The sequence below is a fragment of the Acidithiobacillus ferriphilus genome, assembly GCF_028215975.1.
Lineage (GTDB): Bacteria > Pseudomonadota > Gammaproteobacteria > Acidithiobacillales > Acidithiobacillaceae > Acidithiobacillus > Acidithiobacillus ferriphilus.
This window is the reverse complement of record NZ_CP116458.1, coordinates 2,460,001-2,573,036: the sequence shown is the minus strand read 5'-3', so window position 1 is coordinate 2,573,036 and position 113,036 is coordinate 2,460,001. Positions and strand designations below refer to the sequence as shown.

The 113,036-nt window shown below is 55.0% G+C and carries 117 protein-coding genes and 1 pseudogene (2 of these 118 only partly in view); 43 read left to right on the top strand and 75 right to left on the bottom strand.

Annotated elements, in window-relative coordinates:
- Nucleotides 1–97 carry the 5' end (the start) of a DsrE family protein gene (locus PJU76_RS12980; RefSeq protein ID WP_271779854.1) on the bottom strand. The gene continues 281 nt to the left of window position 1, outside the view, so the window shows 97 of its 378 coding nt (coding positions 1–97); its start codon is at nucleotides 95–97; the stop codon falls past the left edge of the window.
- A 330-nt stretch (nucleotides 98–427) separates the two neighbouring features.
- Here PJU76_RS12980 and gstA point away from each other — a divergent pair, with 330 nt between their 5' ends.
- The 13 genes from gstA to PJU76_RS12910 all read left to right on the top strand — a co-directional run bounded on the left by gstA (nucleotide 428) and on the right by PJU76_RS12910 (nucleotide 13,345).
- A complete protein-coding gene (gstA, locus tag PJU76_RS12975) occupies nucleotides 428–1,045 on the top strand; it encodes a glutathione transferase GstA (RefSeq protein ID WP_271779853.1) in 618 nt (205 codons plus the stop codon).
- 24 nt (nucleotides 1,046–1,069) lie between these two features.
- Nucleotides 1,070–1,303: a hypothetical protein gene (locus PJU76_RS12970; RefSeq protein ID WP_271779852.1), complete on the top strand. Its 234-nt coding sequence runs from the start codon at nucleotides 1,070–1,072 to the stop codon at nucleotides 1,301–1,303.
- A gap of 110 nt (nucleotides 1,304–1,413) precedes the next feature.
- A complete protein-coding gene (locus PJU76_RS12965; protein ID WP_271779851.1) occupies nucleotides 1,414–1,977 on the top strand; it encodes an OsmC family protein in 564 nt (187 codons plus the stop codon).
- 313 nt (nucleotides 1,978–2,290) lie between these two features.
- Nucleotides 2,291–2,830, top strand: coding sequence for a carboxymuconolactone decarboxylase family protein (locus tag PJU76_RS12960; RefSeq protein ID WP_271779850.1), 540 nt, complete (start codon nucleotides 2,291–2,293; stop codon nucleotides 2,828–2,830).
- Between the two features lie 79 nt (nucleotides 2,831–2,909).
- Nucleotides 2,910–4,259, top strand: a complete 1,350-nt coding sequence (gene gorA, locus PJU76_RS12955; protein WP_271779849.1) for a glutathione-disulfide reductase — start codon at nucleotides 2,910–2,912, stop codon at nucleotides 4,257–4,259.
- 34 nt (nucleotides 4,260–4,293) lie between these two features.
- Entirely contained in the window at nucleotides 4,294–5,199 is a 906-nt protein-coding gene (locus tag PJU76_RS12950; protein ID WP_271779848.1) for a DMT family transporter, read from the top strand.
- Between the two features lie 97 nt (nucleotides 5,200–5,296).
- Nucleotides 5,297–5,794, top strand: coding sequence for a hypothetical protein (locus PJU76_RS12945; protein ID WP_271781018.1), 498 nt, complete (start codon nucleotides 5,297–5,299; stop codon nucleotides 5,792–5,794).
- Between the two features lie 315 nt (nucleotides 5,795–6,109).
- Nucleotides 6,110–6,673 carry an acyloxyacyl hydrolase gene (locus PJU76_RS12935; protein WP_271779847.1) on the top strand — a complete coding sequence of 188 codons (564 nt, stop codon included), beginning with the start codon at nucleotides 6,110–6,112 and terminating at the stop codon, nucleotides 6,671–6,673.
- A gap of 369 nt (nucleotides 6,674–7,042) precedes the next feature.
- Nucleotides 7,043–7,396 carry a hypothetical protein gene (locus PJU76_RS12930; protein ID WP_271779846.1) on the top strand — a complete coding sequence of 118 codons (354 nt, stop codon included), beginning with the start codon at nucleotides 7,043–7,045 and terminating at the stop codon, nucleotides 7,394–7,396.
- 1,081 nt (nucleotides 7,397–8,477) lie between these two features.
- Entirely contained in the window at nucleotides 8,478–9,680 is a 1,203-nt protein-coding gene (locus PJU76_RS12925) for a Fic family protein (protein ID WP_271779845.1), read from the top strand.
- 279 nt (nucleotides 9,681–9,959) lie between these two features.
- Nucleotides 9,960–12,179: a TOTE conflict system archaeo-eukaryotic primase domain-containing protein gene (locus PJU76_RS12920; protein ID WP_271779844.1), complete on the top strand. Its 2,220-nt coding sequence runs from the start codon at nucleotides 9,960–9,962 to the stop codon at nucleotides 12,177–12,179.
- A 115-nt stretch (nucleotides 12,180–12,294) separates the two neighbouring features.
- A complete protein-coding gene (locus tag PJU76_RS12915; protein WP_271779843.1) occupies nucleotides 12,295–12,513 on the top strand; it encodes a hypothetical protein in 219 nt (72 codons plus the stop codon).
- Nucleotides 12,497–13,345, top strand: coding sequence for a hypothetical protein (locus tag PJU76_RS12910; protein WP_271779842.1), 849 nt, complete (start codon nucleotides 12,497–12,499; stop codon nucleotides 13,343–13,345). The genes PJU76_RS12915 and PJU76_RS12910 overlap by 17 nt, the downstream gene beginning before the upstream one ends.
- A 146-nt stretch (nucleotides 13,346–13,491) precedes the next feature.
- Here PJU76_RS12910 and PJU76_RS12905 read toward each other — a convergent pair whose 3' ends face one another.
- The 18 genes from PJU76_RS12905 to PJU76_RS12820 all read right to left on the bottom strand — a co-directional run bounded on the left by PJU76_RS12905 (nucleotide 13,492) and on the right by PJU76_RS12820 (nucleotide 29,829).
- Nucleotides 13,492–15,108 (bottom strand): methyl-accepting chemotaxis protein, encoded by a 1,617-nt coding sequence (locus PJU76_RS12905; RefSeq protein ID WP_271779841.1) that lies wholly within the window; start codon nucleotides 15,106–15,108, stop codon nucleotides 13,492–13,494.
- Nucleotides 15,109–15,163: 55 nt separating this feature from the next.
- The gene (locus tag PJU76_RS12900) at nucleotides 15,164–16,120 is read right to left on the bottom strand and encodes a chemotaxis protein (RefSeq protein WP_271779840.1); all 957 of its coding nucleotides are present in this window, start codon (nucleotides 16,118–16,120) and stop codon (nucleotides 15,164–15,166) included.
- 10 nt (nucleotides 16,121–16,130) lie between these two features.
- Nucleotides 16,131–16,274 carry a hypothetical protein gene (locus PJU76_RS12895; RefSeq protein ID WP_271779839.1) on the bottom strand — a complete coding sequence of 48 codons (144 nt, stop codon included), beginning with the start codon at nucleotides 16,272–16,274 and terminating at the stop codon, nucleotides 16,131–16,133.
- Nucleotides 16,275–16,497: 223 nt separating this feature from the next.
- Nucleotides 16,498–17,253: an oxygen-binding di-iron domain-containing protein gene (locus PJU76_RS12890; protein ID WP_271779838.1), complete on the bottom strand. Its 756-nt coding sequence runs from the start codon at nucleotides 17,251–17,253 to the stop codon at nucleotides 16,498–16,500.
- On the bottom strand, nucleotides 17,231–17,851 hold the full coding sequence (locus PJU76_RS12885) for a hypothetical protein (protein ID WP_271779837.1): 621 nt from the start codon (nucleotides 17,849–17,851) through the stop codon (nucleotides 17,231–17,233). Before PJU76_RS12885 ends, PJU76_RS12890 begins: the two co-directional genes overlap by 23 nt.
- Entirely contained in the window at nucleotides 17,848–19,794 is a 1,947-nt protein-coding gene (locus tag PJU76_RS12880) for a chemotaxis protein CheA (RefSeq protein WP_271779836.1), read from the bottom strand. Before PJU76_RS12880 ends, PJU76_RS12885 begins: the two co-directional genes overlap by 4 nt.
- Before the next feature lie 2 nt (nucleotides 19,795–19,796).
- Nucleotides 19,797–20,429, bottom strand: a complete 633-nt coding sequence (locus PJU76_RS12875) for a protein phosphatase CheZ (RefSeq protein WP_271779835.1) — start codon at nucleotides 20,427–20,429, stop codon at nucleotides 19,797–19,799.
- Nucleotides 20,426–20,824 carry a chemotaxis response regulator CheY gene (gene cheY, locus PJU76_RS12870; RefSeq protein WP_271779834.1) on the bottom strand — a complete coding sequence of 133 codons (399 nt, stop codon included), beginning with the start codon at nucleotides 20,822–20,824 and terminating at the stop codon, nucleotides 20,426–20,428. Before cheY ends, PJU76_RS12875 begins: the two co-directional genes overlap by 4 nt.
- Nucleotides 20,825–20,843: 19 nt before the next feature.
- Complete coding sequence (locus PJU76_RS12865) at nucleotides 20,844–21,707, bottom strand: flagellar motor protein MotB (protein WP_271779833.1); 864 nt, start codon at nucleotides 21,705–21,707, stop codon at nucleotides 20,844–20,846.
- Entirely contained in the window at nucleotides 21,704–22,585 is an 882-nt protein-coding gene (locus PJU76_RS12860) for a flagellar motor protein (protein WP_271779832.1), read from the bottom strand. The genes PJU76_RS12865 and PJU76_RS12860 overlap by 4 nt, the downstream gene beginning before the upstream one ends.
- 12 nt (nucleotides 22,586–22,597) lie before the next feature.
- Nucleotides 22,598–23,038, bottom strand: coding sequence for a flagellar basal body-associated FliL family protein (locus tag PJU76_RS12855; protein ID WP_215861046.1), 441 nt, complete (start codon nucleotides 23,036–23,038; stop codon nucleotides 22,598–22,600).
- Nucleotides 23,038–25,134, bottom strand: coding sequence for a flagellar biosynthesis protein FlhA (gene flhA / locus PJU76_RS12850; RefSeq protein WP_271779831.1), 2,097 nt, complete (start codon nucleotides 25,132–25,134; stop codon nucleotides 23,038–23,040). Before flhA ends, PJU76_RS12855 begins: the two co-directional genes overlap by 1 nt.
- Nucleotides 25,127–26,275, bottom strand: a complete 1,149-nt coding sequence (locus tag PJU76_RS12845; protein ID WP_271779830.1) for an EscU/YscU/HrcU family type III secretion system export apparatus switch protein — start codon at nucleotides 26,273–26,275, stop codon at nucleotides 25,127–25,129. Before PJU76_RS12845 ends, flhA begins: the two co-directional genes overlap by 8 nt.
- Before the next feature lie 3 nt (nucleotides 26,276–26,278).
- Nucleotides 26,279–27,043 carry a flagellar biosynthetic protein FliR gene (locus PJU76_RS12840; protein WP_271779829.1) on the bottom strand — a complete coding sequence of 255 codons (765 nt, stop codon included), beginning with the start codon at nucleotides 27,041–27,043 and terminating at the stop codon, nucleotides 26,279–26,281.
- Nucleotides 27,028–27,288: a flagellar biosynthetic protein FliQ gene (locus PJU76_RS12835; RefSeq protein ID WP_271779828.1), complete on the bottom strand. Its 261-nt coding sequence runs from the start codon at nucleotides 27,286–27,288 to the stop codon at nucleotides 27,028–27,030. Before PJU76_RS12835 ends, PJU76_RS12840 begins: the two co-directional genes overlap by 16 nt.
- 14 nt (nucleotides 27,289–27,302) lie before the next feature.
- Nucleotides 27,303–27,740, bottom strand: coding sequence for a hypothetical protein (locus PJU76_RS12830; RefSeq protein WP_271779827.1), 438 nt, complete (start codon nucleotides 27,738–27,740; stop codon nucleotides 27,303–27,305).
- The gene (locus PJU76_RS12825) at nucleotides 27,740–29,065 is read right to left on the bottom strand and encodes a FliI/YscN family ATPase (RefSeq protein WP_271779826.1); all 1,326 of its coding nucleotides are present in this window, start codon (nucleotides 29,063–29,065) and stop codon (nucleotides 27,740–27,742) included. The genes PJU76_RS12830 and PJU76_RS12825 overlap by 1 nt, the downstream gene beginning before the upstream one ends.
- On the bottom strand, nucleotides 29,065–29,829 hold the full coding sequence (locus PJU76_RS12820) for a FliH/SctL family protein (RefSeq protein WP_271779825.1): 765 nt from the start codon (nucleotides 29,827–29,829) through the stop codon (nucleotides 29,065–29,067). The genes PJU76_RS12825 and PJU76_RS12820 overlap by 1 nt, the downstream gene beginning before the upstream one ends.
- Nucleotides 29,830–29,907: 78 nt before the next feature.
- On the opposite strand from PJU76_RS12820, the gene flgA reads away from it, so the two are divergent.
- Genes flgA through PJU76_RS12805 form a run of 3 tightly spaced genes read left to right on the top strand, consistent with a single transcriptional unit; the run spans nucleotide 29,908 to nucleotide 31,121 of the window.
- The gene (gene flgA / locus PJU76_RS12815; protein ID WP_271779824.1) at nucleotides 29,908–30,471 is read left to right on the top strand and encodes a flagellar basal body P-ring formation chaperone FlgA; all 564 of its coding nucleotides are present in this window, start codon (nucleotides 29,908–29,910) and stop codon (nucleotides 30,469–30,471) included.
- 12 nt (nucleotides 30,472–30,483) lie between these two features.
- A complete protein-coding gene (locus PJU76_RS12810; protein WP_271779823.1) occupies nucleotides 30,484–30,828 on the top strand; it encodes a hypothetical protein in 345 nt (114 codons plus the stop codon).
- The gene (locus PJU76_RS12805) at nucleotides 30,825–31,121 is read left to right on the top strand and encodes a hypothetical protein (protein WP_271779822.1); all 297 of its coding nucleotides are present in this window, start codon (nucleotides 30,825–30,827) and stop codon (nucleotides 31,119–31,121) included. The genes PJU76_RS12810 and PJU76_RS12805 overlap by 4 nt, the downstream gene beginning before the upstream one ends.
- 14 nt (nucleotides 31,122–31,135) lie before the next feature.
- On the opposite strand, the gene PJU76_RS12800 is transcribed toward PJU76_RS12805, so the two are convergent.
- The 27 genes from PJU76_RS12800 to PJU76_RS12670 form a co-directional block, all read right to left on the bottom strand.
- Nucleotides 31,136–31,864 (bottom strand): sigma-70 family RNA polymerase sigma factor, encoded by a 729-nt coding sequence (locus tag PJU76_RS12800; protein WP_271779821.1) that lies wholly within the window; start codon nucleotides 31,862–31,864, stop codon nucleotides 31,136–31,138.
- Nucleotides 31,846–32,106, bottom strand: coding sequence for a flagellar biosynthetic protein FliQ (locus PJU76_RS12795; RefSeq protein ID WP_226825057.1), 261 nt, complete (start codon nucleotides 32,104–32,106; stop codon nucleotides 31,846–31,848). Before PJU76_RS12795 ends, PJU76_RS12800 begins: the two co-directional genes overlap by 19 nt.
- A 47-nt stretch (nucleotides 32,107–32,153) precedes the next feature.
- The gene (gene fliP / locus PJU76_RS12790) at nucleotides 32,154–32,840 is read right to left on the bottom strand and encodes a flagellar type III secretion system pore protein FliP (protein ID WP_271779820.1); all 687 of its coding nucleotides are present in this window, start codon (nucleotides 32,838–32,840) and stop codon (nucleotides 32,154–32,156) included.
- 3 nt (nucleotides 32,841–32,843) lie between these two features.
- The gene (gene fliN / locus PJU76_RS12785) at nucleotides 32,844–33,209 is read right to left on the bottom strand and encodes a flagellar motor switch protein FliN (protein ID WP_271779819.1); all 366 of its coding nucleotides are present in this window, start codon (nucleotides 33,207–33,209) and stop codon (nucleotides 32,844–32,846) included.
- A 4-nt stretch (nucleotides 33,210–33,213) separates the two neighbouring features.
- Nucleotides 33,214–34,386: a flagellar motor switch protein FliM gene (fliM, locus tag PJU76_RS12780; protein ID WP_271779818.1), complete on the bottom strand. Its 1,173-nt coding sequence runs from the start codon at nucleotides 34,384–34,386 to the stop codon at nucleotides 33,214–33,216.
- A 3-nt stretch (nucleotides 34,387–34,389) separates the two neighbouring features.
- Entirely contained in the window at nucleotides 34,390–35,814 is a 1,425-nt protein-coding gene (locus PJU76_RS12775; protein WP_271779817.1) for a flagellar hook-length control protein FliK, read from the bottom strand.
- A complete protein-coding gene (fliG, locus tag PJU76_RS12770; protein WP_271779816.1) occupies nucleotides 35,814–36,845 on the bottom strand; it encodes a flagellar motor switch protein FliG in 1,032 nt (343 codons plus the stop codon). Before fliG ends, PJU76_RS12775 begins: the two co-directional genes overlap by 1 nt.
- Nucleotides 36,845–38,608 carry a flagellar basal-body MS-ring/collar protein FliF gene (fliF, locus tag PJU76_RS12765; protein WP_271779815.1) on the bottom strand — a complete coding sequence of 588 codons (1,764 nt, stop codon included), beginning with the start codon at nucleotides 38,606–38,608 and terminating at the stop codon, nucleotides 36,845–36,847. Before fliF ends, fliG begins: the two co-directional genes overlap by 1 nt.
- A gap of 5 nt (nucleotides 38,609–38,613) precedes the next feature.
- A complete protein-coding gene (locus tag PJU76_RS12760; protein ID WP_271779814.1) occupies nucleotides 38,614–38,961 on the bottom strand; it encodes a flagellar hook-basal body complex protein FliE in 348 nt (115 codons plus the stop codon).
- Nucleotides 38,962–39,071: 110 nt separating this feature from the next.
- Nucleotides 39,072–39,443, bottom strand: a complete 372-nt coding sequence (locus PJU76_RS12755; protein ID WP_271779813.1) for a flagellar protein FliS — start codon at nucleotides 39,441–39,443, stop codon at nucleotides 39,072–39,074.
- Nucleotides 39,433–41,037 carry a flagellar filament capping protein FliD gene (gene fliD / locus PJU76_RS12750; RefSeq protein ID WP_271779812.1) on the bottom strand — a complete coding sequence of 535 codons (1,605 nt, stop codon included), beginning with the start codon at nucleotides 41,035–41,037 and terminating at the stop codon, nucleotides 39,433–39,435. Before fliD ends, PJU76_RS12755 begins: the two co-directional genes overlap by 11 nt.
- A gap of 106 nt (nucleotides 41,038–41,143) precedes the next feature.
- Complete coding sequence (locus PJU76_RS12745; protein ID WP_215860038.1) at nucleotides 41,144–42,607, bottom strand: flagellin N-terminal helical domain-containing protein; 1,464 nt, start codon at nucleotides 42,605–42,607, stop codon at nucleotides 41,144–41,146.
- Between the two features lie 62 nt (nucleotides 42,608–42,669).
- Nucleotides 42,670–46,203 carry a glycosyltransferase gene (locus tag PJU76_RS12740; RefSeq protein WP_271779811.1) on the bottom strand — a complete coding sequence of 1,178 codons (3,534 nt, stop codon included), beginning with the start codon at nucleotides 46,201–46,203 and terminating at the stop codon, nucleotides 42,670–42,672.
- A gap of 98 nt (nucleotides 46,204–46,301) precedes the next feature.
- Nucleotides 46,302–47,243, bottom strand: a complete 942-nt coding sequence (locus PJU76_RS12735; protein ID WP_271779810.1) for a DUF4915 domain-containing protein — start codon at nucleotides 47,241–47,243, stop codon at nucleotides 46,302–46,304.
- Nucleotides 47,244–47,259: 16 nt separating this feature from the next.
- Nucleotides 47,260–47,997 carry a flagellar brake protein gene (locus PJU76_RS12730; RefSeq protein ID WP_271779809.1) on the bottom strand — a complete coding sequence of 246 codons (738 nt, stop codon included), beginning with the start codon at nucleotides 47,995–47,997 and terminating at the stop codon, nucleotides 47,260–47,262.
- A 15-nt stretch (nucleotides 47,998–48,012) separates the two neighbouring features.
- Nucleotides 48,013–49,245 carry a flagellar hook-associated protein FlgL gene (flgL, locus tag PJU76_RS12725; RefSeq protein ID WP_271779808.1) on the bottom strand — a complete coding sequence of 411 codons (1,233 nt, stop codon included), beginning with the start codon at nucleotides 49,243–49,245 and terminating at the stop codon, nucleotides 48,013–48,015.
- A gap of 11 nt (nucleotides 49,246–49,256) precedes the next feature.
- The gene (gene flgK, locus PJU76_RS12720) at nucleotides 49,257–51,236 is read right to left on the bottom strand and encodes a flagellar hook-associated protein FlgK (RefSeq protein ID WP_271779807.1); all 1,980 of its coding nucleotides are present in this window, start codon (nucleotides 51,234–51,236) and stop codon (nucleotides 49,257–49,259) included.
- Between the two features lie 189 nt (nucleotides 51,237–51,425).
- Nucleotides 51,426–52,373 carry a glycoside hydrolase family 73 protein gene (locus PJU76_RS12715; RefSeq protein WP_271779806.1) on the bottom strand — a complete coding sequence of 316 codons (948 nt, stop codon included), beginning with the start codon at nucleotides 52,371–52,373 and terminating at the stop codon, nucleotides 51,426–51,428.
- The gene (flgI, locus tag PJU76_RS12710; RefSeq protein WP_271779805.1) at nucleotides 52,351–53,478 is read right to left on the bottom strand and encodes a flagellar basal body P-ring protein FlgI; all 1,128 of its coding nucleotides are present in this window, start codon (nucleotides 53,476–53,478) and stop codon (nucleotides 52,351–52,353) included. Before flgI ends, PJU76_RS12715 begins: the two co-directional genes overlap by 23 nt.
- Entirely contained in the window at nucleotides 53,478–54,218 is a 741-nt protein-coding gene (locus PJU76_RS12705) for a flagellar basal body L-ring protein FlgH (RefSeq protein WP_271779804.1), read from the bottom strand. The genes flgI and PJU76_RS12705 overlap by 1 nt, the downstream gene beginning before the upstream one ends.
- The gene (gene flgG, locus PJU76_RS12700) at nucleotides 54,218–55,000 is read right to left on the bottom strand and encodes a flagellar basal-body rod protein FlgG (RefSeq protein ID WP_215860883.1); all 783 of its coding nucleotides are present in this window, start codon (nucleotides 54,998–55,000) and stop codon (nucleotides 54,218–54,220) included. Before flgG ends, PJU76_RS12705 begins: the two co-directional genes overlap by 1 nt.
- A 17-nt stretch (nucleotides 55,001–55,017) precedes the next feature.
- Entirely contained in the window at nucleotides 55,018–55,761 is a 744-nt protein-coding gene (flgF, locus tag PJU76_RS12695) for a flagellar basal-body rod protein FlgF (protein ID WP_215888593.1), read from the bottom strand.
- Nucleotides 55,762–55,773: 12 nt separating this feature from the next.
- Nucleotides 55,774–57,030 carry a flagellar hook protein FlgE gene (flgE, locus tag PJU76_RS12690; protein ID WP_271779803.1) on the bottom strand — a complete coding sequence of 419 codons (1,257 nt, stop codon included), beginning with the start codon at nucleotides 57,028–57,030 and terminating at the stop codon, nucleotides 55,774–55,776.
- Nucleotides 57,031–57,057: 27 nt separating this feature from the next.
- On the bottom strand, nucleotides 57,058–57,411 hold the full coding sequence (locus tag PJU76_RS12685; RefSeq protein WP_271779802.1) for a flagellar hook capping FlgD N-terminal domain-containing protein: 354 nt from the start codon (nucleotides 57,409–57,411) through the stop codon (nucleotides 57,058–57,060).
- Between the two features lie 16 nt (nucleotides 57,412–57,427).
- Nucleotides 57,428–57,838 carry a flagellar basal body rod protein FlgC gene (flgC, locus tag PJU76_RS12680; RefSeq protein WP_271779801.1) on the bottom strand — a complete coding sequence of 137 codons (411 nt, stop codon included), beginning with the start codon at nucleotides 57,836–57,838 and terminating at the stop codon, nucleotides 57,428–57,430.
- Nucleotides 57,839–57,847: 9 nt separating this feature from the next.
- Nucleotides 57,848–58,204, bottom strand: a complete 357-nt coding sequence (locus tag PJU76_RS12675) for a flagellar basal body rod protein FlgB (RefSeq protein ID WP_271779800.1) — start codon at nucleotides 58,202–58,204, stop codon at nucleotides 57,848–57,850.
- A 162-nt stretch (nucleotides 58,205–58,366) separates the two neighbouring features.
- The gene (locus PJU76_RS12670) at nucleotides 58,367–59,479 is read right to left on the bottom strand and encodes a sigma-54 interaction domain-containing protein (protein WP_271779297.1); all 1,113 of its coding nucleotides are present in this window, start codon (nucleotides 59,477–59,479) and stop codon (nucleotides 58,367–58,369) included.
- Between the two features lie 648 nt (nucleotides 59,480–60,127).
- Between PJU76_RS12670 and PJU76_RS12665 the strand changes: the two genes are divergently transcribed.
- The 4 genes from PJU76_RS12665 to PJU76_RS12650 all read left to right on the top strand — a co-directional run bounded on the left by PJU76_RS12665 (nucleotide 60,128) and on the right by PJU76_RS12650 (nucleotide 63,838).
- Nucleotides 60,128–60,427: a hypothetical protein gene (locus PJU76_RS12665; RefSeq protein WP_271779799.1), complete on the top strand. Its 300-nt coding sequence runs from the start codon at nucleotides 60,128–60,130 to the stop codon at nucleotides 60,425–60,427.
- A 233-nt stretch (nucleotides 60,428–60,660) separates the two neighbouring features.
- Complete coding sequence (locus PJU76_RS12660) at nucleotides 60,661–61,446, top strand: EAL domain-containing protein (RefSeq protein ID WP_271779798.1); 786 nt, start codon at nucleotides 60,661–60,663, stop codon at nucleotides 61,444–61,446.
- A gap of 26 nt (nucleotides 61,447–61,472) precedes the next feature.
- Nucleotides 61,473–62,054 (top strand): hypothetical protein, encoded by a 582-nt coding sequence (locus tag PJU76_RS12655; protein ID WP_271779797.1) that lies wholly within the window; start codon nucleotides 61,473–61,475, stop codon nucleotides 62,052–62,054.
- 521 nt (nucleotides 62,055–62,575) lie between these two features.
- The gene (locus tag PJU76_RS12650; RefSeq protein ID WP_271779796.1) at nucleotides 62,576–63,838 is read left to right on the top strand and encodes an EAL and HDOD domain-containing protein; all 1,263 of its coding nucleotides are present in this window, start codon (nucleotides 62,576–62,578) and stop codon (nucleotides 63,836–63,838) included.
- A gap of 103 nt (nucleotides 63,839–63,941) precedes the next feature.
- Here PJU76_RS12650 and PJU76_RS12645 read toward each other — a convergent pair.
- A pseudogene (locus tag PJU76_RS12645) lies at nucleotides 63,942–64,239 on the bottom strand (IS3 family transposase); the annotation flags it as partial.
- 11 nt (nucleotides 64,240–64,250) lie between these two features.
- Entirely contained in the window at nucleotides 64,251–65,180 is a 930-nt protein-coding gene (locus PJU76_RS12640) for a class I SAM-dependent methyltransferase (protein WP_408629737.1), read from the bottom strand.
- Nucleotides 65,181–65,889: 709 nt separating this feature from the next.
- On the opposite strand from PJU76_RS12640, the gene PJU76_RS12635 reads away from it, so the two are divergent.
- From PJU76_RS12635 to PJU76_RS12625, 3 genes are all read left to right on the top strand, one after another.
- A complete protein-coding gene (locus PJU76_RS12635) occupies nucleotides 65,890–67,071 on the top strand; it encodes an acyltransferase family protein (protein WP_271779795.1) in 1,182 nt (393 codons plus the stop codon).
- Between the two features lie 182 nt (nucleotides 67,072–67,253).
- Nucleotides 67,254–67,514, top strand: a complete 261-nt coding sequence (locus PJU76_RS12630; protein ID WP_334212485.1) for a hypothetical protein — start codon at nucleotides 67,254–67,256, stop codon at nucleotides 67,512–67,514.
- Nucleotides 67,511–67,819: a hypothetical protein gene (locus PJU76_RS12625; protein WP_271779794.1), complete on the top strand. Its 309-nt coding sequence runs from the start codon at nucleotides 67,511–67,513 to the stop codon at nucleotides 67,817–67,819. Before PJU76_RS12630 ends, PJU76_RS12625 begins: the two co-directional genes overlap by 4 nt.
- A gap of 96 nt (nucleotides 67,820–67,915) precedes the next feature.
- Here PJU76_RS12625 and PJU76_RS12620 read toward each other — a convergent pair whose 3' ends face one another.
- A complete protein-coding gene (locus PJU76_RS12620; protein WP_233470695.1) occupies nucleotides 67,916–68,245 on the bottom strand; it encodes a winged helix-turn-helix transcriptional regulator in 330 nt (109 codons plus the stop codon).
- Nucleotides 68,246–68,340: 95 nt separating this feature from the next.
- Between PJU76_RS12620 and wrbA the strand changes: the two genes are divergently transcribed.
- The 10 genes from wrbA (at nucleotide 68,341) to ilvD (ending at nucleotide 78,213) form a co-directional block, all read left to right on the top strand.
- Complete coding sequence (wrbA, locus tag PJU76_RS12615) at nucleotides 68,341–68,943, top strand: NAD(P)H:quinone oxidoreductase (protein ID WP_215893130.1); 603 nt, start codon at nucleotides 68,341–68,343, stop codon at nucleotides 68,941–68,943.
- A 14-nt stretch (nucleotides 68,944–68,957) separates the two neighbouring features.
- A complete protein-coding gene (locus tag PJU76_RS12610) occupies nucleotides 68,958–69,596 on the top strand; it encodes a YceI family protein (protein ID WP_271779793.1) in 639 nt (212 codons plus the stop codon).
- Nucleotides 69,597–69,717: 121 nt separating this feature from the next.
- Nucleotides 69,718–70,482: a DODA-type extradiol aromatic ring-opening family dioxygenase gene (locus tag PJU76_RS12605; protein WP_271779792.1), complete on the top strand. Its 765-nt coding sequence runs from the start codon at nucleotides 69,718–69,720 to the stop codon at nucleotides 70,480–70,482.
- Nucleotides 70,483–71,232: 750 nt separating this feature from the next.
- The gene (locus PJU76_RS12600) at nucleotides 71,233–72,201 is read left to right on the top strand and encodes an IS110 family RNA-guided transposase (protein WP_271779405.1); all 969 of its coding nucleotides are present in this window, start codon (nucleotides 71,233–71,235) and stop codon (nucleotides 72,199–72,201) included.
- 44 nt (nucleotides 72,202–72,245) lie between these two features.
- Nucleotides 72,246–72,998, top strand: coding sequence for a hypothetical protein (locus tag PJU76_RS12595; RefSeq protein ID WP_271779791.1), 753 nt, complete (start codon nucleotides 72,246–72,248; stop codon nucleotides 72,996–72,998).
- A gap of 522 nt (nucleotides 72,999–73,520) precedes the next feature.
- Nucleotides 73,521–73,790, top strand: coding sequence for a hypothetical protein (locus tag PJU76_RS12590; RefSeq protein ID WP_215880276.1), 270 nt, complete (start codon nucleotides 73,521–73,523; stop codon nucleotides 73,788–73,790).
- Nucleotides 73,791–73,856: 66 nt separating this feature from the next.
- On the top strand, nucleotides 73,857–74,735 hold the full coding sequence (locus PJU76_RS12585) for a DUF6671 family protein (RefSeq protein ID WP_271779790.1): 879 nt from the start codon (nucleotides 73,857–73,859) through the stop codon (nucleotides 74,733–74,735).
- A gap of 55 nt (nucleotides 74,736–74,790) precedes the next feature.
- The gene (locus tag PJU76_RS12580; RefSeq protein WP_271779789.1) at nucleotides 74,791–75,348 is read left to right on the top strand and encodes a hypothetical protein; all 558 of its coding nucleotides are present in this window, start codon (nucleotides 74,791–74,793) and stop codon (nucleotides 75,346–75,348) included.
- 67 nt (nucleotides 75,349–75,415) lie between these two features.
- Nucleotides 75,416–76,453: a dihydroorotase gene (gene pyrC, locus PJU76_RS12575; protein WP_271779788.1), complete on the top strand. Its 1,038-nt coding sequence runs from the start codon at nucleotides 75,416–75,418 to the stop codon at nucleotides 76,451–76,453.
- An 83-nt stretch (nucleotides 76,454–76,536) separates the two neighbouring features.
- Complete coding sequence (gene ilvD, locus PJU76_RS12570; protein ID WP_271779787.1) at nucleotides 76,537–78,213, top strand: dihydroxy-acid dehydratase; 1,677 nt, start codon at nucleotides 76,537–76,539, stop codon at nucleotides 78,211–78,213.
- A 79-nt stretch (nucleotides 78,214–78,292) separates the two neighbouring features.
- Here ilvD and PJU76_RS12565 read toward each other — a convergent pair whose 3' ends face one another.
- From PJU76_RS12565 to PJU76_RS12490, 16 genes are all read right to left on the bottom strand, one after another.
- A complete protein-coding gene (locus PJU76_RS12565) occupies nucleotides 78,293–79,477 on the bottom strand; it encodes a class II fructose-bisphosphate aldolase (protein WP_271779786.1) in 1,185 nt (394 codons plus the stop codon).
- Between the two features lie 125 nt (nucleotides 79,478–79,602).
- Complete coding sequence (locus PJU76_RS12560) at nucleotides 79,603–81,954, bottom strand: nitric oxide reductase activation protein NorD (protein WP_271779785.1); 2,352 nt, start codon at nucleotides 81,952–81,954, stop codon at nucleotides 79,603–79,605.
- Between the two features lie 15 nt (nucleotides 81,955–81,969).
- Entirely contained in the window at nucleotides 81,970–82,773 is an 804-nt protein-coding gene (locus PJU76_RS12555; protein ID WP_271779784.1) for a CbbQ/NirQ/NorQ/GpvN family protein, read from the bottom strand.
- Between the two features lie 35 nt (nucleotides 82,774–82,808).
- Complete coding sequence (locus tag PJU76_RS12550; protein WP_271779783.1) at nucleotides 82,809–83,036, bottom strand: hypothetical protein; 228 nt, start codon at nucleotides 83,034–83,036, stop codon at nucleotides 82,809–82,811.
- On the bottom strand, nucleotides 83,027–83,659 hold the full coding sequence (parA, locus tag PJU76_RS12545) for a ParA family partition ATPase (protein WP_271779782.1): 633 nt from the start codon (nucleotides 83,657–83,659) through the stop codon (nucleotides 83,027–83,029). Before parA ends, PJU76_RS12550 begins: the two co-directional genes overlap by 10 nt.
- A 36-nt stretch (nucleotides 83,660–83,695) precedes the next feature.
- A complete protein-coding gene (locus PJU76_RS12540) occupies nucleotides 83,696–83,974 on the bottom strand; it encodes a hypothetical protein (protein WP_271779781.1) in 279 nt (92 codons plus the stop codon).
- Entirely contained in the window at nucleotides 83,971–84,414 is a 444-nt protein-coding gene (locus tag PJU76_RS12535) for a ferritin-like domain-containing protein (protein WP_271779780.1), read from the bottom strand. Before PJU76_RS12535 ends, PJU76_RS12540 begins: the two co-directional genes overlap by 4 nt.
- Nucleotides 84,415–84,427: 13 nt before the next feature.
- Nucleotides 84,428–84,766, bottom strand: a complete 339-nt coding sequence (locus tag PJU76_RS12530; protein ID WP_271779779.1) for a BMC domain-containing protein — start codon at nucleotides 84,764–84,766, stop codon at nucleotides 84,428–84,430.
- A gap of 47 nt (nucleotides 84,767–84,813) precedes the next feature.
- Nucleotides 84,814–85,110 (bottom strand): BMC domain-containing protein, encoded by a 297-nt coding sequence (locus PJU76_RS12525; RefSeq protein ID WP_271779778.1) that lies wholly within the window; start codon nucleotides 85,108–85,110, stop codon nucleotides 84,814–84,816.
- Nucleotides 85,111–85,157: 47 nt separating this feature from the next.
- Nucleotides 85,158–85,454, bottom strand: coding sequence for a BMC domain-containing protein (locus PJU76_RS12520; protein WP_215854667.1), 297 nt, complete (start codon nucleotides 85,452–85,454; stop codon nucleotides 85,158–85,160).
- A 31-nt stretch (nucleotides 85,455–85,485) separates the two neighbouring features.
- Nucleotides 85,486–85,752, bottom strand: a complete 267-nt coding sequence (locus tag PJU76_RS12515; RefSeq protein WP_064220051.1) for a carboxysome peptide B — start codon at nucleotides 85,750–85,752, stop codon at nucleotides 85,486–85,488.
- Nucleotides 85,753–85,762: 10 nt separating this feature from the next.
- Entirely contained in the window at nucleotides 85,763–86,011 is a 249-nt protein-coding gene (locus PJU76_RS12510) for a carboxysome peptide A (RefSeq protein ID WP_064220052.1), read from the bottom strand.
- Nucleotides 86,008–87,468, bottom strand: coding sequence for a carboxysome shell carbonic anhydrase (locus tag PJU76_RS12505; protein WP_271779777.1), 1,461 nt, complete (start codon nucleotides 87,466–87,468; stop codon nucleotides 86,008–86,010). The genes PJU76_RS12510 and PJU76_RS12505 overlap by 4 nt, the downstream gene beginning before the upstream one ends.
- A 202-nt stretch (nucleotides 87,469–87,670) precedes the next feature.
- Nucleotides 87,671–89,977, bottom strand: coding sequence for a CsoS2 family carboxysome shell protein (locus tag PJU76_RS12500; RefSeq protein WP_271779776.1), 2,307 nt, complete (start codon nucleotides 89,975–89,977; stop codon nucleotides 87,671–87,673).
- 70 nt (nucleotides 89,978–90,047) lie between these two features.
- Entirely contained in the window at nucleotides 90,048–90,380 is a 333-nt protein-coding gene (locus tag PJU76_RS12495; protein ID WP_064217737.1) for a ribulose bisphosphate carboxylase small subunit, read from the bottom strand.
- A gap of 91 nt (nucleotides 90,381–90,471) precedes the next feature.
- The gene (locus tag PJU76_RS12490; protein WP_271779775.1) at nucleotides 90,472–91,893 is read right to left on the bottom strand and encodes a form I ribulose bisphosphate carboxylase large subunit; all 1,422 of its coding nucleotides are present in this window, start codon (nucleotides 91,891–91,893) and stop codon (nucleotides 90,472–90,474) included.
- 144 nt (nucleotides 91,894–92,037) lie between these two features.
- Between PJU76_RS12490 and PJU76_RS12485 the strand changes: the two genes are divergently transcribed.
- From PJU76_RS12485 to PJU76_RS12460, 6 genes are all read left to right on the top strand, one after another.
- Nucleotides 92,038–92,970, top strand: a complete 933-nt coding sequence (locus PJU76_RS12485) for a LysR family transcriptional regulator (protein WP_271779774.1) — start codon at nucleotides 92,038–92,040, stop codon at nucleotides 92,968–92,970.
- Between the two features lie 191 nt (nucleotides 92,971–93,161).
- The gene (locus tag PJU76_RS12480) at nucleotides 93,162–93,905 is read left to right on the top strand and encodes an SDR family NAD(P)-dependent oxidoreductase (RefSeq protein WP_271779773.1); all 744 of its coding nucleotides are present in this window, start codon (nucleotides 93,162–93,164) and stop codon (nucleotides 93,903–93,905) included.
- 49 nt (nucleotides 93,906–93,954) lie between these two features.
- A complete protein-coding gene (locus tag PJU76_RS12475; protein WP_271779772.1) occupies nucleotides 93,955–94,449 on the top strand; it encodes an SRPBCC domain-containing protein in 495 nt (164 codons plus the stop codon).
- A 10-nt stretch (nucleotides 94,450–94,459) separates the two neighbouring features.
- Entirely contained in the window at nucleotides 94,460–95,134 is a 675-nt protein-coding gene (locus PJU76_RS12470) for a transglutaminase-like domain-containing protein (RefSeq protein ID WP_271779771.1), read from the top strand.
- Nucleotides 95,121–95,780: an FMN-binding negative transcriptional regulator gene (locus PJU76_RS12465; RefSeq protein WP_271779770.1), complete on the top strand. Its 660-nt coding sequence runs from the start codon at nucleotides 95,121–95,123 to the stop codon at nucleotides 95,778–95,780. The genes PJU76_RS12470 and PJU76_RS12465 overlap by 14 nt, the downstream gene beginning before the upstream one ends.
- A gap of 43 nt (nucleotides 95,781–95,823) precedes the next feature.
- Nucleotides 95,824–96,690: an alpha/beta fold hydrolase gene (locus PJU76_RS12460; RefSeq protein ID WP_271779769.1), complete on the top strand. Its 867-nt coding sequence runs from the start codon at nucleotides 95,824–95,826 to the stop codon at nucleotides 96,688–96,690.
- 62 nt (nucleotides 96,691–96,752) lie between these two features.
- Here PJU76_RS12460 and polX read toward each other — a convergent pair whose 3' ends face one another.
- From polX to PJU76_RS12440, 4 genes are read right to left on the bottom strand one after another with little or no spacing between them, the layout of a single operon-like run.
- Nucleotides 96,753–98,483 (bottom strand): DNA polymerase/3'-5' exonuclease PolX, encoded by a 1,731-nt coding sequence (gene polX / locus PJU76_RS12455; protein ID WP_271779768.1) that lies wholly within the window; start codon nucleotides 98,481–98,483, stop codon nucleotides 96,753–96,755.
- Between the two features lie 9 nt (nucleotides 98,484–98,492).
- Entirely contained in the window at nucleotides 98,493–99,161 is a 669-nt protein-coding gene (locus PJU76_RS12450; protein ID WP_271779767.1) for a phosphoribosyltransferase, read from the bottom strand.
- The gene (locus PJU76_RS12445; protein ID WP_271779766.1) at nucleotides 99,149–99,445 is read right to left on the bottom strand and encodes a chaperone modulator CbpM; all 297 of its coding nucleotides are present in this window, start codon (nucleotides 99,443–99,445) and stop codon (nucleotides 99,149–99,151) included. The genes PJU76_RS12450 and PJU76_RS12445 overlap by 13 nt, the downstream gene beginning before the upstream one ends.
- A gap of 23 nt (nucleotides 99,446–99,468) precedes the next feature.
- Nucleotides 99,469–100,419 carry a DnaJ C-terminal domain-containing protein gene (locus tag PJU76_RS12440; protein ID WP_271779765.1) on the bottom strand — a complete coding sequence of 317 codons (951 nt, stop codon included), beginning with the start codon at nucleotides 100,417–100,419 and terminating at the stop codon, nucleotides 99,469–99,471.
- A gap of 115 nt (nucleotides 100,420–100,534) precedes the next feature.
- On the opposite strand from PJU76_RS12440, the gene PJU76_RS12435 reads away from it, so the two are divergent.
- Both PJU76_RS12435 and PJU76_RS12430 read left to right on the top strand, forming a co-directional pair.
- Entirely contained in the window at nucleotides 100,535–102,664 is a 2,130-nt protein-coding gene (locus tag PJU76_RS12435) for a UvrD-helicase domain-containing protein (RefSeq protein WP_271779764.1), read from the top strand.
- 17 nt (nucleotides 102,665–102,681) lie between these two features.
- Complete coding sequence (locus tag PJU76_RS12430; RefSeq protein ID WP_271779763.1) at nucleotides 102,682–103,089, top strand: ComEA family DNA-binding protein; 408 nt, start codon at nucleotides 102,682–102,684, stop codon at nucleotides 103,087–103,089.
- A 168-nt stretch (nucleotides 103,090–103,257) separates the two neighbouring features.
- On the opposite strand, the gene PJU76_RS12425 is transcribed toward PJU76_RS12430, so the two are convergent.
- Genes PJU76_RS12425 through PJU76_RS12415 form a run of 3 tightly spaced genes read right to left on the bottom strand, consistent with a single transcriptional unit; the run spans nucleotide 103,258 to nucleotide 105,280 of the window.
- Nucleotides 103,258–104,190 carry a homoserine kinase gene (locus PJU76_RS12425; RefSeq protein ID WP_271779762.1) on the bottom strand — a complete coding sequence of 311 codons (933 nt, stop codon included), beginning with the start codon at nucleotides 104,188–104,190 and terminating at the stop codon, nucleotides 103,258–103,260.
- 14 nt (nucleotides 104,191–104,204) lie between these two features.
- The gene (locus tag PJU76_RS12420) at nucleotides 104,205–104,540 is read right to left on the bottom strand and encodes a DUF2782 domain-containing protein (RefSeq protein WP_064218331.1); all 336 of its coding nucleotides are present in this window, start codon (nucleotides 104,538–104,540) and stop codon (nucleotides 104,205–104,207) included.
- A 20-nt stretch (nucleotides 104,541–104,560) separates the two neighbouring features.
- Nucleotides 104,561–105,280, bottom strand: coding sequence for an LOG family protein (locus PJU76_RS12415; RefSeq protein ID WP_064218330.1), 720 nt, complete (start codon nucleotides 105,278–105,280; stop codon nucleotides 104,561–104,563).
- 69 nt (nucleotides 105,281–105,349) lie between these two features.
- Between PJU76_RS12415 and polA the strand changes: the two genes are divergently transcribed.
- A complete protein-coding gene (gene polA, locus PJU76_RS12410; RefSeq protein WP_271779761.1) occupies nucleotides 105,350–108,049 on the top strand; it encodes a DNA polymerase I in 2,700 nt (899 codons plus the stop codon).
- 2 nt (nucleotides 108,050–108,051) lie between these two features.
- On the opposite strand, the gene kch is transcribed toward polA, so the two are convergent.
- The 3 genes from kch to panD all read right to left on the bottom strand — a co-directional run bounded on the left by kch (nucleotide 108,052) and on the right by panD (nucleotide 110,554).
- On the bottom strand, nucleotides 108,052–109,308 hold the full coding sequence (gene kch, locus PJU76_RS12405; RefSeq protein ID WP_271779760.1) for a voltage-gated potassium channel protein: 1,257 nt from the start codon (nucleotides 109,306–109,308) through the stop codon (nucleotides 108,052–108,054).
- Nucleotides 109,309–109,373: 65 nt separating this feature from the next.
- The gene (yihA, locus tag PJU76_RS12400) at nucleotides 109,374–110,141 is read right to left on the bottom strand and encodes a ribosome biogenesis GTP-binding protein YihA/YsxC (protein WP_408629736.1); all 768 of its coding nucleotides are present in this window, start codon (nucleotides 110,139–110,141) and stop codon (nucleotides 109,374–109,376) included.
- Nucleotides 110,142–110,170: 29 nt separating this feature from the next.
- On the bottom strand, nucleotides 110,171–110,554 hold the full coding sequence (gene panD, locus PJU76_RS12395; protein ID WP_334212465.1) for an aspartate 1-decarboxylase: 384 nt from the start codon (nucleotides 110,552–110,554) through the stop codon (nucleotides 110,171–110,173).
- A 240-nt stretch (nucleotides 110,555–110,794) separates the two neighbouring features.
- Here panD and PJU76_RS12390 point away from each other — a divergent pair, with 240 nt between their 5' ends.
- Nucleotides 110,795–113,036: the 5' portion of a plasma-membrane proton-efflux P-type ATPase gene (locus PJU76_RS12390; protein WP_271779759.1), read on the top strand. Its footprint extends 50 nt past the window's final position; the window shows 2,242 of its 2,292 coding nt (coding positions 1–2,242); it begins with the start codon at nucleotides 110,795–110,797; its stop codon lies off the right edge, out of view.

Below are 113,036 nucleotides of genomic sequence, written 5' to 3'. Positions count from 1 at the left end.
CCGTCGCTGCAAGAAAAAAGGCGGACGGCAACCGTTTGGGATTTTCCGGTCCAGTGATGAGGATGATAACGAGATCTGCGGGTTTCATTGTGGACATAAGTGCAACCTCATGATTATAGAGTTCGGTACAAAAAATAGCTGATCTGGTATGGCTTGTCAAATTATTTAAGGCAGTTGATAGGCAAAACTGGTCTGCTACTTTGTTCTAAAATAATCAGCCATCGCCATTAAGTATTAAACCTTACTTACAATAAAGTTACTTACTGAAAAATAAGTGCGTATATAACAAAAAAGTGCATACTATACAGGCCATCTTGTAGAGAGTATTAATATTACATCGCTGCTTCAGTAGCACGGCGGAGGTTGATGGTGCGGCTGAGCTTTTGGGTTGTCCTATGTTACTCGTTTCTTCAGGAGATAGATTACCATGAAATTGTATTATAGCCCCGGCGCTTGTTCCCTTTCTCCACATATCATTCTCCATGAAGGGGGATTCAGTTTCAATACGGAAAAGGTGGATTTCGCCACCAAGAAAACAGCAACCGGCACCGACTATCTAAGCGTTAATCCCAACGGCTATGTCCCCGCATTAGTACTCGATAATGGTTATATTCTGACCGAAGGGCCTGCCATTATCCAGTACCTGGCTGATCAGGTGCCTGAGAAAAAGCTAGCACCGCCCGCTGGAACCATTGAACGTTACCAACTCATGCAATGGCTTAATTTTATTTCTACGGAGCTACATAAGGGTTTTTCACCATTATTCAATCCCCATGCGCCTGCGGAATGGAAAACAATAGTTGCGGCCCAACTCGAACGCCGCCTGAACACAGTCAGCCATCAGTTAGAAGGCAAAAATTGGTTGATGGGTCCCGAGTTCACCGTTGCTGATGCTTATCTTTTTACCGTATTGAACTGGGGTAAGCATGTGGGCATTGAAATAGACCGCTGGCCGGTGCTGAAGGGGTATCAGGGACGAGTATTTGAACGTCCGGCTGTACGGGCTGCTATGGACACAGAAGGCCTTCTCCAGCCTGCCTCATAATTCCGATCAGAGGAGATGTTATACATGAATCAAGAAAGCACTGTTAGTGATCCACTGTGTACTTCTTGCGTTTACTTTCCGCCTAATCTTCCAGAGGGTAAGTATCCTTCTGAAGACTGGCTAGAGTTACAAAAAAAACAATGCTCATTTGACTTTATTCCTGGTACCAATGAATGTCAGGCAACACGAAAAACCAGCTGTAGTCTGGTTGATTTACGTGACAAAATGGGACCGGGCTCCGGTGGAGGCAGGCCGTGAGCAAAAAAGAACTTGCATTTGCAAGTGGATGGAGTTTGCATACATTTGCTAGATAACTTTTAACGCAAAAAAGTTTTACGTTTTTAATCACTGCATAGAGGAGATGAAAAATGGTTAATAACACAGCACTTAATGGCGTAGATATTAATCAACTGGGAAAAACTGTACAGGCAGTAAAAGACAATACAGCGCTAGCTAAGTGTCAATTTAGAACCACTACGCAATGGATATCTGGAGCACATGCGCAGACGCATGTTCAGGGTTTTTATGGATTAGGACAGGAAGACCACTCCAGAAGTACGCCATTTATCATAGAAAGTGATGAGCCGACAGCTCTGATGGGAACGAACATGGGAGCGAATCCCGTAGAACTCCTTTTAACTGGGCTGGCCGCTTGTATAACCGTGGGATTGGTCTATAACGCTGCCGCACGTGGAATATCCTTGGATGAACTGAAGATAGAAATCAGTGGTGAGATCGACTTGCAAGGCTTTATGGGTCTTTCTGAATCGGTTCGACCGGGATTTAACGACATTTCTGTGTACTGTCACCTAAAAAGTGCGTCTCCTGATAGCGACCTCTTGGATCTGATCGAATATGTCAAAAGGGTATCACCGGTACATAATACAATCAGTCAGCCGACGCCCTTAGAGGTAATCTTTCAGCGACTCTGATATGACCTTGTGAAGTGGACGTTTCTGGTTGTTCGCAGAGGACTTATGGTACTACGATTTTTTGGCTAAGGTGCGCCAGGATGAGTAATGTTGCTCCTGGCATGAAGGAGAACATTTTCGAGATGTTTAGTATTAAGGAAATCTTGCACCGCGAAATGCATCACAACCCGACACAAGTTTCACCTTCAAAAACTGCGCCGTGGTTATCATACTGTTGTATTATCAGAGTGTCATCAAATTGTAATCGTTCGAGATGATTTTACCACACTCTGGCTTGTTGTTGGTTTTATTGTAATTAAATAGGAGGCGTTATATGGCTTTGTTAAAAACGGTGCTTCCATCTGAAGCAGAAGGGAAAATTGCCAATTGCTATCAACAGATCGAGGATGCTATAGGATATGTCCCAGAGGCATTTCATCTGTTCAGTGTAAGCCCGGAATTATTCGAGGGCCAGATGGCCACTATGGCCTATATGGCATCCCATCCTACGCTCAACCCAACATTCATATCCATGCTGCGTTATTTGGTATCCGGAAGAAATAGAAATACCTTTTGTATCGGTTTTAATGAAGCAGCGTTGGTCAATGCGGGTATCAATCAGGAAGATCTACGTAAATCTCTGATCCATCCTGAGATGATCCCTCTCCCGGAACATGAAAAAACTTTGATGCTTTTTATTCTCCGGGCGATTGATGATCCAGAGAACATCAGTGAAAAGGATATTGCGGCGCTTCACAAGGCAGGATGGACGGACCGCGATATCTACGATGCCTTGGCTGCAGGTGCGCGTCATGCGGCTACAGATGTGCTGTTTAATGTATTCAAGGTTTCTTCATCCCTTAAAAAGGACTGATCATCTGAACTTTTTCCGGATAGGCTGACCTGCCTGGTCAGCAATGCGCTGTTGAGGACAATTTGAGAGAGGCGACTTGATGGATTACAATTATGACCTGCTCGTCATTGGTGGTGGAAGCGGTGGCATTGCCACGGCAAATCGAGCCGCACTTCACGGTGCAAAGGTTGCGCTTGTGGAAACAGGCAGAATAGGCGGAACCTGCGTCAATGTTGGATGCGTGCCAAAAAAGATTTTGTGGTATGCAGCAGGATTTGCAGAGCATTTACAAAGGGCTCATGATCAAGCCTTTAATATTCATGATTCTACTTTTGATTGGGCTGCCCTTAAGACCGCCCGTGACGCCTTTGTCAGTCATCTCAATGCGCGTTATAGCACGGGTCTTGCTGACAACGGGGTGACGCTTATCCACGGGTATGCCCGCTTTGTGGACGCCCGTCAGATTGATGTGGATGGCCGTATGATCCTCGCGGACAAAATCGTCATTGCCACCGGTGGCCGCCCGATGTGGCCTGCTATCCCAGGAGCAGAGCTAGGTATCAGCTCTGACGATTTTTTTGCGCTGGAGACCCAGCCCCGCCGGATTGCCGTAGTAGGCGGAGGCTACATAGCGGTAGAGTTGGCTGGCCTGCTGCGCCATCTCGGCAGCGAGGTCACCCTTCTGCTACGACGAGACCATTTTCTGGATAGTTTTGACGTCATGCTCCGGGAAATACTCATGAAAGAAATGATCGCCTCTGGTGTTGATATTCTCACCCGCCAAAAGGTAACCAGCCTGCACCGAGACGGACAGTCGCTTACCCTCACCCTGGAGGGTGGGCAGAAGATCAACGGCTTCGATACCGTACTTTGGTCTATCGGACGGATGCCAAACACGGACAACCTAGGGCTAGAGCGTGCTGATGTCGTCAGAGATCAGCACGGCCACATCATCACAGATGCATACCAAACCAGCAACCAATCGCATATTTTTGCTATTGGTGACATCACCGATAGCCCAGCCCTTACCCCCGTAGCCATTGCGGCCGGTCGGCGACTGGCGGATCGCCTCTTTGGAGGCATGGCTGACCGGCATCTCTCGTATGACAATATTCCCACAGTGGTTTTCAGTCATCCACCCATTGGAACGATCGGCCTTACTGAAATGGAGGCTCGGGATATCCATGGGGATAATGCGGTCAAGGTCTATAGCACTCGTTTCCGATCTATGGCATATGCATTTGCCGAAAATCCCGTACAAACGGGCATGAAACTCGTCACCGTCGGTGCTGAGGAGAAGATTGTCGGCCTTCATATCATCGGTGATGGCGCCGAAGAGATGCTTCAAGGCTTTGCCGTTGCCGTAAAGATGGGTGCTTGTAAAAGCCACTTCGATGACACCGTGGCTATTCACCCAACCAGCGCGGAAGAACTGGTCACGATGCGTTAGAGTCAGCATTTAGCCAGATTCTCTGGGGATAAATGTGTTCAAGGAAAATCATGATATGTCACGTGTGCGCATAATCTTACTGACTCTGATAGTGCTCTTTGGTATGGCTGGAAACAGTCTGCTGGCAAGAGCTGCCTTGGGAGGACATCTAATTGGACCACTTCCATTTACTACAATTCGCCTGACGAGCGGAGCGGTGTTCTTGATCGTGCTGATGGCGGTGAACAGGACACGGCCGAAATTGCATCATATGCTGATGCCGTTCATGCTGTTTTTCTATGCATTGGCATTTGCATACGGATATGAGCAGCTTGGGGCAGCTACTGGAACACTTTTTTTATTTTTTGCCATTCAGGCGACCATGCTGGCATGGGAGATTCGAGGTGGGCACCGGTTATCAAAACTGCAATGGACTGGCAGCGGAATAACCCTGGTAGGTTTGTGGGTGCTGGTGGGTGGCATATCACATGTTCCTAAGCTTTTGGGGATAGGACTGATGTTAGGAGCGGGTGCCGCATGGGCGGGATATTCGATACTGGGAAAAAGTTCCGTGGATGAATTGGCCACTACAACTGCTAATTTTACATATTCCGGGCTGGCGGCTATTATCCTCCTCGCGATCTATGCAGTGATAGAACATTGGCATCATGAAGCCATTCATATAAGCATTGAAGGTGCTTATTACTCTATGCTTATTGGTGCCATAACCTCAGCGTTAATTTATGTGCTTTGGTATATCTTAATAAAGGAGCTAACTGGAGTCACAAGTGCCGTCATACAAATGCTGGTCCCCGTGATTGTCGTTATCAGCGCGGTTCCCTTGCTGGGCGAACAAATAACTATACGGTTAATTTTGGCCGGAGCTACGATGCTTTCTGGCATACTTCTGGTAACATTGTCAAAAAGTATTAGGAAATCTGTTAGTGATACATGCTCGTGAAGTTGAATGTATGAGGAAATGTACACTGCTGTACCATTTGTTGTTGTTAGTCACTGTCGACTATTTCATGAAGTAGTTTTCGGAGGATAATGCTGTGATGAAACCATATAAACTAGTTTCTTATATTGGCGCTGCTCTGCTGTTGATTGGTGCAGTACCAGCTTATGCTGCATCAAGGGTACAGACATCCCCCATGAGCGATGTGAAATTAAAGCAAGAGGTGAAATACTTCGGGGAGCACTCGTTCGATTTCTTTTCTATTTTTAAGCGGTATCATCCAGGACCATACTGGATTCTACACCATGCTAAACAGCTACATTTGACTGTTGCACAGATTCAACAGGAGAAGCCTCTGCATATGAGTATGGCAAAAAGCACATTTGCTGATAATAGTGCCTTGCGCAAAGCCTACAAACAGTACGCATTAGACGCGTCTGTTGTGCAGCCTTCGTTGTTAAAGATAAAAAATGACATTGATGCGATTGGAAAGGCACAAACCAGATTAGCGTGGGAAATGGTGCCGTACCACCTTAAAGCTTATTCACTACTCAACTCGACACAGAAAGTACTGTACAGAAAATTAGCAGCTCAATAATTTTCTGCTTAAACAGATCTGCTGGGACAGTAACACCTTGGTGCCGGTTGTCGTTGTGTGGTCTATCTTGGAAGAGGCCTTCAATGCCTCCTTTGAGGGCTTTATGCGCGCGCTTTATGCTCTTGGTGTATCTATTAGTTATTAGTATGGATGGCGTGGCTAGGGACTTGCCAACATGTTTGTGGAGAGGCTCTGGCGCACCGTGAAGTACGAGGACGTCTATATGAAGGACTATGACAAAACGTCTGAACTGACTAAAATATTATCATTTCTTGTATACGCTATGTAAAAGAAGAGATTGATTAAGGACAGCATATGTTACGTAAAAAAACACGGTTAGCCGTTCAAGGTGTTGGCGCGCTAATACTTATGGTTGCTGGACAAGCATGGGCAATGGGTGAAGGTTTGCATGTGATTCAGGGCGGCCCAGCGTATTTTAATGTCGGCGTCGGAGCCTTTAACGCTGCTGGAGTGGTTCCTGGTCCTGGGCATCGCGGTAACGCGACGTTGCCGGAGATTGATCTAGAATACCAGACAGCCGCCAGACTGCTCGGTATCGGTGCACTTTATGGAATTGTTGCCAATACTGATGGTGGATTCATGGGATATACCGGATTTTACTCAGATATCGCATGGAACCATTGGGTGTTGATACCCGTTCTCGCTATGGGCGGATATCATCAGGGTCGAGGTAAATACCTGGATGGTACTTTTCAGTTCCGATTGGAGTTGAGTCTAGACTATCAGTTTGCCAATAAGTCGCGTTTCGGACTGAAAATTGCCCACATCTCTAATGCCTACACGAAACAGGAAGATCCAGGAGAGGATGAGATTATGCTGAATTATTCCATGCCCTTGTCGTTCGGCAAAAATACATGAAAGCCCTTGGACGTTGGTAAGCCAGCTTGTCGCTCAGCATTATCACAACAGTTTCGGAAGTTGACTAGGTGGCAACACTTAATCGCGACACTCTGCTGCGAGCACGACTGGTCGATTATACTGAGCAGTTGCCCAATTGCCAGCTCCGCTGCTAATCGCCCATTAGAACTAACTACCATAAGGCTGCTAGGCTATATGGATTGCCGGCCAGACGAAGAGTATATTATCAAGACACAGGCCTTGCTGTAGAGGCTTTTGATAGCTGCAGCCAATGGCAACATTGTCCAACATATTGGAAAATATGGAATTTAACTGCGCTACATGAAGCTAATGAAAAGCCCGTATATCCGTCCAAATGGGAGACTACTCATGCATAATACTCATGCAATTAAATTGCGAATTACACCACTCGCTAGGCAGGCGCTCGATCATCGAGAAGAACCTCTCTGTGTTTATTTAGAGCTATTATTTAGCTGTCTGATTCGCAAAAAAACATATTTCATATCTTCTCCCCATCAGGATTCTATACTGCTGGACGCTCACATGCCCACTGTTCAGGTGTGGTTCCGCGCAGTCGGTTCTAAAACCTGTTCGATTACCGATCAGCCTGTTCAGGATCTACAAACGTTCCCACTAAAACGGACGGACGCTTTTATACCACGCTGGCTCAGTCTAGATTACCGAAAAGGCGAATGGGCAGGTGATTTCGGTTATATTCTTTAAAACTATCACCATACTTAGAATGTAAGTCCAAGGCACTTAACGTTAATTGTAGGGGCCTGACTCCATACGAACGACCGCTTTCGCTGCTTATGTGTACATACACATAAGCAGCGTTATGTATACCTCGCGATTATGTATAGCGGTACAGCTGCGAGCCTTGCTACGACTGGGTTGTAGGGCCGAATTGTGCTCGCGAGCTCTACATAATAAACGCTGATTTGGAGACCCCGGCAAGATGACTGCCCACCGGCGGTGCCGAATATTGCTGTCAGGCTTTCGGATCGGAAGGAGTGCTAGGATTCACAGGCAACCACCTACCCGAGCAGTAAGTTAATGGTGATCCAAAGATCACTGATCAGCATTGTGGCCATGGATCAGACCGGTAGCTGGGGTGTTGATTTGTGGCGCATGCGGAGCGCTGTCGTGGTGACTACACACCGAATCGACCAATTTTATGTATAGCATCACGATACCGCTCATACCAAATGGCCAGCATTAACAGGGCTTACAGCCAGCACGACATGCGCACTATACATAATCGCGAGGTATACATAACGCTGCTTATGTGTCATTTGGGTGTAGCGCAAGCACAAGGGATGCCCCTAGGCGCCAGGATGAAACTTTATTGTCCACCATCACCGGGTCGGCAAAGGCTGTGGGGCTACTCAGGATGATACTTCGTGAAACGTGGAAATTGTTCAAAACGTAGAATCAATGGGATACGGCTGATCCAGGATGATACTTTTTTGTCCGTTAACAAATTTGTTAACGGACAATAGAGTATCATCCCGAACAATAAAGTATCATCCTGTAATGCGGCAAAAATAGGCGCAAAAGCGCGTCGACAAAGAAGAATCAATTGGTTACAAGAATCTCAGGATGATACATTGCCGCTGCGGGGCTGACATCGTGAGCCGTCAATCAATAGGTTGCAGCAAATACAGGATGATACTTTATTGTCCGTTAACAACTCTCGCCAGATGATTCGCCAATAGGCCCGCCATGCCCCCATTGTCCTGTGTTTTTATTATGAATAACAGTATAATAAACAGACTACACCTTATGACTTAGATTCGCCAAAATGTATACGAACCCCGCACAATTCGAACCACTGCTGCCGTCGGAGGTGGCCGTCGCTCCATTATTGGAACTGGCCCACAGGCTGATCCGTGCGGCGACCAATCTGGATGGCAAAATGTCGGCCGCCAGCAAATCGGCGCTGACGCCCATGCTGCGGGAGATGAATTCCTACTACACCAACCGTATAGAAGGTCAGCATACCTTCCCGCTCGACATTCAGCGGGCTTTGAAAGGGGCATACGCCCGGGATCCTGACCGTGCTCGCCGTCAACGCTTGGCTTTGGCCCATATCCACACGGAGGAGTGGGGAGAAATGGCGTACGTTGAGATGGACTGGCGAAAATTGTATTCGGCGGAGGTGGTGCAAGCATTGCACCGGCAACTCTACGAGCAGTTGCCCGCAGCTGATCGCCTGATTGAGGATGGTAGCGCCGTTATTCCTGGCGCATGGCGGACCTGTGAAGTACAGGTGGGTACGCATGTGGCTCCACCGGCGAGCGCTTTACCCGCGTTTTTTCGTCGTTGGGAAAATGTTTATGCGGGTCTGCCCAGCGGAGAACGCGCCCTGATAGGGATAGCCTGCGCACATCATCGGCTGGCCTGGATTCACCCATTTCTGGACGGCAACGGCCGGATAGCCCGCCTGCACAGTCACCTCCTATTCCATAGCATGGGGTTAACCAGTGGGTTATGGTCGCCGATGCGCGGCCTAGCCCGTACCCAAGACCGGTATTATGCCCTGCTGGCCGGCGCGGACGCACCTCGCGCCGGCGATCTGGATGGGCGCGGGAATCTCAGCGAAGCGGGGTTGCTGGCCTTTGCCCGGTATTTTCTCGAAATGTGTTTGGACCAGGTTCGATTCATGAGCGGCATCCTGGAGTTCGCCGGTCTGCGTGAGCGCCTACAGGAATTCCTGACCTTGGAATCGCTGAAGCCGGAAAGCAGTCTGCGCCCAGAGGCCACCAATGCGTTGCATTACGTTTTCCTGGCCGGAAGCCTGACCCGGGGCGAATTCAAGGCAATGACCGGACTTGCCCCGCGTACCGCCGACCGCTTGCTCGCCGAACTATTACGTCGCGAACTTCTGCTCTCCGATACCGCCAAGGGACCAGTGCGCTTCGGCATTCCACTCTGGGCGCTACGCTTCTATTTTCCGAACCTGTGGACTGAAGCGGAGGTCGACCACTCTTCTCCGCTTGGATAGCATAAAGATGCCCACGATGCCCCGGAATACGCACATGGCGAACAGGATGTCAAAGCACTTCATCACAACCCCCGGCAACTCCACCCCAAAAGATGACCAGAGCCGCCTCATATCGGCCACTACCGGCGCCGTTCCCAAGCAATGGCTGAACGCGATTATCTGACTGTACTGCAGGCCGAAAACGCCCGCCTGATCGCGCTGCTCGAATCTCACGGCATCGAATGGCGGTTGCCACCACAGCCACTCGCTGTTGCGCTACCGGAGCCGGGGCTATCCAGGTTGTCTACTGCCGAGAAGGTGGCACTGTTCCGCCGTTTGTTTCGCGGGCGCACGGATGTGTACCCCATCCGCTGGGAAGGGAAGACCTCTGGCAAATCAGGCTATGCCCCAGCCTGCGTCAACGAGTGGCGCGCCGGTGTCTGTGAAAAGCCGCGCATCAAGTGCGGCGATTGCAGCAACCGCCTGTTGATCCCGCTGTCGGATGCGGTGATCTACGACCATCTGGCTGGCGAACACACCGTCGGCGTCTATCCGCTGCTGGAGGACGACACCTGCTATTTCTTGGCTGTCGATTTTGACGAGGCCGAATGGCGCGATGATGCCCGCGCCATCATGCAATCCTGCCATGAACTGGGTGTTCCGGCTGCATTGGAAATTTCCCGGTCCGGGAATGGCGCGCACGCCTGGGTGTTTTTCGCCAACCGCGTTTCTGCACGTGACGCCCGGCGCCTTGGCACTGCCATCATCAGCCATACCTGCTCGCGTACGCGACAATTGAAACTGGAATCCTACGACCGACTGTTCCCGAATCAGGACACAATGCCCAAAGGAGGCTTCGGTAATCTGATCGCCTTGCCGTTGCAGAAATGGCCTCGTGAAAGTGGTTACAGCGTCTTCGTTGATGCCGATCTGTGCCCGTATCCCGATCAGTGGGGTTTTCTCGCCTCCATTCAGCCCATGGCCTCACACGACATTGAGCCGACTATCCTGCGAGCCACCGGTGGTGTTCACCCGCTGGACGTCACTTTCATCGACGAAGAAGATCTTGCCACGCCGTGGAAGCGAGATGTCGCATCTGCGAAAAAGTTGTTCGGGCCAATGCCGAGGTCGTTGACCGTGACTCTGGGCAACATGATCTACTTCGAGAAGGTTCAGCTGCCGCAGGCACTGGCCAACCGATTGATTCGTTTGTCTGCGTTTCAAAATCCAGAATTCTACAAGGCCCAGGCCATGCGCATGTCGGTATGGGACAAGCCACGCGTCATCGGCAATGCTGAAAATTTCCCGCAGCACGTCGCCTTGCCTCGCGGTTGCCTTGAGGCTACGCTGGATCTACTGCGAGACAACGGCATCGCCTGTGACCTGCACGATGAGCGTTTTGGCGGTGAACCCATTGATGTCTCTTTTGTCGGCAATTTGCGTCTGGACCAGGAGGCCGCGATTGCCGGAATGTTGAGTCATGATATCGGCGTGCTGTGCGCTCCGACCGCCTTTGGCAAGACTGTGACCGCGGCAGCGATGATCGCGCACCGTGGTGTGAACACCTTGGTGTTGGTGCATCGAACCCAATTGCTTAAGCAATGGCAGGAACGTCTGCAGGCTTTTCTAGGCGTTGGCAATGGCGTGGTGGGCACCATCGGCGGTGGCAAAGCCAAACCCACCGGCATGATAGATATTGCTGTAATGCAATCCATCTCCCGCCAAGGCGAGGTCAATTTACTTGTCGAAAATTACGGGCAGGTGATTGTGGACGAATGCCATCACGTCGGCGCAGTTTCATTTGACGCGATCCTGAAACGGTCCAAGGCTAAATACGTGCTGGGCCTGACGGCGACACCCATCCGCCGTGATGGCCTGCAACCCACCATCTTCATGCAGTGCGGGCCTATCCGCTACACGGCGGCCAAGCCAGCAAGCGCGCCGCACGATTTAGTCGTGGAGCCGCGTTTACTCGGCAAGTGGATTGATTTGCCCACCGAGACTGGCATTCAGGATGTGTTCCGGCATCTTGCAACCGATCAGGCACGTACCGCTGCCGTTGCTGCCGAGGCTGGGGATGCTTACCGACAGGGCCGTAATGTGCTTGTTTTGACTGAACGTACAGAGCATCTCGATGCGATCCTCGCCGCACTGGATGGGCAGATGCTAACGCCTTTCGTGCTCCACGGCAGGATGTCGAAGAAACAACGGGCAGCAATGATCAACGACCTTGACAGTCTACCGCCTGAGGCACCACGCATTCTGCTTGCGACCGGCAAGCTGGTCGGGGAGGGTTTTGACCATCCTGCTCTCGATACGTTGGTACTGGCGATGCCAATCTCGTGGAAGGGAACCCTGCAACAATATGCAGGCCGTCTTCACCGTGAGCACTCTACCAAGACTGATGTCCGCATCATCGATTTCGTGGATGCAGGACACCCGGCGCTATTGCGCATGTGGGATAAACGACAGCGTGGCTATCGGGTAATGGGCTACCGGGTTGTGGAACACCCGCAGTAGGCCGCAGACTTGCTCATTGATGCCAAGGCGTGTAGTCGACGCAACCAATAGCCGAGTCCAATGTAATCAGGGATGCACCCAGGCTCTGGGATGATACTCTATTGTCGGTGAACACATGGAACTCATCCGTAGCCTGTTCCTGCATAATAAAACGCTTGCCAATCATATTATGCAGCCTGGAGGCGTCATGACGCTCTTCAGGCCGGTCGAACCTGGGTTTCATCCTCGTCTGCAGCTCGATTATACCCAGCAAATGCCGGTGAGATCACTCAAGAGGTCATTTATCTTGGAGTTTTCTTGGCTGGCGGTGGATCCTGATGGGCAACGCGCCTGACCTAGTCCGCAGTAAATGCGTCTTCCCGATCGGTTTGGCTACATTGTTCGAGTTGCAATCGATGGATGATCACGTCTCTCTTTCCACGCTCACTGATCTCGTTAACAGATTTTCGATGGGCATCGGCTGTCAACCGCCGAACGAGGTGATTGACCAGGAATTGGCGCTATTTAAGGCAGATCGGGATATTTGCGTAGGACCTGAAAGATTCTGCCACCCCGTCGAAATTTTTGGCAGACTGCAAGCAAATGTTCCGAATCTGTTGCCAGAACCGGAGACGCTTGCGTTCAAGAAGGTGATGCTCGACTTATTACACGCACTACCGATAGCAACCATTCTTGAAATGGCTGCTGCGAACAAACATTCCCGATGGGACAATAACGAAGGTATTGCTGAAATGAATGAGGGCATGCTTGCACATCAGCACGAGATCAAGACCTATCCCGATGCGCTTCTCATAGAGTTGACGGGCATAATGCGGAGCCATGTGGCAGACGGACCGGCAATTCAGAACCTTCCGCCGGCTAAGGCTTATGCACTGATGGCGCTAATCCATTGGCACGACAACCCACAGAGCACGCATCTCATGACTGCGAGGGCTTTGGCACTCCTCCACGCGAGTGTTCGATACCTTCAAAATCGAAAGTTTCACCAAGGGGATATCGCCGATTTCGCAACGGCGCAGGTCTCATTGTCAAGTGCACACGCATTTTTCACCGACAAGGCGCTCGCCAATCTACTCAACGAGCCGAAAATGGCTTTAAGGCAATTTTGTTCCTGCGAGGTGGTATCAGGATTTGATAACTTTGCAGCGTACCTCAAGGATGTGTAGGCAATGGTAGGTCTTTAAGCCAACGCTGTTTAACACAGTGAGCGGCCTCCGCGGCTTTTTGCGTAGGTCCGCTCGACTGAAAAGTTATGCATCAGCGCTAGAATTCTTGGTGAGCAGTTTGTAGCTTTCAATGCATAACAATGGAACTAAGTGATCCGAAATCGTCCAGTGAGTCCAGTCAATCGCTGTGATTCATCCCGTAACGCAACAATCTGAATTTGCGTGGTTTCAATCTCCTTGTTTATACCAATAGTTTTCCGAGAAATCATCATGATATTATCATTGATAGCGCTTGCAGTATTTCTCAAGTCTTCTGCGGAGGTCGCCACATCGGCGACCCGTTCCGAAATATTGGCAATAGACTCGTTTATCGACCCAAGACGATGCAGGGACTCTCCAGCCATTTCCGTTCCATGCGACACCTGCCCATTGGTTTGCACCATTTGTCTTGCAAAGGACTGCATTTGGGACTGAATATGTATTATCTTTGCAGAAACATCCTCTGCGGCAACAGCGGTTCCTTTTGCCAAATTGCGGACTTCGTCTGCCACGACTGCAAAGCCTCTTCCGTATTCGCCGGCACGCGCCGACTCTATAGCCGCGTTGAGAGCAAGCAGGTTGGTCTTGGCCGTGATCTCTTTTATGGTGCTAACAACACTTCCAATCTGGTGAGAAGATTCTTCCAATCTCTGGACTTGTTGTGCCATACCAATAATGGCAGTTCCTGCTGAACTCAATTCTTCTAATGACAGACCAATGGCTGTATTTCCTTGTTGGGTTGAATCAGCGGTGGCGCTGGCAATTTTAGATATATCCTCTGCATCCTGTGCTACACGAACGCTAGTTGTGGCCATGTTGGTCATCGCGTCGCTCGCCTTCTCAGTTTGAGTGCTGGTGTCGCCGACCTCTTCAGTCAGCGTGTTTGCCACGCTGGAGAGTTGCACGCAGGTATCTGAAATCTGTTGGGCGCTGACACTGATGCCCTTAATAAGCGTAGATAGATCAGTGGCCATCTGGTTGGTTGCAGTAGCAATTTCTCCCAATGGTCCGCCGGTATCTACAGGGACCTTCACATTTAAATCTCCTGAGGCGATTTTTTGGATTGCTTTACTGATACGTTGAAGCTGCCGGACAACACTACGTACAATAATAGAACCAAATGAAAAAACTAGAAATATGGCGGCCAGACCAATTATAATTAGCAATATAATAGCCCGTTTATCTGCGGATTCTCTTTCTTTTATGGCAGTTTGTGAAGCCTTGTTCTGACGGGCTACAATAGCGTCTACACCACTATTGAACTTCTTTACATCGGGCAAAAAATTATTTTGATAGGCCGTCAACGCACCTGACTGATTCATTGTTGTTGACAAAAGTAAGACCTTGTTGCTCGCATTTTGCAAAATATTATCTGGCCCTGTAAAACTATTTGCTATTGCTGGAGATACGCGCTGTAATCGGGCAAAAGATTGAGAAACCTTTTCCTCTCCACGCTTGAGGGCTATGTAAACCACCGGTTCATATTGTTGTTCTGTCGCAAGAATGCCTGTTAGAGCAATATTGGCATCTACGCTCTGACGAAAATCAATTAGGGCGGCGGTACGCTCGGCATCATGTAGCGTATCTGTCCCCGATTGTTCTGCCATAAAAAGCGTCCAGGTGGCTGTTGCAGAGATAATAATTAAGGCCACTATGGCGCTCCACATCAACGAATGAACTAGCTTTGTGAATGAGATGGCAGACATATTCAATGATACCTTCATGTTATATTCCTCTTTAATGGTGTCTCTTCTACCGCGACAATTTGATCATTCCAGCTTACAGTGCCCCTACCGCCTTAGTCACCGCTCGAGCAAGTTCATCGGGCACGAATTTAGCGACATAACCATCGGCCCCGACGCTGTTCGCGTGGGATTCATTCGCGGACCCCGACAGGGAGGAGTGGATAACCACAGGAATGGCCTTTAGCGTCTCATTTTCCTTAATTTTACGGGTCAAGGTAAACCCATCCATTTCCGGCATTTCCAGATCAGTCAGGACTATAGCCACCTTCTGGCGAATAGGTATATTTGCAGCCTTGGCTTCTTGCGCCAAAACTTGTAACCGCTCCCATGCCTCTTTGCCTGTCTTGGTGCCGATGAAGGGTAATCCAAGGGCACTCAAAGCTTTTTCAATCTGGCTACGGGCAACACCTGAGTCATCGGCATAGAGCACTACGGATCCCTGGGGAATGTCCACCGTATGGGTTTGCACCATTTCATCGCCGATCATGAAACGCGAAGGAAGCACCTTTCGCAGAATAGCCTCCACATCTAAAACCAAGGCGACACGTCCCGCCTCCGCATCTTCATCTAGACGAGCAAAGCTCGTTACCATGCCTCCTACGGCTGCCCCCTCGGCGGACATCACTCGGCTCCATTCCAGTCGCAGGATTTCTTCCACCTCTTCCACGGCGAAGCCTTGAATAGAACGCTCATATTCGGTAACCAGAAGTATGCTGCGGCTCGCGGGTACGCAGCCCACCACGCCAGGCAGATCGAGCACCGGGATAATTTGGCCGCGGATATTCGCCACGCCAAGTACATGTTCAGGCGCTCCGGGCATAGGCGTGATAGGTGGCATGACCAGCGCCTCGCGGACCTTAAATACGTTGATCCCGAAAATTTCTCTGGTATGGGTGTTTTGATCTTCTCCGAGGCGGAAGATCAAGAGCTCAAATTTGTTGGTGCCGGCGAGTTTTGAACGCTCGTCTACTTCCTGCAAGACATCATTCATGGGGGCTCCTTTACATGTTCTGGTGACGGATGGCGGTACTCAGGGTATTTAACTTGTCCAGAATATCCTGCTCCAGGCGAGAGAGTTCCGTGCTCTGCCGGATGGTTTCCTCCCGGTTGCCCGATTGCTGGGCAACCCAGATGGCTTGAGCCATTTGATGAAGTTGAAGCGCCCATGGTGGAAATTTATGGTATCCAAGGCAGTGCGATTCATGATTCCCAGGCTGGGAATGGAGTCCAGCAAGGCCTGCGCATAATTCAGTAATAGTCCGCGATTCATATTTCTGCTCACTTTTTAGATGAATCAGAGAGTTCCATTTGATTCCCAATCTCCACCGACCTGGCGGCGACTTCCCATTTTTGCTTGTCCAGCCTCTTTCAGCGGGATATGGCGGTGCCAATATCGAGCGCATCAAACCAGCTCAAAAAACGTTGTACGTTTTCTCCGACATAGATAGCGCCGTGTTGAGGGCAGAGAAAGTCTATATCCAGCTGGTTAACACGACTGATCCAATCTTTCTTGGCCTCTTTGGAGGGCATCCAACGTTGATGGAAGAATTTGGCGTGCTGGATATGATCATCGAAGGCCTTACTGGAATCTGAATCACGCAGTTCTACCCAAGCACTGTGCCCCGACGGCAGCAATGCCGCTCCCACATCGCCAGAGAAGAAAACCTTAGCTTCAGGGTCATAGACGTGGAAGTTGGCCGAGGAGTGCAGGTAGTGAGCGGGGATGAATTCCAGCTTGCGCCCGCCGATGACGAGTTCCCCCCCCTCATCGGGAATACCCACAAAATTCGCGTCCAGTGCTCCATAGTGACGGATGAAACCTTCCCAGAGCTTTGGCATGTGCCACTGGATATTGCTGTTACAGGCGTTCCATAAGGGTAGGCTGGAGGCAATGTCCGGATCTTGATGGGAAACGAAGGCGGCCTGGAGGGTGGAAGGCTGCACCACCTCCACCATGGCGGCAAAGACTTGGGGAAAAATTTCGAAGCCGCCGGGATCCAGCAGAATGCTCTGCTCATTGGATTCCATAACATAGACATTAGAGTCGATAACTCGGTCTTCATTTTGGTCGTAAATGATCCACCAGCGGTGGTTGCCCGCTTCAAATACCGATGTTGCTTTCATGCAGAATTTCCTCCAGTTTGTTATGATATTTCCAGATGGCATCCCGCACCGTGGCCACTGCCATTCCCATGTCCCGGGATACCCGCATCAATGGTGCGCCAGTGCCTTCGGAGAGCGCGGCCTCGATGCGGCCAATAATGACCACATATTCTTGCTCCGCAATGCCTTCCTGTAGCTTCTCCACGTTTTTAATCAGTTGGCGTAGAACGGTAAGCGCTGCTGCCTCTTCCGCGAGGATGACCCGCTCCCAGGTTTTTTCGGTGCGAACGAATGTGGGGCAGATTATGTCGTAGTGATACATTTCCTGCATTTTCCGATGGAAAAGATCGGCATAACTACGGTGCTGCAGAATACGCATGTGGGCCTGGATGAGAGGAGCGATGGATTCCTGCAGATGGGATGCCGCTTCCTTGAGGTTGGCCGCACGCTCGCGAAATGCCTGGGCCACCACGCCATACCCCGCTAGCGCGTTGCCATGACGCTTGACTAGCACCATGGCATTCAAAGCACGTCGATCGATCTCGCGTAGTGAATGTTCGATGGTGCGGCGAGTATGGTAGGAAGCGTCCACGATCATCATGATGCGTTGAATATTCATTGGACAGATCCTTCAGCGGCGAGCGATGCGGCTGCGCCCAGCGCCCCGGCATCCAGAATGAGGACGACTCCGCCCTTGCCGGAGATGGTGGCGCCCTGGTACCAGTTCTGGTCGGCAAGGAAGTCGATGGGTTTTACCACTGAATCTTCGTTGCCGAGTACCTCGGAGACAATAAAGAGACCGCGCTCGGTCAGTACCCCCTCAACGCTCTCGGAATCCATGCGCATGGGTTTATTCTGTAGAATGGCCCCCAGGTCTACCAGCGGTACGATCTGAGTGTCATCAACCCGGTAAGTAACCCGACCAGCCAGCCGATGGATGCGATGCGCCTCCATGTCGGTCAAACTGTCGATGGCTGATATTGGCAGGGCGTAGATATCCCGCCGCAAGCGCAGGTAGAGGACCGGCAACACGGCCAAGGTAAGGGGAAATTCCATGGCGATGCTGGTACCCTGGCCGAGGTGGGTCTGGAGATCCAGGCGACCGCGTAACTTACGAGCCGTCTCCTTGACCACGTCCATACCGACGCCCCGACCCGATAGATCTGTGGCCTGGTCCTTGGTGGAAAAGCCGGGTCTGAAGATGAGTTCCAAGGCCTCTTGTTCCGAGAGACGGACGGCCTGCTCGGCGGTGATGACCCCTTTGTCGATGGCCTTTTGGGTGACAAACTGTCGATCAATGCCTTTGCCGTCGTCGGAGACTTCAATGCGCACCTTGTCGCCGAGATGGATGGCGGCGACACGCAAATTGGCGGTGCGCGCCTTGCCGGCGGTGGCACGCTCCTCGGGACCTTCGATGCCGTGGTCCAAGCTGTTGCGCACTAGATGCGTCATGGGGCCGGCGAGAGCATCAACGACGGCCTTGTCGATCTCCACATCCTCGCCCACAATCTCCAACTTGACTTCCTTGCCCAATTGTCGCGAGACATCGCGCACTACCCGGGGCAACTGCTGGAAAAGGCGTTTGCACGGTTGCATGCGCAAGCGCATGACGGTGTTTTGGATATCGTTGACAGTGAGGTCCATTTCTCGGGCAATACGGGCCATATCCTCATTCTCTTCGCTGAGGCCACCCACAGCTGAGGCGAGGCGATTGCGCAGAAGTACGAGCTCTCCCACTTGGTTCATGACTGCATCCAAGCGCATGGCATCAACGCGCAGAGTGGTTTCAGCCACTTCAGGTGGACTGTCCTGCTGGGCTGCTGCTTTGCTCATTGTTGGTACTGGCTTTATCTGGTCTTGGACTGTTAGGGGAGCAACTGTGATTTCTTCAGTAACAGGGAGATTTAGAGAGGTTGCTGGCCAATCTCCAGGTTTTTGGCCGGGACCGTATAGCTGATCGAGATACTGTTCGAACTCATCCTCCGTAATGATATCTTCTCCATTACCAACAGGACACGTGGAATCCACGCTCTGCTGTTGGAGATAAATACCCTCCGAACCGTCCTCACGGGAGCGATGTTCTATGTATAGGGTATTGGATACGTTGAGTGAAGGATGTTCCGCGGGTGTAGATGTTGCCGCCACATCTGGAATTTTCGACTGCTTCGAAGCTCCCACTAAAGATTGCCCACTGGCCATCTCCTGAATTATCTTTCCCAAACTCTCCGGACCGATGGTTGGATAATCGCCTGCCTGCAACGCACCTAACATGCCCTGTATTACATCAATCCCCTTTAGGATGACATCCACCATCTCGGGCGTAATGCGCAGGCTTTTGTTGCGCACTTTGTCTAGTAAATCTTCCAAATGATGGCACCAATCAACCATCGCCGTAGCTTCCAGGAAACCCGCCCCGCCCTTCAGGGTATGAAAGGCGCGGAACAAGGATGCGATGGCATTGGCGTCATCGGGGTTTTTCTCCAACGTCAGCGCCTCGCTCTGTGCCTTCTGAAGCAATTCCGTCGCTTCTGGTAGAAAGTCCTGTAGAATTTCCATATCCATGGTCATATTCCCAGCTCGGCCAAAAGAGCATCTACATCATCCTGTTCAACATGTTTCCCATGAATCGCCGCATCCAAAGCCGGTGCGTCAGTGTGCACAAAGGGTGGTTTTTCCGGTGTGGAAGCAATATCAACTGTTTCCATGCGGGGCACTCCCATAGCGTCTTGCAAGCTTGTCAACGCCTGGCTGATACGGTCATCCACCGCATGCAAAAGACGCAGTGCCTTTTTGAGGCGCTGTCCAGCCAAATCCTGTCCTTGCTGAGAGTTTAGAATGGTGGCCATGGCCGCCTTGATTTCCAGGACGTCCTTGTCGATAAAGCCTTGCCGAACACTCTCAATCCGTCGAATAGCGGCTTGGGCCGATTCAAGTGCCTCTAAAGTATTCATCGTCTGGGTTTCGGACAACGCCAAGGCTTCTTCAATCGGGTTGCAGGCATCTGGCAGATCATCACCTGCACCAGCGATACGTCTCAGCCCCTCATTCAGGAGTAGGTCAGCCTCTGCCAGCAGGCGCAATCCATTTGACTGCGTCGGCATGCCCACGAATGAGTTGGCCGTTAACAGCGGTTGCATCCTATCGGTATCCGACTTGCAATCAGTGGCGATAGCCGGTCTTCTTTTACGTCGCGTCATCGCACGGCCTCCAGACGTTTGAAAATGGCTTCTAGTTTTTCCTTGAGCACGTCGGCGGTGAAAGGCTTGACAATATATCCGTTGACCCCCGCCTGGGCAGCTTCAATGATGTTTTCCTTCTTGTTCTCTGCCGTTACCATCAACACTGGCAGGTGGTGCAAGAGGGGATCGGAACGAATGGCGCGTAACAGATCGATACCCTGCATGTTGGGCATATTCCAGTCGGTTATGACGAAGCCGAATTCACCTTTGCGTAACGCGACCAACGCGTCTACCCCATCCTCCGCTTCGTCCATGTTTTCAATGCCCAGTTCTCGAAGCTGTCCTTTCACAACTCGGCGCATGGTCGCAAAGTCATCGACAACTAAGTATTTGAGGGTGGTGTTGATGCTCACTGATTTCCTCCGATAGCATTTAATTGATTATGGCGTTCGGTGTGTCTGTCGGCTCCTGTTCCGCCGTGCGCGTCATTTCTCTCATGATAATGCGCGTATTCCCTTGCACGACGATGGTAACTCGTCGATTTCCTGCAAGCGCTTGCTGCATGGTTTTCTGGGTATAGGGAACGGCAGGATGATATTTGCCGCGACCTACAGCACTCAGGAGAGATGGATTCACACCATCATGCAAAAATCTGTTCAATACCGAGAGCGCCCGGTCTGATGAGAGGTACCAGTTCGACGGATACTTTGCGGAACGTATCGGTTGATTATTCGTATAACCGATCACGAAAATACGATAGTGGAGGGGCTTTAGTACTAACCCCACGGCATCGACGATTTGGAGCGCCTCGGGCTGAAGTTGGGCGCTGCCGTTAGCAAAGAGGACGCTGGCATTGATTCTTATTCTGGTCCCCGTTGGGGTGTGAGCAATGCTGACCTCATGGGTATTGATCAGTGGTTGTAGCACTTTTTCCAGTTTGTCTCGCATCCGCATCATGGCGAGCTCCTGTTTACGAATGGCCTGGGCGACTGCGGGTGGGACGGCAATCAGCGGCACTGGAGAAGGTAGATGATGAAAGGGCGCGTTAGCTTTGGGTGGGGCCGTTTCCGTCACGGGTCGTTTTCCACCAAAAGCAACTTGCATGGATTGCTCGAAACCTTCAACCTTGGCCTTGTTTACTTGAGAGATGGCAAACATCACGATGAAGAAGGCCAGCAACAAGGTCATGAAGTCAGCATAGGAAATCAACCATCGATCCGCTCCAGCCGCATTCTCGGACCGCTTACGCCGCTGTTCATCCAATGCTTCCAAGTCGTCTGCTTTTTTGGTGCTCATGCCGCGTTGCCCATGTCGGCGAGGGGGGCGGACTTCTCGGTATCGTGGGGTGGTGGAGTTGGGGTTTTTGGCAAATAGTAGCTTTCCAGCACCTCTCGTAATTCCATGGTATTGGTACCCCGCAGAATACCCGCGAGTCCGTCTAAAAAGACATTGCGAGCCACCAGTTGTTCCGAGATCACTCCGCGCAGACGATTGGCTGTTGGAATGCAAATTACGTTGGCCAGGACCAGTCCGTAAATGGTAGACACAAAAGCGGCGGCAATCCCCGTGCCCAGCGTAGAGGGATCATTAAGGTGGTGCATCACTTCGATGAGCCCTGTTACCGCGCCCATGATGCCAAAAGTAGGCGCATATCCCCCAGCCGCTTCATAAAGGCTGGCCGCCATCATATCTACCTCGGTTTGCGTATGTAGGCGCAGACGCAGGGTTTTGAGAATAACAACAGATTCGATACCATCCACGGCCATCTGCAGGCCTTTTCGCATGAAAGGATCCTCAACCCCCTCGATCAACGCATCCATAGAAAGCAGGCCGCCGCTCTTCGCCTTTTTGGCCCAATCGATGATCTCATCAATAAACTCAGCGGGATCATAATGAGGGGGATAAAATCCCCATTTGATTATCAGTAGCGCCCGTTTCGCGATGGGCCATGGATGCTGCACCATGGATGCGCTGACAGCCCCGCCTACGACAATGATAAGCGCGGCCAGATTGAGAAAGGCAATTGGACTGGTGCCATCCACCATGGCAGCACCTAACAGTGCCGCGAAGCCGCCGGCGAGTCCAAACGGGAACAGTAAATCCAGGCGATTCTTCGCCGTGGGTTTTTTGTAGCCCCGCCCATCTAGTGTGCTTTTGATTTCTTCGTTGGCCATGGAGGCGACTTCCTATTGCATAAGCAGCTTGGTGATATAAAGATCGGTCACGGTAGCCTGGGAATCTGTCTGACGCAGTACCTGGAGCACTGCCTGACGCACAGATTTTTTTAGTGCGGCGCGGACCGGTGGCTTTGTAATTGCCTCATTCATATCGGGAAGCCGCAGCAAGGCGGAGAGCACGCTGGCACGTAACATCGCTTTGTGCGTAACCGCCCAGGTAGCGGGGAGCGCCACAGGAGAGGAGATCACTGCGGACATGTTGATTGCCAGATAATGCGGCGTGCCATGCGGGCCCTGCACCGACAGCACAAAGGATTTGAAATTTAGTTGCCGAATATATGGTTTTGGTGTGGCGGTGACCGTTGGCCGATGCAATATCCACCATGCTCCACCACCTCCGAGTGCCAACAACAAGAGGATGGAACCACCGATCAAGATTTTTTTGTTCATTAGGAGATCTCCAAGACACTTTTCAACGGCCTTGCACCAGGCACTTCGGAAAAAGCGACCACAGCCATCGTCAATCCCGCCGAATGTAGCCAGGTGGACAGTGCCTGGCGCAATGGGTCACGTACCACGAGCAGCGGTTTTAACGATTGTGCCTGCATTGTTTCGATGCCTTGCCGTAGTGCTTGCATGAGGTGCATCAGGATAGAAGGCTCTAGAGCAGGCATTCCATTTGGGCCGGCTGATTCCACCGCATTCAGTAAAAGTTGTTCCATGGACTGCCCAAGTATGGCGGTCTGAATGGGGTCGTCGGGTGCCAGCACGCTCAGTATCTGACGACCGAGGCGTGAGCGAATAATCTCCACGGTTTGCACCATGCTGGCACCTTCTTGTCCGTTTTCTGCCAGGGTTTCAAGGATGGTCGGCATATCACGGATAGAAACCCCCTCAACGATCAGTTCCCGCAAGACCTTGCTCAAGGCGGGTACGGAGATGACGCGCGGGACAACCGACTCCAGTAACTTTCCGTTGCGTGCTGCGACGATATCAAGCAGCTCCTGGGTTTGTCGCAAACCAAAAAGTTCGCCGATATAACGGGTTAGGCATTCGTTGGTATGTGTGGTGATTACCGTGGCCGGATCAATGACCGTGTAGCCGAGCAGTTCTGCATCATCACTGCGCTCCGCAGCAATCCAATATGCGGAAGCTCCAAATACCGGATCGGTCGTATGGATACCTTCCAAGGGGGGCAGTGGAGTTTTCCCTGATATGGCTAGTAGAGAGCCTACGCGTACATCGCCGGTGGCGACCCGAACGCCATGCACTTGAATGCGATAGCCGCCGGGATGCAAAGTCAGATCATCATGAACATGAATACTGGGAAGTAAAAAGCCTAGATTTTCGCTGGTCCGCCGCCGCAGTAGATTAAGTCGTTTCTGCAGGTCTCCACCCTCGGCAATGAGCGGAATGATCTGATAACCAATGGCTATGGAGAGCGGTTCCACCGGACGCAAGATATTGGAATCCACAACATCTGTCGGAGGCTCTTGGGGCGGAGCGGCCATCGCCCGTGTCGCCATTGTGGCTGTGGCCCGGTGCTGCAGCACCTGCCACAAAATACCCGTCAATACAGCGTAAAACAAAAAAGCAACGTGGGGCATGCCGGGGATGATGCCTGTTATACCTAAAGTAACGGCGGTGATAAGCAACCCCTTGCGGTTGCCTCCGAGCACTTGCCCACTAACCAAGTGACCCACCTCACCTTCAGTGCCACTACGACTGACGAGGATGCCAGCCGCCATGGAAATGACCAAAGAAGGAATTTGTGCGACCAATCCATCTCCAATCGAAAGCAGGGTGTATGTTTTCGCAGCGTCAGCGAGTGACAAATTGTGCTGGAATACGCCAATGATCAGGCCACCAACAAGATTGATGATAATAATGAGTATGGCGGCGATGGCATCGCCGCGCACGAACTTGGAAGCACCGTCCATAGAACCGTAAAAATCCGATTCGGCGCTGACCTCATCACGACGGCGGCGTGCTTCGATTTGCGTGATCATGCCCGCGTTTAGGTCTGCATCTATAGCCATTTGCTTGCCAGGCATGGCATCTAGGGAAAACCGAGCGCCGACCTCAGCGATGCGGGAAGATCCTTTGGTAACGACGACAAAGTTGATAATGATCAGGATGGCGAAGACGACAATGCCCACGACATAATCTCCACCCACGACGAAGCGACCAAAACTTTCAATCACGATCCCGGCGGACTGAGTACCGTGAAACCCATGCAGCAAAATAACCCGTGCCGCGGCGACGTTAAGCGCCAAGCGAAGAAGTGTGGCAAGCAACAACACGGTCGGAAACGCTGAAAAATCGAGTGGTTTTTTGACGTGCAACGCAGCAAACAGGATAAGCAGAGAAAACGTGATATTAAAGGTGAACAACACGTCGAGCAGAATGGGTGGTAGGGGAACCACAATCATTGTGAGGATCATGATAAGTACCAGTGGCCCGAGCAGCGACTGATAATTCGCCCACAGTTCAGCAGGAGCTGGGATGGCGCCGGACGAGGCTTTGATGGTTTGTGGATCAGCCATGTTGGGTTGCCTCCTCAAATTCTTTGCCGATCTCGGCGGAAAGTTCAAGCGATCCCCAGTCGCGCGGTGCTGCCCCACAACCTGCTTTGGCGCGATTCAATTGTTCCACGTAGGCGAGGACAACGGCTACGGCTTCATACAGACCTTCTGGTATGGATGCACCAATCTCACCGAATCGATACAGACCACGGGCCAGCGGTGGGGCTGTAAGGATGGGGACTTGATGAGCGCGTGCCCGTTCCTTGATGCGTTCGGCTATCATGTCCGCACCTTTAGCCACCACCTGAGGCACGGCCATGGATTCCTGAAATTGCAGCGCAACGGCGTAATGGTCGGGATTCACGATCACCACCGTAGCCGTTTCGACGGCCTTCATCATACGCATTCTTGCCATTTTGCGGCGCAGTGCCCGTATACGCGATTTAACAATGGGGTTGCCCTCGGATTCCTTATACTCGTCCTTGATCTCTTCCTTGGACATTTTCATCTTGGCGGCAAACATTCGGCGCTGAAGGATGCCGTCCACCCCTCCTGGGATGAGCAGCAGCAAGGCAAAAATCATAAAATCTCCCCCCAGTGCCTTCAAACCATGAGGGATTGCGGCATGGGGTGGCTCTGTCAGCAGCGCGAACCATTCTTCCCTCTGGTCCCAGAGCATCAGACTCATAGCCGTACCTAACACCATGGTTTTCATGATATCGCCCAGCAGGAGCGTGGCGCCCTGTTTAGAGAATGGTTTCATGATCCCCTGCATCCAGGACAATCGACCAATGTCGAAGAATTTTTGCGGAGAAAAGGTCCATCCGCCGATGACAATTGTTCCGCCGACCGCCATCAGCAAGGCTACCGTGCCAGCGATCAGAAAAACGCTGATGACTGTTCGCAAGTCGTTAAAGATATTCCGAAAGAGGTCCTGAGGATTCAGCAGTGCGTGTGTCCCAACCGGTGGTGACAGGGAGATCACCAGATTATTGTAGAGATCGGCACCCGTCACTGGGGCAATTTTCAATAAAAGCCCGGCAACCCCGATAACCACGGAGGCCGAAGTAAAATCCTGGGAACGGGCAACATCCCCTTTTTCGCGGGCATCATCCAATCGTTTTTGCGACGCCTGCTCAGTGCGGTCTTCTTTTTCTGCCATCGTTCAGACCATCCGCACAGTAAGAGAGAAGATGTGTTCCACGAGTCGCGGTAGCCAAGGAATGAGTCCATAAAGTCCAGCCATACCCACAAGAATCAAGATCGGGAAACCGATGGCGAAAAGATTGATCTGTGGCGCGACGCGGGCAATCACCGCCATCCCAAGATTGGCGACAAGTACCATCATGATGACCGGTAGGGCGATGAGAATGCCGTCGGTAAATATCACCTGCCCATAGTTGGCTAGATGCAACCAGCTCCAGTTTGGCCAAAAAAAACCTATTGGAAACACCTGAAAGCTCATGGCCACGACATGAAGCATTCCGAGGACGGCGCCATCGGCAATAAGGAGGAGCAAGACGCCAAAAGAGAATAGCTCGCTAAGGGTGTTGCTTTGTTCTCCATATTGCTGGGATACCGTAGTAGCAAACCCAAGTCCCATGCTCAAAGCGATCCATCCAGCGGCTAGCTCGATGACTCCCAGCATGGCTCGGAAAAGGAGACCAAGACTAACGCCAATGACCATTTGCACCGTCAGGACGATCACGGCAACAGCCATGCCCGGCCATGTAATGGCGGTTGGCAGCGTGGGGATAATGGCCCAGGTGACTGCAACGCCAAAACCAAGTCTCCAGAAGGTCGGCAACCAGCTAGAAGAAAAGAACGGAGCCACCGATATAAAAGCCAAAATACGGGTGAGCGGCCATACGGTGGTTTCAACCCATCCGTCGACTTGTGCCTGTGTAAACGTAATCAGTGTTGCAGCCATAACGGCACCGCTTGAGCAAGTTGTTCATACCATTGCGTAAATGCGGATACAAAGATCCACCAGCCAAAAATAAAAATAATCCCCGTGACGATTATTTTTGGAACAAAAGAGAGCGACACATCATTCCAATGCAGCCAGGCTTGTAGAATGGTGACCAACAACCCGACAACGACCGTGGCTAAACCAACCGGGAGAAAGGCGATCATTGCATACCAAAGATCCTGGCGGAGTAGTTTGGTGATCATGTCAGTAGTCACTGTTAGGTAACTCTCGGTCGCGTACAGAGATTGTCGTTGAGACGCTGTTCCTGCTGCCGTTGAGTGGTTGCTTCCCCTTGCTGCTGTTGTGTGGAGAGATGCATGATCTGTCGCTGCAAACGTTGGGCAGCGACGGCCGTGGTGGCGGTGACCGCCTGCGTTTCCTGAAGGTGCAGGATGGTGGAATGCTGAAGATCCAGTGCCGTGCGCATGGCTTTATGGAAGTGCTGGGCACCGAGAAGCAGGTGAGTTGGGCATCCTGAATCCTGATCAAGCCATTCTCGGGTGCGCACTTCCAGCTTGGCTGCATGTTGTAAGAACAAGACTTCATGTGCCGTGGCTTGTTGCAGTCGGCGCTGTTGCTCAGCGGCCTGTTGTGCCGTAATTTGCACTTTTCTCGTGGCCACGGCCTGCAAGAGTTTTAGTGTTTTTGGTTGCATCAGTTTGTGCTTCCGATAGCCATTTGCAGGTCGCGGAGGCTGTCTGTGAACCCGCTAGATTCCGTCGGCGATTGCTGCAAGAACTGACGCAATGCTGGAAATTGCAATACAGCCTGATCTAGCAATGGGTCGGACCCTGCGGCATAGGCGCCGATGGCAATCAGATCCGAGCGCTCTCTATAACGGCCCCATAAATCTAAAAATTGCTGAATCGCTTGTCGGTGTTCCGGTGTTGTTACCAACGCCATTACTCGACTCGCGGACAACGCCGGTTCAATGGCCGGGAAAACCCCGTTGGCAGCGAGATCCCGAGTGAGAACGATATGTCCATCAAGGATGGCTCGAGCGGTATCCGCTACCGGGTCCTGCAGATCATCTCCTTCCATCAGCACCGAATAGAAAGCAGTGATCGCCCCGACTTCTCCCGTTCCGGCACGTTCGGTCAATAAGGATAAGGAAGAGAATACCGAAGGCGGGTAGCCTTTGGTGGCGGGTAACTCCCCCGCCGCCAACCCTACTTCGCGGGCGGCCATGGCATAGCGTGTGAGGGAGTCCATGATCAGTACGACCTTCTGGCCCTGATCGCGAAAATGTTCGGCAATGGCGGTGGCATACTCGGCACCACGCATGCGCAGCACCGGTGGTGCATCTGCTGTAGCCACAACGACCACCGCATGCCGTAGACCATCCCCGAGAATATCTTCCACAAATTCCCGGACCTCGCGACCGCGTTCACCGATCAGCGCGATGACAGCGACATCGGCTGCGGCATGTCGTGCCATCATTCCGAGGAGGACGCTTTTACCCACACCACTGCCGGCGAACAGGCCGACCCGTTGCCCTTCTCCTATCGTCAGCAGGCCATTGATAGCACGAACTCCGACATCTAGAGGCTCCCGGATGCGTTGGCGACGCATGGGGTGTGGCGCCGGGCTTTTCAGCGGGCGACGCTCTGGCGCAAGCAGGGGACGTCCGTCCAGCGGTCGACCCATGGCGTCGACGACACGCCCAAGCAGGGCCGAGCCGACCGGTACCGAAGTGTTCTGCTCCATCAGGGTAACCAGCGCACCGGGGAAAATACCGCGTAGGCCGCCAAAGGGCATGATGGTGGCGCGGTCTCCGGAAAATCCGATGACCTCACCCAAACGCCATCCCTCCGGCGTTTCCAGCCGGGTATATTGGCCAATCATGGCGGATACGCCTACGGCTTCGAGGGCCGTGCCATTGACGCGTAGCACATGACCAGAAATGGGCGGTGGCCCCCAGTCGCCAAGGGTGGAGGTGAGATCTCGCAAATGTATTTCGGCTTGGGCTAGCATCCGCATCAGTCGGCCCCCGTGAGCTTGGAAAGGGCTTCCCCCCAACGAGTTTCGATCCGGGCATCCCATTCCGGCATGGTGAATTTTTCGGCACCAGTCGTCTGTCCGGATGTTTCCGGCGGTCGGGCCTGCACGCGCACCCCACCCCGTTCCATGAGTGGATCAGGAGTAATTGTCCAAGCCCCAGGGGCTGAGTCCTGCAGGCTTTCAATATCGTCTGGATGCAAGACCAAGTGGGGCGTCAGAGTGGGCAATGGTAGTGTCTTGAGCAAATTCTGCAATTGTTGCTGGAGTGCGCCCGCCGTGGTTTCTCGCGCTTCCTTGCGAATTACAAAACGAGCCACATCCAATGCGATAGAAAGTGTCATCCTCTCTACGAATTCTCTCGTTTCTTCTTCCCAGTTGGCCAACTCTGCGGCGAGGGTTCGGAGAAAAACTACCTCTGTCGCCGCAGCAGCTAAACCTTCAGTATTTCCGGCGATCCGGCCCTCCTGTTTTCCAGCGATCCAGCCTTCATCTTTCCCAGCGGTGAAACCTTCGCCATACCCTACTGTCCAGCCATCCCTTTGTGCGGCGGCGAACACTTGTGCTTGGATCTCTTCCGCCGTTGGCACAGATAATGCCTTCTCCTCTAGTCGGGGCTCCTGACCTGAAGCGTCCAGACTGGAAAAAAGAAAGGGGGTAATGTGTGTTGCGTTCATAAAGGGTATATATGCAATAAATATACCGCCATACTTATTTTCTTTGGCATATATATTATTCAAGCACATGCGGGGAATCTGGCCGAATGGGAACGCGCGACTTCGGTAGTGCAGGCGGCGCGCTTGGTCTTGATTCGGGAAAATCCTATGCCCGATGCTCAGGTAACTGCGCTGGCACCAACGACGCATGGTTGGCTGACCGCCTGCCGAAGTCCGCTGCAGGCACGAATGACGGACCGTAGCGCCTGGACGGCAACTGTGGCGGTGTCTTGTGCTACGCCGCGTTGGACCATTTATGTGCCATTCACTTTCACACTATGGCGACCTGTTGTCCTGGCCGCGGACTTTTTGCGCGCAGGTGTCGTAATAAAACATCAGGACTTGACCGTTCGGCGCGAGTTGATCTCGGCGGAGACGGGCCCGGTCTGTTTTTCTGAGGAGGCCGTAGTTGGGAAAGTTTTAAATGCTAATGTAAATATTGGAGCGAAGATTGACCCACAAAACCTAGTGGCGCCAGAAATCATTCATCAGGGGCAGCAGGTAACTCTGGAAGCCCGCTTTGGGAATGTGCGCATACGCGCCGAGGGCGTTGCCCTGAATGATGGGCGTGTCGGTTCCGCGCTTTTGGTACGCAACACAGAAAGTGGCAAAGTGGTCACTGGAATCGTTCAACCGGATGGAAAGATATTGCTTACATCCGGTAAATCATAAGGGGATGGCTTGATGAAGAAAAAATATGTTGCCCACCTGGCTGGGGTAATGGAAAATCTGAGAGCCATGAACGTGCTACTTGATGCCGAGAGGTTGGCCGTCTCGAATGGCGATTATGACCGACTGGTGCAGGTTGCGGATGAAAAAACGCGACTTATGGAGTCTTTTCAGATTGATGGCGCAATAGCGTCGGAGGTTAGAGAGTTGTTGCAGGAAGTCTTACAGAAATCGACAGATAATGGTATGATGGTCGAAAGCGCGTTGCGTTTTTGGCGAAAGGCACACCAACAGTTGATGCACCAGTATATAGGCGGTGAGGTTGATTCTTCGCCGTTCGCGGCGGGAGGACAGCAATGAACAATCCATTGGGTGGTGTAAGCAGTGCCAGCGGTGGTTCTTTGGGTTCCCTAGAGACCAAAAACGTGGTATCACGTACGCCGATATCGTTGCCGGCGACATCAAAAAAAGCCGTCCAACCAGTGATGGGTGAGGCTGTTCCACAACCGGTTTCTTCTGATCTTGCGCATCTTGCGCGTCTTGAAGGTCTGCGTGGACAGGTCCAATCTGGAAACTACGCGGTAGATGCAAAGGCCACTGCAACGCGTTGGTTGGCAATCTCATCGGCAATGGTAGCTCATAAAGTGAAGTGATGTCTGCGGGGCGGCTAGACTGATTCGGCATCAAGACCCTGCGCCAATAAAAAAGCGCGACATTTGGTGATTCCTTGAGTAACCCACTTTAGAGCAGTATTCTTGCTCTTGAATCCCATCACATGCGCAACATCTTCCAAGGTGAGTTCTTCCAAGACGTATAGGGAAAGAGCGGTACGCTCTTCCTCCGATAAGGCAGCGATAGCCTCCGTTAAAAATGTTTTAGCCTCGTCGCGCTCTGCGCGGTGATGTGGCTGCGCAGTGTCGTCCATGAGTTCCGAATGCGCAGGAAGCACATCCTCCAAATATAGGGGGGCGGCGCGTCCGATTTCACTCCAATGCTGATGGAGTTCATGGACTGACCATCCCATAGCTTCGGCCAACTCCTGGTCATTAGGATAGCGCTGTAGGCGTTGAATGCAGTGGGCCGCTCCGATCTCCAGCGATTTATTTTTTTTTCGCAGTCGACGTGGTGCCCAATCTTCTTCCCGCAGCAGGTCTAACATGGCGCCGCGAATGCGCACAGCAAGCAGTTTGACAAATTCTTGCGGCGCAGCGAATCGTTGATGGTGACCTGCGCATGCCCATGCGGCCAGCATGCCTGCCTGCACGAGGTCATCGTATGCGTTACGCGAGGGCAGACCGTCCTGAATCCGTTGAGCCAGACGTAGGATCAGCGGATAATATTCACGCAGATAGGCATTGGTGTCCTGCTCGCAGAGTGTTATCGGTGCTGAACCCAATGCGGAATCTCCATATAGAGCCGTGCCATGTAATGGGTATAGAGGGATACGAGCCAAGGACCGCCTATGAACAGGACCAGCACAATAAGGAATGCCTTGGGCACGAATCCGACGCTCATATCCGAGAGTTGCGTGGCCACCTGAACAAAGCCAATGACTATTCCTGCCACCAGTGCGGCACCAAGCAGTGGTAACGCCATCAAAACTCCGGTGTGGGCTGCTTGCGTAACAGCGCTCAACATCCATCCATCATGGATCATTTTGAATCGCCTTTATGGATACTCGGGTGTCATGAAAAACTTCTGACGAGGGTGCCCGTTACTAATAGCCAGCCACCGGACAATACAAAAAGCATCAATTTTAAGGGGATGGAAATGGTCTGCGGAGAGACCATCATCATACCCATGGCCATGAGTACTGCCGCGACCAGCAAATCAATAACCAGAAACGGCAGATATACTAAAAAACCGATCTCGAATCCCGATTCCAATTGTGAAACGGCAAATGCGGGTATCAATACGCGCATGGGAATGGCCGCTGCTGTAGGCAGTGCCTTTTTGATGCCATCCATGCGCAGGAACTCTGCAGTGGCATCCTTGGTGGTGTTTTTCAGCATAAACGTACGTAATGGTGTAGCACCTATACTTATCGCCTGAGTAACGGTAATGGTTCCTGCTTCTAGGGGTTCCAAGGCGCGCTGGTTGATTTGTGACCAAGTTGGTTGCATGACGAAGAACGTCAGGAAAAGCGCCAAGCCAACCAATACAATATTAGGCGGCATCGTGGACAATCCCAAACCCTGCCGAAGCAGGGAGAGGACGATGATAATACGGGTAAACCCAGTCATCATCAGTACAATGGCCGGCACAAACATCAGCATCGTCATCAGAATAACAGTCTGCACTGGCAACGAGTATGTTACCAAAGCACTCGCCTTGCCGGTGGCGGCTGCAAGCAGTGGAACTCCTCCAGCCATGGTTTATGGCTCCCGGGGATTTTTGATTTGTTCGCTTCGGTTGACGATCGATGTCAGGCGCACTCCAAACCGTTCCTGATTGACCAATACGGCCTCGCCGTAGGCAAAAAGTTCGCCATTAATATAAATCGTCAAGGGTTCCCCAGATGCACGATCAAGTTCCACTACAGACCCTTGAGACAATTGCAAAATGCTTTTCACCGGGATCCGCGCACGCCCCAATTCAACGGAAATGCGCATGGGAACATTGAGAAGCATGTCTAAGGAGGGCTTGCCGCCAGGAGGAGCCGGTATTTCCCTATTCTCGGTCTCATCGGTGGTTGCAGAAAAATCTTCCATGGGGAGTGCGTTCACAGAGTTTTCAGCCATATTGTTATTCCTTCTTTATCTGAACCGCTTTCAAGATGTCTTCCTCATCAGGAGACCGATATTGGGTGATGCACAAAGCATATTTTCTATTAGACACTCCATATCGCCCATCCCCAATGGGAATATCCTCGACAAAAAGTGTCGCGATGTCAGGTTTGTCAAAAGGGATAATATCCCCCGCCTGAAGCTTGGAGGCTTCACCAAAAGTAATATTTCTTGCCGCGAGCAGAACGGTGGCCTCAACACAGGTGTCCTGAATATCTTTGTGCAAAGCCGTTTTCCAGGTAACATCCATTTCCGTCTGATCTGCGGCAACGCCCGAGATCAATTGTTCACGAAAAGGCTCGACGGAATGGTATGGAAAGCACACAAAGAACTTGCCACGCCAGCGTTCCATCTCGATTTCAAAGCTACTGGCTACTATGATTTCTGGGCTTGCGGCGATGCCCACAAACTGCGCCTTGACATCGGATCGCGTGACTTTCATCTGCAGCTTGACGATCGGATCCCAAGCGGAGGTGAAATCGGCAATGGCATGGTCTACGATTTGGTTGAAAACGCGTTGTTCAATAACGCTGAAATCACGTCCTTCTAATTTGGGTTCAAGTTTACCATTGCCGCCAAAGAACGCCTCGATGACGGCATAGCATAGGTAGGGATCCAGGATAAACAGCATCGAACCACGCAGTGGGGTCATGTTGACCATTACAAAGTAGGAGGGCAACGCAATTTTCCCGATGAAATCCCCGTACTTAGTCATCTGCGCTGAAGTGGGTATGATGTCGGCGTTGACGCGCATATAATTAAATAGACTGCCGCGAAAGGCGCGCGCAAAGCGATCATTCAGCACTTCCATGGTCGGCATGCGACTACGCGCGACACGATCTTGGTTGAGGATGTCGATAGATACCGCATCGTTTCTACCCGCTTTCTGATCTCCCCGCTTAGATTCGAAACCGGGGACGGATTCCGGTGTTGACCGTGGTGTAGGGACGGAGAGGGTGTTTATGGGTGGAGTGACTCCCAGACCCATCAAGGCATCAACATCATCCTGAGAAACCGCCGTATCATCGGCTGTTTCCGTAGTATCTGCATCATCTTGGTTGACGGTGGCAGATATTGTTTCAGGTGGTGAAGGGTCGGCGCCCTGCAAAGGGTTCTTTTCATCTGTAGACATGCGTTATATCCAGGACTCAAAGCCCTTAACTGTGGATGTTACGGAATCGATGACCAATGATTCCGGGTTTTTTGGCACCCTTGGTAATGGGCGAGAAGGTGATTCCCCAGTGCGCCCATGATTGGGAGCGTGACCCTGTGCGCCAGACCCGAAAGTTCCAAAAGCGTTAGTGCCCATTTCCACGGATGCATTGGACCCAAGTTTAGACAGACTCTGGCTGATATCCGGTAAGGCTTGCTGGAGCAGCGCTTGCGTTTGGGGATTGGACGCCTGTAGCCACACAGAAATCACGCCATTTGCACCATTCGATGCTTGCATAGAAATGGGGCCGAGGTGATGTGGATGCACTTGTATTTGTAGCATGCTGCCCTGTTGCGTTTGCCGAATACGCCCGGCGATGACGTGTTGCCAGCCCGGCTGAGTCAGGTCGATTGGTGCTAGCTGGTTCCACGATTCCTGAATGGCAGATGAGTTGGCGGTGGCTACGGACGGGTTGGCAACTCCTACGAGGGGGGCGCTTCCAGTAGCCAATAGGTTCACCCCACCTGCTGTCGAGGTTGCTGGACTGTTGAACCCGTTTGCTGCCGTGGTTTGAGAGGGTTGAATAGCAGCATTAGGTACTACCACCTGTGGCATAAGTGCGGCAATCTTGTTCGTGATTCCGACAGGTGTTTTGTTCTTATTTTCGGCATCAAGACTTATCTGCATGTTTATTTTGCCATTATTCTTTTTAGTATATGATGATATTACGACACCTTTGGGTGCCTTCTGATGTAATGGAATGCTTTCTCTCAGGCCCGCATCCGCCATGTGGATTGCTGCTTGATGTGAATTGATAACATGGTCATACCGGATATTTTGCGGAAGCAAAGGCCCCATGGATCGCGCCACCGGGGTGACCATCAACGACTGCTGCGCAGATTGCTGAAGCGGCGTCCTGTACCCTTGCGGGTGTAGTTTGTCCACGGCTCCGTGGAGCACGGCAGAATGTCGGCCTGATTCTGAAAGGGCAGTAATGTTGGTTGAAAGTGTGCTTCCTGATGTTGTTTTTGCTATATCATTTTGTGCGTGCGAAAACGTTTGCAATCGTCCCTGAGTGGACCTCGCTGGTGTCATACCTCTCGGGTCTACCATCTGGTTATTCACCGGCATGATGTTCGGTGCCTGTGTCGGAGCGAGCGGTGCATTTGTATTGGATGGTGGTATTGATTGCGCCGCAGTCCCGCTAGTAGTTGTACCAGCGGCGCTTTCTGGGTCTTTTCGGGATGCTGCTGGATGTTGCTGCAAGGCTTTGTGAGCCTGCGTTTTTGCTATTTGCAATTGTGCTGAGAAACTCGTTGGGGCGGCTTGATTTGACACTTTAGTGTTGGCCAAGTGCGATCCTTCTGTCGATGACGCTGGTAAGTCTGTATGAATGATATTACGCATCAGCCGATCACCGTATCTTCGCCGCCACGATTGAGGACGATCTGGCCGGATTGATCGAGCTTCTGAGCGACCGACAATACGGCGCGTTGAGCGCTTTCCACCTCGGATAGGCGGATAGGGCCTTGCGAAGCCATCTCTTCACGAAGCATCTCGACGGCACGCTCAGACATGTTGGCAAATATTTGAGTCTTAAGGATGTCCGAGGCGTTTTTCATTGCTGTGACAAGTACATTTCGATCCACGTCGCGAAGGATCAACTGTAAAGAGCGGCCATCCAGTTCCTTCAAATCCTCGAAAGTAAACATGTTATCTTCAATTTTCTGGGCGAGCACGGCATCTAGTCCACGCACATAGTCCAGAGAGGACTTCATGCGGCTGGGCTCAAGGCGATTCAGCACCTCTGCCGCCGCCTTCGGACCACCACTATCTCCTTGAACAATGGTATTGGTAATTTGTCCAGACAATTGCTGATCCAGAACTTCATTGAGTTCTCGAATCGCGTTGGGGGCCACCGGGACCATCGTCGCGAGCCGAAAAACGATATCCGGGATAATTCGGTCGGGCAGGTTGTGAAGAACGTCACCCGCCTTATCCGCTTCAAGATGGGCCAAAATCGAGGCCACGATCTGAGGGTGTTCAAAGCGAATCATTTCAGCTATCGTTTTGGCATCGGCCCACTTGATGATTTCCAGGCCAGCATACTCACCACCCGTAACAATTCGATCCAAAACTTCTGTGGCCTTGTCTTTTCCGAGGGCCTTGGCCAGCACCTCGCGGAGATAGGAATCACCTTGGCCGCCAACGGAGGTTTGGTGCCGCAACCGATCCACAAAATCCTGCATAACGGTTTCCAGCACCTCCCGACTAATTTTGCGGGGTCTGGACATGGCTGCGGCAAGCCGTTGTACCTCTCGTGGCGCAAGTTTTTGCATGAGCACCGCGGCCTCATCCGGGCCAATGCTCAGCAAAAATGTCGCCGCATAGTCGATCCCTTTGCTTAAATGGCTACGTCCTGGCGGTATGTCGGCCATCAACCTTCTCCTTCGCCCAAGTCACCAATCCACTCGCGCACCACTTGCAGCGCCCTGGTACTATCGTTGCGGATTAAGGCTTTTATGGTCTCCATGTTTTCTGCCAGTCGTCCTTCTCCAACGCCCGAAAAGTCCAGGACCGCACCATCATCATTCAGCACCTGTGGCGTAGTGCCAGCCCCATGTCGCTGGTCCTCAGATACAGGGCCTTGCGCTACTGCGGCATGAGATACAGTTTCCGGCCCCCGGCGTTTGGATAGCCCTTGCATCAGTTCCCGGATGGGTTTTCTCAGCAAGAGAAGGGCCACCAACGCAAAGAGGAACCATTCTATGGCATGCCAGATTCTCCATGGAGAGAGTTGTTGCCACCAGGCACGGTGGGTTGTCGGCGCCGCACGGAACGGCATGGCCTCCACATCGACCGTGCCATTTTGCGCCGATGCATGGATGGAATTGTCCACCATTTTCTGCATGGATTGCAGGTCCCGGGCAGTGAATATTTGCATACTGGAGATGCTGCTTACCGTTTTTTTCGTAGCGATCGCGCCTTTTATAGAGAGCGTGGATGCCGTTGGCGCAACCACCGATGTGGCCGTCGCGGTGGACGGTAGAACGGTTCCATTGACCAGTACGGAGACCGACAGGTCTCGTAATCGCCATGGTGCATCCTTCTTAAAAGCAACCGTTTTATCGAGGACATAACGAAAATGCTGGTCGTTTTTTTGCGAGGCGGGGATCATCGCCTTGATTTCGCTCAAGGTTAGCGCTGTAGGAGCGCTGCTGATCGGGGCAGTCAGCGGTGCCAGCGGTGCCCCTGGTGGTTGATTGGACAGGGCACCGGGAATACCAAACGAACCGCCATCCAGATCCCCTTTCCTGTGTGTCGACAACAGGGCTGCCGTCACCACATGCCCCACTCCGTAAGTTACCGCGCTGCGCTGTCCCTTAGCAAGGTCCAGGCGAGCATCGACGACGACCCGGACATTCCGAGCACCGCCAACGAGGGGAGCCAGAAGGGCCAATATCTGCTTCCGGTAGTGCGCCTCGACGCTGTTCTGCAAATGCAGTATCCGGGAAGCGTTGGCTCCATGCGTCTTCGCGGTCAGCGCGTGACCGTTTTGATCAACCACCGTTACATCCGCGCTGGATAGTCCGGGGATGCTGGACGCTACCAGATGCGCAATACCAAAGACTTGTTGGTTGCTCAGCGTTACGCCTGGCATCAGTCGTAGCGTGACACCAGCCTTAGCCTTAGGCATCGTTTCAAGGAACGGGGTGTGCTCGGGAAGCGCAAGGTTTACCGATGCCTTTTCAACGCCGTGGATGGACTCGATATCGCGCCCCAAGCTGGCTTCCAGGGCGCGCAGATAGGTTGTGTGTTCTACAAAGCTGGACGTGCCCAGTTTCTCATTTTGTAGATGTTTCCATAAGGCGCTGGATGCCTGTGTCGGCAGCCCTTGCTCAGCCAGAGTCAGGCGTACCTGGGCAGCATCCGCCGCAGGCACTTCAACGGTGGAGCCCCCCTGCTTTAGCCTGAACGGGGTACCTTCTTTTTGGAGAAGCGCGATCACGGCGCCGCCTGTTTGCGGGTTGAGGCCAGAATACACCACGGCATAATCGGTATGATTGACCCAGGCCCAGATACCAAGAAGGGCGGCAAGACCCATGGCTCCGGTGCCTGCTATCACCAGGCGTTTTGATTGGCTGGCTTCTGCCCAGGTGTGCTGTAGGCGATCGCTGATCTCTTGTAGCCTGGATGCCATACGACTTATACCGGCATGCTGATCAAGGTTATGTATCCGCGCGTCAATTCATTTCGAATACCAATAAGCTCCTGAAAAGCAATGCTGCTCTTTTGCATGGAGAGCATGGTTTGTGACAGGGACGGGCCCCCGGGAACCTGGGCCGCAAATGCCTTTTCGTTGGCGCCGGCGGCGGCTTGTGCCTGCGAGACGATGGATAACCCGTGTGTAATCAGTGCTGCGAACCCGCTATGATCCGAGCCGACACCGCCACCAGCCGCTGAAATGGTAGGCAAAGACGGAAGCGTCTCCGTTTTGAGTTGGAGCAGGCTCTGCGCCAAGGAGGCGCCAACCGCCTGGATGGATGGGGTCACGTATATATTCTCCAAAGGATACAAACCGTTCCTTTGGAATGCAATAATTGTTCCAAAAATAACTTATTATTTTTCAGATCGTTGCGTGCCGTGGTTAAGCGCGCCGCCCGTTAATGTTTCGCATGGAAAATGCTGTGCAGGTGCGCAAGCATGTGGATTGCCTCATCCAGGTCTTCCGTTTTCCCAAAGGCGTTACCATGCGCAATTTTGTTGAGAATGAATTCATACGCAATGCGAAGGCGGGGCGCCAAACCCGGGGTTGACGCGTCATGAGCCTCTTCCTGAATCGGCAAGGCCGCCGTCCAGAACTCAACGATGGCGAATGCATCAAAAAGCATACGTCCCTGCTGCGCATGCTCGCGCTGCTCAATGGCACGTTTCGCGCCGGATAGCAAAGCAACACAGCGTTTGTAACCACGGTCCCACAGATCAATCGGGGTAGCGGTCTCATCGCGCACCACCTGATAAGGATTAGCCGCCACTGCTGCCCCCGAATAGATTGCTGAAGATTGCATTGAGCTCGTTGCTGGTTTGACCGGCAGAAGATGACGCATTCTCATAAGCCGAGAACTGTGCGATCATGGCTTGGATTTGTGCCTGAGTGGTTTTCTCATAGCTGGTGATCTGCTTATTCATCGCCGTAATCTGGTTTTGATCGCTGTTTTCGGCTTGCTGTAGTGTACCATTGGTGCCCAACGCGGAATTCAGAAGGCTCCCAAGACGTTGCGCGACCCCCTGGTTGAAGAAAAGGGTCGCAGTTGGGGTTACACCGGGGGCAATATTCAAAGACAATCCTTGCGCCGGGCCATTCTCCACGGTCATGCTACCGTTGGTTCCAGAAGCGCTATATCCATTCACCGTGCCTGAGGTTAGTGCGCTGCTGTTGGTGGTGACGTTTACTGTGTAGACGCCAGCGACGGTGCCGGCGGCAGAGCCTGCATATTGTACGTTGGGGTTGCTGGACCCCCCCATGGCACCAAAAAGACCCAGCACTTGGTTATAATTGGTGCTTAAGGCGGATGTCAGTGCGGCACTGTCAATGGTGATGGTGCCGCTGGAAGTCAGAGTGATTCCGGCATTCCCAAAGCCGATGGCATCGGCACCACCCGAGACACCACCTGCCGTGGTAGTGGAAATTAAGGATAACATCTGATTTTCGATGCTGCTGATGATGGGATTCCCCATCAATGGCCCACCGCTGCCAGATTGCCCGCTGGCGGCCCCCGGAGTATAAGCAGTGGCCTTTTGGATGGCTGTGGATGCCGCGTTAAAGGCATTAACGAAGTTGGCTATGGTGGTCTTTGCCGCTGTACTGGATGGAGACACGTCTATCGTCGTGCTGCCGGTAGCGCTCACCGCAAAGGAAACTCCCGGGATCGTCCCTGAAAAGCTGTTTGTGGCCGAAGTGACAGCAATGCCATTGACCGTGGCGGACGCATTTTGCGCTGACTGACTCTCCGTCATCGTTGTGGTTCCGGAGGTGTAGGCAAACCCGGACAGTGCCGAACCGGTCGTGCTGATGGTAAAGCTGTTTGCGGCCCCCGTCTGGTTGCCAGCCACTACCAACCGATAACCCGTTCCGTCATACACGAGACTCGCGGATACGCCAGCGCCGGCGCCGTTGATCGCATTTTCAATACCGGCCAATGTGTTATTGGTGCCGGAAATCTGCACATTAACAGTGGTCCCACTTCCGACCGTTATGCCGATGGTGCCTGTGCCCACCGTGGTGTTTTGACTGGAAAAATCTTGACTATAGAGCGATTGGGCCGCCGCAAGACCAGAGATCGTCACCTGATAAGTGCCAGATTGCGCTGTGTTATTTGCAGAGGCCGAAAGAATGCTGCTGTTTCCGACGGTGGCTTGGGTCTGCGCTAATGTAGAAAGATGATTCAATCCCTGTGTTGCACTTTGCAGCGAAGCCAGGATCGAGGAAATATTGCCCAGCGCGCTGATCTGTGTTTTTAGGGGAGTTTCCTGGCCCTGTAAAATTTTCACGGGAGCGTTATATTGATTTTCTGCCGCAGTGATCAAAGAGGTGACCTGACTGGAACTGAGTATACCGGATAGGGACATGCAAGCACCTGTTTAGCATCGGTGGTTTACCCACTGCCAAGTGCGCTCTGATTCAGGCGCACTTGGCAGTGGACACGGGGAGCGCCGAAGCGCTCCACATGGTGGTTTACGGAATCAACTTCAGATACGCCTGTTGCGTCTGGGTGGAAACTGAGAGTGCTCCGACACCCGCCTGCTGGAGGATTTGTGCCTGGGTCAGGTTTGTGCTGACCTGCGGGATGTTGGCGTCCTGGATAACCGATCGCGCTGCCTGATCATTGGTAGCCGTGGTCTGCAGGTTGCTCAACGCGCTCTGTACCCGCTGCTGCACCGCACCCAGCTGTGTTCCCTGCTGATTCAACTGCTGCAGGGCGTAGCTGATAATAGTGATGGCATTGCTGGCACCCTGCTGGGTACCCACGTTCACCTGGGTCAGATTGATCAGCGCGCTGCCGCTGGTGACGCCGACATTAGAGCCACCGGAAACCGTGAAAGCGTTGGCGGACTGGAAGGACACCAAACCCTGAACCGTGGCGCCAGAGGTGCTGGTCGAAATAGTGGTGCTGCTCGTACCGAGCGAGACCGCGCCACTGAAATTGGCGATGCTCACGTTATTGCCATTCACATCAGTTAAGACCAGTTGGTTACTGGTATTCACGGAGGCGGCGATGCCTGTGGTGGAAGTGTTGTTATTCACCGATTGCACGAGGCTGGAAAGTCCTGCCGCTGTATCGCTGGTTACGCTCGCCGAAATGTTCACCGCGTTAGTCTGGCTGCCGCTGGTGCCATTACCGAGAGAAAAGCTGATATCGCCGGTAGACGTAACATTGAACGCAACACTGGTATAGGCCTGTGCGTTGACCCCGGTCAGATTGGAGACATTATTAACACTGGCGGCAACAGAAGCTGCCGATTCGCCAGAAGAACTGACGCTCACCGATCCGCTACCGACACTGCCCAAGATGCTCATGCTGCCAGACGTGAAAGCGCCAGATGAGGAAATCACGTAAGAATTTCCGCCGGCAGTCCCATTTGCGGTATAAGTGCCGGAAGCCGCCGCCGTCTGATACACACCCAGGTTGGTCGCCGCGGTACTGCCGACGCTGGCATCAATCACTTGACCCTGATTGGCGCCAACCTGAAACTGGACGCCGGCAAAGCTGCCATTCAGCAGGCTGATGCCATTGAATTGCGTCTGCTGCGCGATGGTGGACACCTGTGCCACCAACTGACCGACAGTGGATTGCAGGGATGCCAGATCCGCGCTGGTGTTGGAACCGTTGGCGGCCTGGACCGCGATAGTACGGACGTTCTGCAGGATGTTCGTCTGTTGGCCAAGGGCTCCGGTGGCGGTCTGCAGCAGCGAGACGGCCTGGTTGGCATTGGAAATGCCCTGGTTGGAACCGTTAATCTGGGTGGTGAAACCCTGGGCAATGGTGTAGCCCGCCGGGTTGTTAGCCGGGCTGTTGATGGAAAGCCCGGTGGACAACTGATTTTCCAGGCCGGTGATGGTCTGATTGGTGGTGCCCAACGAATTCAGCGCGGATAGCGCGGAAACGTTGGTATTGATAGAACCGAAAGCAGTAGACATGATTTTTCCCTCATTGTGGTGAAAGGATCTCGGCGCACCCCGTGGTGCCGCCTTATCTCCCTTTACGTCACGCTTGTGGAATTTGTCCTTGCGCGCGAGACGGTCCATGCATCGACCCATACATCCAGATGGTCTTCCAGCATCCAGTGTGCCTCCACATGCGCCTTAAGGGCCTGTCCCGACTGTGCGAGCGCGGGGCGGTCAGCCACCGCGTCCTGGATAGCGTTGAGCCAACTCTGGTAACGGTTTTTTACCCGCAGTACCGGGAACCCGCCTTGATACGGGAAAATATCGGTGCAGATCACTGGAATACCCAATATCCCCATCTCTAGCAAGCGCAAATGACTTTTGCCTTCATTGAAAGGATGCATTTCGAGTGGAGCCACCGCCAGATCCAACCCCAGAGAGGCGACTTTTTGCGGGTATTGATCCAGTGGGACAGGCGGCACAAAAGTCACATAAGGACGCATTGCGTCAGGGCACATGCCCATAAATACCCAGTCAATGGATTGGTGCGTAGCCTTTACTACATCGGCAATCAATTCCAGATCACCCTGATGACTGACGCCACCGACCCATCCGACACGTGGTTTGCATCCTGCAAAGGGCTTCTCGCCGCCACCAGCAGGGCTGCTGACTAGGTTACCCCATCGTGCACGCTCCAGGTAGTTCGGTACCACATGGATATCATCGATCCAACCGCGATAGGCTTGCGCCAAAGGCTCGGTCGTTACCACCAATCTATCCATGGTCTTGAGCGCCGCGCGAAGTCGTGCGGAGAGATCCTTGTGCATTTGAGGACGATGCGCATTCTTCATGGGCAAATGAATAACCAAGTCATCCACTTCGAAGACCCGGAGCGTGTCCGGACTGTAACGTCGCCAGTTTTCGATGGTCGCCGACTGATGATTTTCCATTTGCAACTGGAAGATAACACTATCCGGCGCCAGTTGTGCCATTTCCGGTGGGGTCAGCAACTGCATGGATTCGATGGACTGGAGATGGCCAGAACGTGCCAGGGCCCGAGCCGGGGCAATAATCCGATACTCGCCGGTGCCTTCCCTATTGACTGGGTGAGCCAATACACGCGGACGCGGGCGCCAATCGTCCTGCCAGAACAAGGCTGGTACCATCTCATGTTGGAACCCGCGACCATGCCGGGTGAAGTTGGCATTATAGGCGGTATCCCGCCGCATTTTATTCCACCACTTGCGGAACATGCGATCGTTGCCTTCGGACAGGACATTCTGAGCCTTCTTCACGGCCTCCGGACTACCTTCGGTCTCGGCGCGCTGGCTAGCGGAGCCGTGGTGCATCAGAATGGCATCCGGAGTCCAGACCGTACGGTAACCATTGGCACCCAATTTGAGACAAAAATCTACGTCATTAAACTGAATAGGAAACTGCGAATCGAACCCGCCGACCTCCAAAAAGAGCGATTTGCGTACCGCCATGCAGGCCGCCGTAACTGCTTCATAATTCTGGGTGAGGATCAGGCGGCCATAATATCCACGCTCTGTGGCGTCAGCCCCTAAAAAAGGATGATCGGCGGCCCCGCCAGACAAACCAATGATCACGCCTGCATGTTGTATTTTTTCATTGGGAAAGAGCAGCTTTGCGCCAACTGCGCCGATGGCTGGACGTAGAGCGTGCCGCATCATATTGCGCAGCCATTCCGGATGTAGACAGGCGGTATCGTTGTTCAGAAAAAGGAGGACCTCACCGCGTGCCATTTTCTCTACAGCAGCGTTGTGCATGGCTGTATAGTCGAAAGGGCCTGGGTACCGGAATACGCGCAGGCGGCCCTCCATTTGCTCTTCGTTGGATTCCAGGGCGTCCAGATAGTTACAGGCATCCGGTGCGGTAGACCCGTTATCGATGATAACAATCTCGTAATTCGGCCATTCTGTTTGTGCGAGGACAGACTCCACGCATTGACTCAGGTAACCAAATTGATCCTTGGTGGGAATCAGTATCGTGACCAATGGCTCGCGTTCTAGTTCGTACACCACCCGATAGGTAGCCGGCACAGGACCATATTCCACCGTGGCCCGCTCGCCGGTACGCTGTAAATGGGCAAGAAGAGCCGCCCGCCCGGAGTCCACGATGGTATTTACGGAGAACTCCCCGCTCCCGGAGCGATGACCACGATGATAGAGTATCCGCGCCACATGGCCGATCAGTGGTTCAGCGTTTTCAGACAAAACCTCCGCGGCCCGCAGGATGGCGTCATACTCCTCGGCGCCGGGGAAAGAAGACGTCAATCCGCCGATGGCTTTGAGAAAGTCCTTGCGAATGGCGAACAATCCACCGATATAAGGGAGACTACGCAGCGTGTCGAGATGGAAATCTGGCTTGCAATGCGGATGACTATGCCGACCGTGGTCGTCTACCAGATCTTCATCGCTATATACTGCACGCCATTGCGGATGCGCGGCTATGGATACCCCCAGACGGGCCAAGGCATCTTCTGCCAGAAAGTCACCAGAGTCTACAAAAACAACCCATGCATCTTCCGGATTGGGAAGCGCAACAATGGCATCGTTTATGGGGAAGCCCTGAACTACTGACCAAGCAGTTGGCAATTCAGGCCAAAGAATGGGAATTTCCGTGGATGCTTGCAGGACGATTACCGCGTTCGGAGTGACAATTTGTTTGATCAGGCTTTGCACCGCGCGCTCGGCAGACTGCACATTACGTACCGACTGACGGAGGACGACCTGGAAAATTGGCGCGGTTGGAGATTGCCGAGCTTCTAGCAGCCATTCCCGCTCCTGTGCTTGTAATGCTTGGTTTTGCCGCCAGATTTCCTCTGGCGTTGGAGTCGATTGCAACTGCATTTGAACGCAGTTGCGGTCCTCGTCAGCGGACGGCAGCGTATCTGATGCCATTTCGTCCGCCGTGGCGCTTAAACGAGCTGTGAAGAGATGTTGCAAAGCGGTCCATTCATCAAAGGCTTGCGGCGTGACGCCATGCAAGGCGCCGCCTTGAATATTGATCAGTACGGTATGATCTGGACGACCTTGATGACTGAGTCGCACATCGGGCACCAGCCCCGTATAAAGCACCTCGTACCCGCAAGCCTGGAGCATATCTGCTGCGGTTTTCTTGGTGAAGAACCGCAGGTGGGTTATGTCGAGCAAACCGCTATCGGCATACGGCCAGTCGCCCGCGCACACCTGCCGCATCACTCCCAGGTTGCGTACGTTGGGCAAGGAAACGATAACCTGAGCATCATGGGTCAACATGGGGCGAATCCAGCGCAAAAATTTCCAAGGATTCTCCAGGTGCTCCAGTATGTCAGCAAGTATAAGCGTGTCTATCGAGGCAGTTTTGATGCCGGCCGAAGACAAATCACTAAGGGTGGGGTCTTTGGCGCTGGTTACCACTGCATCCAGTAGCTGTCGGGCTCTGTTGAGGGAGTCTGGATCAATATCCATCCCGATTACTCGCGCATCCGGCCACTTTTCCTTGATGAGCTTGCCCGTAGCACCGCCTCCGCAGCCGACATCCAAGACGAGTCCTGGGCTACGAAAAAATGCATGAACTAGTTCGGGGCGTGGATGGTTGTGATATTCCTCGAAATGATCGGACATGTGTTAAAAAATCCCCAGAGCAATAAATCCATTAACGCCGTAATGCAATGTTTATGCCAATTTTTGTTCGGCGTGCTTCCCGCTCCTGCGTTGACTCCCTAATATCCTAGAAAAACATGCAATCTCGCGCATTCGTTGGTTTTACCGGCTAGTTTTTCTTCTAATGATCGGATCCTATCTAATGCACGGGTACGCTCATATATCAAAATACGTTCTACCCAGAACAGGAATTCTTCACGGTCATCGAATATCAGCAGATCATAGATTTCTTGGCAGGGAACGACGATTCTATCAATCTCTGTCCATGTTTTGGTATCAAAAGCGACGATTTTTGCCTGCTGATGCTCACTCTCTACAGTGTTACGCGAAGCACTTAACCCAACAAAGAGTATCCCGTCCCGCCAGGCAAGCCCACGTGAATAGCCGCCAATGTTCAAGGTGCGTTGTAGAGTGAATTCCATCGTGTACTGCCTGATATTTCCAGTCTCTGAGTCGCAAAGATACAGATAGCCGTCCTGTGCCGTGAGGATGGAATGTGGTTGGCTCAGACCTTCAAGCCAAGGATTTTTGGTGTCATGAATGGATCGAAGAAAACCACGGGTGGCGGAATTGTTTTTATAGCCACGTGCCTCTGAAAAATCCCCAAAAGCCGTAAAACAAAGTTCTTCGTGGACGATTCCCAGACAATTAATATGCCACGAATCGCGATGCTCAGAGAACTGCCACCGTCCCGCTACAGTTTTTTTTGCAACGTCCCACTGTAAAACCTCTGAAGTTTCGGTGGAGACGAGATAAAATCCCTGTTCAGTGAGCAGAACATCATGAATATCTGCCCACGGCCCACGATATTCTTGTCCACCTTCAGCGTTGGTTAGTACCACCGCATCCTCAGCCTGAACAGCACGAGCCAACTTCCCAGGCGCCAGCGATAGTCCGCATGTAGGTCGATCATCCAAACAAATAATGGCATCGTTGCGGCATGAAAAAACGCCCCCTCCTTGATTGGGAGCGCTAAAAATAATGTCGTCGAACACATGCATGATACATCTACCAGGGCTAGCGTCGTAGCAGTAATCGCTGCTGAAGAGAGACATAGGCTTCCAGCGCATTTTGAAACGGCTGTGATGGATCAATAAACTGAACACCCAACAGCACACGTTCGCGCCCGGCTGAATGGTCATCGGGCGTGCCTACCTTTTCCATGCGCACAACCTGGGCGATACTTCCGTAATGCTCGCCCTGCAAGTTCACAGTGATTTCCAATCGTTGCCCAATTTCTATCGCAACTGGACATTCGAGATAGGTCGAGAAAGATAGTTGCGCACCGGTAATGCTTAGATCATGGGTAAAGGCCGATGTTGACTTGTAATCGACATGATCACCCCATTGAACCGTCAGGCTTTGTGCGGTATCCAGATCCACGGGGACCCGGTAGGCGTTACGACGCTGGGTACGCAGCAAGGCCTTTGGGAATGCCAATGTCACCGCCTCATGACCATCGCTGTGCCGGATAACTCCATCCGATGTGGTCTGAAATCCATAATGATAGCCATCCTCGGCGCGACGCCAGCGCACAGTTACTATCGTACCCTTTTGGGGGATTCTGGAATGCCCCACGCCAATATCCAGCAATATGTTTGGTGTTGCGTCTTTCAGAAAATGCATACTGGACGAAATATTTTCAAAGGACAGGTCCACCAACGCTTGCTGTGCACGTGCGGAAGCAATAATGCGAGCTATCGCTCCTCGAGGGATTGCTTCCCAACCGACAAGATTTTCGTGATGCGGATGCACAGATTATTGCTCCTCTTACAGTTTGAGAGTCGTAAAGAGGTTCATTCCTTGAATGGCGGAAAAGGCACCAAGCGCCGCTTGCAGTGCCGTGCTGCCCTGCTCAAAGGCCGTTGCCACTGCCGGGAGGTTGGCGGAGATGAGGCCGCTTTGGGTGATGGCATCATTGGTCTGCTGGGTGGAGTTTGTCTGACTGACTGCGTTGATTTGGGCCAGTGAACTGCCGACGGCGGCCTGTCCGGTCAGCAGTCGAGTGAGGCCTTGATTGAAATTAGACAAGATGTTATTCATCCCCTGATCAAATTGCGCGCCTGGCGCACCGCCGGATCCTCCCTGGGAGAGCAGGGTAGACATCTGCTGCACAGTTTGGAAGAGGCTCTGGTTTTTAGCGGGCGCAATGGTAAAAACATCGCCGGCCGCAGGTGTGCCTTGCAAGGTGAACTGACTGCCCGCCACATCAATGACCGTATTTGGTGTATATGAGCCACTGGCGACCGTGGTTCCCGATGCGTTAACGACCGCGTACCCGGAAGCTCCCGCGGATCCTGTGCTGAATTGCAGCGAGTAGGACTGATTCTGCACGTCCATGGCGGTGGCTGCGGCCAAGTTCGTAACGCCACCCACGGCCACCGTTGCTGCACCAACATTACCGCTTGCCGCGTTCACTGCGGCGTATCCATTACCTGTAGGAATATCCATCAATAAAAATTGCCCAGAAAGTGATGTCGGGATCGTCAAGCCTGGCGCGATTTGCAGACGATTTGTGCCGGCATTTCCTTCATAGGAGACGGCGCCGCCATTGAGCGCGAAAGGACTGGTACTGCTCTGGCTCCCAGACAAGAGATAATTACCGTCCGGGGTTTGAGAGTTGCCTAGCTGTAGTAGCTGTTGTAATCCTTCGTTCACAGAGATGGCCAGCGCCTGTCGGTCCTGTCCGTTCACGGTTCCATTGGCGGCAGTAAGCGCCGTTTGCCGCAAAGACTGCACCAGGCTGCTGATGCTACCTATGGTGGAAGACAGGGTCTGCAGACTGGATTGTGCCAACCCGGCGGTTTCTCCGTCAAGCGTGAGTGCGGCAATTTGTTGCGTGATTTGCACATTCTGGGATGCAGCCGTCGGATTGCCTCCTGGATTGCTGATCGCCTGACCAGTGGCGAGCTCCTGGTTCAGCATCGTGAGTTGCGACTGGTCCGCCAGAATGGCATTGGTAGGCAAGGCGTAGCTATTGGGGGTGCTGATGGCCGAAATCACGATTTCGCTCCTTATATCGATTGCAGCAAATTCTGGAAAAGGGTGTTGGATGTCTGAATCACCGCAGATGCTGCCTGATAGGCTTGCGTGTAGCTTACCACCAGAGCGGCTTCTGCATTCAGGTTGACGCCCGAGATATTGGAGAGTGCGGTTTTTGCCTGGGTCAACGTAGTCTGTGCCACAGCACCGCCCTGATTAACACCCTGCAGCAGATTACCATAGGAGTTCGACATGTCTGCGGTGAACTGATTGAGTGAGCCCGCAGAGAGTGCCGGCAGGCTGGCCGCTTGTGACATGGATACGGCATTAGCATTGCTTCCTGGAGCGCCGCTGCTCAAAGTAAAAGTGTCTCCAGAAGCTGGTGTACCACCAGCCCAGGAAAAAACAAAAACGGATCCGGACGCCAAGGAGTTGGAAGGATACTGCACTTCTAGCGCGGTAGTGCCACTCGCGGACCATGTGCCAGACGCAACAAAGGCCCCGCCACTGGTCGTAACGTTGAATTGCGTGCCGCCTGAAAAGGTGACGGTCAAGGGTTGCCCGAAGAAGCCGGAAGCAATCACTGCCGCGCCCGATGCAGCCGAACCTGATGGCGCCAGTACCATCCCCGAAGACAGAGTTTCCGTGCCTGCATTGGTATTGACCAATCCACCATTTTTCAGGGATCCAGCGCTCGCCACATAAGGGGCTGCGGCCGCCACCTGATTGGGATTAGTCATGACTACTCGAAACGAGCCAGCGGTACTGCCTACCGGATTCACCAAATAGCTATCCCCTGTCGCAGGGGTGCCACTGATACCCACGGTCATACCGCCAAAAGCTAACTGACCTCCAGAAGCAGTCATCGCTGTGGTGCTTCCGGTACCGTCATTTGTAACGTTCCACTGAGAGCCGTTGTATTCCAGCGTGAAGGTGGTGGGGGGGGTGGCGGACAGATCGGTAATCGCCGCCGAAACAATGGCACTACCCGAATTGCTCCCGGCAGGGAAAACCTGCGGGCCACTGACGGCAAACACTGGCCGACCGATGTTACCATTGAGATCCACACCCTGGGCCTGCTGTGTATTGGTAACCGCAGCTATGCCTTGTGCCAGTAATCCAAATTGTAACTGAATAGTGCTGACCTGCTGCTGCGCGGTAATGGCCCCGCCGAGCTGACCACCCGTGATCTTGCTGGTAAGTACCTGCCCGGTGGGCTGGTAAATAATACCCGCCTGACCGGCTTGCTGATAGGTGCCGCCCGTTTGCACCCGAAGTTGCAGACTTTGGCTTCCATCTACCAGTGTCGCACCGCTTTTCGTGGCAACGATCAAGGTCCCGTTGGGTTGCTGGATGGTGCTGATACCCACTTGGCCAGCCAGAGAAGTCAGAGCGGCACTTTGCTGGTCCAGCAGGCTATTGGGAACTTGGGCTCCCTTTGGGTTTTTTAGAATTTCTTGGTTGATCGACGCCAGTTGAGTGCTCAATCCGTTAATCGTCGATACCGATTGCTGCATCTGCTGCACCAATGAGGTTTGGGTGTTACTGATGCTTGTGGTCGCGTTCTGATATTGCGCGGCCAAGCTCCCCGCTTGCGAGAGCACGCTTTGCCGGTTGGGAATGCTGGAAGGATTTGTCGATAAAGTCTGCACGGATGCAAAAAACGCTTGGATGGCTGCCGGAAGCCCAGATTGAGTGAATCCCACCGGGAACAGGCTGGAAAGGGTGCTCAGTGTGTTGGCTTGCCCGCTGAAGGTCGTTGCCAGGGAGGTTGCATTGAGCACCTGGTTCTCGGCATAACTGCTGAAGTTGCGCTGAATCGACTGCGTGCCAACGCCTGCGCCCAGAGAACCGTAGGCCTTGGGCTGGCTAGCATTTTCGGAAAGGATGGCGGTCTCTCTGACATAACTCGGTGTATTCTCATTGGTGATATTGTTGGATACTGTCTGCAGAGCGTTTTCGCTCGCTAGTACGCCGGACAAGCCCACTTGGAGAATGCTGGTTAATGACATCGTTGGTGCTCCTTCTATAAATCACGCCACGCAATTTTCTTTCGCATCCTACCTAGGGAGATTACGACACAAATGCCGTTCCTGTGCAGACGCTAACTTGCACAGGACAGTTCTGCCTGTGGGGTAAAGCGAGGAGAAGTCATATCAGGCAGACGCCAATCCCCAGAACTAAGAACCACCGGTATTGCTTCATGGTGCACTCAAAATATGGGACCAGACCGGCAGTTGTGCCACTTGCATGATTTTCGCGGCATATGCCGGGTCGGTAGCGTAGCCACCGCGGACAAGACCTTGAACGAATGCTTGCGCATTGTCTCCAGTCTCCATCGCTTGTGGGTAATGTTCTTTGATGAGTCGCGCGTAGTGCTCCATACAGCCCCCGACACTGGAAAAGGCACGGAAAGCCGCAATGGTCGGCGTCAGGATGCCATCGACCACTTCGTTTGTTGGTGCCAGTACGCTGGGCTCACCAGGAAGAGCTTTGATACCGAACAAGTTATTCCCAATCATATGGGCGCCCCAACCTGTTTCCAACGCCGCCTGGGCCAGAAGCAGTTTCGGAGCAATCCCCAGAAGCCTGCCAACGCGCTTGGCGAGAGGGATTAGTTGCGCGACAAATGCCCGTGCCGAAGCGGAAAGCGTGGCCGAAGAACCCATATTCCCCCCTGTCCACCCTGCGTTCGGCAGCGATGGCTCAAGAATGATTGGTGGTGTTTCCCCGATAGGGGTCACTGTCGACGCGGGAATACCCAATGCTTTATCCAGTATCGGAACGAGGCCCATCCCATTGCCGGTCTGTGACAATTGCGTGGACAGAGACTGCAAAAGCATCGCCTGATAAGTGCCAGCGCCGGCAGCGGAACCAAAGAGCTTGGGCATCATGCGCTCGAGCAATTGATCAATAAATACCCCAGCAAATTGTTCAGCTGTTTGTGCGGCCTGAGCATAGTTGGCAGCAGGGTTTCCTCTCTGTGCGCTGGTTGCACCCTTTCCATTCAGGGCAGATCTTCCGACCATGGATACTTGTGTCACGTCCTTGGCGGGGGGGGGCGTCACGTCCGACAGAGGCCACGCCGGTCGGTATAGAGAGGAGAAGACAGGGTGCGCCATTCTATTAAATGACCTTGATTCGCGCATGCAGAGCGCCGGCGGATTTCATGGCTTGCAGGATAGATGCAAGTTCTGCCGGCGTGGCTCCCACGGTATTCAAGGCACGTACGACATCTTCCAGACTAGCGCTTTTCCTGAGCAGAAAGAGGTGTGCCTTATGCGTTTTAATACCGACTTTAGTATTGCTGGTAGCGACTGTGACCCCCCGACCAAACATATTCGGCTGACTCACCATCGGTGTGGTCTGGATGCTTACCGATAATGATCCAGTAGCCACCGCACAGGACGTAATGCGGATATTCGACCCCATGACCACGGTGCCATCCTGGGCATTGATGACAATAGTCGGCCGAGGTGCTGGGGCGCTGACCGGGATTTGTTGCAGGGCGGAAATAAATCCGACCCGTGCGTTCATATCAATTGGTGCATGGACCTCCACTACCCCTGGTCCCTGTGCCTGTGCGGACCCTGGGAAGATCTGGTTCACCGCTTCTACCATCCGCGCCGCCATGACATAACCCGGCCTGCGTAACAGTAGGGTAATAATGCCTGCTTGCGGCGAGGATGGTGGCAAGGGCACCTCCACGATTCCCCCGTTAACAATCCGTCCCACGTCCGGATTATTGACAACCAAGGATGTACCCCCTCCCGTAGCGGCTGCGCCTGTTACCAGTACTGGCCCTTGTCCCTGAGCATAGACTTGGCCATTGGCACCATGCAGTTGTGTCATCAAGAGAATACCGCCACGCAGACTGCTCGCATTTCCCACGGCGGAAACCGTGAGCGTGAACTTTTGCCCTGGTCGCGCATCGGCTGGAATGCTTCCCGTAACCATTACCGCCGAATCGTTGTTCGGCTGCATGAACGTGTTGGCTGGAAGATTAATGCCCATGTGCCGTAACATATTGGTAATCGTTTGGGTGGTGTACGGCACCTCGGTCGCTTGATCGCCTGTCCCCGGCAAGCCCACAACCAATCCATATCCGATGACCCGGTTCGTGCGGTCTCCCCCGATGCGGGAGAGTTGACCTACCGTGCTAGCCATGGCAGTCGATATGCTAGATATCCAGCCACCGGCACCCAGGTAGAAGATCAGACACAGTACCGCCGCGCGCTTAGTGGTCGCAGGCATCAGAATGGCCACAATGTCAAAAAGAAGCGCGCCAACCAGGGCATTTTAGCTGCCTGATACCCTTGGCCAGTTCCACTGTATTCCACTCGCGCGTTGGCCACGTCCGTGGAAGGGATGGTGTTATTGTTGCCAATATCGGCCTCACGGATGATTCCCGATATGCGAATCCACTCCGCGCCGGTGCCCGCGCCGGAGTTCAGTTTGGTTTGTCCAAGAATTGCCAGATTCCCTCCGGGGAGTATCTGCGTAACGGTTGCAGAGATGGTGCTGATCAGCGTGTTGCTCTGGGTAGATGCGCCAGCACCGCTACTACTGATGCTGGAGCCGGCGGTAACATTCGGGGAAATTTTGTTGCCACCGATATTGCCCAAAGAGAGCGGCAGCCCAAAAAAACTACTGATGGCATCGCCAATGGAACTTTTGCGACTGGTCGCGTTTTGGATGGCATTGCTGGCTGTGGCATTCTCCAGAATGTCTACTGTGATCAGGTCGCCAACTTGCCATGGCTGATGATCTGAATACCAGTTCTCTGCCGTGGTTGGTTGATAAATCTGACCATTCGCTAATGATGTTTGTGGTGCCGTCATCGGGGGTAATGGCAGAGGTGCAAATGATTTGTTGCGATGAAACGGCATACCGGCGGCACATCCAGAGAGTAATCCAACGGACCCAGCCAATATGACTGCCGCCTGAATGGCAATAAGCAGCTTTTGTGTAAAGGTCGTCAATGTCGCCGACATCAGATATTCGCCAGATAGCCCAGCATTTGATTGGCCGTGTTGGCCATATCTGTTCCCAACTGATACGCTCGCTGAGCGGTAATCATGCTTACCATGGCATTCACTACGTTGACATTGGAGGATTCGAGGTAGCCCTGCATAACTGCGCCTGTACCGTTGATGGTCGGCTGCTGAATATTGGGTGCACCCGATGCGCCGGTCTGTAGCATGAGATTATCGCCGATCCGTTGGAGCCCCGCCGGATTCTGGAAAGTGGCCAACTGTATTTGGCCAATTTGCGTGGGTGCGGCCTGCCCCGGCAATTGCGCGGTGACGGTGCCGTCTTGAGCGACTGTAATGGAGGTGGCGTTGGCCGGGACCGTAATAGGTGGCTGCGTCAGATATCCATTGGCGGTAACCATCTGCCCATTCTGGTTGAGCTGAAAAGATCCGTCGCGGGTATAGGCCAATGTGCCATTGGGCATGAGCACCTGAAAGTAGCCGTTCCCATTGACGGCAAGGTCAAGGCTATCGCTGGTCTGCGTGAGGTTACCTTGGGTTTCGATGGGTTGTGTTCCCACAACACGCACACCCGTACCCAATTGCAGACCAATGGGGAGGTTCGTCTGCGTGGAAGATAGTGCGCCAGGCTGACGTACGTTCTGATAGAGTAAATCCTGAAACAAAGCCCTCTGGCGTTTAAATCCCGTCGTGCCCACATTCGCCAGATTGTTGGCGATGACGTCGATTTGCGTTTGCGAGGCCTCCAGGCCGGTACGAATGGTTGACAGTGCGCGAAGCATAAATCGTTCTCCTTTCCTTACAGATTGCTAGGGATGGAATTGGCATCTTTTTGGTCGGTGGAAATGGTCTGCACGGCTTGGGTTTCCCACTGAAATAGACGTGAGGCGCTGATCATGTGAATCATGCTGTTGACCGGATTCACATTGCTGCCTTCCAGCGCACCGGGGACAATTTGTGCCGCAATCCCTTTTATGCTGACTTTCTGTCCCGGGTTGGGCGCAAACAAATCGTTGCCTTGTGGTTGAATGGATGCGGATAGTGGGTTCACGACTAGGATTTGCCCTACGCTCGCGGCTCGCGCGTTTGGGGTGTTCGGGATTGCGGATACTGTTCCATTCGAAGTGACACGCACACTAGCCCCCGACGGCACATAGATGGGCGATCCACCGACTCCCAGTACAGCTTGACCGTTCGCGTTAATGAGCATTCCCTGCGCCGACAGGTTAAGGTTGCCCGCACGTGTATAGGATTTCACGCCACCCTGCGATTGCACCACGAAAAACCCTGGGCCATTCAAGGCGATATCTAGTGGGCGCCCCGTTTGCTGTATGGCTCCCTGCTGGAGGTCCATACCATTCTTTTGCGCGACCACGTCGACCCTATTCGGTTGTCCTTGGTAAAAGAACGGAACGGCGCGAAAAGCCGCGCGTTCGGCCTTATAACCCGTGGTACTGGCGTTGGCGAGATTGTTGGCCGTCACGTCTAGCCGCTTGGATGCGGCCAGTAACCCGGTCATGGCAATATACGCAGATCCCTCCATAATGTGTCGTCCTTACAGTTGCAGCAGCACGGCAGTATCCTGCTGTTGCGTTTTGATGGTCTGTGTATTGGCTTGATATGCCTGCTGTGCGACGAGCATTGCCACTAACTGTGAAGAAAGTCCGACGTTGGAGGACTCCACCGCACCAGACTGAATGGCACCGAGACCCGCCGTACCTGGGGCATTGACCAATGGGTTTCCCGCAGCGGCTGTGGCCTGCCACAGATTGCCACTCGTCGGGGACAACCCTTGCAAGTTCGCAAAATTTGCCAGAGCGACTTGCCCCACCGCACGGCTTTGCCCATTGGTGAAATTAGCATCCACTGCCCCGTTTTTCTGAATGGAGATGGAAGAGTAAGTGCCGGGCGCATAGCCATTGATCGTCTCCGAAGTCACGGCGAAAGGGGCGTTCGTGAGTGTGGAACCAGAGAGGCTGACATTGATGCTGCTGCCTGACGAGCCATTGCCCCACGAGGCCACGTTGATGGTGCCGGAAGCCCCGGAAACCAGCGTTCCACTGTTGTTGAAGGTTAGCGTTGTCAACGATCCTGATGAAACCGGATTGCCATTGCTATTGTTGGCGGCGTAGTAAACATCCCAGTTGTTCGGCTGGTTCGCTCCACCCGTACCGCTGGCATTGACGAAGTATAGGGTGACATTCTGTGCCGTTCCTAGGCTGTCATATACCTGCGTGGTGGTAGAGCTATTGTAACTGTTTGGATTTGACGTGCTAAAGGGGGTTGTCGTCGTATTGATGGCAGGGTCGGTGGCGTTGAGGTTGGCTATCAACCCCGCCTGCGTGGTCGCTTGAGGGAGCATCGCGGAATTATTGATCTTGAGATTGCCTAACACGGTGGCGAATTTGCCAGGGGTTCCCGGTACCGGCTGATATCCCTGTAAAGGCAGTCCGGCATTGTTTGTTAAATAACCACCGGAACTGATCTGAAACTGCCCATTGCGGCTGTAATCATTGGTGCCGTTGTTGTTCAGGATGAAGAAACCGCCACCGTTGATGGCCATGTCCAACGGGTTGCCGGTAGTGGTCACATTGCCCTGGGTAAAACTTTGGGAAAGCGAGACCGTTGAAACCCCGATGCCCGGGGTCGTGTTATTGCCTGCCGCGCCAGCAATAGATGCGGCATATAGGTCGCCAAATTGCGCGTTGGAGCTTTTGAAGCCCACGGTATTCACGTTCGCAATGTTGTTGCCAATGGTGTTGAGATCGGTTTGTGCGGCATTTAGGCCGCTAACTGCCGTGTTGTAACCCATGTCTTGTGCTCCTTAGCAATAGGTTGATCAGGCGACAGCCGTTGCAGCCTGACCGGAAGTGGTTGTTGCAGCTGTGGTGCCGAGTTGCGAAATTTGGTTGCTGATCTGTTGCAGAATGCCATCGGCCTGCGTCATGCCGTTAGCAGTCGTGAACCCAGCGATCTCCTGCGCCAACTGGTTATTGCTGACCGGCTGCGAAGGGTTCTGATTCTGCAATTGGGTTACCAATAATGTGAGGAAGTCCGATTCAGTCATGGTTTGTCCAGAAATATTGCCAGAGGCCGTCCCGCTACTGGATGCGGTTGTGCTACCGGCCACTAGGCTGGAGGCTACAGATTGAGAAACTGGTTGTGAGGAAGCGAGAACGGAACTGATGGACATGATTTTCTCCTGATACTTAGAGCGAAAGGGTTTTAATGGCGACGGTTTTCAGAACATTGGCGGCCGTGACGTTGTCTTGATAGGCGCGCGAGGCGGAGAGCATGTTCACCATGCTTTCGATGGGATTGACATTCGATGACTGGACATATCCCGCAGAATTAGCGAGTGGATTTCCGGGTTCATAGAGTAAACGAAGAGGTGTACTGCTCTGCACAACACCTGCGGTGCGCACGGTATCAAGTTGCATACCATTGGAGGATGTCCTCAACGGCTGTGCTGCAAAGATGATTTCACGGGCACGGTAGGGAGTTCCTGTACTAGACGTCACACTGTTTGCATTGGCGAGGTTGCTGACCGTCGTGGCCAACCGCATGGATTGGGCAGACATGCCATCGCCGGCGATGGTGAGGGCGCTGATTAAAGACATGTGAGCTCCTTAGTAAACAGAAGAGGTGTTGATAGCATTGGTCATCGATTGGATGGCTCCCGATGCAAACTGTTCGTCGGCCTCACTTGCTAAAGCTGTCTGTGTGATCTGCATCATCACTTGCTCTGCTGAGACGGAGTTGCCATTCAAGCCGACCGGCGAGCCTCGTTCATATTGCGTATAACGTAGAGTGTTGCCAACACTGTTTCCGGGCTTCTGAAGAGCGGCCGCGAAGGCGGCACGGAAGTTCAGATTCTTCGCCTTGTAACCTGGTGTTGATGCATTGGCAAGATTACTGGTCAGCACTTCCAGTTGTGCGTTGCGCAAGGACATGGCCTTACCAAAAAACGTGATATCTGCAAGCATGGCGCCTCCTGAGAGTTTGCCAAAATATGCAATAATCATGCCATTCATTAATTTATTGATTACAATAAAATTTACATTTATTTGGATGCTTGTTGCGAGCTTGGCTAGCACCTCAGTGCCGCAAGCGTGAGGGCACCATTTTTCGTGCGGCAGTATGATCGATCAAATGTTCTTCAATGACCTAACTGGTCGCCGACGCTCTATGTATGGAATATTCAGCGACTGCACGCGAGTGAACAAGGTGGTCCGCGGAACGCCCAGTAGTCTGGCGGCTTCCGACATATTTCCGTTGGCGCGTTGCATGGCCTGCTCTATATATGTGCGCTCAATCTGGCGCAACGTGTCCGGTAAACTGAAATTGTCACCGGAAATTTTGGGTTGAAGCACCGAGAATCCCAATTTCTCTACGGGTGTCAATCTATCAGAGCACGGGTTATCGGCATAATCAGTGCGTAACGAATCCACCAAAGGATGACATAAATAACTAGGAAGGTCTTCCGGTGCAATCTGTCCGGAGTGCCCATTTAACCGCTGCACGGCTAACCGTTCCACCAGGTTTTGCAATTCCCGTACATTCCCAGGCCAAAAGTAGCGCATCAGAATATCGAGCGCTGCGTCAGTAATTGTTAATGATGGATACCCCTTGCTGCATAATCGATCGGAAAAATAATTAACCAACAAGGGAATATCGGAAGCCCTTTCGCGTAATGGCGGAAGCTCTATTGGATAGATATTCAAGCGATAATACAAATCTTCGCGGAAGCGCCGGCTGATTACTTCCTGCCGCAGGTTTCGATGCGTGGCGGTAAGAATGCGAACATCGATATCTACCGGTTCTCGTCCGCCGACCCGATCAATTTGTTTTTCCTGAAGAACCCTCAATAGCTTGGCTTGTAATGGTAATGGCATATCTCCTATTTCATCTAGAAGAATTGTACCTCCATCAGCCTGTTCAAACTTTCCCGTTGTTCTTGACAATGCTCCAGTAAAGGCGCCTTTTTCATAGCCAAAAAGCACTGACTCAAGCAAGTCAGATGGTATTGCAGCACAGTTGATTGCGATAAAGGGCTTCCCGGCCCGATCAGATTGCTCATGAAGCGCACGCGCCACTACTTCCTTCCCGGTGCCGGTTTCGCCGGTTAGTAAGACCGATATAGAAGAAGGTGCCCTAGAAAGAGCGTTCAATGCATTGAGAATAACTTTCCAGGCTGACGATTCACCGATGACGGATGCTAAGCGACTTTTTTCGGAGCGTAATAGTCGAACACTGACCATAAGTTGTTTTTTCCTGATTATGATACAATTAAGTTATCTTGTGATCTTTTCTCAGCCGTCAAGTAGGCGAATTGTATAATATATGCACGCACTGAGCAAATATATAGACAGCACCAGTTCCCAGAAACAGCGATTTAAGGGGTCGGATAATTTCGTGAGGATTCTTGTAGGCGTTTCGCCAGTGGCTCCGTGGAAAATGCCCGGCAGGCCACCTTTGGGATGGCCAATGGCTTCACGGCAACCGTATCGTCCACGAATTCCAGGTCTGCCCTATACATCCTTCATGCTTTAGGGTGGTTCGAAAAATTCTGAGGCCAGATTGCTGATCAGTACTTCCGATTGTGCATCGAGCAAGGACGCGGCCCTACCAAAGAAACGTGATATCTGCAAGCATGCCCTCTCCTGAAGTCATGCAAAATTATGCAATGAATATGCCACATATTATATTATTGATTTAAAATATATTTATCGCCATTTAGATGCTTATCGCGAGCTTGGCCAAAACCTCAGTGCTCCAAGTATGCCGGCTCTGTTTTGCGTGAGGCGGCATGTCTCCATCCTCATGAATGGCATTCATATTTCACTTGTATCCATTATGTGCGCCATCTTATGGATCGCCCAGGTTTCCAGTCAAGGGTATTTGCTGGCATGAGCACGGCAACGGACGAATGGCGCCTGTGTGCCGTAGTACCAGACAGTAGGGTGTTTCGCGTCGTGGTGCGAGGTTGCGTTCCGCGCCCCGTTTTGCAAGGTGGTATGGTGCGTAACATGGAGTCGTCAACCGCGGGTGGCTTGACGCTGTTGTTGCTACCCACATTCGACGATGATCACTTATTTGCGGTGAGTGAGTGGGTCACGAGCGGGAAAAAGGCAGTACCGATCCGGGATCGACGAGGTATCTTGTTGGGCACGATTCTGATTTTTCGGGATGTCACCGGGAAATGGTGACTGACCATCGAACTGACCCAGCGGGCTGGTCACCCACGATGCGCTTCCTGGATTACCACAGCAGAGTATGGACGGCGTTGCGTCTAGTTGCTGGGATGATGCGCCTTCGAGGATTAGCTGCGGGGCATGCGGATTTGGCCGGTTATGTGGTCAAAGCAGTGAGGAAGGAGCGGTTCCAGTGGGTTGAGTAGCCTATGGATCAACCTCAAAAAAGACCAAATGGGAGTATCAGGATGACAGGAGTTGCACTGAATCAGGGGCAATTGCTGCTCCACTACCAGCCCGTGGTGGAGATTGCCAAAGGGCCCGTGGCGGTGGAGGCATTGCTCCGTCTAAACCACCCGGAGCTTGGACTATTGCCTCCTGCGGCCTTTGCCAGCGTCCTAGATGCGCCGCGTCTGGCGCGACGCATCGGCTGTTTTGTGCTGGAGTCGGCACTAGCGCAAGCAGAGGTCTGGCATCGGCAGGGTCTGCCTCTGCGCGTTTCGGTGAATATGAGCACTTACCATTTATTGGATCAGGAATTTCTATCTGATTTGCAGACCGCTTTGGGTGCGCATACCGATCTGCCTGCGTCCTCGGTTGAAATTGAGGTCACCGAAACCGCACCGCTACTCGACTTTGCCAAGGCACAGAAAACCCTGTTGGCATGCAACCGACTGGGAGTGCGGATCGCGCTGGACGATTTTGGCACCGGGAATGCCTCACTGACCTATTTGCAGAAGCTGCCTGCGCAAACTATAAAAATCGATCAAAGTTTTGTCCGAAACATCCTTCACGATCCCAAGGATCATGCGATTGTGGCTGGGGTAGTAACTAGTGCGAAGCTGATGGGACTGCTGGTGGTGGCAGAAGGGGTGGAAACAACGGGGCATACCGCTCTGCTTACCCAGCTGCAATGCCACTGTTTGCAGGGTTACGCCATAGCGAGACCCATGGCGCCGAAGTTGATTCCAGACTGGGTGGTGCAGTATAATGCTCGGTCGTACCACGATAGGCATAGCTTCTCCCCTCTCTGAGCCTTATTTCCGCGATTGAGTTGCGGATGATTTGGCGGGAACGTCCAACCCACAAGGATTTCCGGTATAATGGTCTCGTCGAAAAGATTCACCTATCGGGTGGACTTACAGGCGGTGCCGATGAGGAAAATGGCACGAACGGTGCTTTCATTCAAGATGACTCATCGTGGTCCGCTACCCGCAGCAGGCCGATCTCCTGGAAATCGACCGTCCACGCTACCACGTTATCGCCAGTAACCGAGTGGGTAGCACCGCTGCCGTCTTGGTTGGGTACCGGCAGCGAGAAGAATGCTCAGAAAACGGCATCAAAGAGATCAAGATCGGTTTTGGGATGGAGCGTGCCTTGTGGTCAGGAAAGCACCCATACAGCGTTCTTCCGGCTTGGGGTGATCGCCCACAATTTGTTCGCGCTCTTTCGCCACCTCCACTTTGAGGGAGGGATGGCAACAGCATCGCATCGCGACTGTTCGTTGGCGACTCTTTCAGGTCCCGGAGCGCTGGTGCGCCATGCCGATGCCTGGGTGCTGAAGATTCCCGCTGCCACAGTCGATTGGTTTGCCGATATTCGCCAACGCTCTTACGCTGCCGTCCACGAGCCGACCGGCTAATCTTCGCGACAACCCCCAAAACCCCTTTGATCGTTACCCCTGCGAGAGGTCTGGCTGCCCGATTTACGCCAAGAAGGGGCCCCAACCGCAGCCAGAGTATCGACAACACGCAGATGAAAACCCAACGACCCGAGACAATCGCGGAAATTGGGCTGAGGGTGCGACTTGCATTTATAAGTTGTGTCAATATGATATGTGGGTGCCGTCGTGTCTTTTTCAACATTGGGGCGGTGGGATAGTTGATGCAGAGTTTGGGGCTTGCACATTTGACGTGACTGATGATCATCCGGCCCGGTACACCGCCAAACCAGTTAAAGGCATAGCGGTGACATCCCAGCTTGGTCGTCGTTCGATTCCAGATGAACTCGGCACATCGGTGCCAGGATCGGCAGTTTGACCGCCGCCATTCTTTGCGGCCTAGACCCGAGTCAATATCTCATCGGGCGCACTTATACTGCGCGCTTATTGCAAATGACCGACGTTTCCAAAACTCTACTAAATCGCTCCATGACGGTGTCATTATGCCTGTTGAATTTCCCAAAACAACCGTTTCCAAAGACACGCAGGAACTCATCGTCCGGCAGGCCATCTTCGGACGCCAGAATGAAATTATTGGCTATGAACTTTTTGTCCGGGACGACGACTCATACAATGGACCATTGACCGACCCCTTCCTCTCCTCGGCCAGAGTAATGTTCAAAACCTTTAATATATTTAATGTAGAACAATTATTGGGCAGGAAACCGGCCTTCATAAATTTCAGTAACAACTGTTTTGATGAAGAAAGTCTTGCGTTATTTCCACCCAAACAGATCATTCCTGCATTTACTATTGCCGAAGCGCCCGGCCATGATTTCATTGAGAAGATGATGAATTTGCGGAGGCGCGGCTTTCGCTTGGCTTTGGATCTTTTTGAGGGCGTACCGTGGCAAATGGCACTACTGAAACTCGTGGATTTTGTCAGAATCGACACCAATACCAACGAGCCTGCGGCATGGGAGGCGTGGATAAGCATGGTCCGCAAGGCCAACCTGGCCAACACACCGGCACTCATTGCTACGTGCGTAGAAACTCAAGCTATAGCGCGGCGCTGCTTTGAAATAGGCGTCGATTATAGTCAGGGTTATTATTTTATGCACCCCGAGATTGTCGCGGGGAGAATGCTTACCGAAAATCAGCGCACAATTTTTAACTTGTTGAATCTTCTTGCAGAGGAAAATCCGGTAAGTGATATCGAAGAAATCTTTCGTAAGGATCCAAGTTTATCTTATCAACTCCTCCGCTACCTGAATTCAGCAGGTCTGACCCGCGGCCAAGAAATCGATAGCATCCGCCGCGCACTTATTCTGCTCGGTCGGCAACCTTTGCAGCGTTGGCTGACCCTTTTGCTCTTTGCCAGCCAAGGTGGGCGCAAAAGTCCGTTACTGGTGATTGCGGCGACCCGCGCCCGCCTCGCTGAAATGTTGCGCGAACGTTCAACACTACTAGAATCCCATCCACTCGCGCTGCACCGATCTTTCCTGGTTGGTATGCTGTCATTGCTGGATGTTTACCTGGAACAACCGATGGCTGGGCTATTAGATGAGTTGCGGCTGTGCCCAGAAATGCGTGCGGCCATAATGGAGCATCAAGGCGAAGACGGCATCCTGCTCCAAATCATTGAGGCCGCAGAGCGTGGTGAAATTGATGTGGTGCGCGACCGTGCTGCATCCCTGGGCTTCACCATCGCCGATATCACGCGTATATCTCTGGAATCTATGGCTTGGGCCGCCAGTCTGGAATAACTGCTTTTAAAGTTGTTTCATTCATATTGAGTTCCAGGGCACCCATGACGTAGTTCAGCGGTGCCCGCGCGCGTCTGTCAAGGTAGATACCATCTCCCATTTTTTAAGCGGCCTTTTTATCCCGCCACTGGGGGTTCAGATTTACCGCCCCGACGGGAGTCCAATTGCGTGTGCTGCCTGACCAGCGTTCCGGATTTTTTGCCTTGGCCACCTCATAAAGGGCATGACGTTTCGCTAGTCGCGCCATGATCCTCGCCCCGGTGACGCTGGGCTGGAATGACGAAGCGAATGCGACGATGCTCGTAGTTGTACCAGACGATGAAGTTACGCACCCAGATTCGCGCGGTGTCGAGGTCCGCAAAGCCGCTCCCCAGATCATAGAGCTTGGTCAGTAGCGTGGATATCGAATTCATCAAGGATACTTTGTCGCCGTTAAATAAACGATTCGCTCATTATCGAGGATCGTCTTGGATTCTACTGCCGGGCGTATCACAGACTCAAACAATTTCTGGTCGTCCACGCTGAATGATTGTTCCATGACTTGTTGCAGTGACGGAGCAAGCGGGTGCGGTGAGCGGCCAATGAATTCATCCCAAGAGTTTATTAACGATCTATGCACATCGATGTGCAATTCTAGGTGGGCTTCATGAAATCCAGCTTCTTGTATCATGCGCAGCAAATCGCGTTCGGAGAAGTTGCAAAATGACGCATCTTCCATCTGATCTTGGTTGCTGGGAAATTGCGCTGATTTCAACCGGTAAATCAAACTTATAAGGTCGTTTTTTGCTGTTTCATGGTTGGATTCAATGATTGCACGCAGGACACCAACAGAGAGGGCTTCATCTTGAAATATTGGCTCCGCGAAAGATATCTTAGCACCAGGTTTTAGTATCCGCCAAAACTCGCTCAGTGCAGCGGGTTTGTTGTGAACATATGCGAGCGCTGAACGGGTGGCAACAACATCAACACTTTGGTCTGCGATAGCTGAAAGATCTTCAGCAGAAGCAATAAAAAATGTACACTGTTCACGTACATTTTTGCGGATACATTCTTCCTCCACAATTTTTAGTAGGCGTGCAGAAATATCCGTGAAGATGACGTGCAGTGTGGGACCTATGCGTTTTATTCCACGTAAGCCTAGGAATCCGTCTCCGCAACCGACATCCACAAGCGTCATTCCTGGCTGTAATTGTGCAGCATCGAGCACGCGGTCCGCATAACGTTCAACTTCAGCCATGATGCGCTGCTTGAATCCAGGGCTGCCAGCATTTCGTCGATGCAAAATCCAGTCGGCCCAAAGATCATGTTCCTCATTATCGGCACTTATTTCAGATATAAGCATGATCTTCACCAGTTAGCCAGTCTAAATTGATTGATGCCGGCGCCATGTGCGCCCCTGTAGCAGGGCTGACCTCGTTGCACCAAGATATAGTTTGTAATTTCTATGCCAAAGTATAATATTAATTATCTTGCTGTGCAACGTATTATGGTGAGATCGTTATTTATGACAGGGCGTTGGATGGAATATCATTCAGGTGCCAAGGTCGATACTGTTTAGTTAGATAAGATGATCGGAATGGGATCACAGGGCTGATGCAGCGAAGCACCTTGATCTCGAACCGGAACGAATTCATCTTTTTTCTGATGCCGCGCGGATTACGCTTCCCGCGATTGGTCACCACCCGTCGTGAGGCCATCTCAGTCAGGATGCTGCTGACTTCCTTGCTCACCTCTTCGGGTACGTCGTCTTGCCCACTCTCTCAAACGGGATACCCATTCAGCGGCTGTACACCACCCAGCGGGTTCACCAATGTCGATGACGTCACTCAGGACCACGCTCATGTACGGGCATAACGCACCATTGACTTATCGGTCTTCTGCAGTGCCACGCTCCTACTTTGTCATAACCGGAGCCACAGCGTGTTTCTTCGGCGCGATTTGCGGCACCCAGGGCCGATTACTACGCTTATGTGTCGTTGGATAAGGCTTGGGATTGCTGAAATCGGATTAAGCATGATACTGTCTACTGGTCATTTTATGGAAGGAGCGATATGTCCGCAGAAAAAAGACGCCACATCTATCAATTCGATGCGATTCGAGGAATCGCCGCGTTGGCTGTGATGTTATCGCATTATGTTCTTATATTTGCCAATTCATCGTTGCCATATTACAAAGATGTATCTTCACTTATAGATAATTTATCATATAGCCCATTGGGCATATTCTGGGCGGGAAGATCCGCTGTATTATTGTTCTTCGTGTTGAGTGGCTACGTGCTGTTTGTTATGATCAACAGCGCAAGTGTGAACTACATACAGTTTCTCCTGAAGCGTGGCCTGCGTTTGTATATACCATATTTATTTGCGGTATTTTTGGGAATCGTTGGAGAGTGCCTCCTGTATCACGGGAAGTTATCCGGATTAAATCCATGGATAAACCAGTTTTGGTCTGACTCGATAACGACAAAATCAATATTTGCTCTTCTACTATTTATAGATGCGTTCGACACTAATCGCTATGATTTTACCATATGGACACTAGTGCAGGAGATGAGAATATCTATATTATTTCCAGTCATTTTATTGTTTGTGCGTGGCAAAGAATGGTGGATTTCGATCGTTATATTCTTTACGGTTAGCGTGTTGTCCATGGTAATCCGCATTTTTGCTTTGTCCGGTTGGCCATTACTGTCTTGGCTAACTCTATCTGGATCATTCACTGCATATATTTTTACGCCGTACTACATGTTCGCTTTCGTCCTTGGCGCTACGCTGGCGAGCCAGCGTAAGCCATTACAAAAATGGTATGGCAGACTCAGCACACAAGGTCGGATAGCCGTGTTTATCATCGGATTTTCTCTTTATTACTATGGACCCCACTTCGTTGGCACCATAGGGATTCACCATTTGGTAGTCCGCGATTGGCCAGCCGTAATGGGTGCGGCCATTCTACTGGTTGTTTCGGCTTACGATATTGTCGCAATTAAAATTCTTACGAGACCTGTTTTTTTATATTTTGGAAAAATTTCTTATAGTTTATATTTATTGCACGCGGTGGTTTTGCTGGCCATGTTACATGCTTTCTACGGCGTAATCATTTTACCAGTCCTGCTGCCATTATCTATCGGTGTTACATTTCTAGTTTCTGACCTTACATACCGGTTTGTGGAAAAGCCGGCTATAAATATTTCCAGAACTCTGCCCCGCGACGGTTTCATCACAAAAAGATTATAAGAAACAGCTTGTGCACTGTATTATCATTTAGTAAATCAGTCTTTGGCGGAGGCCATCCCAGTCAGGATGCTGCGAATCAATGCTGACTTCCTTTAGTTTTCCCAGCTTTAGGCCGACACTAGGCGCATAGCACCTAGCTATGCTGTACTGTGCGTTTCACCAACCCGTGATACCCAAAGGCAATCCTGGCGACGATCAACACCGCCATCAGTCAGATCAATCCGGCGCTCACCGTTCAGGGCTATCCGGCCTTCCTGACCCGCAAGACGGACTCGGTGGTCAACGTCCACTCCGGCCAAACCATCGTCCTGTCGGGCCTGATCCACGCCACGGGTGCTAACAGCATCAACAAGCTGCCCTGGCTCGGGGACATCCCCATCCTCGGTACCCTTTTCAGGGATACCCAGTTCCAGCACAACCAGAGCGAAAGAGCGAACTGGTGATCTTCGTCACCCCCGAGGTGATCAATCCGAATTCCCCGGTGAACCGCGCCATGATCCGGCAGGGGCGGCAGGACATTACCCGCTTCAACCGCGATTTCCAGCACGGGTATTTCGTGCCGGGGGTGGGTCATGATCCCAACCGGGTGGGGTACCCCAACTTCACCACCCATGTCGCCCCCACGGCGGCTACGAAGTCGGCACCGCCATGTAGAATCTCGACCTGGGATTGTTGGCTGTCAACTATAACGCTAATTGCTGGCCAAACAATGACGCTGATTCACACTCATGTATGCAACGGGGTATAGAAGTTCCGTTTAATTCCATTAATGAAGGCCGCACGATATACGATCAGTCTTGCCCAGAAATCAGCGGAATAAAACAAAGCGTTATTAGTGATTCGATCATTTTTTTTCCAGAAACCACCTCTGAGCCAGAAGGTTCAGGCTGGCCAGCACCGTTCCCAATTCCTGACCCCGCTCGGTCAATCCGTAGCGGACTTCCGGCGGTATGGTGGGACGGTAATCCCGAAAAACGATCTGGGCTGTCTCCAAACCCCGCAGCCGCTCTGTCAGCATGCGAGATGAAATGCCTGGGATAGTCCTCTTGAGTTCACCAAAGCGCAAGGTGCCCTGGTTTTCCAGTACCCAGAGGATATAGGTGGTCCACGGCCCCATGAGGAGCCGCAGGAGCTGGTCCATAGGACAAGCCTGTTTCTGTCGGGATTGACGCATATTGGTTACCTTAAAGTACCTACTTTACAAAAAGAATCCTGCATGGTCTATTGAAACCCAGACTCCATATGGGAGTCCATAGAGAGGAATCGTTTATGAGCAAGATTTTGGTTTTGTATCACAGCCTTTGGGGGCATGTGGAAGCTATGGCCGAGGCCGAAGCGGAAGGTGCCCGCTCGGTAGTGGGCACTCAGGTAGACATCAAACGCGTACCCGAGACTGTGTCCGCAGACGTGCTGGCCAGTATGCATGCCAAGACGGAGCAGCGTGCGGTGGAGGCCAGCCCCGATGATTTGGCCAACTACGATGCGATCATTTTCGGTACCCCCACCCGCTTCGGGAATATGAGCGGGCAGATGCGCAACTTCCTGGATCGCACCGGCAACTTATGGCAACAGGGAGCACTGGTGGGCAAGGTGGGCAGCGTATTCGTCAGCACCGCCTCTCAGCACGGCGGTCAGGAAACCACCATCACCTCTTTTCACACCTTCTTGCTCCACCAAGGCATGATTGTCGTGGGCGTGCCCTATAGCTGCCCGGAATTGTTGAACATGGACGAAATCAGCGGTGGTACGCCCTATGGTGCCAGCACCTTGGCCAAGGGCGACGGTAGCCGCATGCCTTCGGCCAACGAGCTGACCATTGCCCGCTTCCAGGGACGGCACGTGGCAGAAATCGCAAAGAAGATTTTTCCCTGAAGGAGGAGCCAACAATGTTAAAACGATACCCTTCATCCACATTAGCAGTTACTGCGTTGTCTTTGGTAATGGCTGGAAGTGCCATGGCCACACCAATAAAGCACTACACTCTGCTTTCTGGGAATCCTGACGGAACTTATCGTATTGACCCACAGCACACCAACGTACTGTTTACCATTGGTCACGTGGGCATCACCCAGTTCACCGGACGCTTCGACAAAATCGCAGGAAGCTATACCTTCAACGCCCAGAATCCGGGTAAAGACCGGGTCCAGATCACCATCCCCGCCGCCCGTATCAATACGGGCTATGCCTTAAGGGATGTGCATCTGCGCAGCAAGGAATTTTTTGATGTCAAGAAATATCCCGACATCACTTTTGTCAGCAGCAAATATGTCCCAAACGGTAAAAATATGGGGGATCTTTACGGCAATCTCACCTTGCATGGGATAACCAAGCCCGTGGTTTTCCAGGTCCGGGAGCTGGGTGCAGGGAATGTTTCCTACCTTCCCAAACCTTGGGGTGGCTATCTCTCGGGATTTGTGGCCACAACTACTATCCATCGATCGGATTTCGGTATAGATGCTTACTTGCCAGAAGGTTTATCAAACGCTGTTAGCATCAAGGTCGAAGTGGAAGGTGTCAAAAAGTAATCATCAACATAGAGAGCAGGATATTAAGCGATTTTAATAGCCTGCTTGTAACCATGGAACACAAAGATACTTTCTATATTATGCGCCAACCGACTCTATTTATACCGCATGGGGCAGGTCCTTGCTTCTTTATGAACTGGGATCCAGCCAATACCTGGAACAGGCACAGGAAATTCCTGGAGAATCTCCCTGCACTACTACCAAATCGTCCAGGTGCTATCCTCATCGTATCCGCTCACTGGGAAGAGCAGATATTCACTATAAAAAAAACAGTAACCCTGGATTGTTATTCGACTACTCTGGATTCCCAGAAGAAACCTACCAATTGCAGTGGCCGGCCGGAGGTGATCCCCACCTAGCATTGCAAGTCAGAAATTTGCTCGAGAAAGCAGGAAATTATACCCATACAGATGAGAATAGGGGATATGATCACGGCGTCTTCGTGCCGTTGAAAATAGCTTTTCCAGCGGCGGATATTCCTTGCGTACAGCTATCTCTGCAAGCCGGTTTAGATCCAGAAACACACTATCTAGCCGGAGAATCCCTCACGTCCTTGCGGGATGAGAATGTCTTAATACTTGGCTCTGGTAACACTTTTCACAATATTCCTGTATTGATGCGTGGGATCAAAAACAAGACGGATAATATAGCCGGATACGACTTTGATGACTGGTTAACAAAATCCCTAACAAATCAAAATCCGGAAGAACGTAGACGATTATTGTTTCAGTGGTCTGAAGCTCCTGGAGCTCGGCACTCTCATCCTAGAGAAGAACATCTTGCACCCTTGTTTCTGGTTGCCGGTTCGGCAGCAGGGGAACTGTGCAAAAAGGTTTTCGAGGATGCGGTTCTGGGAGCGGTTGAGAGCGCTTTCATGTTTGGCTAACGCCGGTTTCCGAACCCCTATCAGTCAACGAATGATGGCTCGGATGCTGGATGTTTGCTGCGGGAAACTGCGCCCGAGATGCAACTCCATGCTTATTCTGTTGATGATTTGAACGACAGCTTCCGCTGCATACTTGCCACTGGAGGTAAAGAGCACGCCGAGGGGGCGGGAAATCCGCGAGACGTCAGGATGATGCTATTTTGTCAGCGAACACTTCTTGTGTTAACGGACAAAATAGCATCATCCCGCATTTTCAGTTTTGGAGTGAAGGTGTATGGCTGATCCACAAAGCATCAGGTTGGGATACTATATGGCTCGCCGGCGTTACGCGTTTAAGGAGCGAGGTCGGTTCGGCGCACATGGGTGACATACCGGGCATATTTTATTATGATCCCTGCACCGTACTATCACAGGATACGGCTTCATGCGGCGGTTTGATATATGAAGCCCGAATCCTGCCTGGTTGGTCTGCATAATCATAAACGAGCGCTTCGTTTAATCTGAGTTTTGTCACCCTTATGTCTTGGAACCAGTCCCTGTGGATTGGTACCCTTCGGCTGATCCCCGGAGCGAGGCGGGCAAAACTGGTTGTCACCCAAGGAATCAATCCTGTAATGCAGATTAATCGCTCGCCTCACCTTTGCCACCCGTTCGGACGGTATCCAAGGCCTGCCCTGGGCAAGAGCCTGCACAGATAAGGTTGAACCGGCATGGTCCGTAGATCGCCGTTATCTTTTCAAGGAGATTGGCATGACTCATCCTACTCTATTCGTTGGCATCGACGTGGCCAAGACCAAATTCGATGTGGCTCTCTTGAACGCTGAGGGCAAGTATCGCAGTAAGGTCTTCCCCAACACACCCGTTGGACATCAGCAGTTCCTGGAGTGGCTGACCAGGCACGACGCCCAGGAAGCCCATCTTTGCATGGAGACCACGGGCGTCTACGGGCGGGACTTGGCACGCTTTCTGGCGCAACAGCAGATCCTCATCAGCGTGGTCAACCCGGCCCAGATCCATGCCTTCGGCAAGACAGAACTGACCCGGGCCAAGACGGACAAGGCCGATGCCCGGCTCATTGCCCGGTATTGCCGGATGCACCGTCCTGCGCCCTGGGTGCCGCCGGCTGAGGAGATCGTCACCCTCCAGGCCCTGGTCCAACGTCTGGAGGACCTCCTGGCACTGCAAACGATGGAGAACAGCCGACTGGAAGCGGCCGAGGGGCCAGCGCGGAAGTCTGTGGAGGCCGTCCTGGAATTTGTTCATCAGCAGATCGAGATGGTACGCCTGCAGATCGAGATCCATATCGATAAACACCCCGATCTCAAAAACCAACAGGAGTTGCTGTCCAGTATCCCTGGTATTGGGGACAACACGGCCGCCACCTTGCTGGCCTTTCTCAGCCCCTTGGAGCGGTTCCACTCTGCCAAACAGGTGGTTGCCTATGCCGGCCTCAATCCCCGCATTCGCCAGTCGGGTCAATGGGCAGGAAAGACCCCCATCGCCAAGGCGGGGAATGCTTTGTTGCGCAAATCCCTCTACCTGCCGGCAGTGGTCGCCAAGCGACACAACCCCATCATCGCATCCTTTTGCGACCGGCTATTGGCCCGAGGCAAACGCCCCATGCAAGTGGTGGTCGCGGCCATGCGCAAGCTCCTGCATCTGGCTTTTGGCGTCCTCAAGTCGGGGAAACCGTTTAACCCCAAATTGGGAGTTGCATAACGCCGTCCAAGACGGTATCTGCAATCACCTGGAGAGCAAAAATAATGAAACATATTATCCTTGTTGCCGCATTGTGTGTTCCGCTTGGGGCAAATGCCAACGTTCTGCGCAACGGACTGGATAGTCTGGGCATCTACGGGCAGGTCGTCGGCACACCATCCCGTGTTACAGCCGGTAATGCCTATGGTTCGATCACCGCGTCCGGTGGCAACACCACCACTGGTGTTGGTGTTGCCTTCAACGGCGCCAATTCCGAATGGTGGTTTGCCCATCTGGGATTCGACTATGGCGTAGGGCCGGCTCTCAATGGGGGTACGTATACTATCTACAGTCCCACCGGGGTTAAGGTCGGGAGTGGTCCCAGCCCTAGTAATATAAGCGGACACTCCCTACAGTTCAATGCGCGGTTCGGTAAAGGGTTTCAGGTTGCCCAGAACGTGATCGTTGGTCCCTACATTGGCTACCAGTGTGCACAATTCACCTTATGGGTGAGGGGTCAGTCGGCAGCCTATGTAAACAATGCCCTCGGCGGGGGGGTGTATGGTGCCATCGCTCCGACCAGCCGGATTACCATCAGTGGGCATATTGGATACCTTGGGGGCATTTCCACGAACGCGCCGGGCGCAAATGTGCTGCAGGTTGGCACAAAGGCGGATTACCGTTTTGACTCGTCATGGAGCGGCTTTGTCGGCGCGTACTACGACAGGTATTCGGCTTCCGGTCGAATGGGGACGGCCTCCAGGGACATACGCGTCAATGATGTGCGCGGGATCTTCGGTTTGGCCTACCACTACTAACGAGATTTAGGCAGAGAAAAATGGATCCACCCCCGCAAGGATTAAGGGGCTCGGATATGACCCCTGTATTGTTGGCGCGCATTTAAAACTGACCACCTGGGGAGCGATCACATTCCGCCAGTTGCGCACGGACTCGATGGCTCGTGCATAGCAGCCGGTAAAGCCTTCCTTCTTGATGACTTCAAACAGCATCAGTGCGGTACGTCGGTCGCGCTTGGGCGGCCAGTTTGATCTCTAAGGCTACCCTAGGTATCTGCCCCCGTGATGTTGAAGCGTTCGTCGGCGGGCAGACCCAATTACGTTCAGTTATTGTTAAATATTATGGTAAGTATATTTAACTTTTATTTAAATTTAGCCTCATCCACACTCCTCCTCAGTCATCGCCCCTCTGAGCGCGCCGACGGACCCGATGGAGAGCATTTTCCTCAGTGTGATATCGGGTGCGAGCCATGAGGTCTCGTGATAAACGCAATAGTAGTGTTCCAGACGATGTCTGTCTTGAATGGAGCAACGGGAGGTTTTATGTCTATTTTCAGACAGTTGGCAAAACCCGCGGCAGATTTGAGGCTTTCGGCTTTCGAGCTTGCTCAGGACATTGATGCCCTTTCGTCAAAGGGGGCGCCGTCCCATGAAGAATTCAACGGCGCCCACGCCCGGGCAGCAGGGCACTATGTCTGCGTACGTTATCACCACGATCAAGAGCCGTCCCTTCTTAGTATCTATGAGGCTCGCCGCTACTTGGCATGGCTCCGTGCCGGTCACGTTGGAACCCACTGGAATGTGACGGATTAACCAAATGAAGTCGGGGTTGCCCTGGCAACCCCGTGGCCTGTGCTTTTTTGGGAGTCATGCCATCAAATGCGTGAGATAGAGCATGCAAAAGATTCGCGTTTGAAAAACGCCATCTACAAAGATTCAAGCGTGGCCTTACTTACCCAGCACGGCAAGGAGAAAGTTGTTGCTCCTATACTGGCCGCCGCCATTGGTTGTGAGGTTGCACTGGTGACAGGCTTTGACACGGACCAACTGGGTACCTTTACCCGCGACATCCCCCGTGTCGGTACCCAGATCGAGGCGGCGCGGAAAAAGGCACGCATCGGCATGAAGTTGGCGAATTTGCCCCTGGGACTCGCTAGCGAAGGCAGCTTCGGACCGGATCCGTTTACCGGGCTGTTTTCCCTGAACATAGAAATGATGGTCTGGATCGACGATACGCTCGGGATCGAAGTGGTGGGGGCTGCCTCGGGTAGGACCAACTTCTCTCATCTGCTCGCTGCCAACTGGGAGCAGGCCGAGGCATTCGCCCGCGCGGCAGGTTTTCCCGAACACGGGATCGTAGTGCGCCCGCGCCATGAGGACGATTCCCGCGTCCGCAAAGGGATTGCCGACTGGGAATCGCTGCGTGAGGCCTTTTTCTGGGCCTGTGGCGAGGCGGACAACGGCTGCGCCTTCCTGGAAACCGACATGCGTGCGCATATGAATCCCATGCGCATGGAGATGGTTGCCCAAGCCTCACGGGACCTCGCCCACAAACTTCGCACCCCATGCCCGATCTGCAATACGCCCGGTTTTCAGATCGTGGAGCGCATCCCCGGCTTGCCTTGTGAGGATTGTGACTCCCCGACACGGGACACCCGGGCGGACATCCACAGTTGTGCCAGGTGTGGCCATCAAGTCGCGCTGGAACGCCCGGAGAAGACCGCTCCAGCGGGCCACTGCGACTGGTGCAACCCGTGAATCAGAAACGGCAGACAGCCATGTGTCGGCAGCCCGAATTGAGGAGTATCCCATCATGACAACGATTACCGAGGCAGTGCGGGATGTTCCAGTAGCATGTCTGTTTCTTTTCGTTCGGAGAACAGACGATCTTGCCAACGCCTGCCAGCAGGTCGAGGCGTTTCTTGCGTTTTGTCGCAGCCGCCAAGGCGATTCCTTTGCCAATGAACGTTTCTTGGGCGTATGGGTGGATGAGCACACAGTCACCAGCCTTCCTCAAGAGTGGGTATGGCCATTGTCAGCCACTCAGACTCTTCTTCTGACGACACGGGAAAGTTTTGCCTTGTGGGGTATCTGGTCAGTCGCCTCGATCGAGGTGGTATGCCGGGAGACCAATGAGGGGATGGGGCTTTCCCATAATCTATTGCTTGATGCGCTGATTGCGCTTACGCAGGGAAACACCGGAACCGTTGGCGCTTATTCACCGGTTTTCGCGCGTGGCACACCCGTGGAGCAAGTGTATGCAGAGATCAACCAACTGAATCTCCGGTATCCGCTGCGGATTGCCGACCCGATTTATTGCGACCCGGATACGGGTGCTTTGTCCTTACAGGACGAATTGTCATGCCATTGAAAAAATGAACCCGGTAAAACCTACTCCGGATGGTTATACTCCGACTTTGTGTACCAGGAGGGTAGCAATGGTGAAGCGACTCACTCTCATACGCCCCGACGATTGGCATCTCCATCTTCGGGATGGCGCGATGATGGCCGCGGTACTCCCCGACACGGCGAGGCGTTTTGCGCGCGCCATTGTCATGCCGAATCTTCAACCTCCCATCACGACAGTTGATTTGGCGCATGCCTACCGCGATCGCATCCTCGCGGCACTCCCAGCGGATATGCGCTTCGATCCGCTCATGACCCTTTATCTCACGGACAATATGCCGGTGTCCGAGATCGCGAAGGCAAAAAATAGTGGCTTTGTGCAGGCGGTCAAGTACTACCCGGCCGGCGCTACCACCCATTCCGAGCATGGCGTGACCGATCTGAAGCGTGCCTATTCGGTGCTCGCGGCGATGGAACAGCAGGATCTGCCGTTGTTGATGCACGGCGAAGTGATCGATCCGACCGTGGACGTGTTTGACCGTGAGGCGGTGTTCATCGACCGGCACCTCATGCCGTTGACGCGCGATTTTCCCGGCCTGCGCATGGTGCTGGAGCATATCACCACACGCGCGGCGGTCGAGTTCGTTCGGCAGGCCTCCGACACCGTCGCCGCGACGATCACCGCGCATCATCTGCTGCTCAACCGCAACGCGCTATTCGAGGGCGGGTTACAAGCACATCATTACTGTCTGCCGCTCCTGAAGCGGGAGACGCAGCGCGCAGCGCTTGTCGCCGCAGCCACGAGCGGCAGCCCGAAATTTTTTCTCGGCACCGACAGCGCGCCGCATCCGCGTCAAGCCAAGGAGTCCGCCTGCGGCTGCGCTGGCATTTATACCGCACATGCGGCGATCGAGCTCTACGCAGAGATTTTTGGGCGAGCCGGTGCGCTTGACCGACTGGAGGCTTTTGCGAGCTTCCATGGACCTGATTTCTACCGGTTGCCGCGCAACCGGGACACCCTCACCCTGGAGCAGCAGAGTTGGACGGTGCCTGAAGAACTGCATTTCGGGAAGGACACGGTCGTGCCGTTGCGCGCTGGAGAAATGATAACCTGGCGAGTGGTAACATAAGCAGACACCTTGCAGTGGCCTGTATTTTAAGCAAAACTTCCGCTGTTTCGTTGTGGTGGACTACATGATTAGGAGAATAACGAATGTCTGACAACCGCAGAAGTAAGACTGTCACTCAGGGCGTGCAGCGCTCGCCCAACCGGGCCCTGCTGCGCGCGGTGGGGTTTGGTGATCAGGACTTCGACAAGCCTATCGTCGGCGTGGCAAATGCGCACAGCAGCATCACGCCTTGCAATGTCGGCATCGGCGCGCTCGCCGCGCGTGCGGAAGCGGCGCTCAAGGCGGCTGGCGCGATGCCGCAAACGTTTGGCACCATCACTATTTCCGACGGCATTTCGATGGGCACCCCGGGCATGAAATATTCGCTGGTGTCGCGCGAAGTCATCGCGGATTCGATTGAAACCGTCTGTCAAGGCCAGAGCATGGACGGCGTGCTCGCCCTCGGCGGCTGCGACAAGAATATGCCGGGTGCTATGATCGCCATTGCCCGCATGAATATTCCGGCGATTTTCGTTTATGGCGGCACCATCAAACCGGGTCACTACCAAGATCGTGATCTGACCATCATGAGCGCCTTTGAGGCGGTGGGGCAACACACCGTCCATAAAATCGACGACGAAGAACTGCTGGAAATCGAGCGTCGCGCCTGCCCTGGCGCGGGCTCCTGCGGCGGCATGTATACCGCCAATACCATGTCTTCCATCTTCGAAGCCATGGGCATGAGCTTGCCGTACTCCTCCACCATGGCGGCGGAGGATGCAGAAAAGGCCGAAAGTGCGGCGCAGTCCGCAGAGGTGTTGGTCAATGCGATCAAAAACCAAATTCTGCCCCGTCAGTTATTGACGCGGCAGGGATTTGAAAACGCCATTGCCGTGGCCATGGCAGTGGGGGGCTCCACCAATGCGGTATTGCATCTGCTGGCCATTGCGCATGCGGCACAGGTGCCTCTGACCATTGATGATTTCGAGGCGATGCGCAGGCGTGTGCCGGTACTGTGTGATTTAAAGCCATCAGGCCGCTATGTTGCTACCGATCTACATCAGGCGGGCGGCATTCCCCAGGTGATGAAAATATTGCTCGCCCATGGCGTGTTGCACGGTGATGCGCTGACCATCACCGGTCAGACTGTTGCGGAAGTTTTACAGACGGTACCGACAGAACCGCGCACTGATCAGGAGGTGATACGTCCGTGGAACAACCCCATTTATGCCCAAGGGCACCTCGCCATCCTAAAGGGCAATCTCGCGCCGGAAGGCGCTGTGGCGAAAATAACCGGCTTTATAACGCACAAGATCACTGGTCCAGCACGCGTTTTTGAGTCCGAGGAGTCTTGCATGGAAGCGATCCTGGCGCAGAAAATCAAGCCCGGCGATGTCGTGGTCATCCGCTACGAAGGACCCAAGGGCGGTCCCGGTATGCGCGAGATGTTGTCTCCCACCTCGGCGATCATCGGCGAAGGACTGGGCGATTCGGTTGGTCTCATTACCGATGGTCGCTTTTCCGGGGCGACGTACGGTATGGTGGTCGGTCATGTCGCGCCGGAAGCTGCAGTTGGGGGCACGATTGCCCTCGTCATCGAGGGTGACTCGGTGACTATAGATCCCGAACAGTGTTTGCTGCAACTCAATGTCTCTGAGGAAGAGATCGGACGCCGCCGCGCCGTCTGGCAAGCACCCGCACCGCGCCACACGCGCGGCGTGCTGGCGAAATATGCCAAATTGGTTTCCTCGGCAAGTAAGGGAGCTGTCACAGATTTATGAGCAAAACTGAATGGTATGTCTATGCGCTGAAGAGCGGCGCGTCCCAATCGGTCTTTTACCGCCTGCCAGCCCGCTCCGGTCATAGGCTTTCCATGGCGTAGTCGATACTGATTTCTCGGTCGGCCACAGGTCGGAAACGCCGGTTGGTGAAGGCCACATAGTCAGGGTGTTCGTGGTAGGAATTGATTACTTCCGGTGCTGCAAAACGCACCTGCCAACAGTAGCGGTATTGAGCGCGTTCTCTCATCGCCTTACCCGTAATCACCGACCGCACTCCAGGAATGGTGCTCAGCGCCTGCTGTCCCTCGATCATCATCGCGGTCACTTCTTTTTCAGAAATGCCGATAACGTTGTGGATGATCAGGTGTTCCACGGAGGTCCACGGACGACAGCATGCCAACACCTCGGCGGCCCGCCCGGCGGCGCCCCACACGCGCATACAGCGCTCAGCCTCGGCGCTGATCGCCGCACCAACGCCCTGAACCAAATCCAGGTAGCCAGCACCCGGCGCCGATTTCGCCCGGGCGCTGATCGCCGCGTTCGCGGCTTCAGCCAAAGCGGTAAAATAGTTGATCTTGGCCACGCCATGGACAATGAGTCGCCGAAATTGATCATCGTCGAGCCGGGTTCTGCAGTGGATTGCCAGAGGAATACCCAGAGCCTGATTGATGCTGCGCAGGCGCTGGATATCCAGCTTGGCTTTACTATTTGGACAGCTCTGTTCCGCCCGAATGGACACCACGAGGAAGTCCACTCCCGTGCGTTCGACAAAGCCCTTCGCCTCGGCCACAGTGGTGTAGGGTGCCGTGGCAGGATACCCCCCTTGGGGGTTTATATCCGCTGCGTCGGGGATGTAACCCAAGTCCCCTTCGACCGGCACACCGCAGGCATGGGCCATATCGACCACGGTCTTCGTATGCGTCAGGTTATCGGAGAAAGTCGACTGCGAGGCGTCCACCATCACACCGTTGCAACCCAGGCGGATAGCCCGCACCGCTGCTTCCAGGTTCGCGCTCCGGTCAAAATGGAGGGCCACCGGCACCGCGCTACGGCGTGCCGCCGCCTCTACCCCTGACATCAGCAGTTCGAAATCGTAGTGTTCCAGATGCGATTCGGCCAGAGAGAGGATTACGGGGGCGCGAGACCGCTCGGCAGCGGCCATGACACCCTCGACGAACTCCAGGCTCACGACGTCGAAAGCACCTACCGCGTATCCATGTGCATAGGCATGGCTCAGCAGATCTTTCATATGCACCAAAGGCATAACGCTATCCCCCGAATGAATCCTGGACGGAAAGATTTCCGTTCTGGTCGTCGCATCACAGGATCCAACCTCCGTAATGCCTGGCCCTGAACAAAGCGCTCACCCATTATCGTACGGCTGGTTTTTCATCGAGTGAGACCCATGTAGAGGATCGGCAATTTTTCGGGCAATCTCTGCACCTGATCCAGAACCACATAGTTGTTCGCGCCAAAAATGCGGGATACGTACTGGTCAGCCCTGGGATCGAGGCTCAGGCAGTAGGGAGAGATGCCGATTTGGGTCAGTTCTTCGACGGCTTTCTTGGCGTCATATCGCAGGTATTGGGGATCGCGCACATCGTTATCCGCCGGCTCACCGTCGGTGATCACCAGCAAGAGTTTTTTGTTGCTGGGCTGACGTTTCAAAATCGAGCCGGCATGGCGGATCGCCGCACCCATGCGCGTTGATAACTGTCCGCTCATGCCAGCCAGGCGGGATTTGGCATGGTCGTTGTAGGCTGCGTCGAAATCTTTGTAGCGAAAATATTCCACATCGTGACGGCCGTTTGAATCGAATCCGTGAATGGCGAAGGGGTCGCCTATTTTGTTGAGGGCATCGGCGAGCAGTACCGTCGCTTCACGTGCCAGTTGTAATACAGTGCTTTCCGAACCCTGCACCGGGTCATTGGTGGATTCGGACAGATCGATCAGCAGCAGTACTGAGAGATCACGCACCTTACGCACGTTGCGCATCATGATGCGCAGATCGGGCTGCTCGCCCATACGCATCTCAATCATGGCACGCACAGCGGCGTTCAGGTCGATTTCATCGCCGTCTTCTTGCTTGCGCAGGCGCTGCACCCCTTGCGGTTGCAACGCTTCGATCAGATATTTGAGTCGACCGATGACAGGCTTGTGCTTGGCCACAATTTCATCAATGATCTCCAAGGCGCCACTTTTGGCCCGCTTTTCCAGTACGGTGCACCAGCCTGGTCGCTCCAGTTGCATCTGGTAATCCCACTCTGGGTAATGATAGGGCTCCGGCGGTGGCTCGCGACCCTCTTGTTGATTGAGACTGGTGGATTCCTCATCGCGGAAGAATTCGCTGGATAGTACCCATATTTCGTTGGCATCATCGCCTGCGCCGGGCACGTCGATGGCATTGACCATTTCCATCACACTGACGTATTTGCGAATTTGCTGCGTGGTGACGCCAGCGATCACCTGCCCGACTTCGCGGATATCCTCGAACTCCCAAATATAACGGTTGTCGTCGCGATAGGGGATATCCGGCAGATCCGCGGTGCTTGAATAGACCACGCCAAGTTGCTGCATTTCCGCAGCAAGGTGCAAACCGACCTCACGCACCCATTCGGTGGAGCGCAAGCAATCCTGATGCCCGCTGAACATCTGGCGACCCATCGCTACCCAAGGATGATCATCGGAATATTCCGGGTCCAGCAGAGCATGTGCCAAGCGCGCCATCAAAGGCGCGGCATCGTTGCCGGATGCGGGCGTTGCCGTGTGTAGCGGCAACCAGATTTGCCCGAGCCCAGGAAATTGCTTGAGGGCGATGGCTTCCACGCGGGCATCCTCAACCAATCCGACCAGCGTCACCTGCATCGCATTGAGCCCGGCACTATCAAATTGGCGCGTGGTGTATACCTGATGACAGGCCGCGTGGGCGGCACTGGCGCGGTATAGTTCAATGCCGGAGGTGCGCGTTTCCTCACCTGAGGGTGTCAGCCATACCAGATCATCGTACGCATCGGGGAGATGGATAATGTATCCCTCGATGGAGGGGCGGTAGCCTTCGCGCCGCTCGAAGTCGCCACTGGTGGGGCGCATAAAGAAATCGCGCCCCCACAAGGCGCGCAAATACATGCCGATACGGCGCTGCACGTCAATGAACAGCGTGCCTTTGCGCTCCTTTTGCAGAACGCCCATGGATTCCGGGCTTTCCAACGCGAAATATTTTGCCTGGCCATCAAAATCGGTTTTGTGCGCCTGCGCGCCCCACAGCGCCCAGCGCCGCAGCCCGCCCAGAGTAAGCTGGCCCAGGAGTATGCTGAGGTGGTCCAGCATCGGACGCACCCCGCGCGGCGCCTGGGCGAGCAGGATGTCGAGCAAGTGCAAATAGGCACGGAACAGCTCCGGATCCCCCAATCGCGTGGCCGCCACGGGGCTGCTGGAAAACATCGCGGCGATGACGGTGGCGCTGGTCTTGGAATACATTTTGATCCCGGCAGCGAGCATGTCATGGACGGCATCTTCGCCCAGTTCGCGCGCCACCGCCGGTGCGCTTTGGATAAAGGACACCACCAGATCGGTGCCGCGTCCCAGGGACTTCAGGCTGGTCGCGCCATTCAAATAGTCGTTTTCCAGTCCACGCGGGGTGAACACCCGCGCCGCCTCATCCCAGGAGGCGCGCAGCACTTCGCTAGCGTGTTCCCCGAGTTCGGCCAATATGTCCTGGTATTTTTCGAGTTCGACCGCCATCTTTGGCTCCGGATATCAGAAGAATGTACTCACCGCCGCGTCGAGTGCGTCACGCATATCTGGGTCATCGGTGATCGGCCGAACCAGCGTCATACGGCATGCCGCCAATGGCGCCACCCCCCGGGTAATCAGGCTGCCCGCGTAGATCAGCATACGTGTGGAGATTCCCTCGTCGAGGCCATGCCCCTTGAGGTTGCGCGCGCGTTCGGCGATGGACACCAGTTTGCCGGCGATTTCAACACCGACATGGGTTTCGTGGGCAACGATCTCGGTTTCAATATCGTGGGCAGGATAGCTGAAATCCAGTGCACCGAAACGCTGTTTGGTCGACTGCTTCAAGTCTTTCATTAAGCTCTGGTAGCCCGGGTTGTAGGAAATCACCATCTGGAAATCGGGATGGGCCTGTACCAGTTCGCCCTTCTTTTCCAGCGGCAGCACACGCCGCGCGTCGGTGAGCGGGTGGATCACCACCGTCGTGTCCTGGCGGGCTTCCACCACTTCGTCGAGATAGCAGATGGCCCCAAAACGCGCGGCGATGGCCAGTGGGCCGTCCTGCCAGCGGGTGCCGGAAGCGTCGAGCAGGAAACGGCCGACCAGATCGGATGCCGTCATGTCCTCGTTACACGCCACGGTAATCAGTGGCTTGCCCAGTTTCCACGCCATGTATTCAACAAAGCGTGTTTTTCCGCAACCGGTAGGCCCTTTCAGCATCATGGGCATGCGCACCGAATAGGCCGCTTCGTATAGTTCCACTTCGTCGGCCACGGCGCGGTAATAAGGCATATCTTGAACGAGATATGGATCAATTTCGGGTGACATTATTTATTTCACTCCTGAAGCCAAAAATAAGGCATTTAATCGGGCCACACCCGCCGCGGATGCAGGCTCTTGTGACTCTCTGAGCGAGGTGCAGAGGGTCGTTTTTCCTCAGTTGGGTTCGATGATGATGGCAAAAGCTCCTTGCCCGGACGGCCTGTGTTCAAGGCATTCGCCTGGGTGTCTGGCGTCGGCGCTTCGACTTGCTGCGCTTGAACCTGGCGTACCCCTTGCGCCAGTTTGGATCCCAATTTCTTCACAGGCATAAGACCTCCTCAATGATCGCTTCCATATCCGCCACGGCTGCTTGGGCGCGTTTGCCCAGTCCGTAGACGCTCACCCCTTCGACCGCGGCGCCGCGATAAGCCGCTCGCCGCTGCATGCTGGCTTGCAATATCGGTATATCGAACTCCCCCATAGCCTCGCGCATGGCGCGGGACAGGGCATTACGGGATTCCATTTGGTTCAGTACCAAGCGTGCGCGCAGGCTCGGATTCCGTCGCCCGGCTTCGCTCACCGCGGCCGCCATCCCCACGCTGGCCCACAGATCAATCGGGGAGGGCAACACCGGAATTAATATCACTTGAACCGAGCGCATCACCGCAGCAACTACATCACCCTGAATAGTCGGTGGGCAGTCCACCATGACATAGCGGTGGGCGCATGCCAGTTGCGCGATCGTTGCGGAGGGATCATGGCCGGCCGGTGTTACCGGCGGCAGGCCGGTGTTAGCGGTCATGGCGACCCACTGACTGAGCGAACCCTGAGGATCGGCATCTACCAGGTGAGTGGACCCCCGCCGAGCCAAGCCCGCCGCGAGATTCAGCGCCAGGGTGGTTTTGCCCGTACCCCCTTTTTGGTTGATTACCGCGATGATGCTGTCCGCCATACTTGCTCCCGTTACCGATTCGCTCGGTTCGTCGCTTTAGGTTCCTTCCATGGCGGCCAGCGTTTCCATCTCGCCGATGAAACGGGTCTTGCACTCGGCCAGTAGAGCCTGAGCTTCGGCATCAATACTGATGTTGACGTAGGTTTTGCCAAAGCTCACATTCGGATAGAAGTCCTCGCGTTTGGACAGATCAGCCATTTGATCCAAAAAATGGCGTGTCTGGACGTAACTTCCAAACTCAAATCGCCAGTTCAGCGTGGGCAGGCGTTCCATTGGTCCTGATGAAGCCGCATTCGGATTTTTTACAGCGTTCATGCTATTGCTCCTTGATGCATCTCGGTCAACGGGTGATTCAGGTCGCGCAAGTGACCCAATTCCTCTTGCAGCAGACTGGCGAACAAGGCTTGCAACCCTTCCGCGCGCACGCGGGCGCAGTAGTGGGCGGCTTCCTCGTACAGGCGGATCACGTCGATCTCCAAGTCGCGATCGATCAGCAGCATCTCCTCCAGGGATCGACCCGGACGAATGGGCGGCAGTTGCGTGCCATTGGAAGGAATACCCAACATCAGCATGTGCTCAATCAACCGCTGCGCATGTCCGAGCTCCTCCTCCGCATCACGGCGGAAACGGCCACTGTATTCCCTCAACTGCCACATCGCGCTCAGACTGGACTGGGTGAGATACTGTTGCACAGCGGCCATCTCGGCACTGAGCGCGCGCATCAGGTAGCCCGTCATTCGCGGATCATTCGCCATGGCCACGCCGATACTAGCTGAGTGACTGGCTGACCACGCCGTCCAACCCGCTGTCACCGGCATCGGGCGCCTTCGGAAGTATGTTTTCCACTTCTGAATGTACGCGGGCGATGATGTGGGCGGCCACCAGGCCATCGCCGACGCGCTCACACGCATCCGCTCCGGCGCGCACCGCCGCATTGACCGCACCGGTTTCACCGCGCACCAGCACGGTGACATAGCCGCCGCCCACGAACTGGCGACCCACCAGACGCACTTCCGCCGCCTTGGTCATCGCGTCCGCCGCCTCGATCGCCGGCACCAGGCCGCGCGTTTCAATCATACCCAATGCTATTCCGCTGACGTTTGCCATTTTTATCACTCCATGTGCTACCGCTTCGGTTGATTCGTTTAAAGCACTTATTCCGCCGGATTGCTGGGCAGAATGTTTTCCACTTCTGAATGCACGCGGGCGATGATGTGGGCGGCCACCAGGCCATCGCCGACGCGCTCACACGCATCCGCTCCGGCGCGCACCGCCGCATTGACCGCACCGGTTTCACCGCGCACCAGCACGGTGACATAGCCGCCGCCCACGAACTGGCGACCCACCAGGCGCACTTCCGCCGCCTTGGTCATCGCGTCCGCCGCCTCGATCGCCGGCACCAGGCCGCGCGTTTCAATCATACCCAATGCTATTCCGCTGACGTTTGCCATTTTTATCACTCCATGTACTACCGCTTCGGTTGATTCGTTTAAAGCACTTATTCCGTCGGACTGCTGGGCAGAATATTTTCCACCTCACTATGCACGCGGGCGATGATGTGGGCGGCCACCAGGCCATCGCCGACGCGCTCACACGCATCCGCTCCGGCGCGCACCGCCGCATTGACCGCACCGGTTTCACCGCGCACCAGCACGGTGACATAGCCGCCGCCCACGAACTGGCGACCCACCAGACGCACTTCCGCCGCCTTGGTCATCGCGTCCGCCGCCTCGATCGCCGGCACCAGGCCGCGCGTTTCAATCATACCCAGTGCCACTCCGCTTACGTTTGCCATGTCAACTACTCCTTTTGGGGTTAAAAAACGGTTAATTCCCTGTCTGCCCAGCGCTGGGATCCCAATGATCGATGATCCCGGCGATGGTCAGGTCAGTCAGTATTCGGTAATCCCCTGCAGCGTAACGTGCCGCCGATCCACCCACGGCGATCACCCATTTGCCGGGCGGTACTCCCACCGGGTCGGCGGCCACGCTGAGCCTGCCTTTCGCATCGGCGAGCACCCGGAGCGATGCATTCTGCAGCCCGGCTATTCGCCGGGTGGCCACGAGATCAGAGACGACGCGCAAAATGTCCATATGAGATATTCTAATCTTCCGGCCAATGATCGATGATCCCGACGATGGTCAGGTCGCTCGGAAAGTCTTTACTGCCCGCCGCTTCCCGGGCAGCGGACGAACCTACGCAAATCACCCAGTCGCCAGCGACACAGCCCACCGCATCCACGGCGATGCTTCTCGCACCGCCCTTTTCCTTGACCACCAGCAGTGGACGGTGTCCCATTTCCTTGATCCGGTTGGTCGAAACCAGGGTTTTTTCCACCTGACAAATCTTCATCGTGCGCTCCGCAATGCTGAGGCGCCGTTCGCTTCGACCGTTTCGATCGGGCTGCCCGAGGGCTTGTCCTGCACGGTCATGCCGCATACCAGCAAACCCTGCCGATGCAATTCCGCATAGCGCGCCTCAATCGCGGCTTTGACCCGCTGACAGCGTTCTACGGTGCGTTCGCGACTGCCGGGCACGCGCTGGTCATAGCGGAAATGAATCGCCACCGGCACGGGCAGTCCATGCTGGACGTTGAGTTTATTAAAAATATGCAAACCCACGTCCAGATCAGGCACCCCTTCTTCCACCGTGTGCAAGTAAACGAAATACGCCAGGTTGCGTACCTGGAATTCCTCGAACCCGTCCCCCACGCTGATGAAGCGCTCGTTATGGCCAATGTCCGGGTAGCGGCCACCCCAGTTACCGCATACATACTCCACTTGTGACAGGTTGTTGATCAGTAGCGTGGCGATGAGTCGGCGCATGCCTTCGTGTGGCTCGCCGTTGCCCTTGCCCCAGCCGTCCGTAGCGCTGGCGGCTTGAATCGCCTGATACACTTTGAGTCGTGCGCTGTTGGCATCGTCGTTGACGGTTTCCTGATATAACGTCAGGTTGTCGACCCAGCGGTACAAGCTCATTTCCCCATCCGCATCGGGCACATGTATTTTGATGCTGTCGGTATCCGTATCGACCCCGATCAGCAAGGTATCCACCGAGGCGCCGCAGCAAAAACTGTTCTCTATGGCCTGACGAAATTCACGCAACCGTTCCAGGCCTGCTTCCGCCGCATCCCTTTCGTTGCTGTGATGGGCGGCGCAACCTTCGTGGGCGGGGTCGGAACTGCTCCAGTGGTACACCACTATTTTTAAGTACCGTGTGCCGGCATCTGCGGTCACCGGACGGCCTTCGCGATAGCGCATCAGTTCCGTCTCGATCCAGCGCTGGACGTTGGCCTCCACGTCGAACATGGCGCCGGCGTAAGCCTTGCGACTGCGTATCGCATCATCAGGCAGGCGCAGTATGTAGCGCACCAGCCCCTTCAGACGTCCGTCCGAGCACGGCGTGATATCCACCGCGTGGTAGCCACAGTCGAGTAAAAATGCACTCATCTCGTCCGAGTTCTGCGGCGGCAGCGCGACCTGCGTTTGCTCCGCCATGAGGCGAATGGTGTGCATGACGCATGCGCCATACAGCGCGCGCATATCCAGCTTGGCTATCCAGGCATCCTCCAGAATGCCGACGGGCAACGTGAAGCCGAGATCCGTGTCGGCAAGGCGCTGTGCGCGCTCAGGAAAATCGGCCTCATGCTGCAGGGCGGCAAGTTGCTTCAGCGCCGGAATGATGGCGGCGAAGTGCCCCTTTATCGCTTGCTCGTGGGCCAGCAGGCGGCGGTTCTCCGACTCATTGCTGAGCGGGTGCCGACAAGGTCGTCCCTGGTCCGTAGCGCAAGCCGGGTTGGGCGCAGGCATTGGACTATGCGGATGTTCCCGTGATGCGAATGCCCGCGAGGGCGAGCGCGCTTGCAGCGTGCTGGCCGGCGTACCCAGGCCGTAAGGTGGGCGCGTTGCTCCTGGCTGAGGGCTCACATGCCGCCCTGGACGGTTTCTCGTATTCATCGCGATCTCTGGTCCGTGCTTCGTGGATGGGCGTGTAACCGCCGCTGGTATCACATTAACCTCGTGCACCACCGGAATAGGTGATAAAAGAGCCTCTGGCATCATTGCCGCTGCTGCCGGTCACTCGGCTGATGGGCAATTCCGGCCGCTCGCGGTCTTTCATTTGAGAAGCCCCAGGCACCGCAGCGCGCTGTTCTCCGCGCAAGGTCGGGTTGCGGCGCGTGGAGCTGCCCTCGGTGCCGGTAATGCTTTCATTGCGCCTCCAGGCCGCTCCCGTGATGGCAAAACCCCCTTCACGCCCGTCCCCGGTAAGGCGATTGCGCGGCGCTTCCCGCGTTGCGACCACCGGCGCGGCGCTATGGGCCTCATCCCGATAACGGAACTCGGGGGTGCCGGAAACCAGACCCGCCGCGAGATTCACCGGACCGGTGATGCGTCCGACCGCGCCATAGGCCGTGCCGGTTACGCGGCTGAGCGGGCTGTCCTGCGCACTGCGCGCGGGGGTCGTGACGCTAAAATTTCCGCGGATCGCCGCCACCTCCGGGGCAGCGACTGTCGCTTGTGGCGCATCGGCCGGAGCACGGGTGAGGGGATGCATCCGCGTTCCCGCACCCCCCTGCGGTACCCGTTGATCCGCACCACCATAGGGCGTTCCACTTAAAACCAGTCCTTCACCACGGGCGGAACCCGTCACCTTGCTGTCCGGCCCTAAGCGGATGCCCGTCATCATCGCACCGGCGACACCGCTTCTGCTGGCCATCAAGGCCCGTGCGCTGGCCTGGGAATCGGATGCGCAAAATGCCGCGTACTGATCGGGACCGGCGTATTCCGTGCCCGTGACCGGCTGGCAACCGCCGTATTCATCGCCGGTGACCTTGGGGCTGCGTTCCACCGAAGTGCCGGATACCGGCTGCTCGTGCCAGGTGCGCATCACACCGACTTTTTCCGCTCCGGGAACGGGCTTGCGGTTACAGGCTTGATATTGCGCCAGTCCGGCAGATTCTGTGCCCGTCACACTGGCGCAGGCCCCACGTTCCGTACCCGTCACGCGCTCTCCGGGGGCCGTTTCCGTACCGGTCAAAACCTGCTCGCGTAGCGTACTCATCACGCTCACCTTGTGCGGAGCGTTGCCGCCGTCGCGACACAGGCCGCCGAACGACTCCGGCTGGTAATATTGGCTGCCGGTGAGCTTGCGGCAGGATCCGGATTCATCCCCGGTCACCCTGACGCTGCGTCCGACTTCGGTTCCACTCACGCGCTGACCAGCCTCGGTGGCGCTTACGCCGACCTTGGCCGGCGTAAGCGCCGGCCGGGTTGCGCAAAAGGATTCAAATGTGTCGGCGCTGAGATATTCGGTGCCGGTCACGACCTTGCAGGCGCCGTGTTCGTCGCCGGTGACCTTCACGCTACGGCCCATCTCCGCACCACTTACGCTCTGGCCTCGGGCGGTACGGCCTACGCTCACCTTGGCCGGAGCCGGCTCGGGGGTGGCGGCGCATAAGGTGTCGTATTGCTCGGCGCCGATATATTCCGTGCCCGTGATGGCACGGCAACTGCCCGGCTCGGCACCGGTGACCTTGGTGCTCCGCTCCACCTGGGTGCCGGTCACAGATGTGCCACTCAGGGTCGTCCCTTGCTCCACTTTGGCAGGTACTGCAGGCTTCTGCCGGGTCCGACCGCTGGGTCGGCACGCCGGCTGGTCGCCGCGTCCTTGCTGGCAGAGCACGTCACGGCGCCTCTGGGCTGCGCCGCGCCCGCGCAATCCCGTCGCCGCACCGGACGTGGATGCGTTGTTGTTCTGCGATGTACGCGAAACACGGGCCCGAGATGGCTCTGATGGCTCTTCTGCCATTTTCCCCTGACGGGAAAGCGCGCGACGCCGCTCCTGGCAGAGTTTGCGCACCGCAGAGGCGCTCGGCCCGGCCACCGATGCCGGATCTTCGTCTACCAGCGCGCATACCGCTGCGAGCAACGATTCCCGCTCGGCGCTTTCAGTGGCCGCCTTCCCCTGGCAGCCGCAGCGCTCAGAAGAGGCGGCGCCTGGCGCCGCGGCAAGCGTTTCCACCGGCGCGGTGGTCACCGGCAGGTCTGAGGCAAGCACACGAATCCCCGCGCGTGCCGCAGGGTTGGTCTGCGTCGCTTCTATGGCGCCACCTTGCGACAAGGCTGCACGGCGGGCACGGGAAAGCGACCTGCCGGTAGCCCCCGGCGTCGCCATGGCCGCCGTATTGCCCGTTGTCCGCGCGGCGGACTTCGCCCCCAGTGCGGCGGCACCGTTGTGCGACAACGCCCGCCGCCGCTCCAGCGCGGCGGCACGTGTCGAGCGCGGGGACGCCGTATTGTTTGCCATAGAGTCGCTCATGCCTTGATCCTTTCGTATCCATCAAACCCCTGCGCGGGCCATCCGCCGGATAATCCCGCACCCATCTCGCTTAGCGCCCGCGAAACACCACAAAAGCGCTGCCCTGGCTCTGCGAGTAATTGTCATACCCGACTAGGCGCACGTGATGGCCGGGGTGAGCGCGATGGCATGCTTCCAACTCCGTGATCACGGTGTCCACCGACTGTTCGCCGAACATGGGTAACTTCCACATGTACCAGTAGTATGTCGATGCGCGTTCAGGTTCCACATGCTCGATGCCGGGGTTCCAGCCCTGATTGATGAGATAGGCGATCTGACGGCGCATTTTTTCCGGCCCCATCGCCGGCAAATAAGAGAAGGTTTCGTACTTGGGTGTTGAGTTGTAGTCCTGAATGTCAGCCATTTTCTATTCCTTTCTGTGGCGCGCGGAGCGAGCCGTCAAGCTACACGCCGCGCGGGTTTTCGTTTGCGCCTTTGCGATCTCTGTTACCGAATCAGCGATTCACCACGTCCAATTTGTCCACGGTATCGAATTCAAACTTGATCTCTTTCCAGGTTTCCAGGGCAATTTTCAGCTCTGGACTGTCTTTCGCGGCGTTGGTGAGGATCTCCTTGCCCTCGCGCTCCAGATCGCGCCCTTCATTGCGCGCTTCCACACAGGCTTCCAGTGCCACGCGGTTGGCAGCGGCTCCGGCAGCGTTGCCCCACGGATGCCCCAGCGTACCGCCACCGAACTGGAATATCGCATCGTCGCCGAAGATGGCTAAGAGCGCTGGCATGTGCCAGACGTGGATGCCGCCGGAAGCCACAGCGAAGACTCCCGGCATGGAGCCCCAGTCCTGGTCGAAGAAGATGCCGCGACCGCGGTCCTCGGGGACGAATGACTCGCGCAGCAGGTCGACCCAGCCCTGAGTGGCGGCACGGTCACCTTCCAGCTTGCCAACCACCGTGCCGGTGTGCAGGTGATCACCGCCTGACAGACGGAGCGCCTTGGCCAGCACGCGGAAGTGAATGCCGTGATGGGGATTGCGGTCCACCACCGCGTGCATGGCACGATGAATGTGCAACAGGACGCCGTTCTTCCGGCACCAACGCGCCAGACCGGTATTGGCACAGAAGCCCCCGGTGAGGAAGTCGTGCATGATGATGGGCATATTGAGTTCCTTGGCGAACTCTGCCCGTTCATACATTTCCTCGGGCGATGGCGCGGTAACGTTTAAATAGTGTCCTTTGCGCTCGCCCGTTTCGGCTTCGGCCGTGTGGATCGCATCGGCCACGAACAGAAACCGATCGCGCCAGCGCATGAAAGGCTGCGAGTTGACGTTCTCATCGTCCTTGGTGAAATCCAGGCCACCGCGCAGACACTCGTAGACTGCACGACCATAGTTCTTGGCGGATAGACCGAGTTTGGGCTTGATGGTGCAGCCGAGCATCGGCCGGCCATATTTGTTCATTTTGTCGCGCTCGACCTGGATACCGTGGGGCGGTCCATTGCAAGTCTTGACATAGGCGAGCGGGAATCGCACATCCTCCAGGCGCAGCGCACGCACGGCCTTGAAGCCGAACACGTTACCGACCAGGGAGGTGAAGACGTTAACCACGGACCCCTCTTCAAACAAATCTATGGGATAGGCAACGAACGCATAAAAGCAGGTGTCGTCGCCCGGCACATCTTCAATGCGATAGGCGCGGCCTTTGTAGTAATCCATGTCGGTCAACAAATCGGTCCACACCGTGGTCCATGTGCCGGTGGAAGACTCGGCGGCTACCGCGGCGGCGGCTTCTTCACGATCCACCCCCGGTTGCGGCGTAATCTTGAAACAGGCTAGGATATCGGAATCCAGAGGCACGTACTCGGGGGCCCAATAGGTCTGCCGGTAGTCCTTTACACCGGCCTCATACGTTTTTACGGCCATGTTTGCTCTCCTTGTGTCATGGTAGACAACGACGATTGAAGCCACTGATTGGGTTCCAATGCTTGATTGGCATTGTGGATGATCTTCTAATTTATAAAAGTAAAATATATTTACTATTATAATTTACCATGGTTTACTATTGACATGTCTATCCGCCACGCTACATTGCACCAACTCAAAATCTTCGCTGCCGTAGCTCGACACATGAGCTTTGCCCGCGCCGCTGAAGAACTGCATTTGACACCTCCCGCCCTGTCCATCCAGGTCCGACAACTTGCTGAGGCCGTTGGCCAGCCGCTTTTTGATCAAATAGGTAAAAAAATCTATCTGACAGCGGCGGGGGAAGCGCTGACGTCGGCTTGCCACGATATCCTGGATCGACTGGAATATTTCACTCAAGAGATAGCCGCCCTCCAGGGACTGGAGAAGGGCAGCTTGAAGGTCGCCACACTCTCTACCACCAAATACTTTATCCCACGTATGTTGGGAGGATTCTGTACAGAGCATCCTGGTGTCGCTACCGTTTTGTTTATTGGTAATCGGGAGGTCCTGCTGGAGCGGCTCGCGCGTAACCAGGACGATCTTTACATCCTGGGTCAGCCGCCGGAACACATGAATGTTGTCGCGGAAGCTTTCGCTGACAATCCCTTGGTGGTGGTGGCCCGGTTGGACCATCCCCTGACGCAGGAAAAGGATATCGAGCCATCCCGTCTGCGGGACGTGCCATTTATTTTGCGCGAGCCCGGTTCGGGAACGCGCCTGGCCGCAGAAAAGTTTTTCGAGCAACACGGCGTTATTCTCAAAACGCGTATGGAGTTTGGTAGTAATGAGGCTGTAAAGCAGTCTGTGGCTGGCGGTTTGGGCATTACTGTGCTGTCCGCCAGTACGATACGCGCGGAACTCGCCAGCGGAAAACTGGCGATACTTGACGTGCGTGGTTTTCCGCTGGAGCGCAAGTGGTATGCGGTTTATCCGGCGGGAAAGCGGATTTCCCCAATCGTCAAGGCCTTTATGGAGTATCTGTTTGCGGCATCATCGGCAGATGGTGAAAATGGACCAAGCCTTCCAAAACCGTAGGGTGATTTATCTCAGAAAATCGACGACCTCCTCCAGCAGGTTCATCTGGCCAGCTTCCGGCGGAACCCCCTCGACATTGACCAGGCCGCTCACGGTTACTCCCAGCAACCGGACGGATGCGTGCACCGGGCCCACGCCATGGAGCTTGCCGACCTGGAGGTGGCCACATATGACCAGCCGATACAACTGTCATGACCGGTAATTCGCGCATCGCGCTGGTCACCGGCGCCAGCTCCGGCATTGGTCTGGCTATCGCGCAGCGTTTGACGCAGGCGGGATATTGGGTGGCCCTGCATTCCCGCGCTTCCTCCGCTGCGGGTCTGCAAGCGGCGGCAACGCTGACGGGTGCCTGCTATTTTCAGGCAGATCTGCTCGATGAAGATGCGCGTAGGGATCTGATCGATCGGGTGTATGCGCACTACGGTCGACTCGACGTGTTGGTCAATAACGCGGGTGAGTCCAGCGTGATTCCGCATGATGATCTACTGGCCGCGACACCGGACATCTGGCACCGCCTCTACGAACTCCATGTGGTGGCGCCCTGGCAACTCGTCGCGCTGAGCGAACCCTATCTGCGGGCGGCATCGACGCCCGAACACCCGGCATCGGTATTAAATATCAGCTCCCATGCCGGCGTGCGACCCAAGGGGGCTTCCATCCCTTACGCCGCCAGCAAGGCCGCATTAATTCACGTCACTCGTCTGCTCGCCAAAACCCTGGGACCCGATATCCGGGTGAACGCTATCGCACCGGGGCTGGTGGATACGCCGCTGACCGAAGATTGGGCGACCATTCGCGAACAATGGATGCGCGAGGCCCCCATGGGTCGGAGTGCGCGGCCTGGCGATATCGCGGAAGTTGCCGTGATGCTGACCGAATCGACCTATCTGACGGGAGAGGTGATTCTTGTGGACGGTGGGATGAACCTACTTTAAGCCATCGCGGCGAATAAATGGGATTTTTTCACAACGACGAAGGATAGCCGTGCACCAGATCGTGACACAGATTGATATTGCGGCATCACCGGAGCGTGTGTGGTCGATCCTCATGGATTTCTCCGCCTATCCGCAATGGAATCCCTTCATTCGATCGCTTTCCGGAGTGGCGAAGCCGGGAGAGAAGTTGCGTGCAACCATTCAACCAGAGGAACGCAGGGCCATGACCTTCCGTCCCAGAGTTCTGACGGCAATAGCTCAACAGGAGCTGCGCTGGCTGGGCCGCTTGGGATTCCCCCGTCTCTTTGACGGCGAGCACTACTTTCAGCTCATCGCGCTCAGCAATGGGGACACGCGGTTCACCCAGGGAGAGCAATTCTCAGGCATTTTGGTGGGCGTGTTCATATCCAGCATAGAAGCAGCGACAAAAGCGGGTTTTAATGCGATGAACCAAGCATTGAAGAATCGCGCGGAGGCGAATGGGGAATGGAATCTGGTGGATATGGCAGATATCCGTGTGTTGCACGAATCCACACAGAAATAACAGGAAATCTATGAAACCCGCAAAATTCGATACCCAGCCGTCGCAGCACTTCCTGATGGAAAGCGCCACCGTAGATTATGCTTATGCCGATATCCGCAAGTTGGCGTCCGCGCTGTCTTCTGACGATCCAACGGTAACCGCCAGGCATTGCTTCGAATGGGTACGCGATCACATTGCGCACAGCATGGATTTCCACCGGGAAGAAGTGACCTGCGCAGCGTCGGATGTGTTGCAGCAAGGCACTGGCCTATGCACAGCGAAAAGTCATCTACTGGTAGCCTTATGGCGCGCCAACCAAATCCCTGCGGGATTCTGTTATCAACGACTGACACTGGATGGCCCTAATCCGCCCTACTGCACACACGGCTTCACCGCGGTCTGGCTGGATGACCGGGGTTGGTATCGTTGTGATGCGCGCGGCAACAGCAAGCCCGGGATCCACTGTGCATTCACGCCCGGACAGGAAAACCTGGCCTATCCGACCATTTATAACGGCGAGCGGATCTATCCGGATGTTTGGGCCGAGCCCTGGCCGGACTTGCTCGCCGCCATGGAGAAGCTGCAAAGTATCTCGCAGTATCGGAGCCATCCCATTGACGCCTGCCCACCCGCCGCTGATTTGTGCGTAAGCGAGCCTGGGCGCCGAACATTGAATAGCGCGGAGACCGACCATGTACTGCCCTGACCCATTTGCGGAAACCCGCCCAGAAATCCTGCGGGCATTGATTCAGCATTATCCCCTCGCGACACTGGTCAGTATGGGCGGTAATGGTCTGGAGGCGAATCATATTCCCTTGTACCTCGCACCCGGAGAAGGACCGCAACTGGTGCTGCAGGGACATGTGGCGCGCGCTAATCCGCTGTGGCGGGAGGCGTCCCCGGACGATGAGGTGCTGGTCATCTTTCAGGGGCCGCAACACTACATCAGCCCCGCCTGGTATGCCACCAAGGCGGAAACCGGCAAGGTGGTGCCCACCTGGAACTATGCCGTCGTCCATGCCCACGGTCCGTTGCAGGTCAGAGATGATCCCGATTGGGTACGGCAACAGATGGTTGCCCTGACCGCGCAGCAGGAGAATGGCTTTACCCTGCCCTGGCAGATGGACGATGCGCCCCAGGATTTCACGGAGCGGCTCATCGGGCAGGTGGTGGGCATAGAAATTCCCGTCTCCCGCTGGATGGGCAAGTGGAAGGTCAGCCAGAACCAGCCGCTTCGCAACCGTGATAGTGTCGTCGCGCACCTGGAGCAGCAAAAACAGCCTGACTCCGGGGTCATGGCTGAATGCGTTCTGGCCAGCCTGAAAGACGACAAAAAGGACCATGCCGGATGACGATTACTGTGGGTTTTCGGTGTTCCGATGCCTTGACAGCGATATGAAGCATTTGCTCACCCTGGATTCCGGCCAGGTTGTATCCTATGAAGATGTTGGTGATCCGAACGGGAAGTCGCCGGTATTGTTCTTTCACGGTACCCCCGGCTCCCGCCTGCAACTGGAGTTGCTGCCTGCGGCCCTGCGTGAGGGCCTGCGCTGGATCGCCTTTGACCGACCGGGTTACGGAGAATCGGATCGGCAGTCAGAATCGACCCTGACCGAAGTGGCGACCATAGGCAGGGCCTTGGTAAATCGTCTGGGGCTTGACGCCTTTCATGTGCTGGGTTTCTCCGGCGGTGGCCCTTACGCGCTGGCCTGTGCCTACGCTATGCCGGGGCGGGTGCGCAGTGTGCACCTGGCGAGCAGCGCGGGACCGACTGCGCTTCCCGAGATCTGGTCTGCTTTGCGTCGTCAAGACCATATCCTCTTTTTTCTGGTGCGCGGGGCGCCGTGGCTCTTCAGGGTTTTGTTGCGCCTCGGCATGGGTGGCGTGCGCCAGGAGCCGGAGCGTTTCGTGGCGCGGTGGGCGGCAAAGATGAGTGCGGGTGACCAGTCGTTGTTGGCAGCACCTCACGTTCTGGCAAAGCTCTGCGACGATTTGCGGGAGGCGTTGCGGCAAGGGACAGAAGGAATGGCCGATGATTTCGCGATACTCAATCGCCCTTGGCTTTTCCGTCTGGAGGATATTCAGGTGCCGGTGTATATCTGGCAGGGCGCCCAGGATCAGGTGATCAGTCCACAGATCGGCGTGGCGCTGGCTACACACCTGCCTACGGCGCGGTATCATCTGCTGGAGTCGGGTACGCATATGATTTTACTGACCCACGCTGCGGAAATTAGGGCGGAGATCCAGGATGTATTGCCTTGACCCGGTTGCAGAAACCCGCCCCGAAATCCGGCGGGTGCTAAATGTTCAATGTTGTTCCCGGTCTAGCTGTTCATGGTTGCCGCCAGCATGGGCCGCAACTCCTTGAGCGTCCTCGCATTGAGCACGTCTTTCTTCTCCAGCCAGGCGCGCTGCGCTTGTTGTAGGCCAAAATGCAGATTGGCGAAGTCGTAAATGCTGTGGGCATCGCTATTGACGGCCAGCAGCACGCCTTCTTCCTTGGCCGTCCGGGCATGGATGTCGACGAGATCCAAACGTTCCGGCTGGGCGTTGATCTCCAGAAAGCAGCCCCGCTCGCGCGCATGGCGGATGACGCGGGACATGTCCACGTCCATGGGTTCCCGGCTGCCGATGAGCCGTCCACTGGGATGGGCGAGGATGGTGAAATGGGGGCTGTCCATGGCCTTGAGGATGCGCGCGGTCTGCTTGCCTCTGGGCAGATCGAACTGGGAGTGCACCGCAGCCACCACCAGATCCAGGTTAGCCAGGATACTTTCGGGCAAATCCAGGCGACCGTCTTCCAGGATGTCCACCTCTACGCCCTTGAGGAGCGTGATGCCATCGAGTTCCCCATTAAGGGCGTCAATCTCATCCATCTGTTGGCGCAAACGCACCGGGTCCAGGCCATGGGCGACGGCCAGATGGCGGCTATGCTCGGTGATGGCCAGATATTCCAGGCCTGCGGCCCTGGCCGCCGCGGCCATGTCCCGCAAACTATAGTGACCATCGCTGGCCTTGCTGTGGGCGTGCAGGTCGCCGCGCAAATCGCCCATCGCCACCAGCTTCGGCAGGTGTCCGGCGCGGGCGGCCTGGATTTCGCCGCGGTTCTCCCGCAGTTCCGGCTCGATATAGGGCAGGCCGACGGCGGCGTAGACCGATTCCTCCGTATCGCCGGCAATCCGTTCCTTCCCGCGAAAAAGCCCGTATTCGTTGACCTTCAGACCCATATCCTGACCCATGCGGCGGATGGCGATGTTGTGGGTCTTGGAACCGGTGAAATAATGCAGGGCGGCACCGTAGGCGGATTCGTCCACGGCCCGGAGGTCGACCTGAAGCTTGTTCCGCAGGATCACGGTGGCCCGGGTGGTGCCCTGGGAGAGGACCTCCGCCACATCTTCATAGGCGGTGAAGCGTTCCATCACCGGACTGTCGGCGGTGGCCGTCGCCAATATATCCAGGTCGCCCACCGTGTCCTTGCCACGCCGGAAGCTGCCGGCCACTATCACCCGTCGCACGCCGGGTATGTTCTGCAGGTAGTGGAGCAGGGCGGCTGCATACGGGGCGGCGATGGCGATAGGAAAACGGGGAACGGCGGCGAGATGGGCCTGGAGGGTTTCCAGAATGCGGGCCTCGGTTTTCTCGCCAAAACCGGGGATGCTGCGGATGCGTTTCTCCTGCGCGGCGCGGGCAAGCTGTTCCACCGTCTCCACGTCCAGTTCATGCCAGAGCGCCTTGACCCGCTTAGGCCCGAGGCTCGGCACCTTGAGTAACTCCGCCAAAGCTGGTGGGGTCTGTTTTTCCAGTTTTTCGAGGAAGGAGCAATGGCCCGTGGTAACGATCTCGACCATTTTTTTAGCCAGGTCCTCGCCGATGCCGGGTAGCTCCGTAAGGTCTCCGCCGGTCTCTACCATGGTTTTGACGTCGCTGCTCAGACCTTGTACGAGACGGGCGGCATTGCGGTAGGCCCGCACCCGGAAGGGATTGGCGTCCTCGATCTCCAAAAGGTCGGCGATTTCGTCGAATATGCGCGCAATGTCAGGATTGAGAACCGGCATGGTTTATGGTTACACCGGCGGCGATGTTTCGCGCAAAATCTGCAGTACCTCATCGTCCTTGACTTCCCGAAAGTCCGTAAAGAACTCTCCTACCGCACGAAACGGCTCCGGGGCCGACAGGTAAACCAGCTCATCGGCCAGAGGACGCAAGCGCGCGATGGTATCGGGAGGGGCCACGGCAAAGGCGGCGATCAGACGGGCAGGCCGCTGCTGGCGCAGGAGACGCAATGCAGCCCCCAGAGTAGCACCGGTGGCGACGCCATCGTCAACCACAATAACGATCCGGCCTTGTGGATCAATGGCCGGGTGAATCGGCGTGTATTGCACGCGCCGCGCTTTGATCACCTTCAGTTGCCGGGCCGCTTCGTCGCGGATGTACTGCCCGTCGATACCAAGACGACTGACTATAGGATCGGTCCATATCCGCCCATCCTCATCGACGGCGCCTATGGCATATTCGGGATTGTCTGGCGCTCCGATTTTGCGCACCAGGACCACGTCAAGATCCCCGTGGAGGGCGTTGGCGATGATGCGCCCCATGGGCAGCGCTCCGCGTGGAATGGCGAGCACCAAGGGATGTTTGCCATCGTAAGCGGCCAGGCTCCGGGCCAGTAATTCCGCTGCCGCTTCACGGTTGGCAAAATGTTCTGGTACTGCGCGCGCGCTCAAACCTTCCATCCCCGTAACCGCTCCAGCAAGTCCACCGCCAGCGCCGCGCCCGCCATGTCGATCTCCAGATCGCGACTGAGGCGGCGACTGAGGCGGGCGCGGTAAAGATCGAGACTGCGGAAGCGCCAGTGCTGCGGGCCGCTGCCCTCGGGATGGATGACACCGTAGCGCACCAGTTGCACGGCTTCGCCTTCAGCGCAGTGGAGCAGGGTGCAAAAATGCGGAAAATCGAAGCAGAAATCGCCCTCTTCCAGCAACTCCGCTTCGATGACGGTGATCGGTGGTGAAACCATGGGGTATCTCCTCTGTCTTCTGGTTAGCGGCGGGGATGGAAGTCGGATATCTCCGCCAGTTGGTTCCACAGGGTTTTTTCCGGCTCACTGATTTTTTTGGGGACGACAATCTGGATCACCGCATACAGATCGCCGGGTGCTTTGCCGCCAGAGCCCGGCAATCCCTTCTGGCTGAGCCGCAGCTTCTGCCCGCTGGTGCTGCCCGCCGGAATCTTCATACGCACGTCGCCATCCAGGGTGGGTACCTCCACACTGGCGCCCAGCGCCGCCTCCCACGGGGTGATGTGCAAGTCGTGGTACAAATCGCTACCCTCTACCCGAAACCTGGGGTGTGGCTGGAACTGGATGTGCAGGTACAAATCCCCATTGGGACCGCCGCCCATGCCCGGCGCGCCCTGCCCGGCCATCCGCAGCCGTTGATCTGCGCGGATGCCTTTGGGAATTTTGACGGTCAGGCGCCGCGCTTCCCGGCGCATGCGGCCATCTGGACCCATGGTGGGCACTTCCAGGTTGATCTCGCGCTGGGCGCCGTGGGCCGCATCCTCCAGGCTGACGCGGATGGTGGCTTCGCTGTCTTCGCCTTGGTTGCGGAATCCACCCCCCCCGCTGCCACGAAAGCCACCACCCTGCTGCTGGCGGAATATGGACTCGAAAAAGTCACTGAATCCGCCGCCCCCAAAATCGGCGCCGCCCCCGCCAAAGCCGCCCCCGGCCTGCTGTCCCCAGCCGGGCGGGGGCCGGAAATCCTGACCGGCGCGCCAGTTGCTCCCCAACTGGTCATAGGCGGCGCGCTTCTCCGGGTCTTTGAGTACCTCATAGGCTTCCTGAAGATCCTTGAAGCGGTCTTCCGCATCCTTTTCCTTGCTTACGTCAGGGTGATATTTGCGCGCCATTTTCCGATAAGATGCCTTGATCGCGTCGGCGTCAGCGCTGCGTTCGACACCCAGAATCTTGTAATAGTCCTTGTATTCCAATTCATCCCCCTTATCATTGGTTATAGCAGACAGCGGCCTGACTGCAAGTCTGCTTTCACAATGCGGTCATTATGCCGTATTTTCAAGCTTGGATACCCAAACCCGAGGAGTCGCTGTGTCTGAATGGTCTGCTCTCAATCCCCGCCAACTGGAGGCGGTGACCCTGCCGCCCGGCCCGGCGCTGGTGCTGGCGGGGGCGGGCTCGGGCAAAACGCGGGTGCTGACCAGCCGCATCGCCCATTTGCTGGAAGGAGACGTACACCCCGGCGAGATCCTCGCGGTGACCTTCACCAACAAGGCGGCACGCGCCATGCGCGGGCGCCTGGATGGCATGGTGGCCATGGATTTGCGGGCCTTGTGGATGGGGACATTCCACGGTCTCGCCCACCGCCTGCTGCGCATGCATCACGCGGCGCTGGGCTTGCCCGCGGATTTTCAGGTTCTGGATGCCGACGATAGCCAGCGTTTGCTGCGGCGGGTCATGCGTGAAGCGCAGATGGATGAGAAGCAGTGGCCGCCGCGGGCCATGGCCGGGCGTATCGGTCGCTGGAAAGACGAAGGTTGGGGGCCGGAACAGGTGCAACAATATGAGGGCTTGGCGGCGGCGCTCTTCATCCCCATCTACAGCGCCTATGAAGCGGCTAAAAAGCGCTCCGGGCTGGTGGACTTCGGTGATCTGTTGCTCTACGCCCTGCGTCTCTGGGAATCTCCGGAAATCCTCGATCATTATCAGCGCCGTTTTCAGCATATTTTGGTGGACGAGTTTCAGGACACCAATGCAGTGCAATACGCCTGGCTGAAGGGACTGGCGCGGCATGGACAGATTTTCGTGGTCGGCGATGACGATCAGTCCATTTATGCCTGGCGTGGTGCGCGAGTGGAGAATCTGCTGCGTTTCAGTGAAGACTTTGCTGGGGCACAGGTGGTGCGGCTGGAGCAGAACTACCGTTCGACGGCGCCCATCCTGCAAGCCGCCAATGCGGTCATCGCCCACAACCCTGATCGTCTCGGCAAAACCTTGTGGACGGCGGAACCGGGCGGTGAGGGCATTCAGCTCTATACGGCCTACAACGAGGTGGATGAGGCGCGCTATGCGGTGGGACGCATTCAGCAATGGCTGGAAGCCGGTGGTCGCCGCTCCGAATGTGCCATCCTCTATCGCTCCAACGCCCAGTCGCGGGCTTTTGAAGAAGTGTTGGTGCGCGAAGGCATGCCATATCGGGTCTATGGCGGCCTGCGGTTTTTCGAGCGCGCCGAGATCAAGGATACGCTGGCCTATCTGCGCCTCACGGTCAATCACCATGACGATGCCTCCTTTGAACGGGTGGTGAATGTGCCGGCGCGGGGCATCGGCGCGGTCAGTGTCGAACGGTTGCGGATATTGGCAAGAGCGCGCGGTTTGTCCCTCTGGCAGGCGGCCGGAGAACTGGGTCAGCCGAAAATCAACGCCTTCCTTAATCTGGTGGATGATCTGGCCGCGCGGACGGCGGAGACGGATCTCGGCGAGCGGGTGGAGACCGTGCTGACTCGCACCGGCCTGCGTGAGTGGCACAGCCGCGAGAGCGATCGTGCCGAGGGGCGTCTGGAAAACCTGGACGAGTTGATCAACGCCGCGCGCAGTTATGCCCAGGACTGGGCCGCCGACCCGAATCTGGGTGATCTGGTGCCGCAACCGGGGAATATGCTCTCGGAATTTCTGACCCATGCAGCTCTGGAGGCTGGGGATGGCGCTGGCGATGCCTGGGAAGACTGCGTGCAATTGATGAGTTTGCACAGCGCCAAGGGCCTGGAGTTCCCACTGGTGTTTCTGGTGGGATTGGAAGAAGGGCTCTTTCCCCATCAACGCTCTTTGGAAGACCCTCAAGGACTGGCCGAGGAACGGCGTCTTTGTTATGTGGGCATGACCCGCGCCATGCGCTTGCTGGTCATCAGTCATGCCGAGAGTCGCCGCCTGCATGGCAGTGAACGGATGACCATGCCCTCCCGCTTTCTGCGGGAGATTCCCCAGGAACTCCTGCAGGAACTGCGGCCGCGGGCGCGAATCAGCCGACCGGCTATACCCGTGCGGGTAGCGGCGCCGGATATGCCCTTTCCGCTGGGCTCACGCCTCCAGCACCCGGTCTTTGGCGAGGGGATGGTGCTGGACTATGAGGCAGGTGGTCGCCAGGGCCGGATTCAGGTGCAGTTCGCCTCGGGCAGCAAATGGCTGGCGCTGGGGGTGGTGGCTTTGGAGCGTTTGCCTTAAAAAAGGAGTGGAGCGTGATGAAAACAGGATTACGTGGACTTTTGTGCTTGTTGTTCCTGCTGTTTGCCCCTGCCGTCTGGGCGTCGGTGAATATCAATACCGCCGATGCCGCGGCACTGGATACGCTGCCGGGCATTGGTCCGGCCAAGGCACAGGCGGTGCTGGAATACCGGCAGGCGCATGGACCTTTCAAGAGCGTGGATGAACTCGCCAGTATCCATGGCATCGGTCCCAAGCTGTTAGAGCACTTGCGCCCGATGGTGAGCCTCAGCGGCGACTCGGTGTTGCCGCAAAAAACTGCCCGACAGGCTGGTCACTCTCATGCTGCAGTGCCGGTGGGAGAGGAACGCGTCGTTCGGCGCGGAAGTCACGGCTATATTCTGGAAAGCTCTCCACAGAGCAACGCCTTCTCGCTCAACGATTAAACCACCCCATTTCATCCGGATTGGACCTTGCCCGCCAGCGAGGGCTTGTTCTTCGGCATCGCGCTGATGTTGATTGTGTACTGGTCGGGGAAGAAGTCGCCGGATCATAAATCCTGAAGTCATGATCATTATTAATGATGTTGCGGAGTCGTCGTGGCGGGCTGGTGTTTATACCAGCCGCCGACGCTGCAAAAGAATTTGCCGGTATTCCTCCGGATCTTTGCATTGGGTGATGGTACCGGGGCGACGAAAATGTATGGCATCCAGGCGCAGCAGCCAGAAGCGTAGGGCGGCGGCGCGCAGCAGGGGGAACCACAACACTTCCTCGCCCGCCTGCAGGGGGCGAGTGGCCACATAGGCATCCCATAACGCACGGACCAATACGGGGGTAAAGTGACCATCGGTCTCGGAACACCAGGCGTTGGCCACCACCGCCAGGTCGTAGAGCCAGACATCATCTCCAGCGTAATAAAAATCGATGGTGCCCGAGATTCGGCCGTTCTCGAACAAAACATTATCGGGGAAAAGATCGGCATGCACGACGCCACCGGGGAGAGTTGTGCGATCCCGTGTGCCCTGATAGGCCAGTTCCTCGGCAATGAGGGTATTATCCTCGCGGCTCAGGTGCGGTACCAGATGTCTGGCCGTCTCCTGCCACCAGGAGAAGCCCGCAGGATTAGGGTGCCGCTCGGGAAAGCCTTCTCCGGCCAGATGCATCCGCGCCAGCAAGGTTCCAAGCGCGCTGATTTCGGCAACAGAGGGTGCCCGCCCCTCGATGGACGTACCGCGCAGACGCTGAACGATGGCGGCGGGTTTGCCACATAACGTGCTGAGACTGTTCCCTGCCAGGGTATGCATGGGACGCGGGCAGGGGATGCCGCGCAGGCTCAGCCATTCGGTGAGATCAAGAAAATAAGGGATTTTGCTGCGTGGCAGACGCTCGAAAAGAGTCAGGACAAAGTGACCTTTTTCAGTATCAAGGAAATAGTTGCTGTTCTCCACGCCAGCGGAAATACCAGTCAGCGCGCGGGCGCCACCGAGGTCATAATCTCTGAGAAATTGCGCAAGTTCGAGGTCACTGACACTGGTATAAACGGACATAAACGGTACTCAAGTTACCAGCGAAAAATAACCCACTGAGGCACACTCAGATGTTCAGCCGCCGTCTGTGGCACTTCGGTGAAACGGCCGGTGCCGCCCTTGTCTTCCAGATAATAAGGCGGAAACGGCTTTGGTGGAATGACCTTGACCATGTACACCTTGCCATTGACCTTGTACTGTTCAATTTTGGAGCCTTGTGGCACCTTGATCTCGGCTTTAGGCCCGGCCTTGGCATCGGGAGCCAGGGTGGGCAGATGCAGTTTCTGAATATCGTCCGCTGCCCATGCGGAGAGGCTGCTGCCTAACGCAAAGCAGGTACCGACAACTAGGGCGAATATGCGTATGGACATGGTAATACTCCCTGGGGTCCTTAAAGGTTGAGAAGGGCCTCTGTCTCAGCGGCGGACGGCGCAAAGCCGCGTTTTTCATAGTGATTAAAAATGGCCGATACCACTTCGTCGGTGTCGTCGATCATGGTGATGAGATCGAGATCTTCCGGCCTGATGGTCCCCGCCGTCAACATGGATTCCCGCCACCAGTCGATCAGTCCTTTCCAAAAACTGGATTCCACCAGGATGATAGGCATCTTGCGGGTCTTGCCAGTCTGTACCAAGGTCAGGCATTCGGCAAGTTCATCCAGTGTTCCGAAACCGCCCGGCATCACCACATAGGCGACGGCGTATTTCACGAACATGACTTTGCGTGAGTAAAAATGCTCGAAGGATATGGAGACATCCTGGTAAGGATTGGTATGTTGCTCATGGGGTAACTCGATATTGAGCCCGATGCTGTAGCCCGTGCCGCGAAAGGCGCCCTTGTTGGCGGCTTCCATCACCCCGGGACCGCCACCGCTGATGACGGAAAACCCGGCATTGGAGAGTTTCTCGGCGATCTCCTGGGCTTTCAGATACCAGGGATGTTCCGGGTCAATGCGGGCGGAACCGAAAATGCTGACACAGGGTTCGACGTCGGCCAATTTTTCGTAACCGTGCACAAACTCGGCTATAATCTGGAAGATTTTCCAGGCCTCGCGGGTGAGGCGTCCCTCGCCCTTGTCGCGCAGTTTCTCCTCTTCGAGATGAGTCCGCATCCGTCGTTCCCGTGTCAAAGGTGGTAATTTTCCGTATTATGACGGAAATCCGCAGAGAAGTCCCAAACCATGCCCCAAGACCCCCGTATCCTCGTCGATGCCTCCAGCTTCCTCTATCGTGCCTTTCATGCGTTGCCCGACTTGCGCGCGCCGGACAACTTTCCGACCGGGGCTATCTACGGCGTCGCCAACATGCTCCGTCGCCTGCTGAAAGAGTATCCGAGCGACGAAATCATCGTCATATTCGACGCTCCCGGCGGTACGTTCCGGGACAGGCTTTATCCTGAGTATAAGGCACAGCGGCCCTCCATGCCGGAGGAACTACGGGCTCAGGTTACGCTTCTGCACGATTGGATCAGGGCCACGGGCCTGCCACTCGTGATTGAGCCCGACGTGGAGGCGGATGACGTGATCGGCACCCTGGCCCGGCAGGCGGCGCCCGACCAGCAGGTGCTTATCGTCACCGGTGACAAGGATATGGCGCAGCTGGTGAGCCCGCGAGTGCGGCTCCTTGACACCATGAAAGGTGTTGAAACGGACATGGCCGGGGTTGAGGAGCGCTTTGGTGTGCCGCCGGAGCGTATTGCCGACCTGCTGGCGCTGATCGGTGACAAGGTGGACAACATCCCCGGCGTGCCCGGCGCCGGACCGAAAACAGCCGCCCGGTGGCTGACGCAATATGGTGATCTGGACGGTGTGCTGGCCCACGCCGGCGACATCGGCGGCAAGGTGGGTGAGGCACTACGCGCTTCCGCACATTATCTGCCCTTGAGCCGTGATCTGGCGACCATTCGCTGCGATCTGACGCTGCCTGCCGCGACTTACGCCCGCCGGGCGGCGGATGTGGCCGCCCTACGGGCGTTGGCGCAGCGCCTGGGTTTTCATGCCTGGCTCAGGGACCTGCCTGCGGACGATGCGGGAAAGGTGCCGGAAAAGCAGAGCAGTGATATTGAGCGCGCGGCCTACCTGGCCATCACCACTGAGGAAGCGCTGAACGCGCTGCTGCTCGCCCTGAAAACGGCCGATGTGGCCGCTCTGGACACGGAAACCACGAGCCTTGACCCGCTGCATGCCGATCTGGTGGGGATTTCCTGCGCCTGGCAGGCCGGTGGTGACTATCAGGCCGTCTACATTCCCATGGGCCACCGCGACGGTAGTCCGCAACTGGATCGGCAGGCCGTCCTCACCGCTTTGCGCCCGTGGCTGGAAGACCCACAGGCCGCCAAGCTGGCCCAGAACGCCAAATACGATTGGCGAGTTTTCTGGCGGTATGGTATCCACCCCGCCGGCCTGCTGCGCGACACCTTGCTGGAAAGCTACGTCTTTAACAGCGGTCACAATGGCCACGATCTTGACACCCTCGCCGAGCGCTATCTGCAACATCAGAACATCCGCTACGAAGAGGTGGCCGGCAAAGGCAAGTCAGCGCGTAATTTTGCCGATGTGCCGGTAGTGGAGGCGCTGCCCTACGCGGCAGAGGATGCCGATGTCTGTCTGCGTGTGGACGCGCAACTCTGGCCACAGTTTGCCAACGAACCGGGCTTGCAGCGGGTGTTGATGGAAATAGAAATGCCGCTGGTGCTGGTACTGGCGCGCATGGAAGAAGCGGGTGTCAAAGTCGATCGCGTCCAGCTCGAAGTGCTCAGCGCGGAGTTGAGCAAGGATATGGCGGACTGTGAACAGAAGGCCTTTGTCCAGGCGGGGCAGTCCTTCAATCTCAACTCCCCCAAGCAGATTCAGGAAATCCTCTTTGACAAAATGCAGTTGCCGGTACTCAAGAAAACCCCCGGCGGCCAGCCGTCGACCAATGAAGATGTGCTCGCCCAGCTCGCTGTGCATGCCGATCTGCCGCGCCTGATTCTCGATTATCGCGGCATGGCCAAGCTCAAGAATACTTATGCGGACGCACTGCCGCAGATGATGAATCCCGACACCGGCCGGGTCCATACCCATTTTCAGCAGGCGGTGGCGGCCACTGGACGCCTCTCATCCAGTGAACCGAATCTGCAAAACATTCCGGTGCGTACCGAACAGGGCCGACGTATTCGCCAGGCTTTCATTGCCGAAGCCGGGCACTGGCTGCTCAGTGCGGATTATTCCCAGATAGAGCTACGCATTATGGCTCACCTCTCCAAAGATGAGCGTCTGCTGCAAGCCTTTGCGGAGGGTCAGGATATTCATGCCGCCACCGCTGCCGAGGTCTTTAATCTGGTGCCGGAGGCGGTGGACAGCGCCGCGCGTCGTGCCGCCAAGGCCATTAACTTCGGTTTGATTTACGGGCAGACCCCTTATGGTCTCGCCCAGCAGTTGGGCATTGATCAGTCCGCCGCCAGGCAGTACATGGACCGCTATTTCGAACGCTACCCCGGCGTTCTTGCGTATATGGAGCAAACTCGCATCCTGGCGAAAAAGCAGGGCTATGTGGAGACGCTCTTTGGTCGCCGTCTGTATGTACCGGAAATTCGCTCCAGCAATCCGGCCCGGCGTAATTACGCCGAGCGTGCGGCCATTAACGCACCCATGCAGGGCACTGCGGCAGATCTCATCAAGATGGCAATGATTGCGGTAGATAGCTGGTTGCAGGAGGCTCCAGGGCGCGGTCGGATGATTCTCCAGGTGCATGACGAACTGATTCTGGAAGTGCCGGAGGCCAGCCTGGCGGCGGCGCAGTCGGCGCTACGGGAACGTATGGAGGGCGTTGCGGAACTGGCCGTGCCTTTGCGGGTAGATCTGGGTGTCGGCAGGCACTGGGACGAAGCCCACGGTTAGCCTCAGCTCTTCTTGTCCACCGCTGTCCCACTGCTGAAGCGGAACATCTTCATCACCGCGGTACTGTCCAACTGTTCGCCGTTGAGAGCCATCGCCAGCAGTTCACCCCCTAGCACCTGGGGAGCGATAATCATGTCCGGTTGCACCCGGCGTACCCGGCCCAGATTTTTACTGTCATTGACGGCGGCTACTGTTTTGGCTGACCCTTCTATTTCTTTGACAGCCAGCACGACAAAGGCGTTTTCCGAATCATCCGCGCGCAGGGCGAGCACGGCCGCGGCTTGCGCGGCCCCGGCACTACGCAGCACATCCGTATCGCTGGAGTCGCCGATGATCAAATCTTCTGGCTGATAGATGGAGTCATCAGGCTGGTGGCCCATAATCACTACTACGGGCAGATTACGGCCCCTGAGTTCGCGGTAGCTGTTGCGCGCCAGCGGGGTGTCCCCGGCGATAATGTAGTGGTCTTTACGGATCATGCGGCGTTTTTCTCCTCGCAGGGCCGATTGCAGGCGGTTGTTCACTGCCGGAACGATAATGGCTGAAAGCGAAGTGGCAAATACCGTTATTCCCAGCACAATCAAAGATACCACAAAAAGTCGCGATTCGTTGCTGACCGGCAGGATGTCACCATAGCCCACGGTGGCCATGGTGACTACCGAAAAGTAGAGCGCCGTAGAAAGGCTGTGAATTTGCGGTTTGAATCCGTCCCCCAGAATATATGCGCCAAAGACGCCGTAACTCACGACCATGATGGCACCGACTAATGCAAACAATGTACCAGTTGCCAGGCTGCTGCGATCGAAACGGCCGCGAAACACCCACAGAAAAAGCACCAGGGCGGCATTGTAATAAAGCAGCACGGAGATTTGATGAGGGTGCCGATAAATCCCGAAGGCAAGGACGGCCATCGCCATAATCAGGACAAGGGCCCAGGCAAAACGGGAGCGGAAGAGCAGACCCAGGGACATGATGAGCAAGATGACGCCTGCAGCGCCCTGTGGAATACCGCGAAAGGCATCGAGCACAAAGCTGTGGGAGACAGCTGCCAGACTGCCGACGTAGCTCAGGCCCAGCAGATGCTCCAGTGCTGGGAGGATGTTGAATATCCCGAGAAGACCTACCGCTGCTGCGATGGGGAAATGTGGATACCAGTCGTCCAGGTGGAGGAGATTCGCCCAGTGCTGCACGCGCCAGCGAACACGCCAGTCTGGCCGCAACACATGCCAAGGGTGACGTTCACTGAACTTTTTGGGCACGCTTCACTCCAAAGCCGTGGGTAACCTATTGGTTGTCTGGATCCGGTCTATCCTCCCTGGCCGGGTCATGAGTCCTCCCCTCCCTTTGAGGGCTCGCTATTGGCCCCGGCATCCGCCGGGGGCTTTTTTTCCGCTTCTGGCGTGAGCCAAGTCGCTATACGCTCATGCAACTCATCTATACCAAGCCCTGACTGGGCAGAGAAAAGCTGCATGGCGACCCCCCGCAATTCTGGAATCCGCCGCAGGCGGGCCATTTCTTGAATGGCCGCGCCGCGACTGAGTTTGTCGGCTTTGTTCAACAAGACATGCACTGGTCTTCCGCAGCCCGCCGCGAAGGCAATGAGATCGGCGTCATGAGGGCCGTAGGGGTGGCGGATGTCCATCACCAGGACCAATCCGCGCAGGCTGCCGCGCCGCCGCAGATATTGTTCCAGCAGCGGTCCCCAAGAGCGTCGTAGCGCTTCGGGCACCTTGGCATACCCATAGCCAGGCAGGTCCACGAGGCGCTGACCGGGATCAAGGTCGAAAATATTGAGGGCCTGGGTCCGGCCCGGTGTGCGACTGACCCGCGCCAATGCCCGTCGTTCGGTCAGCATATTGAGGGTGGATGACTTGCCGACGTTGGAGCGACCGGCAAAAGCCACTTCGACGCCGTTATCGGCGGGTAGCTGTTCCGCTTGGGTAACACTCAGGCGATACGCAGCCCGCCGTAGTGGCGCGAAACGGAAGGGGTTGGGGTTAGTATGGTCCATGCGTAGAGCATAGTCGCCGCCTACCCCGTCTGGCAATGCGAAAGCGTAAAAGCTGCTCTGGTTGCCACCTTGCGAGCCCAAGGCATTCCCTTCAACAAGGGGTTCGTCGCTCAGGCGGGGGCGGGATCAATCTGCTGGCTGCGTCGGGTTATGCGATTGTGCTCGTCCACATACACCAGTTGCGGCTGGAAACCGGCAACCTTCTCTTCCGCTACCTGCGCGTAGGCCGCAATGATGAGGATGTCCCCCAAGGCCACCCGGCGCGCCGCGGCGCCATTGACCGAAATGATCCCTGACCCGGCCGGGGCGCTGATCGCATAGGTACTGAAACGATCCCCATTATTCACATCGTAAATGTGTACCTGCTCATAGGGATGGATGCCTGCCGCAGCCAGCAGATCGCTGTCAATCGCGCAGGAGCCCTCGTATTCCAGCTCGACGGCGGTGACCCGCGCCCGATGCAGCTTGCCCTTCAACAAGGTCAACAAAATCATTGCGGACCCTCGTCCCAATGATGGCGATTCGCCAGCCGGTTTACCCCCCAGGCGACACACGCCAGGAGAACAGGCCTCCCCGCCCCAATCATCATTTCTCCCCAGAGGTTTAACATGATGTCATGCTCCCAATGCAATGCAATCTGCGCAGTTTACTACCAGCATGGCCTGTGGGGGAATCTTCGTGGGTTTCCGGGTTCTATACTTGAGCGAATATAAAAGATATCGGAATAGCGGAATATGCCGGAAAACACCTGTAACGGACTGCGTAGCGACGAGGCGCGGCAACTGCTTGCCCAATATGGCCCCAATGTAGTCACCGAAGAAAAACCCCAAAACTGGCTGCTTTTTCTCCACAAGTTTTGGGCACCTGTGCCCTGGATGCTGGAATGCACCTTAATCCTGGAAGCCATATTGGGTAAATGGCCAGAAGCCATCATCATCACGTTGCTCCTCATTTTTAACGGCGTGCTCGGTTTCAGCCAGGAGCGCAAGGCACAGAGCGCACTGGCGTTGCTGAAAGAGCGCCTGCGGATTCAGGCCCGCGCCTGTCGCGACGGACAATGGCAAAGCCTCTCGGCCGCCGACCTGGTGCCAGGCGACCTGGTTCATGTGCGGGTCGGCGACATCGTCCCCGCCGATCTGCATCTCAGCGATGGCAGTATACTGGTAGATCAATCCGCCCTGACGGGAGAATCCATGCCCGTGGAATGCGCTGCGGGCGACACCCTCTATTCCGCATCCGTCGTGCGTCGCGGTGAAGCGTCAGGTAAAGTCACGGCGACCGGTGCCAGGAGTTATTTCGGTAAAACCGCAGAGTTGGTGCGCGGCGCCGGCGCCAAAAGTCACTTGGAAGGATTGGTTCTTTCCATTGTCCGCTATCTGGTAATAATGGACGTTGTTCTCGTCGCCGCGATCCTGATTTACGCAGCCGCCAAGCATGTCTCTCTTGCGGAAATACTTCCTTTTGCGCTCATCCTGCTGGTTGCTTCGGTGCCGGTGGCGCTGCCTGCCACCTTCACCCTGGCCACCGCCATCGCCTCCCTGCATCTGGTGCACCGTGGGGTGTTGGTCACCCGTCTGGCCGCTGTGGAAGAAGCCGCCGCCATGAGTGATCTCTGCAGTGACAAAACCGGCACGCTCACTCAGAACCGCCTCAGCCTCAGTCAGATCAAGACCTGGCCTGGCGTAGAAGAGACGCAACTGCTCGGTATGGCTGCCATGGCCAGTGACAGCGCCACCCAGGATCCCATCGATCTCGCTATTCTCCGGAAGTCGGCAGTCCGGATCGCAACGCTGCCTGATCGCCGGCAATTTGTGCCCTTTGATCCGGCCACCAAGCGTTCGGAGGGGGTTTTCATGCGGGACGAGGCAGCATGGCGCGCACTCAAAGGCGCGCCCCAGATCATTGCCAAACTCTGCAACCATACGGGCTGGGAACAAGCGACAACGGATCTCGCCGCCAGTGGCGCACGGGTGCTCGCCGTGGCGGCCGGCCCGGATGGTCAACCGCGCTTTCTCGGTCTGCTCGCACTCGCGGACCCCATCCGCCCGGATGCCGCCGAAGTCGTCCAGCATTTGCAGGCGCTTGGCGTGCGGGTACGCATGGTCACCGGCGACAGTTTGCAGACGGCAAGAAATGTCGCCATATCGTTGGCCATCACGGGTAGCGTGTGTGACCGCAACGTCTTGGCTGAGGACTGCGCGGTCTACGCCGGTGTCTTTCCCGCCGACAAATTCCACCTGGTGCAAGCTTTACAGAAAAAAGGCCGGATCGTCGGTATGACGGGCGATGGGGTCAACGATGCCCCCGCGCTCAAGCAGGCGGAAATGGGGGTGGCCGTAGAAAGCGCCAGCGATGTGGCCAAGGCAGCGGCCAGCCTCGTGCTCACCACGCCCGGTCTGCAGGGGGTGCTGGATGCGGTGATCACTGGCCGACGGGTCTATCAGCGCATGCTTACCTATACCCTCAACAAAATTATCAAAGTTTTTCAGGTCGCCCTGTTCCTGAGTCTGGGCTTCTTGATTTTCCATAGTTTTGTGGTCACACCGCTGCTGGTTCTTGTGCTGCTCTTTGCCAACGATTTCGTGACCATGTCACTGGCGGAAGACAATGTGCGCCCATCGCCCAAGCCGGACCGCTGGGCCATAGATACCCTGGTGTTTTCCGCGTTGGTTGTTGCCCTCGCCTGGCTGATTTATATCTTCGCCGTGTATGGCGTGGGCCGGTTTTTGGGCCTGCCACTGGCGTCCGTGCAAACCATGGATTTCCTCGGCCTGGTGTTTTCCGGGCTCGCCAATGTTTTTTTGGTGCGGGAGCGCGGTCATCTCTGGGGATCGGTCCCTGGCCGATTATTGCTCTGGGCAAGTCTGATGGACATATTGGTAGTAAGCGGTCTGGCGCTTATGGGCTGGCTGATGGCGCCTCTACCGATAGTGATTATCGCCGGTCTGCTCCTGGCGACGGTGTGCTACACCTTGA

What these genes read in the sequence shown, in the direction of transcription:
- flhA (WP_271779831.1), bottom strand. Translation starts at nt 25,134, where the DNA reads ATGGCTGATCCACAAACCATCAAAGCCTCGTCCGGCGCCATCCCAGCT.
- PJU76_RS12910 (WP_271779842.1), top strand. Translation starts at nt 12,497, where the DNA reads ATGGGCAACGCGCCTGACCTAGTCCGCAGTAAATGCGTCTTCCCGATC.
- flgG (WP_215860883.1), bottom strand. Translation starts at nt 55,000, where the DNA reads ATGCTTCGCGCACTGTCAACCATTCGTACCGGCCTGGAGGCCTCGCAA.
- fliP (WP_271779820.1), bottom strand. Translation starts at nt 32,840, where the DNA reads ATGGCTGGAGGAGTTCCACTGCTTGCAGCCGCCACCGGCAAGGCGAGT.
- fliN (WP_271779819.1), bottom strand. Translation starts at nt 33,209, where the DNA reads ATGGCTGAAAACTCTGTGAACGCACTCCCCATGGAAGATTTTTCTGCA.
- PJU76_RS12530 (WP_271779779.1), bottom strand. Translation starts at nt 84,766, where the DNA reads ATGGCAAACGTCAGCGGAATAGCATTGGGTATGATTGAAACGCGCGGC.
- fliD (WP_271779812.1), bottom strand. Translation starts at nt 41,037, where the DNA reads ATGTCCCTATCCGGTATACTCAGTTCCAGTCAGGTCACCTCTTTGATC.
- PJU76_RS12560 (WP_271779785.1), bottom strand. Translation starts at nt 81,954, where the DNA reads ATGGCGGTCGAACTCGAAAAATACCAGGACATATTGGCCGAACTCGGG.
- wrbA (WP_215893130.1), top strand. Translation starts at nt 68,341, where the DNA reads ATGAGCAAGATTTTGGTTTTGTATCACAGCCTTTGGGGGCATGTGGAA.
- PJU76_RS12685 (WP_271779802.1), bottom strand. Translation starts at nt 57,411, where the DNA reads ATGTCCATCAGTTCCGTTCTCGCTTCCTCACAACCAGTTTCTCAATCT.
- PJU76_RS12890 (WP_271779838.1), bottom strand. Translation starts at nt 17,253, where the DNA reads ATGAAAGCAACATCGGTATTTGAAGCGGGCAACCACCGCTGGTGGATC.
- PJU76_RS12635 (WP_271779795.1), top strand. Translation starts at nt 65,890, where the DNA reads ATGTCCGCAGAAAAAAGACGCCACATCTATCAATTCGATGCGATTCGA.
- PJU76_RS12745 (WP_215860038.1), bottom strand. Translation starts at nt 42,607, where the DNA reads ATGTCTACTGCTTTCGGTTCTATCAATACCAACGTTTCCGCGCTATCC.
- PJU76_RS12490 (WP_271779775.1), bottom strand. Translation starts at nt 91,893, where the DNA reads ATGGCCGTAAAAACGTATGAGGCCGGTGTAAAGGACTACCGGCAGACC.
- polA (WP_271779761.1), top strand. Translation starts at nt 105,350, where the DNA reads ATGCCCCAAGACCCCCGTATCCTCGTCGATGCCTCCAGCTTCCTCTAT.
- PJU76_RS12875 (WP_271779835.1), bottom strand. Translation starts at nt 20,429, where the DNA reads ATGACGCGACGTAAAAGAAGACCGGCTATCGCCACTGATTGCAAGTCG.
- PJU76_RS12515 (WP_064220051.1), bottom strand. Translation starts at nt 85,752, where the DNA reads ATGGACATTTTGCGCGTCGTCTCTGATCTCGTGGCCACCCGGCGAATA.
- PJU76_RS12960 (WP_271779850.1), top strand. Translation starts at nt 2,291, where the DNA reads ATGGCTTTGTTAAAAACGGTGCTTCCATCTGAAGCAGAAGGGAAAATT.
- PJU76_RS12735 (WP_271779810.1), bottom strand. Translation starts at nt 47,243, where the DNA reads ATGCATGTGTTCGACGACATTATTTTTAGCGCTCCCAATCAAGGAGGG.
- pyrC (WP_271779788.1), top strand. Translation starts at nt 75,416, where the DNA reads ATGGTGAAGCGACTCACTCTCATACGCCCCGACGATTGGCATCTCCAT.
- PJU76_RS12855 (WP_215861046.1), bottom strand. Translation starts at nt 23,038, where the DNA reads ATGAACAAAAAAATCTTGATCGGTGGTTCCATCCTCTTGTTGTTGGCA.
- PJU76_RS12915 (WP_271779843.1), top strand. Translation starts at nt 12,295, where the DNA reads ATGGAACTCATCCGTAGCCTGTTCCTGCATAATAAAACGCTTGCCAAT.
- panD (WP_334212465.1), bottom strand. Translation starts at nt 110,554, where the DNA reads ATGATTTTGTTGACCTTGTTGAAGGGCAAGCTGCATCGGGCGCGGGTC.
- PJU76_RS12740 (WP_271779811.1), bottom strand. Translation starts at nt 46,203, where the DNA reads ATGTCCGATCATTTCGAGGAATATCACAACCATCCACGCCCCGAACTA.
- PJU76_RS12420 (WP_064218331.1), bottom strand. Translation starts at nt 104,540, where the DNA reads ATGTCCATACGCATATTCGCCCTAGTTGTCGGTACCTGCTTTGCGTTA.
- PJU76_RS12480 (WP_271779773.1), top strand. Translation starts at nt 93,162, where the DNA reads ATGACCGGTAATTCGCGCATCGCGCTGGTCACCGGCGCCAGCTCCGGC.
- PJU76_RS12935 (WP_271779847.1), top strand. Translation starts at nt 6,110, where the DNA reads ATGTTACGTAAAAAAACACGGTTAGCCGTTCAAGGTGTTGGCGCGCTA.
- PJU76_RS12485 (WP_271779774.1), top strand. Translation starts at nt 92,038, where the DNA reads ATGTCTATCCGCCACGCTACATTGCACCAACTCAAAATCTTCGCTGCC.
- PJU76_RS12425 (WP_271779762.1), bottom strand. Translation starts at nt 104,190, where the DNA reads ATGTCCGTTTATACCAGTGTCAGTGACCTCGAACTTGCGCAATTTCTC.
- PJU76_RS12925 (WP_271779845.1), top strand. Translation starts at nt 8,478, where the DNA reads ATGTATACGAACCCCGCACAATTCGAACCACTGCTGCCGTCGGAGGTG.
- flgC (WP_271779801.1), bottom strand. Translation starts at nt 57,838, where the DNA reads ATGTCTTTAATCAGCGCCCTCACCATCGCCGGCGATGGCATGTCTGCC.
- PJU76_RS12500 (WP_271779776.1), bottom strand. Translation starts at nt 89,977, where the DNA reads ATGAGCGACTCTATGGCAAACAATACGGCGTCCCCGCGCTCGACACGT.
- PJU76_RS12600 (WP_271779405.1), top strand. Translation starts at nt 71,233, where the DNA reads ATGACTCATCCTACTCTATTCGTTGGCATCGACGTGGCCAAGACCAAA.
- PJU76_RS12555 (WP_271779784.1), bottom strand. Translation starts at nt 82,773, where the DNA reads ATGTCACCCGAAATTGATCCATATCTCGTTCAAGATATGCCTTATTAC.
- PJU76_RS12830 (WP_271779827.1), bottom strand. Translation starts at nt 27,740, where the DNA reads ATGCAACCAAAAACACTAAAACTCTTGCAGGCCGTGGCCACGAGAAAA.
- flgE (WP_271779803.1), bottom strand. Translation starts at nt 57,030, where the DNA reads ATGGGTTACAACACGGCAGTTAGCGGCCTAAATGCCGCACAAACCGAT.
- PJU76_RS12885 (WP_271779837.1), bottom strand. Translation starts at nt 17,851, where the DNA reads ATGAATATTCAACGCATCATGATGATCGTGGACGCTTCCTACCATACT.
- PJU76_RS12505 (WP_271779777.1), bottom strand. Translation starts at nt 87,468, where the DNA reads ATGCCTGCGCCCAACCCGGCTTGCGCTACGGACCAGGGACGACCTTGT.
- PJU76_RS12660 (WP_271779798.1), top strand. Translation starts at nt 60,661, where the DNA reads ATGACAGGAGTTGCACTGAATCAGGGGCAATTGCTGCTCCACTACCAG.
- PJU76_RS12715 (WP_271779806.1), bottom strand. Translation starts at nt 52,373, where the DNA reads ATGCGCGAATCAAGGTCATTTAATAGAATGGCGCACCCTGTCTTCTCC.
- PJU76_RS12820 (WP_271779825.1), bottom strand. Translation starts at nt 29,829, where the DNA reads ATGTGCTTGAATAATATATATGCCAAAGAAAATAAGTATGGCGGTATA.
- PJU76_RS12675 (WP_271779800.1), bottom strand. Translation starts at nt 58,204, where the DNA reads ATGCTTGCAGATATCACGTTTTTTGGTAAGGCCATGTCCTTGCGCAAC.
- PJU76_RS12670 (WP_271779297.1), bottom strand. Translation starts at nt 59,479, where the DNA reads ATGGTCAGTGTTCGACTATTACGCTCCGAAAAAAGTCGCTTAGCATCC.
- PJU76_RS12470 (WP_271779771.1), top strand. Translation starts at nt 94,460, where the DNA reads ATGAAACCCGCAAAATTCGATACCCAGCCGTCGCAGCACTTCCTGATG.
- PJU76_RS12905 (WP_271779841.1), bottom strand. Translation starts at nt 15,108, where the DNA reads ATGAAGGTATCATTGAATATGTCTGCCATCTCATTCACAAAGCTAGTT.
- gstA (WP_271779853.1), top strand. Translation starts at nt 428, where the DNA reads ATGAAATTGTATTATAGCCCCGGCGCTTGTTCCCTTTCTCCACATATC.
- PJU76_RS12795 (WP_226825057.1), bottom strand. Translation starts at nt 32,106, where the DNA reads ATGTTGAGCGCTGTTACGCAAGCAGCCCACACCGGAGTTTTGATGGCG.
- polX (WP_271779768.1), bottom strand. Translation starts at nt 98,483, where the DNA reads ATGCCGGTTCTCAATCCTGACATTGCGCGCATATTCGACGAAATCGCC.
- flgI (WP_271779805.1), bottom strand. Translation starts at nt 53,478, where the DNA reads ATGCCTGCGACCACTAAGCGCGCGGCGGTACTGTGTCTGATCTTCTAC.
- PJU76_RS12520 (WP_215854667.1), bottom strand. Translation starts at nt 85,454, where the DNA reads ATGGCAAACGTAAGCGGAGTGGCACTGGGTATGATTGAAACGCGCGGC.
- PJU76_RS12965 (WP_271779851.1), top strand. Translation starts at nt 1,414, where the DNA reads ATGGTTAATAACACAGCACTTAATGGCGTAGATATTAATCAACTGGGA.
- PJU76_RS12495 (WP_064217737.1), bottom strand. Translation starts at nt 90,380, where the DNA reads ATGGCTGACATTCAGGACTACAACTCAACACCCAAGTACGAAACCTTC.
- flgA (WP_271779824.1), top strand. Translation starts at nt 29,908, where the DNA reads ATGCCCGATGCTCAGGTAACTGCGCTGGCACCAACGACGCATGGTTGG.
- flgK (WP_271779807.1), bottom strand. Translation starts at nt 51,236, where the DNA reads ATGTCATTAACCAGCATTCTCCAAGTGGGCTTGTCCGGCGTACTAGCG.
- PJU76_RS12665 (WP_271779799.1), top strand. Translation starts at nt 60,128, where the DNA reads ATGAGCACGGCAACGGACGAATGGCGCCTGTGTGCCGTAGTACCAGAC.
- PJU76_RS12895 (WP_271779839.1), bottom strand. Translation starts at nt 16,274, where the DNA reads ATGGCTCAAGCCATCTGGGTTGCCCAGCAATCGGGCAACCGGGAGGAA.
- gorA (WP_271779849.1), top strand. Translation starts at nt 2,910, where the DNA reads ATGGATTACAATTATGACCTGCTCGTCATTGGTGGTGGAAGCGGTGGC.
- PJU76_RS12930 (WP_271779846.1), top strand. Translation starts at nt 7,043, where the DNA reads ATGCATAATACTCATGCAATTAAATTGCGAATTACACCACTCGCTAGG.
- PJU76_RS12865 (WP_271779833.1), bottom strand. Translation starts at nt 21,707, where the DNA reads ATGAGCACCAAAAAAGCAGACGACTTGGAAGCATTGGATGAACAGCGG.
- PJU76_RS12880 (WP_271779836.1), bottom strand. Translation starts at nt 19,794, where the DNA reads ATGGATATGGAAATTCTACAGGACTTTCTACCAGAAGCGACGGAATTG.
- PJU76_RS12565 (WP_271779786.1), bottom strand. Translation starts at nt 79,477, where the DNA reads ATGCCTTTGGTGCATATGAAAGATCTGCTGAGCCATGCCTATGCACAT.
- PJU76_RS12840 (WP_271779829.1), bottom strand. Translation starts at nt 27,043, where the DNA reads ATGGCTGCAACACTGATTACGTTTACACAGGCACAAGTCGACGGATGG.
- PJU76_RS12640 (WP_408629737.1), bottom strand. Translation starts at nt 65,180, where the DNA reads ATGCTTATATCTGAAATAAGTGCCGATAATGAGGAACATGATCTTTGG.
- PJU76_RS12620 (WP_233470695.1), bottom strand. Translation starts at nt 68,245, where the DNA reads ATGCGTCAATCCCGACAGAAACAGGCTTGTCCTATGGACCAGCTCCTG.
- PJU76_RS12610 (WP_271779793.1), top strand. Translation starts at nt 68,958, where the DNA reads ATGTTAAAACGATACCCTTCATCCACATTAGCAGTTACTGCGTTGTCT.
- PJU76_RS12845 (WP_271779830.1), bottom strand. Translation starts at nt 26,275, where the DNA reads ATGGCAGAAAAAGAAGACCGCACTGAGCAGGCGTCGCAAAAACGATTG.
- PJU76_RS12810 (WP_271779823.1), top strand. Translation starts at nt 30,484, where the DNA reads ATGAAGAAAAAATATGTTGCCCACCTGGCTGGGGTAATGGAAAATCTG.
- PJU76_RS12415 (WP_064218330.1), bottom strand. Translation starts at nt 105,280, where the DNA reads ATGCGGACTCATCTCGAAGAGGAGAAACTGCGCGACAAGGGCGAGGGA.
- PJU76_RS12550 (WP_271779783.1), bottom strand. Translation starts at nt 83,036, where the DNA reads ATGCCTGTGAAGAAATTGGGATCCAAACTGGCGCAAGGGGTACGCCAG.
- PJU76_RS12970 (WP_271779852.1), top strand. Translation starts at nt 1,070, where the DNA reads ATGAATCAAGAAAGCACTGTTAGTGATCCACTGTGTACTTCTTGCGTT.
- PJU76_RS12585 (WP_271779790.1), top strand. Translation starts at nt 73,857, where the DNA reads ATGCGTGAGATAGAGCATGCAAAAGATTCGCGTTTGAAAAACGCCATC.
- flgF (WP_215888593.1), bottom strand. Translation starts at nt 55,761, where the DNA reads ATGGAGGGATCTGCGTATATTGCCATGACCGGGTTACTGGCCGCATCC.
- PJU76_RS12825 (WP_271779826.1), bottom strand. Translation starts at nt 29,065, where the DNA reads ATGCGGATGCTAGCCCAAGCCGAAATACATTTGCGAGATCTCACCTCC.
- PJU76_RS12540 (WP_271779781.1), bottom strand. Translation starts at nt 83,974, where the DNA reads ATGAACGCTGTAAAAAATCCGAATGCGGCTTCATCAGGACCAATGGAA.
- PJU76_RS12460 (WP_271779769.1), top strand. Translation starts at nt 95,824, where the DNA reads ATGAAGCATTTGCTCACCCTGGATTCCGGCCAGGTTGTATCCTATGAA.
- fliF (WP_271779815.1), bottom strand. Translation starts at nt 38,608, where the DNA reads ATGGCATCCAGGCTACAAGAGATCAGCGATCGCCTACAGCACACCTGG.
- PJU76_RS12805 (WP_271779822.1), top strand. Translation starts at nt 30,825, where the DNA reads ATGAACAATCCATTGGGTGGTGTAAGCAGTGCCAGCGGTGGTTCTTTG.
- PJU76_RS12510 (WP_064220052.1), bottom strand. Translation starts at nt 86,011, where the DNA reads ATGAAGATTTGTCAGGTGGAAAAAACCCTGGTTTCGACCAACCGGATC.
- PJU76_RS12580 (WP_271779789.1), top strand. Translation starts at nt 74,791, where the DNA reads ATGACAACGATTACCGAGGCAGTGCGGGATGTTCCAGTAGCATGTCTG.
- PJU76_RS12945 (WP_271781018.1), top strand. Translation starts at nt 5,297, where the DNA reads ATGAAACCATATAAACTAGTTTCTTATATTGGCGCTGCTCTGCTGTTG.
- PJU76_RS12900 (WP_271779840.1), bottom strand. Translation starts at nt 16,120, where the DNA reads ATGAATGATGTCTTGCAGGAAGTAGACGAGCGTTCAAAACTCGCCGGC.
- fliM (WP_271779818.1), bottom strand. Translation starts at nt 34,386, where the DNA reads ATGTCTACAGATGAAAAGAACCCTTTGCAGGGCGCCGACCCTTCACCA.
- PJU76_RS12835 (WP_271779828.1), bottom strand. Translation starts at nt 27,288, where the DNA reads ATGATCACCAAACTACTCCGCCAGGATCTTTGGTATGCAATGATCGCC.
- PJU76_RS12705 (WP_271779804.1), bottom strand. Translation starts at nt 54,218, where the DNA reads ATGTCGGCGACATTGACGACCTTTACACAAAAGCTGCTTATTGCCATT.
- ilvD (WP_271779787.1), top strand. Translation starts at nt 76,537, where the DNA reads ATGTCTGACAACCGCAGAAGTAAGACTGTCACTCAGGGCGTGCAGCGC.
- PJU76_RS12595 (WP_271779791.1), top strand. Translation starts at nt 72,246, where the DNA reads ATGAAACATATTATCCTTGTTGCCGCATTGTGTGTTCCGCTTGGGGCA.
- PJU76_RS12650 (WP_271779796.1), top strand. Translation starts at nt 62,576, where the DNA reads ATGCCTGTTGAATTTCCCAAAACAACCGTTTCCAAAGACACGCAGGAA.
- parA (WP_271779782.1), bottom strand. Translation starts at nt 83,659, where the DNA reads ATGGCGGACAGCATCATCGCGGTAATCAACCAAAAAGGGGGTACGGGC.
- PJU76_RS12450 (WP_271779767.1), bottom strand. Translation starts at nt 99,161, where the DNA reads ATGGAAGGTTTGAGCGCGCGCGCAGTACCAGAACATTTTGCCAACCGT.
- PJU76_RS12860 (WP_271779832.1), bottom strand. Translation starts at nt 22,585, where the DNA reads ATGGCCAACGAAGAAATCAAAAGCACACTAGATGGGCGGGGCTACAAA.
- PJU76_RS12775 (WP_271779817.1), bottom strand. Translation starts at nt 35,814, where the DNA reads ATGCGTAATATCATTCATACAGACTTACCAGCGTCATCGACAGAAGGA.
- PJU76_RS12525 (WP_271779778.1), bottom strand. Translation starts at nt 85,110, where the DNA reads ATGGCAAACGTCAGCGGAATAGCATTGGGTATGATTGAAACGCGCGGC.
- PJU76_RS12445 (WP_271779766.1), bottom strand. Translation starts at nt 99,445, where the DNA reads ATGGTTTCACCACCGATCACCGTCATCGAAGCGGAGTTGCTGGAAGAG.
- PJU76_RS12655 (WP_271779797.1), top strand. Translation starts at nt 61,473, where the DNA reads ATGATTTGGCGGGAACGTCCAACCCACAAGGATTTCCGGTATAATGGT.
- fliG (WP_271779816.1), bottom strand. Translation starts at nt 36,845, where the DNA reads ATGGCCGACATACCGCCAGGACGTAGCCATTTAAGCAAAGGGATCGAC.
- PJU76_RS12590 (WP_215880276.1), top strand. Translation starts at nt 73,521, where the DNA reads ATGTCTATTTTCAGACAGTTGGCAAAACCCGCGGCAGATTTGAGGCTT.
- PJU76_RS12430 (WP_271779763.1), top strand. Translation starts at nt 102,682, where the DNA reads ATGAAAACAGGATTACGTGGACTTTTGTGCTTGTTGTTCCTGCTGTTT.
- PJU76_RS12465 (WP_271779770.1), top strand. Translation starts at nt 95,121, where the DNA reads ATGTACTGCCCTGACCCATTTGCGGAAACCCGCCCAGAAATCCTGCGG.
- PJU76_RS12535 (WP_271779780.1), bottom strand. Translation starts at nt 84,414, where the DNA reads ATGGCGAATGATCCGCGAATGACGGGCTACCTGATGCGCGCGCTCAGT.